Below are 115,343 nucleotides of genomic sequence, written 5' to 3' on the forward strand. Positions count from 1 at the left end.
GAGGGGGGCTGCTCCTAGTACGAGAGGACCGGAGTGGACGCATCACTGGTGTTCGGGTTGTCATGCCAATGGCACTGCCCGGTAGCTAAATGCGGAAAAGATAAGCGCTGAAAGCATCTAAGCGCGAAACTTGCCCCGAGATGAGTTCTCCCTGAGCCTTTAAGGCTCCTGAAGGAACGTTGAAGACGACGACGTTGATAGGCTGGGTGTGTAAGTGCAGCGATGCATTGAGCTAACCAGTACTAATGATCCGTGAGGCTTAACCTTACAACACCGAAGGTGTTTTGGTGAGAGACGATTTTCAGCTGCATTCCGGATTTACATTAACGGTCACGCGGTGTGACGGTTAATGAAACAGAATATGCCTGGCGGCAACAGCGCGGTGGTCCCACCTGATCCCATGCCGAACTCAGAAGTGAAACGCCGTAGCGCCGATGGTAGTGTGGGGTCTCCCCATGCGAGAGTAGGGAACTGCCAGGCTCCAAATTCAGAAGTAAGCCGGATTAAGTCCGGTGGCTGTAAGAAATTCGGTGGAGCGGTAGTTCAGTCGGTTAGAATACCTGCCTGTCACGCAGGGGGTCGCGGGTTCGAGTCCCGTCCGTTCCGCCACTTATTAAGCCCTGAGTCTTTGACTCAGGGCTTTTTTCTTTGTCTGCAATCCAGAAAAAAGCGCAATTATTACCGCTATGGCAAATATCTTCTGCATTTCTCTCTCTTTTTTATTCTAGTCTTTTCCCCATAATCCTCGTATTACAAACACTTAGCCCAACGAGGTAAATAATGACAACCTCTGCGTTTGGTTTAGCTAATTATTCTTTAAAAGAAGTCATTGTCATCGCATCGGTAAAAACGACACTGACGCTGGGCTATCGAACAATCAATACCGCGCAAATCTATAATAACGAAGCCGCTGTTGGACAGGCGATTGAAGAGAGCGGTATCGCGCAAAGATCTTTTTGTCACCATTAAGATATGAATCGAAAATCTCAGTAAAAATAATAACATACCGAGTCTGAAAGAAAGCCTGAGCAAGCTGTGTGCAGGCTATGTCAATTTACTTTTAATTTACCGGCCTTCTCCCAATGACGCTGTACCTGTAGCAGAATTTACGCAGGCGCTACTGGAAGTGAAGCAAGAAGGTTTGACGCGTCAGATTGGTATTTCTAATTTCCCTGGCGAGGAGATATGGCTGCTATGGTTTGCAATGACCGCCTGGGGAAGGCTTGGCTCGCCGGTGGGATTAATTACCTGCTACAGCCCCTGTGGGGCTGTTTAGATTGTTTAGTATAAGCCAGGAAAGTAATACATTGTTTTTACTGATAAAATTAAACGGGCCTTAAAATATTAGGGCTATGTGGGCTTCTCTACAGTTCCTGCGGAAACTGTTTTACATATTCACTCAGAAAATCGATAAAGGCTCTGATGCGCGTACTGACGGCCCGGTCGCTGTAATACACCGCACTGAAAGGCATCTCTACCGGCAAAAGCTTATCCGCCAGCAGCGCAATAACTTTCCCTTCTGAAAGTTCCTGATTAATCATATAGTCAGAAAGGCACGCAATTCCATTTCCCCTCAGACAAAGCTGTTTTAGTGTTTCACCGCTGTTAGACGTTATTCCCGGCGTAATATCATAAAGTTGCCCGTCGCTCTGTGCGACTGGCCAGCGGTTCAGGCTGGCGGTTTCTGAGAATCCCAGACAGATATGATCTTTTAGATCCTCAGCGCATTCAGGCGTGCCGTACCGTAAAAGGTACTCAGGCGAGGCGATAATTTTACGATAGCTTGCAAACAGAGGTCTGGCGCGCAGGCTGGAATCTGTAAGGTTACCGGCGCGGATCGCCACATCCACTTTACGTTCAATCAGGTTGATGAATGTTTCAGAGGAGACGAGGGACAGCGTCATTTCAGGATAACGTTCACGAAAGGGTTTAATCAGCGGCATCAGCAGATGCAGCATAACCGGCGTTGCCGCATCGATACGCAGGAGACCGCTGGGCGTCTGCCGCGTTTCCATCAGTTCATTTTCTGCTGCGGCCATTTCCTGAAGAATTTGCTGTACGCGGCGGAAATAGCGTTCACCTTCTTCCGTCAGGCTTAATTGACGGGTGGTGCGGTTCAGCAGACTCACGCCCAGTTTCATTTCAAGTTTCTTTACCGCGCGGCTCACGGCTGAGTTTGCCTGGCCTAGCTGTTCTGCCGCCCGGCTAAAACTGCCGCTTTCCACGACGGCGACGAAGATCGTCAGTTCTTCAGAGGTCGCTTTCATTATTGCTCCTGAAGCAAAATTATATCGGTATTTTGCATATTTTAGTTATTTAACCATCGCGCCATACTGCATGTCATCAAAAGACATCTGCTATGGAGTAAATTATACCTTTGGCATTACTGGCGCTGATCATCAGTGCGTTCGCAATCGGCACTCCAGGTTTCTTATCGTTGATCTGGTGATAACTATCGCTGAACAGCTTTCTATTCCACTGCCTCGTCCGAGCTGCTGAATCTCTGTCTATGTCCTGGGCGTAGCCGCTGGTGCGCCAGGATTAACCGCATTGGTTGACGATGGGAAGCTTTGCTTTCGCCAACGTGCCGGGCCCGCAAGGCTATGCCGGGCAGAAAGCCCAGGAGTAGACGCTGAATGCGTAGATGTCGCCTCTGGCCTGAACACCGCTGCGTTTAATATCGGTATCGCGTTAGGTTCCGTCATTGGCGCTCAAACCGTGCAACGTTTTAGCCTGGCTCAAATTCCATGGATTGGCGCGGCTATTGTCGTGGGAGCCTTGCTGTTGACTGGCCTGAGCGGCCGTTTCGACAGGTAAACCGAAGCGGCCACCGTCCGGTTAAAAGGGTAAGAAGTGAAATTTTGTTACGCTCTGATTCATCAACAGCCTGTATTGATCATTGAAACTCTGCAATAAAGCCCCTATAAATGAAAGACCGCCTTCTGACAGAGGGCTCTTTAGTTACCGAGGTCTTTAGTCAAACGTGCGCAAAAATACTTATGCCATGCGATATGTCGCCGGTCAGCCTGCAGAACGCATTCTGCCGCCTGGCTCCTTTGCGACCATAGGGCAGGCATTACCACCCGGTGAACCGCTGCCGGGTAAAGGCGCGTTACGTGTGCTGGTATGGAATATCTTTAAGCAGCAGCGAGCCGACTGGCTTTCGGTGCTGCAAAATTTTGGCAAAGATGCCCATCTTGTTCTGCTGCAGGAAGCCCAGACCACGCCTGAGCTGGTGGCATTCGCAACCAGTAATTATCTGGCTGCCGATCAGGTTCCTGCCTTTGTTTTGCCACAGCATCCCTCTGGCGTAATGACCCTTTCCGCCGCGCACCCCGTTTATTGTTGTCCCCTGCGGGAGCGGGAACCTATTCTGCGTCTGTCTAAATCCGCATTAGTGACGGTCTATCCGTTGCCGGATGGCCGCTTATTAATGGTCGTAAATATTCACGCAGTGAATTTCAGCCTGGGTGTGGACGTATACAGCAAACAGCTCGGCCCGATTGGCGATCAAATTGGTCACCATAATGGCCCGGTGATTATGGCCGGTGACTTTAACGCATGGAGTCGCCCACGCATGAATGCTCTTTACCGGTTTGCCCGCGAAATGACGCTGCGTGAAGTCCGTTTTACCGACGATCATCGCCGTAAAGCTTTCGGGCGCCCGCTGGACTTCGTTTTTTATCGTGGTTTGAACGTCACGGAAGCTTCTGTACTGGTTACCCGTGCCTCCGATCACAATCCTCTACTAGTTGAATTCCGTCCCGGCAAGCCTGAGCTGAAGTAAGGTTAGTCAGGTCTGCCGTTGGGCAGATCTGTGAGCTGCCCTTTCTATCACTCAAACGCAAGGACAATACGATGACAACACAATCTCACCATGACAACGTTGAAAGGCAGTTCGGTTCGCAGGCCAGCGCCTATCTGAGCAGCGCCGTACACGCCTCCGGGCGCGATTTAGAGCGTCTCGGTGCTCGTCTGGCTACATTTCCTCATGCGAAGCTGCTTGATATGGGATGCGGGGCAGGGCACGCCAGCTTTATTGCCGCAGGTCAGGTGAAAGAGGTGGTTGCTTACGATCTTTCTGAACAGATGCTGGCAGTGGTTAACGATGCGGCGCAAACCCGTGGCATCTCTAATCTCATGACCCGCCAGGGTTATGCCGAAGCCTTGCCTTTTGATGATAAATCTTTTGATATCGTCATTAGCCGCTATTCAGCCCATCACTGGCATGACGTAGGTAAAGCGTTGCGCGAAGTGAAACGCGTACTGAAGCCGGGCGGTATCGTTATCTTTATGGACGTCATGTCGCCGGGCCACCCCGTACTGGATATCTGGCTGCAAACGGTTGAGGCGCTGCGTGATACCTCGCATGTACGCAATTACTCCAGCGGAGAATGGCTGTGTTTGTTTAATGAGGCGGGACTTATCACACAAAATCTGTTGTGCGATCGGCTGAATCTGGAGTTTTCGAGCTGGATTGCAAGGATGAGAACTCCCGCCGTGCTGGCGGATGCGATTCGCGCGTATCAACAAAGCGCATCTGATGAAGTACGGCATTATTTTGAACTGCAGGAGGACGGCTCGTTTAGCAGCGATATCGTTATGCTGGAGGCAGCCAGGTCTTAGCAGGGCAATAAAAAGGCACCTGCAAGGGTGCCTCAGATTGCTGACCAGGAAGGAAAAAGCGTGGTTCTTCCTTCTTTGTGGTTATTTGCCGAAAATCAATCAGTTGATTTTGCTGCTAATTTTAGGATGGCATTTTTCAGAACTTCGTAAGCTATGAGATTTGTCATCAGTCTCAGGCACCTGCAAGGGTGCCTTTTCTTCGCTTAACGATTATGTATCAGGTGCAGAGTTGTTGCTGACAAAAAGCGTCAACCGATCGCCAGGTTTCAGGTTGTCCGTATCATCATTCCAGCGCAGAACATCTTTAATATTCACGCCGTGATGTTTTGCGATACTCGACAGGGAATCACCCTTGCGCACCTTATAGGTAATGCTATCGTTCTGGGCTAAACGCTCGCTGTCATTGTTGATGCTCAGCGTTTGACCAACCTTGATATGCGCGCCGCGTATACCGTTCCAGCTTTGCAAATCTTTCGTACTCACGCCCATGCGTGAAGCGATGCTCGAAAGGGTATCACCCGAACGAACTTTGTAAGACTTGCTGCCGCCTGCGTTGCTGAGGTTATTCGCCATCAGCGTTGGTTGTACAGCCGCGATCTCACCCGATGCCAGCGAAGCTTTTAGCCGATCGGCATGTTTTTTAGGCACCATCACATAGCGCTGATTTTTGCCAACGGTCGAAGTTTTAACCCCGGCGTTAAACGTTTTCAGCGTAGTGAGCGGTATCCCTGCCATCTCCGCGACCTGTGTTAGCTGTACCGGGTTATGCACTTCAACCCGCGCCAGAGCACGACTTTCGTCAGTGGTCGGCAAACGAACGCCGTATTTTTGGCTGTTCTTGAGTATGTCGCTCAGGGCCAGCATTTTTGGCACATAAATTTTGGTTTCTCGTGGCAAAGAAAGCGACCAGAAGTCCGTTGCTTTGCCACGGGCTTTGTTCGCTTTAATCGCGCTCATCACACGGCCTTCACCGCTGTTGTACGCTGCTACGGTGAGTAACCAATCGCCGTCAAACATTTTGTTTAAACGCTGCATCATGTCCAGTGCTGCAGTGGTGGAAGCCACTACATCACGGCGTGCATCGTACGCTTTGGTCTGCTTCAGACCATAATTGCGCCCCGTACTTGGAATAATCTGCCAAATGCCTGCTGCATTTGCGCCAGACGTCGCGTGGGGGTCAAAAGCGCTCTCCACTATGGGTAGTAGTACCAGTTCCATCGGCATGTTACGTTTCTTAACCTGCCCGGCAATCCAGTACATATACGGCTCTGCCCGTAATGTTACATCGTGGAGATAGCTCTTATTACGTAGGTACTTCTGTTTCTGTTCGCGGATCCGGGTATTCTCCGGTATCCCCATCTTTAGCTCGTCGCCGATGAAGTTCCACAGGTTCTGATCTTGCGCGAGGAACGTCCCATCGTCCATCCATCGCGCCGAGGTCACTCGACCAGTGTACTTTCCTGCTTCACCTTGACCAGCCGCAGACAGACTCTGCGCATGCTGTTGGACATTAGCGTCATGCTTTGACGCCTGGCATCCCACAAGCAAGACAGTGGCGAATAATATCGCTTTTGCCTTCATGTGTGTGTCAATGGTTGCTTAAAAGACGAGCAAGGATACATTTGACCGTAGAACAACACAACCAGAAAATTTAGAAGCTATCTTTCTTTGCCCGTAACCAGGCGAATACCTGCTGTGGTTGTTGCAAGTTTGTTTCTTTCGCTATTAGTACTTTTAAATCAGCAGATTGCGTTCTTAAAAAAATATTAATTTTGCGTTCAGTTTGTAAAGAAGTTGGCAGGGTTGATTGGTTTTTTGCACGTAACTCCTTAACTTTTCGATAGTATCCGGTTAAGTCCTCGTCCTGTGGTAAAATACTTAAGGAAAATTTTATATTAGACAGAGTGTATTCATGTGCGCAACAAATTAACGTATCGTCGGGTAATGCGTTAATCTTTTGAAAAGACTGATACATTTGTTCTGGTGTGCCTTCAAAAAGCCTTCCGCAACCGCCGGAAAACATTGTGTCTCCGCAAAAAAGGTAAGGGAAATTAAAATAAGAGATATGTCCTAAAGTGTGACCAGGTGTGGCAATTACACTAAATTCATACTTTAAAATATTGATCTTATCTCCTTCATTTACTACCCGGTTCGTTCCCTTATCTTGCGTTTCCGCCGGGCCGTATACCACAAGCCCCGGGAAGTTTTTCACAAGTTCTTTCACGCCGCCAACGTGGTCGTGATGATGGTGGGTAAGCAAAATGGCTTCTGGATGCCATTGATTCTCAGCGATGGCTTTAAGCACCGGAGCCGCTTCGCCGGGATCGACGATGATACATTTACCCTCATCGTCAGTAAGAACCCAGATGTAGTTATCCTGGAAGGCGGGAATACTGTTAAGATTCATAATTCAACCTCTCGGCAAAGCGATCAGAAGGTAGTGATGAAACCGGCAAGGATACCTGACAATTTCATTTCACCGCATCATTGGGGACAATTGCCCTGGGGGGAGTATTACCGCGAGGCGCTTGAAAATCAGCTGCGCCCGTGGCTTGGCAAAATGTTCGGTTTTCACCTGTTGAAAATAGGCAATCTGAGCGCGGAAATCGATACCAGCGCCTGCGCTATTTCACATCAGGTAAACGTCGCGTTGCAAGGCCCGCTATTGCAGGTCAATGCCGATCCGCTGCATTTACCCTTTGCTGCAAAATCTGTCGATGCCTGCCTGCTGGCCCATACGCTGCCCTGGTGTCAGGATCCACATGGCCTGCTGCGTGAGGCCGATCGCGTGTTAATCGACGATGGCTGGCTCATTATCAGCAGCTTTAATCCGCTAAGTTTACTGGGTCTGGGGAAATCTGTTCCCTTCTTGCGTAAACGTCTTCCCTACAGCAGCCGTATGTTCACACCGATGCGCCAGTTCGACTGGCTGGCTTTGCTCAATTTCGAAGTGATGTATCAGCGAGGTTTTCAGGTTTTGCCGTGGCATAAACAAGGCGGGAAAATGCTAAGCACCCACCTTCCGGCTTTAGGGTGCATGCATGTGATCGTGGCGCGTAAGCGTACCTTGCCGCTGACGTTAAACCCGCAAAAAAATCGCAAAGCTAAATCGCCAATTCGCTCGGCGGTGGGGGCCACTCGTCAGTACCATGAAGGGGTTAAGCCTTCGCGTCCGGCAGATAGCCGACATCCTCAAGAGTAGGATTCGACGCTGCAACGCGGGCCAGTTCATCGCAGCGTTCGTTTTCAGGATGGCCGGCATGGCCTTTTACCCACTCCCAGCTGATATTATGCTCGCTAAGCGCCGCGTCCAGGCGCTGCCACAAATCGACATTCTTCACCGGCTTTTTATCAGCCGTTTTCCAGCCGCGTTTTTTCCAGTTATGAATCCACTGCGTGATCCCCTGGCGCACATACTGGCTATCGGTGCTAAGCACAATGTCGCAAGGCTCGATTAGCGCCTCAAGTGCGACGATAGCCGCCATCATCTCCATGCGGTTGTTGGTGGTTAAGCGGTAGCCAACGCTGAAAATTTTTTCATGCTGCTTGTACCGTAAAATTGCGCCGTATCCACCCGGACCGGGATTACCGAGGCAAGATCCATCGGTGAAAATTTCTACCTGTTTACGCATCTCTGGTAGACTTCCTGTGATTAAAAAAGCCAAGTCTGACATAAACGAGCGCGGTGAGCACAGCTATATGATTTCTACAACCACCAGACAGATTGTCCTCGATACAGAAACCACCGGTATGAACCAGCTCGGTGCTCACTACGAAGGCCATCGCATTATTGAAATCGGTGCGGTTGAGGTGATTAACCGACGCCTGACCGGCAATAACTTCCACGTTTACTTAAAGCCAGACCGGCTGGTGGACCCGGAAGCGTTTGGCGTGCACGGCATCGCGGACGAATTCCTGGCGGATAAGCCTACCTTCGACCAGGTGGCTGATTCATTCATGGACTATATTCGCGGTGCGGAACTGGTTATCCACAACGCATCGTTTGATATTGGCTTTATGGATTACGAGTTTAGCAAGCTTAAACGCGATATCCCTAAAACTGACACCTTTTGCAAAATTACCGATAGTCTGGCGCTGGCCCGTAAGATGTTCCCGGGCAAACGTAACAGCCTCGATGCCCTTTGCTCGCGCTACGAAATAGATAACAGCAAGCGTACGCTGCACGGGGCATTGCTCGATGCCCAGATCCTGGCCGATGTCTATCTGATGATGACCGGCGGCCAGACGTCGCTGAAGTTTTCCATGGAAGGTGATATTCAGCAAAAGCAGGGCGGGGATGGTATTCAGCGCGTTGTGCGAGGAGCTACGGGTTTACGCGTGATTCAGGCAAGCGACGAGGAAATCGCCGCTCATGAATCTCGTCTGGATCTGGTCATGAAAAAGGGCGGTAACTGCCTGTGGCGAGCCGAAAGCTAAGCTAACGGCTTAAAAAACAGCATTCAGATGATTTTTGCGGCAAACGATTCACTTTATAAGAAAAACCGTTGACGCCATGCGGGGCAGTCCGTAATATCCGCTTCGTTCCCGACGGGGAACAATGCGGAGCGGTAGTTCAGTCGGTTAGAATACCTGCCTGTCACGCAGGGGGTCGCGGGTTCGAGTCCCGTCCGTTCCGCCACTATTTAAAAAGCCTGAATCAGCAATGATTCAGGCTTTTGTCGTTTCTGTTGGCGATAAATCTGCTTTTCCTCACGGCGTCAGTCAGCGCTCCTCCCTGCAAGAGAGGAGCTACTCTTACAAACTAAACGGATCTGCATCCTGCCATGCCGGAAATTTCTCCCGGTAGTCCTGAAGGGCAATTAACGACAAATCTGCATCCAGACGCGTGGCCTGGTGTGCTTCGGCACTTGCCAGAATCTCACCCTGCGGGCTGATAATTTTACTGTCGCCGCGATAGTGGTGTCCGTTGCCGTCAGTCCCCACGCGATTGCAACCTGCGACATAAGCTTGGTTTTCAATCGCGCGCGCAACCAGCAGGCTTTGCCAGTGAAGCGAGCGCGGCGCAGGCCAGTTAGCAACATACAGCGCCAAATCGTAATCGTTACGGTTGCGCGACCACACCGGAAAACGCAGGTCGTAGCAGACCAGCGGCAAAATACGCCAGCCGCGCCATTCAACGATGATCCTTTCCTCACCGGCCTGATAATGGTGATGTTCATCCGCCATGCGGAACAGGTGCCGCTTGTCGTAGAAATGCACCTTGCCGTCTGGCTGCACCAGCAGAAAACGGTTCACTGGCCCGCGCCCGGTTTGCAGCGCAGCGCTGCCGGCGATCATGGCCTGCGTCTGCTGCGCTTTAAACTGCATCCAGTCGATGACTTCTTCTTCCGTCAGCGACTGTTTTGCTGCTTCCATCGCAAAACCGGTGGTAAACATCTCAGGCAGAATAATCAGATCGCGACCGTGTACGCCGTCAAGCAGCACATCAAAATGACGCAGATTGGCCGCGCCATCCATCCAGACCAGCGGCTGTTGCAGCAGGGAAACTTTTAAGCCAGACACCATCATCGACTCCATGAATAACGATATTCCTTTCACTGTAGCATGAGTCCACGGGCTTTTGTTGGGCAATAAAAAACCCCGCGAGGCGGGGTTTCAGGCTGATGATAAACTCTCAACCTGCACAGATTGAACGTATATCACCAGATAAAAAACATGGAAAATCAATAGCTTGTTTTTTTATCTGATAACCACAAAGCAGGAAAAACCACGTTTTTTCCTGCTTTGTCAGCAAGCTAAAACCCCGCGAGGCGGGGTTTTAGCTTTAAGGCAGCTTACGCGGCTTCAATTTTGCGGTGCTTTTCCGGCAGCTTTACCGGCTGAGTTGCCAGCGCCTCCGGTTCAAACTCGTCAACGTTGATGCTGCGCAGGCGGCTGGCTTCGGCTTTGGTGAGAATCGCTGCTTCTTGCGCATTGATTTTACCTTCCGCCAGCCAAAGCTTTGCCTGTTCATCCAGACGCGTGAAGGGCAGATTGCGACCAATCTCTTTGCAGATGCGCAGATGGATTGGCTCAGCGGCCATCACATCCAGCAGAGCCTGCTCCAGCAGACCCGCCGGGTTAAACTCGTCTGGCGTAAGGTACTGGCCGCGGCCAATGCGTGAACGCGTGGCCGACGGCACCTGCATAATTTTCGCCAGCTTATGATCCAGCTTATCAGAAGGCGCATCGTAGCGACGGCCAAGCGGGAAAATTGCCAGACGTAATACGCCTGCGACAAAGCCATTCGGGAAGTTACGCAGCAGATCGTCAATCGCCTGCTCCGCCTGGAAGAGCGCGTCCTGCACGCCCCAGTGCACCAGCGGCAGATCCGCCTCGTTACGGCCTTCATCTTCATAGCGTTTGAGCACGGCGGAGGCAAGATACAGCTGGCTCAGTACATCGCCAAGGCGGGCAGAAATACGCTCGCGACGTTTCAGGCTGCCGCCCAGCACCGCCATAGAAACATCTGCCAGCAGCGCCAGGTTTGCGCTCAGACGGTTCAGGTGCTGATAGTAACGTCTGGTCGCATCACGGGTTGGTGTGGCGCTGGTTAAGCCATTGGTCAGGCCCAGCCACAGGCTGCGCATTTTATTGCTGCCGACGTGCCCGATATGTTTGAACAGCAGTTTATCAAAAGCGTGCAAGTCGTTGTTTTGCGATGCCGCCATCTCTTCCAGCACATAAGGGTGACAGCGAATCGCCCCCTGGCCAAAGATAATCATGCTGCGGGTCAGGATATTCGCCCCTTCAACCGTGATAGCAATAGGTGCGCCCTGATAGGCGCGAGCCACAAAGTTAGACTCGCCAAGCATGATGCCTTTACCGCCGACAATGTCCATAGCGTCCAGGATGGCGTGCTGGCCGCGGTGGGTACAGTGATATTTCACAATCGCTGACAGCACCGCCGGTTTTTCACCGAGCACAATGCCGTAAGTAATCAATGACGCAGCGGCATCCATCACATAAGCATTACCCGCAATGCGCGCCAACGGCTCTTCAATCCCTTCCATCTTACCGATAGAGATGCGGAACTGACGGCGAATATGGGCATACGCGCCGGTTGCCATCGCAATAGATTTCAGGCTACCCGTTGAGTTAGACGGCAGGGTAATACCGCGTCCAACGGACAGGCACTCCACCAGCATACGCCAGCCCTGACCGGCCATTTTCGGGCCGCCAATGATGTAGTCGATCGGTACGAAAATATCTTTCCCGCGCGTCGGGCCGTTCTGGAATGGCACGTTCAGCGGGAAGTGGCGTTTACCGATTTCGACGCCCGGCGTGTGCGTTGGGATCAGCGCACAGGTGATGCCGAGGTCTTCTTCGTCGCCCAGCAGATGATCCGGGTCAGACAGTTTGAACGCAAGACCGAGCACGGTCGCGATGGGCGCAAGCGTAATGTAGCGTTTGTTCCAGGTCAGGCGCATGCCCAGCACCTGCTGGCCCTGCCAGTCGCCCATGCAAACCACGCCGACATCAGGAATGGCGCCCGCATCGGAGCCTGCTTCCGGGCTAGTCAGTGCGAAGCAAGGAATCTCCTGCCCGCGAGCCAGACGCGGCAAATAGTGATCTTTTTGCTCTTCGGTGCCGTAATGCTGAAGCAGCTCGCCCGGGCCTAATGAGTTAGGCACGCCGACGGTAATCGCCAGAATGCCGGAAACGCCAGCGAGTTTTTGCAGTACGCGAGCCTGGGCGTAAGCCGAGAACTCCAGCCCGCCGTACTCTTTCTTAATGATCATCGCAAAGAAGCGATGCTCCTTCAGATACGCCCACAGTTCCGGCGGCAGATCGGCCAGTTCATGGGTTATCTGATAATCATTGGCCATGCGGCAGGCTTCTTCAACCGGGCCGTCAATAAAAGCCTGTTCTTCGGCGCTCAGCTTAGGCTGCGGATAATTATGCAGCTTTTCCCAGTCTGGCTTACCGCGGAACAGATCGCCTTCCCACCAGGTAGTGCCTGCTTCAATCGCCTCTTTTTCAGTACGCGACATCGGCGGCATCACTTTACGGAAGCCTTTAAATACCGGTGAGGAAATCAGCGATTTACGCATCGGCGGGAAGACAAACGGCACCAGCATGATGGCGAGCGGAATAAGTACCCAGATAGACCAGATACCGGCAAAACCTAAAGCTGCCGTCCATGCCAGGAGGATCGCGCTGCTGAGCAGCAGATTGATCTGGTGGTAAAACAGCACGCCGAGCAGAATAACGGTTGCAACGATACTCAAAATCAACATAAAGAAAGCTCCCTTGCTTGTAGGAGGTCTGACCACTTGTGATGTATTGGTTTTAGTGTATGCATAGTTTTTTATCAATGTGTTTACAAAATAATTACAACCTTGCTCACATTGTTACCGCACGGATCCATAAAAGCATCCGGTGATGGCGCTTCTCACGCTATCCGGTAAACTGCTGGAGTTTACTTAACCAATAAATACTGAAGGACATCATCATGTACCAGGATCTTATTCGTAATGAATTAAATGAAGCCGCCGAAACGCTGGCTAACTTCCTGAAAGATGACGCAAATATTCACGTGATTCAGCGTGCGGCCGTGCTGCTGGCGGATAGCTTTAAAGCGGGTGGTAAAGTGCTCTCCTGCGGCAACGGCGGTTCTCACTGCGACGCAATGCACTTTGCAGAAGAGCTGACGGGCCGCTATCGCGAAAACCGTCCGGGCTATCCGGCCATTGCGATTTCAGACGTGAGCCACATTTCCTGCGTAAGCAACGATTTTGGCTATGACTACATCTTCTCGCGCTATATCGAAGCGGTAGGACGTGAGGGCGATGTGCTGCTGGGGATTTCCACTTCCGGCAATTCTGGTAACGTAATTAAAGCCATCGAAGCCGCGCGTGCTAAAGGCATGAAAGTTATTACCCTGACGGGCAAAGACGGTGGCAAAATGGCCGGTACGGCGGATGTTGAAATTCGTGTGCCGCACTTCGGTTATGCCGATCGTATTCAGGAAATTCACATTAAAGTGATTCATATCCTGATTCAACTGATCGAAAAAGAGATGGTTAAGGCGTAGCGTTAATTACTAGTTTTCGCTGTAGGGCGGATAAGCCTGCGCCATCCGCCGCTGAATATAAACAAGTGGTGGATGGCGCTTCGTTTATCAACCCTGCAAAGCGAAAAGTGGCCAGGCGAAAGTAGTGGGAGAGAATTATGTGCGAACTGCTCGGGATGAGCGCCAACGTGCCAACGGATATCTGCTTTAGTTTTACCGGTCTGGTGCAGCGTGGCGGCGGAACAGGGCCCCATAAAGATGGCTGGGGCATTACCTTCTATGAAGGCAAAGGCTGTCGCACGTTTAAAGATCCCCAGCCGAGCTTTAACTCTCTCATTGCCAGACTGGTGCAGGATTATCCCATCAAGTCCTGCTCCGTCATTGCGCATATTCGCCAGGCTAACCGTGGCAAAGTCGCGCTGGAAAACACCCATCCTTTTACCCGCGAACTTTGGGGCCGTAACTGGACTTATGCCCATAACGGTCAGCTTAAAGGCCACCGCCTGCTTGATACCGGGCCGTTTCGTCCGATTGGTGAAACCGACAGCGAACAGGCGTTTTGCTGGCTGCTGCACAAGCTGACGCAGCGCTATCCGCGTCGGCCCGGCCATATGCAGGCCGTTTTCCGCTATATTGCAGAGCTTGCGGTTCAGCTACGGGAAAAGGGCGTGTTTAATATGCTGCTTTCTGACGGGCGTTACGTGATGGCATTCTGCTCCACCAATCTCTACTGGATAACCCGGCGGGCACCCTTTGGCGTGGCAAAACTGTTGGACAGGGATGTGGAAATAGACTTTCAGGAAGAGACCACACCGAACGATGTGGTCACCGTCATTGCTACGCAGCCGCTGACCGGCAACGAAACCTGGCACAGAATTGCGCCAGGAGAGTCGGTGCTATTTTGCCTCGGAGAGCGTGTAGTTTGAGGCTAGCTGAGGTTGTACCGTTGGTACAACCGGCTTGCTAATCACATAGTTACCGCTGATAACAGACACGCCCGGCGGCTGATGATTCGCCATAAAGTAGTCATAACCCGGCTTTAACTGTTTCCAGAAGTTGATGTAATAAGAATACTTATGGCGCTGCATATTCGCGTCCGTCATGCGGAACGGATAAATGCTCACCTGCACCTTCGGCTGCCCAAACACCAGCGCGCCGGTCACAAACTGAAAAATCTCATCGATATTGCTGTCGGTCATGGCGTAACAGCCAACGGACACGCAGGCACCGTGAATCATCAAATACTGGCCCTGATAGCCATGGGCACGATCGAACTCGTTCGGGAAGCCAATATTGATCGCTTTATAGAAGCGGCTGTCAGGTTTTAGCTGCCTGCGCTCAATGCTATAGAACCCTTCAGGGCTTTTAAAATCACCCTGGCGCTGTTTCGGACCCAGGCCGCCGGAATAGTTACAGATACGGTAACTATCAAGCAGTTGATACTGTTCGCCCATTTTGACATACAGCTCAAGCGTACGCTCTTCTTTAAAGATCTGAATATAAACGGGGGAGCCCATTAACTGCTGTTTAAAGTCTTTGCTGGCAGAGGTGGCCGGGGCGTTGCTATTAAGCAAGCTGGCAAACGACATGAACGGCATCGCGAGCATCGCAATAATGAGTGCGATTTTAGACATACTGCTTGATTCCTTGATAAACCTGTAACCAAATGCCAGGACGGCAAAGAGAGCTGAAATCAGACTAATCTGTATTCGGTGCGCTCACATTAGCATCATCAATAAATTTCGCAAGCGCAGACTGGAGCGTTTCCAGAAAATGGATAATAACCACTTCACTTATAAAGCGAAAGAGTTGTTGTTTTGCGTAATAGCTCGCATTGCAGAGGTTAACTTCGCGGATTTATCCCCGCCCTGCCGCCAATAGTGCTAAAATCCGCGCCGAATGATGACCCGCGGATAAGAAAGGACGCTTTCCCTAAGTCAGCTTTACCTGGCTCTCCAGGCGACTTACCCCACCAGGCGTGACGAACGGATGCACAACCTCTCTTTCTTACCTGCCAGGCGCGTCGTTGCGGTTGAACATTGACCCGGCCCGTTCGTTGTCGGCTAGCGTTTTTGTCGGTTTTTAATAGCCTATTTTATGCGTGATAACCTTATGATAAAAATCAGAAAAGGTCTTGATTTGCCTATTGCCGGCCTGCCCGAGCAGCAAATTCATGATGGCCCGGCAATGCCTCAGGTGGCTTTGTCTGGAGAAGAGTACGTGGGAATGCGTCCTTCTATGTTGGTAAAAGAAGGCGATAACGTGCTGAAAGGGCAGCCCCTTTTTGAAGATAAAAGAAACCCGGGCGTGATGTTTACCGCTCCGGCCAGCGGTACCGTTAGCGCCATCAATCGCGGCGAGCGTCGGGTGCTGCAATCCGTCGTTATTGACGTTCAGGGAGACGAAGCGGTTGTTTTTGAGCGTCATGCTCCTGAAGCATTAGCCGCTCTGCCGCGTGAAATCGTCCAGGCTCAGCTCCTTTCTTCTGGTCTTTGGACCGCGTTGCGTACGCGCCCGTTCAGTAAAACGCCGCAGCCGGGCCTGGTCCCTGCCGCCATTTTTGTTACCGCTATGGACACCAATCCTCTGGCGGCAGATCCGCAGCCGATAATCCTCGCGTATCGCCAGATGTTCGACGCAGGTTTAACGCTGCTTTCGCGTCTGACGGACGGCAAAATCCACGTTTGCCAGACCAGCGGCGGTAAGCTGGGCGGCCATCCTGTCGGGCAAATTACGTTTAATGAGTTCGCCGGGTCGCATCCTGCGGGGTTGGTGGGCACTCACATTCATTTCATTGAACCGGTTAACCTGCAAAAACAGGTGTGGCATCTCAACTATCAGGATGTTATTGCCATCGGCAAGTTGTTTATCGAAGGCGAATTATGGAGCGAGCGAGTAATTTCACTGGCTGGCCCGCAGGTTAAAAAACCCCGTTTGATTCGCACGCGTCTGGGCGCGTCTGTCGATGTGCTGACGCAGGGTGAATTACTGGAAGGTGAAAACCGTGTCGTTTCCGGTTCTGTGCTCAGCGGCGTGCAGGCTGCTGGCCCGCGAGCCTGGCTTGGGCGTTTCCATTTGCAGGTTACAGCGCTGAAAGAAGGGCGCGAGAAAGCGCTATTTGGCTGGATCATGCCGGGCGCTGATAAATTCTCCATTACGCGCACCACGCTCGGGCACTTCTTAAAACGCAAACTGTTTAACTTCTCAACCGACACCAACGGCGGCGAGCGCGCAATGGTTCCAATCGGCAACTACGAACGCGTAATGCCGCTGGATATCCTGCCAACCATGTTGCTACGCGATTTGCTGGCGGGCGACACCGACAGCGCGCAGGCGCTGGGCTGTCTGGAGCTGGACGAAGAAGATCTGGCGCTTTGTACCTATGTTTGCCCGGGGAAATACGAATACGGCCCGGTGCTACGCGAGGTGTTAACCCGCATCGAGCAGGAAGGATAACCCATGGGCCTGAAGCACTTATTTGAAAAAGTAGAGCCGCACTTTATTAAAGGCGGCAAGTTAGAAAAATACTATCCGCTGTATGAAGCCACCGTCACGTTGTTCTATACGCCAGGCCAGGTTACGCCGGGCGCGTCGCACGTGCGTGACGCCATCGACCTGAAACGCATGATGATCCTGGTGTGGCTCGCCGTCTTCCCGGCCATGTTCTGGGGAATGTACAACGTCGGGCTGCAAACCATCCCTGCGCTGCACAAGCTCTACGGGCCTGAACAGTTACCCCAGGTTATCGCGGCCAACTGGCACTATGCCGTGGCGCAGTGGCTGGGCGTGAGCTTCGCGCCGGATGCGGGCTGGCTAAGCATGATGACGCTGGGGGCGGTTTTCTTCCTGCCAATCTATATCACCGTATTTTTAGTGGGTGGATTCTGGGAAGTGCTGTTTTCCATCATCCGCAAACATGAAATCAACGAAGGCTTCTTTGTTACCTCCATCCTGTTTGCGCTGGTGGTTCCACCAACGATGCCGCTCTGGCAGGCCGCGCTGGGGATAAGCTTTGGCGTCGTCATCGCGAAAGAAATCTTTGGCGGAACGGGGCGTAACTTCCTTAACCCGGCGCTGGCAGGCCGTGCGTTTCTCTTCTTTGCTTATCCGGCACAAATCTCTGGCGATCTGGTGTGGACGGCGGCCGATGGCTTCTCCGGCGCAACGCCGCTTTCACAGTGGTCGCATGGCGGCGGTGAGGCCGTAGTCAACGTTGTCTCCGGCCAGCCGGTTAGCTGGATGGACGCCTTTCTCGGTAATATTCCTGGTTCAATCGGAGAAGTTTCCACGCTGATGATCCTCATCGGCGGCGCCATTATCCTGTTTGGCCGCGTGGCTTCCTGGCGTATCGTCGCCGGCGTGATGATCGGCATGGTTGCCACGGCAGCCCTGTTTAACTTTATCGGTTCAGACACTAACCCGCTGTTCGCCATGCCATGGTACTGGCATCTGGTGCTGGGCGGTTTTGCGTTCGGCATGATGTTTATGGCCACCGACCCGGTTTCCGCCTCCTTTACCAATAAAGGCAAGTGGTGGTACGGCGCGCTAATCGGCGTGATGTGCGTGCTGATTCGGGTGGTTAACCCGGCCTATCCGGAAGGGATGATGCTGGCGATTCTGTTCGCCAACCTCTTTGCGCCGCTGTTCGATTACGCAGTGGTGCAGGCCAATATCAAGCGGAGGAAATCGCGTGGCTGACGTAAAAAGTAACGATAGCATCGGCAGAACGCTGTTGGTGGTGCTGGTGCTTTGCCTGGTGTGCTCCATCATCGTAGCGGGTTCCGCCGTGGGCCTGAAGTCGCGCCAGCAGGAGCAAAAAGCGCTCGATAAACAGCGCAATATTCTGGATGTTGCTGGCCTGGCAACGCCAAAGATGAGCGGTGAAGAGGTGAAAAGCATCTTTGAATCCCGCATCACCCCGCGGCTGGTGAATTTAAAAACGGGGGAAATGCTTGCTAAAGACCCGGCTAATTTTGACCATGCCGCCGCGCTGCGCGACCCGGCGCAAAGCGTTGCCCTTTCGCCTGGCGAAGACCGCGCCGGCATTAAACGCCGCACCAACATCGTAGAAATTTACCTGGTGCGGGACGAACAAAATAAAGTGCAGGAGATCGTTTTGCCGGTTTACGGCAACGGCCTGTGGTCGATGATGTACGCCTTTGTTGCGCTGCAAACCGATGGGCGCACCGTAAAAGGCATCACGTATTACGATCAGGGCGAAACCCCGGGACTGGGTGGAGAAATTGAAAACCCGAACTGGCGAGCAAAGTGGATCGGCAAGAAATTGCTTGATGACAACGGCCAGCCGGCGCTGCGAGTCGTAAAAGGCGGCGCGCGTCAGGGCGATCAATATGGCGTAGATGGTTTGTCGGGCGCGACGCTGACGGCAACCGGTGTGCAACACACTTTCGATTTCTGGATGGGCGAGCTGGGTTTTGGCCCGTTCCTGAAGCAGGTTCGTGAAGGAGCGCTTAGCAATGGCTGATATGTCAGGCATGAAAGAAGTTAAGCGGGTACTGGTTAGCCCGCTGATAGATAACAACCCCATCGCGCTGCAAATCCTTGGGGTTTGTTCTGCGCTGGCGGTAACCACCAAACTGGAAACGGCGTTCGTAATGACGATTGCCGTGACGCTGGTCACCGCGTTCTCCAGCATGTTTATCTCGATGATCCGCAACTACATACCCAACAGCGTGCGTATCATCGTGCAGATGGCGATCATCGCGTCGCTGGTGATTGTTGTCGATCAGATCCTGCGCGCTTACGCCTATGAAATCTCAAAGCAGCTTTCCGTATTTGTTGGGTTGATCATCACTAACTGTATCGTGATGGGGCGCGCTGAAGCCTACGCCATGAAAGCGCCGCCGCTGGCGAGCTTTATGGACGGTATCGGCAACGGCCTGGGCTATGGCGTTATCCTGCTGCTGGTTGGTTTTATTCGCGAGCTTATTGGGAGCGGTAAGCTGTTTGGCGTCACCGTTCTGGAAACCGTGCAAAACGGCGGCTGGTATCAGACAAACGGCCTGTTCCTGCTGGCGCCAAGCGCGTTCTTTATTATCGGATTGTTGATCTGGGCGCTGCGTACGTGGAAGCCGGCTCAACAGGAAAAGGATTAACAGACGATGGAACATATGATTAGTCTGTTTGTGCGAGCGGTGTTTGTTGAAAACATGGCGCTCGCCTTCTTCCTCGGCATGTGTACTTTCCTTGCCGTGTCGAAGAAAGTCTCCACGGCGTTTGGCCTGGGCGTGGCCGTCACGGTCGTGCTGGGAATTTCAGTTCCGGCCAACAACCTGGTGTATAACCTGGTGCTACGCGATGGCGCGCTGGTGGAGGGTGTGGATCTCAGCTTCCTGAACTTCATTACCTTCATTGGCGTAATCGCCGCCCTGGTGCAAATCCTGGAAATGATCCTCGATCGTTTCTTCCCGGCGCTCTATAACGCGCTGGGTATCTTCCTGCCGCTGATTACCGTGAACTGCGCCATTTTTGGCGGCGTGTCCTTTATGGTGCAGCGCGACTACGGCTTCGGTGAATCCATCGTGTATGGTTTTGGCTCCGGCATAGGCTGGATGCTGGCGATTGTCGCTATGGCCGGCATTCGCGAGAAGATGAAATACGCCAACGTGCCCGCAGGACTGCGCGGCTTAGGGATTACCTTTATTACCACCGGTTTGATGGCGCTGGGCTTCATGTCCTTCTCCGGCGTGCAGCTATAAGGGCGGAAAGTTATGGAAATTATTCTTGGCGTGGTGATGTTCACGCTGATCGTTCTGGCGCTGGCGCTATTGATTTTGTTCGCTAAATCAAAGCTGGTGAACGCCGGTGACGTGCTGATTGAAGTCAACAACGACGCAGATAAACGGTTCCACGCGCCAGCCGGCGACAAACTGCTTAATACGCTCTCAAGCCAGGGGATCTTTATCTCCTCGGCCTGCGGCGGCGGCGGTTCATGTGGGCAATGTCGCGTAAAAATCAAAGAGGGCGGCGGGGATATTCTGCCGACTGAGCTTTCGCACATAACCAAACGCGAGGCCAAAGAAGGCTGCCGTCTTGCCTGCCAGGTTGCGGTTAAGCAGGACATGAAAATCGAACTGCCGGAAGAGATCTTCGGCGTCAAAAAATGGGAATGTGAGGTTATCTCTAACGATAACAAAGCGACGTTCATTAAAGAGCTGAAGCTGCGCATTCCGGATGGCGACGTAGTGCCGTTCCGTGCCGGGGGTTATATTCAGATTGAATCGCCGCCGCATCAGGTCAACTATGCAGATTTTGATGTGCCGGAGGCGTATCGCGGCGACTGGAATAAATTCAATTTGTTCCGTTTCCAGTCGGTGGTGAAAGAGCCGTGCGTGCGCGCTTACTCGATGGCGAACTACCCGGAAGAAGAGGGTATTATCATGCTCAACGTCCGTATCGCCACGCCGCCACCTGGCGTGCCGGATGCGCCGCCGGGAATCATGTCCTCTTATATCTGGTCGCTGAAAGCGGGCGATAAGGTGACGATTTCCGGGCCGTTTGGCGAGTTTTTCGCCAAAGATACCGATGCTGAAATGATATTTATCGGCGGCGGCGCGGGTATGGCGCCGATGCGCTCCCATATCTTCGATCAGCTCAAGCGCCTGCAAAGCAACCGCAAAATCAGCTTCTGGTACGGTGCGCGCTCGCTGCGTGAAATGTTCTATGAAGATGAATTTGCGCAACTGGCGCGTGAAAATCCGAACTTCACCTTCAACGTGGCGCTCTCCGATCCGCAGCCGGAAGATAGCTGGACGGGCTATACGGGTTTTATCCACAACGTATTGCTGGAAAACTACCTGCGTAATCATCCGGCACCTGAAGATTGCGAGTTTTATATGTGCGGGCCACCGATGATGAACGCCGCGGTGATCAAAATGCTGAAAGATCTCGGCGTGGAGGATGAAAATATCATGCTTGACGACTTTGGCGGCTGACGGGAGCGCTTATGTTGACCGTGTTTATCGCTACTTTTGCCATTTTTTTGCTGGTCATTTTTGGCATGTCGCTGGGCTTTATCGTGAAGCGCAAATCAATCCAGGGCAGCTGCGGCGGCATTGCAGCATTAGGAATGGAAAAGGTGTGTAACTGCCCGGAACCCTGCGACGCGCGTAAAAAACGCATGGCGCGGGAGGCGAAACGGCAGAAGTTACGCATTCTATGACGGGTAGCGGTGGATGGCGCTGGCGCTTATCCACCCTACAAAACGCTCATCTCATCGCGATCGTGTAGGTCGGGTAAGCGAAGCGCTATTCGACAATCCACGCTGGAATCCCCGAGTTTTTGTAGGTCGGGTAAGCGAAACGCTATTCGACAACCCACGCCGGAATCCCCGAGTTTTTGTAGGTCGGGTAAGCGAAGCGCTATTCGACAATCCACACCGGAATCCCCGAGTTTTTGTAGGTCGGGTAAGCGTAGCTTCACCCGACTTTTTTCTTCACACTCGCCTGAAAGTGCCTGTATACTTATCCAGTAAAATAACCGGGTTGGATGAGTATGCGTAAAGTCATTCATGTCGATATGGACTGCTTCTTTGCCGCCGTTGAGATGCGTGATAATCCAACCCTGCGCGATATTCCCCTGGCGATTGGCGGCAGCGCGCAGCGGCGTGGCGTTATCAGCACCGCAAACTATCCGGCGCGCAAATATGGCGTACACAGCGCAATGTCCACGGCGATGGCGCTGAAACTCTGCCCGCATCTCACCTTACTGCCCGGCCGTTTCGACGCCTACAAAGAAGCCTCCCGGCATATCCGGGAAATCTTCTCGCGCTATACCTCTTTAATCGAACCGCTATCGCTGGATGAAGCCTATCTGGATGTCTCCGACAGCCCGCACTGCTACGGCTCCGCCACGCTTATGGCGCGGGAGATTCGTCAGGCGATTTCTGATGAGCTAAACCTCACGGCTTCAGCAGGCATTGCTCCGGTTAAGTTTCTCGCCAAAATCGCCTCCGATCTCAACAAGCCAAACGGGCAGTACGTGATCACGCCGGATGATATTCCTGCTTTTCTGGAAACCCTGCCGCTGAGCAAAATTCCGGGCGTTGGCAAAGTTACCGCAGGCAAGCTCGAAAGCCTTGGGTTACGTACCTGCGCCGATGTACAGAAAACCGATCTGGCCTCGTTGTTAAAGCGCTTCGGAAAGTTTGGCCGCGTTATCTGGGAGCGCAGCCAGGGAATAGATGAACGCCAGATAAGCAACGATCGGCAGCGAAAATCCGTCGGCGTTGAAAAAACGCTGGCGGAAGATATTCACCAGTGGGAAGCGTGTGAAGCCATCATCGAACAGCTCTATCAGGAGCTGGAAAAAAGGCTGAAAAAGGTAAAGCCCGATCTGCTGATCGCGCGCCAGGGCGTGAAACTTAAATTTAACGACTTCCAGCAAACCACGCAGGAGCATGTCTGGCCTCAGCTAAACAAAGCCGATTTAATAGCGACGGCAAAGAAAACCTGGCATGAACGCCGGGAGGGGCGGGGCGTACGGCTGGTGGGACTACATGTCACGTTGCTGGACCCGCAGCTGGAGCGGCAGCTTCTGTTGGGGCTATAAAAAACCTCTCCAACGAGAGGCGTATTAACTCTATGTAGGGCGGGTGAACGTAGCGCCACCCGCCAGCTTTTAAGCGGTGGATGTCGCTTGCGCTTATCCACCCGACATAAAGAAAAACTTACTTAGCTGGAATCGCTTTCAGCAGCTCGGTCAGCAGCGTCCAGTACTGGCCCACGCTTTCGATATGCACCTGCTCATCCGGGGAGTGAGGACCGGTAATGGTTGGCCCGATAGAAACCATATCCATATCCGGATAAGGTTTTTTGAACAGGCCGCACTCCAGACCCGCATGGATAACCATGATGTTCGGCGTCTTGTTGAACAGCTTCTGATAGGTTTCACGCACCAGGTCCATTACCGGGGAGTGCGCATCTGGCTGCCAGCCAGGGTAGCTGCCTTTGGCGACGGTTTGCGCGCCAGCCAGCTGGCCCAGCGCTTCCAGCATGTGAACCACATAATCTTTACCGGTATCGATAAGAGAGCGGATCAGGCAGATGATTTCAGCGCTCTCTTCGCGCAGGGTAACCACGCCCACGTTAAGAGAGGTTTCCACCACGCCTTTCACTGCGTCAGAATTACGAATAACGCCGTTTGGCGTGGCGTTCAGCAATTTAACGAAAGTATCGCGGCTCTTTTCGGTCAGCGCAGCCTGGCTTGTGCTGGTAGCTTCAACCAGTACGGTGGTATTTTTTTCAACCGCGCCCAGTTCGTTTTTCAGAATCGCCAGGAACTTGTCTGCCAGCTCTTTCAGAAGCGCTGCTTTATCAGCAGGAACCGCCAGAATGGCTGAGCCCTCACGTGGGATAGCGTTGCGCAGCGTTCCGCCGTTAAGGTCGATAAGACGTGCATCCAGCTCTGCTGCGTGAGCGAACAGGAAACGCGCCAGCAGTTTATTGGCGTTGCCTAAACCCAGGTGAATTTCTGCACCTGAGTGGCCGCCCTTCAGACCCTTAATCGTCAGCTTAAAGGTTTCGTAGCCAGCCGGAACGGCTTCGCGTTGCACGGGCAGCGTGGAGATAAAATCAATCCCGCCCGCGCAACCCATATAGATTTCACCTTCTTCTTCGGAGTCGGTGTTAATCAGAATATCGGCCTGTAGCCAGCCTGCCTGCAGGCCAAACGCGCCGTCCATACCGGCTTCTTCGGTCATGGTCAGCAGCACTTCCAGCGGGCCGTGGGCGACGTTATCGTCAGCAAGCACAGCCAGCGCGGAGGCCATACCGATGCCGTTATCTGCACCAAGCGTGGTGCCACGAGCTTTTACCCACTCGCCATCAATGTAAGGCTGGATTGGATCTTTGGTAAAGTCGTGCACGGTATCGTTGTTTTTTTGCGGCACCATATCGAGGTGAGCCTGCAGCACGACCGCTTTGCGGTTTTCCATGCCTGCGGTGGCAGGTTTGCGAATCAGGATGTTACCGACCTGGTCGCGTTCGACGTGTAACCCTTTTTCTTTTGCCCAGGACAGGATGTGTTCCGCCAGTTGCTCTTCATGATAAGAAGGGTGCGGAATAGAACAGATTTTGGCAAAAATATCCCACAGCGGCTGCGGAGATAATTGAGACAATTCAGACACGTTAGGTCTCCTTGACATCGACTCGGCGAAGAATTTTTTGGCACCCAGGCCACGAATTGACCTGTTTGATATACACCACAAGCAGGGCTTGCGCGATGGTCTGAGAATACCACTAACTCTTGAGGCATGACGACCCAATCCACTTAAAAACCAACGGCGCTTGCCCACAGCACTGGTTTTTAGTGCGTCAGATCTCTATAATCTCGCGCAACCAAAACCCCTTTGAATATTTTTAAGCCGTTAACAATAGGCCGGGACACTTCACATGAGCGAAAAATACGTCGTCACCTGGGACATGTTGCAGATTCACGCCCGCAAACTGGCAAGCCGCCTGCTGCCTGCCGAACAGTGGAAAGGCATTATTGCCGTTAGTCGTGGTGGTCTGGTTCCAGGCGCGCTGCTGGCGCGTGAACTGGGTATTCGTCATGTTGATACCGTATGTATCTCCAGCTATGACCATGACAACCAGCGCGAGCTGAACGTTATCAAACGTGCTGAAGGCGACGGAGAAGGCTTCATCGTTATCGACGATCTGGTTGATACCGGCGGCACCGCGGTTGCGATTCGCGAGATGTACCCGAAAGCGCATTTCGTCACTATCTTTGCCAAGCCAGCAGGCCAGCCGCTGGTGGATGATTACGTTATTGATATCCCGCAGAACACCTGGATTGAACAGCCGTGGGATATGGGCGTGGTGTTCGTGCCGCCTTTAGCAGGCCGCTAATACCCGTCACCCTTCGAGCCGCAGGAGCGTTGGCTGCAACTCGAATGGTATAGGGCAGGTATGAAGATTTGCACTGATTTACGCCCGGCACCGCCGGGCGTTTGTGTTATTTAGCCAGCGACAGAGTACAATACTGCGTTCCTGACGTTTTCATGGAGGCAGAAAAGCGATGTCACAGGCCAACCTTAGTGAAGTTCTTTTTAAACCCCGATTTAAACATCCGGAGACATCGACGTTAGTTCGTCGCTCTTTGCACCACGCTGCCCCTGCTATTCAATCCGCGCTGGAAGGCAAATCCGCTCCGCACTGGTATCGCATGGTCAACCGGTTAATGTGGGTCTGGCGTGGCGTCGATCCGCGTGAAATTCTCGATGTGCAGGCGCGCATTGCCTGTTGTAAAGAAGAACGCACGAACGATGAGTTGTACGACACCGTTGTTGGCTATCGCAACGGTAACTGGATTTACGAGTGGTCGAAGCAGGCGATGCAGTGGCAACAAAAAGCCAGTCAGGAAGCCGACGAGGCTTTGAGCGGCAAATACTGGCTCCAGGCGGCGAACCTCTACAGTATTGCGGCGTATCCGCATCTGAAGGGTGACGTGCTGGCCGAACAGGCGCAGGTACTTGCCAACCGGGCTTTTGAAGAAGCGGCTCCACGACTTTCCGGGAACCTGCGCGAACTGGAATTCCCTGTCACCGGCGGCAGCCCGATTATCGGCTTTCTGCATATGCCAAAGAATGCGGAAGGGCCGTTCCCGACCGTGCTGATGTGCGGTGGCCTGGACGCCCTGCAAAGCGACTATTACACCCTGTTTGAAAAATACCTCGCGCCACAGGGCATCGCGATGTTGACCATCGATATGCCGTCGGTGGGATATTCTTCAAAATGGAAGCTCACCCAAGATTCCAGCCTGCTTCACCAGCATGTGTTAAAAGCGCTGCCGAACGTTCCATGGGTCGATCATACCCGCGTTGCCGCGTTTGGTTTCCGCTTTGGTGCAAACGTTGCGGTCCGCCTCGCCTACCTTGAAGCGCCGCGCCTTAAAGCTGTCGCCTGTCTTGGTCCGGTGGTGCATAACCTGCTAAACGATCCGCAGCGCCAGGTGCAGATCCCGGAAATGTATATTGACGTTCTTGCAAGCCGCCTTGGCATGAACGATGCGTCGGACAGCGCGCTAAGCGTCGAGTTAAATCGATACTCGTTAAAGACGCAGGGGCTGCTGGGCCGTCGTTGCCCAACGCCAATGCTGTCGGGCTTCTGGGCCAACGATCTATTTAGTCCGCAGGAAGAGTCGCGTTTAATCACTTCGTCATCTGCCGACGGCAGGCTACTGTCTATCTCTCCAGACCCGGTGTATAAGAATTTTGACAAGGCTCTGCAAGAAATCACCGTTTGGATCAAACAAAGATTACGTTAAAAATTTGCTAAATTTTATCGGTTTGGTAAAACAATGACTTCACAAAAGGAGATCGTAATGACGTTACCGAGTGGACACCCGAAAGGTAGACTGATCAAAAAATTTGCCGCCCTTGGCCCCTATATCCGGGAAGAGCAGTGCGAAGGCAACCGTTTCTTCTTCGACTGCCTGGCGGTTTGCGTCAACGTGAAACCTGCACCGGAGGTGCGTGAGTTCTGGGGCTGGTGGATGGAACTGGAAGCGCAGGAAAAGCAATTTACCTACACTTATCACTTTGGTCTGTTCGACAAAGACGGTAACTGGACGACGAAGGCCTCCAAAGATAAAGAAGTGGACGATAGACTGGAACAAACGCTGCGCGGATTCCACGAGCGTTTACGCGATCTGTTAAAGACGTTAAATATGGACCTGGTTCCTGCCAAAGACTTTTTAGATAAGCCAGTCAAACTTTCTGCATAAATTATAAAGCCCTTCTCAAAATGAGAAGGGCTTTTTCTTCCCGGATGGATTAGAACTGATAGACCATACCTAAGGCAACGATATCATCGTTATTAATGCCGAGCGGATTATCGCTATCCAGCTGGTTAATTTTGTAATCGACGAATGCTGACATATTTTTATTGAAGTAGTAGGTTGCGCCAACATCAATATATTTCATCAGATCCGCATCGCCAACGCCTTCGATTTCCTTTCCTTTCTGCTGTACATAAGCCAGTGATGGGCGCAGACCGAAATTAAACTGATATTGCACTACGGCTTCAAAGCTCTGCGTTTTATTAGCAAAGCCACCGGAAATTGGGGTCATATTACGCGTTTCGGAATACATCGAAGCGATGTAAACGTTATTCGCATCGTATTTCACGCCGGCGGCCCAGGCATCCGCTTTGTCGCCTTCGCCACGCGCCTGTAGCTGCTGCGCATCGGTACGGTCAGAGGTGGTGTAAGCGCCGCCAACCTGGAAGTCGCTGCCGCCGAAGTCATAATTTAACGCCGTACCGAAGCCGTCGCCGTTCTGCTTAGAAACATCGCGGCTTTCGTTTTTACCTTGATATTGCAGCGTCAGGTTCAGACCGTCGACCACGCCGAAGAAATCGGTGCTGCGGAACGTTGCCAGACCAGAAGCGCGCTTGGTCATAAAGTTATCGGTTCTGGCTGATGATTCACCGCCAAATTCCGGGAACATATCGGTCCAGGCTTCCACGTCATACAACGCGCCCAGGCTGCGGCCGTAATCGAAAGAACCAAAGTTGGCATATTTAATACCGGCGAAAGCGTAACGTGTTTTAGTAGTCGAATTACTTTCGTCTTTATTACCGGAAAATTCAGCTTCCCACTGGCCGTAGCCGGTCAATTGATCGTTAATCTGAGTTTCACCTTTAAAACCAAAACGCACATAGGTCTGGTCGCCGTCTTTACTGGAATCGTCGCTGATGTAATGCATCGCTTTGACTTTGCCGTAAAGATTAAGCTTGTTGCCGTCCTTATTATAAATTTCCGCAGCCTGAGAAGTGGCTGAAGCAACAATACCCATTACCATTAATGCCAGAGTGGTCGTTTTCATTTTTCATCCCAATGTGTTTACGCGCTAAATTTAATCGGGCGATATCCCGTTAAAAAACGCAGAAAGTTTTAACGTTCGGAGATGAAAGATTTATGACAACTTAAGATAAAGTTTAAATAAAGATAATAAATTTTTTTCGTCACAAAAACGTCAAATTTTACCGCTACGCTTGCCGGTTCGCCTGGGTTTGTTGCGTGTTTTCCCGTAGAGCCTGTTGGCAAGCCGTGCCAGTCCTGCTACAACGTCATCTGGCCTTTAATTTTTCTAATTTCGTTGAAACGGCAGAGAATCATGAGTGACAGCCAGACGCTGGTAGTAAAACTTGGCACCAGCGTATTAACCGGTGGCTCACGCCGCCTGAACCGCGCCCATATCGTTGAGCTCGTGCGCCAGTGCGCGCAGCTTCACGCGAGCGGGCATCGCATCGTTATTGTTACCTCCGGGGCTATTGCTGCGGGGCGTGAGCATTTGGGCTATCCCGAACTTCCGGCAACCATCGCTTCCAAACAGCTGCTGGCGGCCGTCGGCCAAAGCCGCTTGATTCAGCTTTGGGAACAGCTCTTTTCTATTTATGGTATTCACGTCGGGCAGATGTTGCTTACTCGCGCCGATATGGAAGACCGCGAGCGCTTTCTGAACGCCCGCGATACGCTCCGGGCGCTGCTTGATAACAATATCGTGCCGATAATTAACGAAAACGATGCGGTGGCAACCGCAGAAATCAAAGTCGGCGATAACGATAACCTCTCCGCGCTGGCCGCTATTCTGGCTGGAGCAGATAAACTCTTGCTGCTGACCGATCAACTGGGACTGTACACCGCCGACCCGCGCAATAACCCGGCAGCAGAACTTATCAAAGAAGTTCACGGCATAGACGATGCGTTGCGTGCGGTTGCAGGAGATAGCGTCTCTGGCCTGGGAACCGGCGGTATGGGCACCAAATTACAGGCAGCGGATGTAGCCTGCCGTGCGGGCATCGATGTGATTATCGCCGCTGGCAGCAAACCTGGCGTAATCGGCGATGTGATGGCCGGCACGCCGGTCGGCACGCGTTTCCATGCGCAGCTTTCTCCGCTGGAAAATCGCAAGCGTTGGATTTTCGGCGCGCCGCCTGCGGGAGAAATCACCGTTGATGACGGCGCTTTGTCCGCCATTCTCGAACGCGGTAGCTCGCTGTTGCCAAAAGGCATTAAAAGCGTGAACGGCAACTTCTCCCGCGGTGAAGTTATTCGTATCCGCAGCCTTGAAGGGCGCGATGTGGCCCACGGCGTCTGCCGCTATAACAGCGATGCGCTACGCCTTATCGCAGGCCACCACTCACAACAGATCGATGCGATCCTCGGCTATGAATATGGCCCGGTTGCGGTCCATCGGGACGATATGATCGTTAACTAAGGAGCTGGTAATGCTGGAACAAATGGGCAAAGACGCCAAAGCGGCTTCTTATAAAATGGCGCTGCTCTCAGGCCAGGAAAAAAATCGCGTGCTGCAACGCATGGCGGATTACCTGGAAGCGCAGGCCGAAGAAATTCTCATCGCTAACGAACAGGACGTGCTGGAGGCTCGCCGTAACGGCCTGAGCGAAGCGATGCTTGACCGCCTGCAACTTACGCCCGCGCGCCTGAAAAGCATCGCTGATGACGTGCGGCAGGTGTGCAATCTTGCCGATCCGGTAGGGCAGGTGATCGACGGCGGCCTGTTAGACAGCGGCCTGCGCCTTGAGCGCCGCCGCGTGCCGCTGGGCGTGATCGGTGTGATCTACGAAGCGCGCCCTAACGTGACGGTAGACGTTGCCTCCCTGTGCCTGAAAACCGGCAACGCCGCTATTCTGCGTGGCGGCAAAGAAACGTGGCGCACTAACGCGGCAACCGTAAAAGTCATCCAGCAGGCGCTGGTCGAATGCGGCTTGCCAGCCGCGGCGGTGCAGGCAATTGAAAGCCCGGATCGCGCCCTGGTCAACGAGCTGCTGAAAATGGATCGCTACGTAGATATGCTGATCCCACGCGGCGGCGCAGGGCTGCATAAACTTTGCCGCGAACAATCTACCATTCCGGTTATCACCGGCGGGATTGGCGTTTGCCATACTTTTGTGGATGACACGGCGGAAGTCGAACCGGCACTGAAAATTATCGTTAATGCCAAAACTCAGCGCCCAAGCACCTGTAACACGCTGGAAACGCTACTGGTACATCAGGGCATCGCGGCAACTTTCCTGCCCGCGCTCAGCAAGCAGATGGCGGAGTCTGGCGTTACGTTGCACGCGGACGAAAAATCCCTGCCGCTGTTGCAAAATGGCCCGGCAGAAGTGCTGGCGGTCAAAGCGGAAGAGTACGACGACGAATGGCTGTCGCTGCATTTGAATGTGAAAGTTGTGGCGGACCTGGACGATGCCATCGGCCACATTCGCGAGCATGGCACACAGCATTCCGATGCGATCCTGACCCGCACGTTACGCAACGCGAACCGCTTTGTGAACGAAGTGGATTCCTCGGCGGTGTACGTAAATGCCTCCACGCGCTTTACCGACGGCGCCCAGTTTGGCCTTGGGGCAGAAGTGGCGGTGAGCACGCAAAAACTCCACGCCCGCGGTCCGATGGGCCTGGAAGCGCTCACTACCTATAAATGGATTGGTTTCGGCGACGATACGATTCGTACCTGATTGATAAGTAATGAAAAGGCGGATACCAGGCAGCGGCCCGGTCTCCGCCTTTTTATTTTTTACCGCTCTTCACGACGCACTTCCGGAGCCTGTCGTTACTCGCTCTCTGAATCGGGGGTGATGACCTTGACGAAGCCGTTCCGACAGTGTGCAGCATAATCTGCCGGTATCGGGCGATCGCTAATCAACACGTCAAACGCCGAAAGCGGGCCAATACTGGCGGGGGCGACTTCATCAAACAACGCATGGCGCGTTAGCAGGATCTTGCGTAATCCGCGCTCCATAGCTTTGCGCTTAATGGCAAGATCGTCCGGATTAAACCAGCTAACGCCAAAGTGTTCGTGCACGCCGCTGGCAGAAATAAAAACTTTCCGCGGATTGAGCGAATCCAGCGGCGACGGGTTGTTGGCATCGTAAAACGCATCGCTTTTTGCCCGATAGGTGCCGCCGCACAGAACAGCAGTGGCGTTGGGCTTTTCATTCAGCGCTAAAAACACCCGGTGCGAGTAGCAAATGCCGGTAAAGGTAATGTCATCCGGGATCATGCCGATCGCCAGCGGCATTTCCGGCCCGTTATCAAAAAACACCAGATCGTTTTCACTCACCATACCGGCCGTTAGAATCGCCACGGGCAAATCATCCCGGTGGTGGCTCCTGTCGCCTGGCCGTGGCGCGTTGGCCGGCGAAGAGGCCGGTTTGTTCACCATCACGATATAGCCGCCCAACAGCGTGAGCGGCAGCGGTTCATCTTCCTGGCTGAGGTCCCGGCGAATGGTCATCACAGAGACTTCCAGCATGCGGGCGGCCTCTTTAAGATGGATCCGGTCGGTCTTCTTTAACAGCTCCATCAGACGCCGGATGCGTTCTTTTTGCTTGGTTTCCATTCGCCTTCTCCGCAATTCTTGTTGCGTATGTTCCTGTAGTAACATTTGTCCCTCAAGGAACACCATATCGTCGCATTACTATACTGCCGGACATAGAGAATTAAAAGCGCCATTGTTCGCGTTTTTACGATTATAATTTCTTTAAATTCATCAAATTGTGCTGATGTTTATGGTTTTAGTGCATGGCAAAGAATGCATCGGTGATTATTATGCAAACGATAAGAGGATCCTTTAATCGCGATCTTAGTCACAAATGATACTAAAATAACATGATAATGTTACTTAAATATCATTGTTATGTGATTGTTTCTGAGAGGTAGTAAAATGGATATCGCGGTTATCGGCTCTAATATGGTGGATCTCATCACCTACACCAACCAGATGCCCAAGGAAGGAGAGACCCTGGAAGCGCCAGCCTTTAAGATCGGCTGCGGCGGTAAAGGGGCGAACCAGGCCGTGGCGGCTGCCAAGCTTAATTCAAAAGTGCTGATGCTGACGAAAGTCGGGGACGATATATTTGCGGATAACACCATTCGCAATCTTGAGTCCTGGGGCATTAATACTACCTATGTGGAAAAAGTGCCGTGCACCAGCAGCGGCGTGGCGCCTATCTTTGTTAACGCCAACTCCAGTAACAGTATTCTGATTATTAAAGGAGCGAATAAATTCCTCTCTCCGGAAGATATCGACCGCGCGGCAGACGATTTAAAAAAGTGTCAGCTTATAGTCCTGCAACTGGAAGTTCAGCTGGAGACGGTTTATCACGCCATTGAGTTTGGAAACAAGCACGGCATTGAAGTGTTATTAAATCCGGCGCCTGCATTACGTGAATTTGATATGTCTTATGCCTGTAAATGTGATTTCTTTGTGCCTAACGAAACCGAACTTGAAATATTAACCGGTATGCCGGTTGATACGTATGAGCATATTCGTGCTGCCGCCCGCAGCCTGGTCGATAAAGGACTGAACAATATTATTGTGACGATGGGCGAAAAAGGTGCGTTATGGATGACGCGCGAGCAGGAAGTACATGTTCCGGCTTTTAAAGTAAATGCGGTTGATACCAGCGGCGCAGGCGACGCCTTCATTGGTTGTTTTACCCATTATTATGTCCAGAGCGGTAGCGTTGAAGCCGCCATGAAAAAAGCAGCCCTCTTCGCGGCTTTTAGCGTCACGGGGAAAGGCACGCAATCATCTTACCCGAGCATCGAACAATTTAACGAGTTCCTGACGTTAAACGAATAATCCCCCTGCACTGTAAAAGGTAGCACTATGAACGCTAAAAAAATAATTCAGATGCCCGATGGGTATCTGAATAAGACTCCTCTGTTCCAGTTTATTTTGTTATCCTGTTTATTCCCGTTATGGGGATGCGCAGCCGCATTAAATGATATTTTGATTACACAATTTAAAAGTGTGTTCTCACTCAGTAATTTTGCCTCGGCATTAGTACAGAGCGCGTTTTATGGCGGTTATTTTTTGATAGCGATTCCGGCATCCCTTGTTATTAAGAAAACCACTTATAAAGTAGCGATATTAACCGGCCTGACGCTGTATATCGTCGGCTGTACGCTATTTTTCCCGGCGTCGCACATGGCAACCTACACCATGTTCCTCGCGGCTATTTTCGCCATTGCGATTGGCCTGAGCTTCCTGGAAACGGCAGCGAATACCTACAGTTCGATGATTGGCCCGAAAGCATACGCTACGTTACGTCTGAATATCAGCCAGACCTTTTATCCGATAGGTGCGGCCTCCGGTATTCTGCTGGGTAAATATCTGGTCTTTTCCGAGGGCGCAAGCCTTGAAAAACAGATGGCGGGCATGAACGCTGAGCAGGTCCATAACTTCAAAGTGCTGATGCTGGAAAACACGCTCGCGCCCTACAAATACATGATTATGGTGCTGGTGGTGGTCATGGTGCTGTTCCTGCTGACCCGCTTCCCGACCTGTAAAGTGGCGCAAACGGCGAGTCATAAACGCCCGTCGGCGTTGGATACGCTGCGCTATCTGGCGAGCAATGCCCGCTTCCGTCGCGGTATTGTGGCGCAGTTCCTCTACGTTGGCATGCAGGTGGCGGTCTGGTCGTTCACCATCCGTCTGGCGCTGGAAATGGGCGATATCAACGAGCGCGAGGCCTCGAACTTTATGATCTACAGCTTTGCCTGCTTCTTCATCGGCAAGTTTATCGCCAATATTCTGATGACGCGTTTTAACCCGGAAAAAGTGCTGATTCTTTACTCCATTATTGGCGCGCTGTTTCTGGCATACGTGGCGCTGACGCCAAGCTTTAGCGCGGTATATGTCGCGGTGCTGGTGAGCGTGCTGTTTGGCCCCTGCTGGGCGACCATTTATGCCGGAACGTTGGACACGGTTGATAACGAACATACCGAGATGGCGGGTGCGGTGATTGTGATGGCGATTGTCGGCGCGGCGGTTGTCCCGGCGATTCAGGGCTATGTGGCGGATATGTTCCACTCGCTACAGCTTTCGTTCCTGGTCTCGATGCTGTGCTTTATCTACGTTGGCGTTTACTTCTGGCGTGAAAGCAAAGTGCGTGGCGACGTATCCGAAGCTATCGCATCCTGAGAGGATTCATTATGACAACGCGTATCAGTTTATGGCGGGAATTTTTTAGCGAACACCCACGTACCCTGCTGGAAAACGGCGATTTCACGGTAACGGCGTTTCGCTACGCCAGCGGCGTGGAGGGTTTGCGGGTACAAAATAGTCGCGGCCAGCTGGTTATTCTGCCCTGGATGGGGCAGATGATTTGGGACGCCTGCTTTGACGGCCAGGATCTGACCATGCGCAATATGTTCAGCCAGCCGAAACCCGCAACGGAAGTGGTGGCGACCTACGGCTGCTTTGCCTTCCACTCTGGTCTGCTGGCCAACGGCTGTCCGTCACCGGAGGATACTCATCCGCTGCATGGCGAAATGGCCTGCGCTGCAATGGATGAAGCCTGGCTGGAGCTGGACGACGGCAGCCTGCGCGTTACCGGGCGCTACGAATATGTGATGGGATTCGGCCATCATTATCAGGCGCAGCCTGCGGTGGTGATGCGCAAAGCGAGCGCGCTGTTTGACATTCAGATGGCGGTCACTAACCTGGCTTCAGTGGCGATACCGTTGCAGTACATGTGCCACATGAACTATGCGTATGTGCCGAATGCCACGTTCAGCCAGAATATCCCGGATGAGGCGTTGAAACTGCGTGAGTCGGTTCCGGCGCATGTGAAGCCTACCGAGCAGTGGCTGGCCTTTAATCAGCGCATCCTGCAAGGAAAAGCCTCGCTGACGGCGTTAAGCGAGCCCGGTTTTTACGACCCGGAAATTGTTTTCTTTGCGGACAAGCTTGACGCCTGGACGGATAAACCTGAATTCAGCATGATCGCGCCGGATGGCACCACGTTCGTCACCCGCTTCGCAAGTTCTGAGCTGAACTACGTCACCCGCTGGATCCTGTATAACGGCGATCAGCAGGTTGCCGCGTTTGCTCTGCCCGCCACCTGCCGGCCAGAAGGATTCCTTGCCGCGCAGCATAATGGCACGTTGATGCAGGTAGAACCGCAGCAAACTCGTACTTTTACCGTCACCACGGGTATTGCCTGACGCGTTCGATGTTTTGCCGTTTTAGCGCTATAAAAAAGCGGGTGGCTGGCACCCGCTTTTTTTGCGATGGCTGGTACATTCCTCTTTACACCGTAGTCACGCCCGTGGCTACCTTCTTAAAAGCCAATATAGATCAGTTGCCAGGGCTGCGTATTCGTAATGCAAAGGCCGGGGGTTCGGCTCCTGGTATCGGCCATTAACCGAAAATTTCTAAACACAGATACTTAAATCTTTATCTGATATCCTATGCTTCGTGCGGCGCCCCATGTTGCAATAACTTGTGAAAGGTTGCAGAGAATAAACGGGCGTAATGTTGGGAAAACTCACCGGATCGGGAAAGAATCCGGCTCTGCTACGGCGTTGAGCACCGAGTATCACGATCGCCTGATAAGAAAACGTGCTAAGGCTTCATCCTTCCAGCAAAGAGATAATACTACCCGAGGCAGCCGCCAGACCCCGTTTTTTCTTAAGTGTCCAACGCAGCAAGTAACGGTCATCCTTTACCCACACCAATATATCTTTCTCTGTATTGTCAAACTGCGGTACGGTGCAACAGGCTGAAACAAAAGGGTTTGCCGGAGGCAATACTATGCCTAAAGCCACCGGAAGCGCAGCGACAAAACGCACAACCGCAAGATACACATAAGAAAGCTTCTGGCGGCACTAGAGGGCAAAGCCTGGCTTGCTAAGAAGCAGGAAGGACGCGACGAAATCCGATTAGGCCGAGAGGCTAACCCTATGTTTTAAAAAATAAAGAAAGAGCCAGCATGAAAGCTGGCTATGCTCTTAATTAAAATGGTGAGGCGGTGAGATAGACAGGTATGGAGTAGATCGAATCATGCACTTTATAAGCCGCCTGATTGTGAAAAGCGTAGATGGTTCCTTTCACTGAAAGGTAAATCGCGTCGTTCTTCACCTTCTTTAATGCGTCTTTGTCCGTGGTTATTATGAAAGGCTCGTTATCGTCCTCCAGACTTGCCATAAACGCTTTATCGTCTTTGGATGCATCATAGAGATATAAGCGGTACGAAAAGCCTGTAGTGGCTCCTGCGCTTGCTTCTGTGACGTACAGGTTAGCCAGGTTGTTTACTTTCACCTTCTTGATAATTTCTTGTTCAAATGGCGAGAAGTGAAGCACCTTGTAAATCCCAAAGGCGACAATAGCCGACAGGATTAAGAGAATGTACCGCTTCTTAAAAACCCGCGCGTTTTGCATAGTCGATACCTGCTCTTATCCAGTACTGGTCGTTAGGATCATCACCGAAAGGCGTTGCGCCATACCAATTACCAAAAGCCGGCTCTGTCGTTCCTGCTTGACTTTGCGCCCATCCTGCGCCCCTGAGTAATATTTCGTCGGGAATCCCGGCAGCATGACCAACAGCCCCGTAATGGAAGTTACCAAAACTTTCGAACTGCCTCCCGCGCTGCTTATAATCCCACGGGCCATGCCCTCTTACCCGCTGATAAAACCATGCGTAAGTTAGTGCTGATGGTCCCTTGTGAAATCTTGCCAGCATCATGTTATTTACGAGGCTTACGTCAGGGGGAGCGAATGAGGATATATCATACGGCGGGTGAGGCGATGCCGCTAATGTTGGATACCTCACGCTTGCGCTCTCTCGTTCCATGCATCGGTAAACTGAACGTTACCATCGCAGTATTTCCAGGTGATTTTCTCGTAGCGTAGTTCTACGCACTCAAGATGGTTATGCTTCTCTTTGGTCGGATCTTTGGTGTCGTGCATCACTGGAGAAACGCCGACAATCTTCACGCCTTCAAGCAGCATGTTGAAGTATTCCGTTTCCTGACCCGCATCATTGATTTTGTACCACTTGAATTCGGCTGAGCTGAGGGTTTGACCAGTGGCAACGGCTTTGTAAAGGTAGGGGCTGGAGCTATCAAACTCCTTTTGAATAATCACCGCGGAGTGCTTACGTGTTCCGGTGATCTTTCCCGTCATTGGGTCTGTTGGAATGCTCAGGTTATGGGAGAATCCGTTGATCTCAATGCTGCCGTCACGATCCTGTACATCTACAGATCCTTTAATATCCGCGCCGCCGTCATCCCTGAGCCATAAATACGCTGGAATAGCCATTTTTCCTTTTTCCTTATGTTGTTATAAAAATCCATAAGGAAAGTGTACCTAATCGAAATTGGCGAGTAAATGATCAGATGTAACAACTTCATTAATATAATTGTTGTGCAAGTTTGAGTTAATTAGCGCTAAAGAGAAGGAGCATAACGTTGCCCCGTTCGTAGGCCGTTCGATTCTTTTGAACGGTGTGATTATTCTTGCTTCTGATGTTTTGCAGATCGCCCTTCGCACCATACGCGCTGGCAACCGCATAGCTTAAGTAACGATAAGCAATGGTAGACGTCATCGAACAGCGTATTGATGCCCCGGCAAGGCGCTACGCGGTGCTTATTTGTTCAATAAAGAAACAAAGGTTATTAATAGCAGAACCGACTTTGACACTGGCATGCAGTTAGACGCTGGTGAGGCTGAAGGTTTAATGAGTGCTTTTTTTCAAAGAACTCCAGGTAGAAAGGGGAAGCTTCAGAACAGAAACTCGTTATGCAGCTTTACCTCTTTCATGAAGCCTATTTAAAAAGCGGAACCTGTACCTGTCCCAGATTTCACCACACGAATGGTGATTGAATCAGAAAAGGTCGGGAAATGATTGTATGATTAATCACAAGTAAGAAACTTAAGAAATAGCTATATAAAGGAGGCATTTGCCCCCTCATTTTATTTGTATTACCTCAATCCTTGATACTCTTTTCAAAACGAGGCAGCAGCAAATCTTCAATCAGCATATTCAGCAGCTCAAAGAGCAGCGCGTTTAGCGTTCTATTTATTTCTGCCGCTTGTTTTTGGCTGATTAATACCTGCGTTAATGCGTAGCAGTACTGGCGCAGCAGCTCTGAATCTCCGGCGAGATGTTGGGGCTGGGTATCGACTAATTTTTCTACCGTTAGATGTTGCATCAGATAGGGCGGTAAGGGTTTTTCCAGCTCTGCTTCCATTGCTTCCAGGCAGTTGGCGAGGCGGCGATGTAAGGCTTGTTGATGGGTTTGATTATTGCTTTCTATTAATTCGTCAGACAGCGTTTCGCAGGCGTCCAGCAGTTCGAATAAATCCAGCGTCATATAGACCGGGGAAGAGCCGGCAGAGGTTATAGCTGATGTGGTGTTTGTCATCATGAAAATCTCCGTGTGTGAGAATAATCGTCACCACGGAAGTTTCCACGCTTTGGGTGGTGACGCTAATGAGGGTGGAAATACCGGACACAACGGAAACCGGCCAGCCCGAAGGCTGCCTCACCAGCGACACCATTGTGCAGAATAAAGGTGTGTTGGTGCCGCGACAATAAAAAAGACGCGCTGAGGGTCAATTGCCGCCGTTATGTTGTTCGGTTTTCCACTCCCGACACCAGAATTTGCTGGTGCGCCGTTAGAATAACCATGGCGGTTTTCAGTTGACAATCAGTTTATCGAAGTCTTTAAATCTTTGATTCAACGCTGCGAGGAGTTTCGCAATTTTATAAGTATTTGCGCTTTTGGTTTGCATCCTGTTCTTCCCAAAAATGCTGTACGGCGAAACCATTTCAAATAAATCCTTCACAGATCGCCAGCGTTTCCTCGCCTCAACCAACCGCATTCCCGCTCCTTCCGCAAAAATAACCTAAAGACTCTCAAAAATAGCATTTAATTCATTTAACTCTTTGTTTTATAATAAAAATACAATTTATTGTCACCAGCTGCCCAATGTCAATCACTTCCTCTCGTCAACCGACAAAAAATCTGTAAAAGTAGACAATAGTCGACTTTTCATCTTAAAGTCCTGCGGTTGGCACTAGACAAAACCAGTAACCGGTTATCAAATGGTTAAATAACAATTGCTGGACGTTAAAGAGCGGCGCCCATTCACCCTAGCCGCCATGCATTTCGGTGCCTGCAAGCACTTCGACACACCTCTCTGGAGAATTTATGCATTCCTCTGTTAATAACAACGAAAGCCGGACTTTCTTCGGCCATCCTTATCCGCTTGGCTCGCTGTTCTTCACTGAAATGTGGGAGCGATTCTCGTTTTACGGTATTCGCCCCTTACTGATCCTGTTTATGGCGGCGACCGTTTACGACGGCGGCATGGGGCTGGCGCGTGAAAACGCCTCGGCTATCGTCGGGATCTTTGCCGGCAGCATGTACCTGGCCGCGCTGCCGGGCGGGTGGCTGGCGGATAACTGGCTCGGCCAGCAAAGGGCTGTCTGGTACGGTTCGATCCTTATCGCGCTCGGTCATCTGTCTATTGCGCTCTCCGCATTGATGGGCGACAACCTGTTCTTTATCGGCCTGCTGTTTATTGTCCTCGGCTCCGGCCTGTTCAAGACCTGTATTTCGGTCATGGTGGGAACGCTGTATAAAAAAGGCGATGCGCGACGCGATGGCGGCTTCTCGCTGTTTTATATGGGTATTAATATGGGCTCGTTTATCGCACCGCTGATCTCCGGCTGGCTGATAAAAACCCACGGCTGGCACTGGGGCTTTGGTATCGGTGGTATCGGAATGCTGGTTGCGCTGGTTATCTTCCGCCTGTTTGCTGTCCCGTCGATGAAACGCTACGACAGCGAAGTTGGCCTGGATTCAACCTGGAATAGGCCGGTGGCGAAGAAAAACGGCGTTGGCGCATGGCTGCTGGTGCTGGCGGTTGGTGTGGCGATCGTCGTTACGCTGATAGCCCTGGGCGTGATTATCATTAACCCCGTTACCGTCGCCAGCGTGCTGGTCTACGTGATTGCCGCCTCGGTGGCGCTGTACTTTATTTATCTGTTTGTGTTTGCCGGCCTGAACCGCAAAGAGCGCGCCAGGCTGCTGGTCTGCTTCATCCTGCTGGTGTCCGCCGCTTTCTTCTGGTCCGCCTTTGAGCAGAAGCCGACCTCGTTCAACCTGTTTGCGAACGACTACACCAACCGTATGATTGGCGATTTTGAAATTCCTGCCGTATGGTTCCAGTCAATCAATGCGCTGTTCATTATTTTGCTGGCGCCGATATTCAGTTGGGCATGGCCGATGCTGGCGCGTAAAGGCGTGCGTCCGGGCAGCATCACGAAGTTTGTTATCGGCATTTTGTGCGCCGCTGCGGGCTTTGGATTGATGATGTTGGCTGCGCAGAATGTCCTGACCGGCGGTGGGGCAGGCGTATCTCCCTTCTGGCTGGTGGGCAGTATCCTGATGCTGACGCTCGGCGAACTGTGCCTGAGCCCGATTGGCCTTGCGACCATGACGCTGCTGGCCCCGGAAAGAATGCGCGGCCAGATGATGGGGCTTTGGTTCTGTGCAAGCGCGCTGGGTAACCTGGCGGCGGGCCTGATCGGTGGTCATGTGAAGGCCGATCGGCTGGATATGCTGCCGGACCTCTTCGCACGCTGCTCTATTGCACTGCTGATCTGTGCTGCGGTGCTGATAGTCCTTATCGTTCCGGTGCGTCGTATGCTGGAAAATGCCCGGGTGAAGAGTGAACAAAAGCCGGTGACCAGCGTCTGAGTTGTCTGCGACGATTAATCGCAGGTCAGCATCGCTGAACAACAATAAGGCCGATCTAACGATTGGCCTTATTGCGTTATCAAATAATCAGTTTAATGAGGATTCTAACTATTTGATTAAACTTGATCTTTTATGGTGGCAGGCAAATTAAAACGGGTGCCTGACAACCGTTTTTTCTGTGCTACACCGTATCTTCCAGACGCTGTTGCGCTGCGGCATCAATCGCCGCTCTTCGTTCCTGCAATGCTTTCAGATTCATCGGTCTGCCGATTAAATAGCCCTGCGTCTCATCACACTCAAGCATTTTTAATTTCTGTAGCTGCCCCTGCGTTTCCACACCTTCGGCGGTAATACTCAGCGAGAACGCTTTCCCCAGCCCGATAATATTCTCCACAATAGTATTGGCGCTTTCGCTTTCCGGCATGCCGGAGATAAATGATTTATCGAGCTTGATACCGTCGAACGGGAAATTACGCAGATAGCTCAGGGATGAATAACCGGTGCCGAAGTCATCCATCAGCAGACGTACGCCGATATTTTTCAGCGCCTGCATCAGCTCCAGGCTGTTTTCCGGATCCCATAGCGTGGCGTTTTCGGTCACTTCAATTTCCAGACGGCCGGGGTCGAGCTGCGATTCACGCAGCGCAGCGCTTACGCGATCGACAATCCCCCATGACTGAAACTCCACCGCAGAAACATTGACCGAAACCGCAAGCCCTTCAAGCGACTGCTGCGCATCACGGCAGGCGGTTTTCAGGACCCATTCGCTGATGGCGGCGATAAGCCCGGTTTCTTCTGCCAGGGTTATAAACTGGTCCGGCATTAATAAGCCGAGTTGCGGATGCTGCCAGCGGATCAGCGCCTCTGCGGCGACAATTTGCGACGTATTCAGGCAGTAGCGCGGCTGATAAACCAGGCAGAAATGCTGCAATTTAATAGCGTCGCGCAGGCTGTTCTCCATTTCACGACGCTGCACCATTTGCTGGGCCATTTCGGGCGTATAGAACAGCCATTTGTTACGGCCAGAGTTTTTTGCCTTGTACAGCGCCATGTCGGAATAGCGCAGCAGATCTCCGGCGTCCACCGCATCGTGGGGCGCCAGCGCAACGCCCAGACTGGCGCCAATAAATATCTCATGGCCGTTAATCGTGAACGGGAGCAGCAGTTCGGTGATGATTTTCTTGCATAAGCTTTCAAGGTACTGACGATCGGCGATGTCCGGGATAATTAAGATAAATTCGTCGCCTCCCTGACGCGCCACCAGATCGTTATCCCGGATACAGTGGCGCAGCCTCGCCGAAACTTCATGCAGCACCTTATCCCCTACGCCGTGACCAAACAGATCGTTAACCGGCTTAAACTTATCCAGGTCGAGGCTTAACATCGCCAGCGGATGCGCCTGGGTGGGCAGCGCCTGCAGCTTGCCCTCCAGAAACTCGCGCATCCGCACCCGGTTTGGCAGGCCGGTAAGCTCATCGTGCCTTGAGAGATACTGCACGCGCTGCTGCGCTTCAACCTCAAGGGTGACATCCGTCGCGGTACCGCGATAACCCGTAATTCCTTCTGAGGTGATAACCGGTTTGATGGCGATATGACAGTAGCGCTGATGGCCCATAGCAGAGCGATACCTGCAATGAAGCAGGCGGCGGTGTCCTGTCTGGCCGGGCTGGGTTATCCACTCCGCCAGCGAAAGATTATCGGCCTCCATAAAGGCGGTAACGGGTTGTCCAAGCCATGATGAAATGCTGTGTCCGCTAATGCCGGGAAACCTGTCTGACAGCCAGGTAAAGCGCAGCTCGCTGTCTGTTTCCCATATCCAGTCCGTTGTGGCTTCGGCAACGTCCCGAAAGCGGCGTTCGCTGGCGGTTAACGCCTGCCGGCTCTGGGCGAGCAAATAGCTATTCTCATCGTACATGCGGGCTTTTTTGAGCAGATTACGACTCTGCATCCAGGCGAGCGTGCTACAGCCGGTAGCCAGCAGGATCAGCAGAGGCAGAATATAGTGAATTAACTGGCGGCCCGGCTCCTCGCTTTTCCATTCAAGCGTAAGCAGTTGACCGTTTACAGGCAACGTCAGCGTACCGCGCTTGCCTTCCAGATGCGGTGCATTTTTATCCTGCACCCGGGCTTCATGGATGCCATATTCTTCACCCATTCGCGCAAGTTTTTTATCATCCAGCACATCGACAAAGACCAGCGCGGAAGGCGAGCCGGGAACGAGAGGGACATGTTCATCGTCCCCGTTGGTGATTTTTGCCATTGCGACCAGCGCAGGGTGCCCCGCAAGAAGCACCATCGTATAGGCAAGCGGTAAAGCATCGGGCCTGTTCATCGACTGCAACAGCGTGGGCACAGGATTAGCGCCCAGCCATGCCGTAAGGCTGCGGGATGAAAGCTGACCTTTGATGACGCTGTAGCGGGTTTGCTCTGCGCCATCCAGAACGAAAATGCCTTCGTATTCAAAATCGCGATAAAGCGAACTACCCATGTTTTGCCGGGTGTAGGCCCATTCAGGATCGACGGTAGCGTGCAGATGTGCGTAAGCTTCGCCCCACCAGGCGTAATCTTTGATGTGGTTAGAAAGGGTATCGACACGATTATGCAGGGCTTTTTGCAGCAGCTTGCCGCTGCGCTCGTCGGCATCCTGATTAATGTTGTGGGCGATGGAAAGCAGAGAAAAAATAGCCACCACAAATAACATAGCCAGCAGCGATACCATCAGCAGAAGCGCACGTTTGATAAAGGAGGCGGTGGTGCGATAGTCAGCGTCCGGACTCGTGATGTTATCTTCAATAGAATGTTTTTTCATGCCTGTTTACTCAGAGTATCCGTCTATAAGACTGGCTTGTTATCAAGTTTATTATCGACCCGATTTGCCGGGTCTTTATTAAGGGTGGGTAACTGAAGATAGTTTATGACAAAAGAAAGGAGCCGCTTAGCGAGGAATATATGCTTCATTCCGCCAGTGAGTGTGATGACTGGCGCATTCTTAACGGCTAAATCGGGCGAACGTAAGGCATGCAATTTGTGCGGGTTTCCCTTTCTGGTGGAGTAAAAATAAGCAACTGAGCGCACAAGCGGTTGACGCTTAAAGTCGTTTTTCTTAACCTCTTATGCCGTAGTCACGTTCGTGGCTACATCCTGAAAGCCGATATAGCTCAGTTGGTAGAGCAGCGCATTCGTAATGCGAAGGTCGTAGGTTCGACTCCTATTATCGGCACCATCTCAACTTCCTCAAACGTCCGTATTAGTCCATAACATCTCTGATTTATAACGTTTTTTATTCTTTTAATTCCATAGTAGTCCGTAACCATCCAGTAGAATCCGGTACTGAATGTGTATAGGATTGTGTATATGTTCCTGTTCGGTCTGGATTCCTATACACATGCCTTTAAACGATATGCAGATTCGCCGCGCTAAGCCTGAAGCTAAAGCCTATACACTTGGAGATGGGCAAGGGCTGTCATTGCTTATAGAACCTAATGGAAGCAAGAGCTGGCGGTTCCGTTATCGTTTTGCCGGTAAACCAAAAATGATCTCGCTGGGTGTGTATCCGACGATCACACTTGCAGATGCCCGTTCCCGTCGTGACGATGCCCGAAAACTGGTCGCCGAAGGAAAGAATCCGAGTGAGGTTCGAAAAGAGCAGAAGATTGCTTTGCAAACCGAGTCTGAAAGCGCGTTCGAAAAGATAGCGACAGAGTGGCATCAAATGAAGTCTGCCAAATGGTCGGAAGGATATGCTTCTGACATCATGGAAGCGTTTCAGAACGATATTTTTCCTTACGTGGGTACGAGACCAGTAGGCGAAATCAAACCGCTAGAACTGCTTAATGTGCTGCGTAAAATCGAAAAGCGAGGTGCATTAGAAAAAATGCGCAAAGTTCGGCAGCGATGCTCAGAAGTTTTCCGCTATGCCATTGCTACTGGAAGGGCTGAGTTCAATCCTGCTGCGGATCTTTCAAGCGCCCTCGATGTACATCAATCAAATCACTTCCCGTTCCTGAAAGCTGATGAGGTACCTGATTTTCTGTGTGCTTTAGACTGTTACACAGGGAGTCGGCTTGTCCAGATTGCTACGAAATTACTAATGATTACGGGTGTAAGAACCATCGAATTACGTGCTGCATTATGGTCAGAATTTGATCTTGATAACGCTATTTGGGAAATTCCTGCAGAAAGGATGAAAATGCGCAGGTCACATCTTGTACCTTTGTCGACTCAAGCGTTAGATTTACTCAATGAACTTAAGATCATGACAGGGAACTATCGTTATGTTTTTCCGGGGCGGAATGATCCGAACAAACCTATGAGTGAAGCGAGTATAAATCAAGTTATTAAGCGGATTGGATATGGAGGGAAAGTAACTGGTCATGGATTCAGGCATATGATGTCAACTATTCTTCATGAAAACAATTATGACTCTAAATGGATAGAACTTCAGCTAGCGCATGTTGATAAAAATTCTATTAGAGGAACATATAATCATGCTCAGTATATTTCTCAGCGTCGTACAATGTTAGATTTTTACTCGTCGTTTATTTTAAGGAATAATAATGCATATTGAGACGGTTTCTCTTAAAGGATTCAGAAACTATTCTGACGCTACTGTAAATTTTGAACCTTCCACATTAATTATAGGTGCAAATGATGTTGGGAAAACAAATCTAGTTTACGCGGTAAGAATGTTGCTTGATAAAAGTATTTCTGAATTAGATTTAGAGCCAAAATCTAATGATTTTCATGTAAACCTCAAGGGTGATACTGTTGATGAATTGCAAGTAATAATAAAATTTAAAAATGTCGATAAAGATGCTGTCGTATCAAAGCTAAACGGGTATGTTAGTGATGGGAAAAATACATATATAAAATATGTGGCTTATCGAAATGATTTATCATATAAGATCTTTATTGGGCATGATGAAGATAATTATGATGAAATAACGTCTAGATTCTATCTGAAGTATCTTAGTATGAGATATATTAAATCACAAAGAGATTTGGATAAATATATTAGCATAGAAAAGAGGCATCTTCTAAGACTTGCTCAAGAAAATAGAGAACAACCGCAAGTTGATATTGATCAGCAATCCCTTAGAGATTTAAATACTCTATTGGAAAATGTTAACTCTAAAGTTAAGGAAATAAGCTATGTCAAACAGGCAACAGCTGAATTGAATTCAGAGTTAAAAAAACTATCATACAACTATGAACGTTTAAATATCGAATTGGATTCAGGCGCAATAGGTGTTGATCAGTTCATTGAAAAGTTAGAGTTAAGTTCAAACTCAAACGGACATAAACTCCTTCTTGGAGGCGATGGATTGAATAATCAGATATTATTAGCTCTCTGGAAGTCAAAAAGTGTCAGGGAACATGACGAAAATAGTGAGGTGGTAATATATTGCATTGAGGAGCCGGAGGCGCACTTATACCCTCATCAACAACGTAAACTATCCGAGTATCTTACAAGTAAATTACCTGGACAATCAATTGTAACAACACATTCCCCTCAAATAGCAGTAAATTATCAGCCTGATTCAATTATAAAAATATACTCTCGAAATGGAGCCTCTTTTGCAGCAAGTAATGGATGTTCAAAATGTGTGAGCCAGGCTTGGGATAAAATGGGTTATCGCATAAGCATCATTCCTGCGGAAGCATTCTTTGCCGATGTGGTTTTTTTAGTTGAAGGTCCCTCCGAGCTGATTTTCTATAACGAACTGGCAAAAGCTTTAGGGTATAATTTAGACTTCTATAATATAAGTATTTTATCAGTTGATGGAGTACAATTTGAGGTTTATAAAAACATATTAAAATCTTTTAATATAAAATATGTTGTTAGGACAGATAATGATGCTGGAAAGGTCCCTCATAAAGATGAATATCAATATTCAGGGATCAATAGAGGCCGCCATTTATGCGGACTTCCACCGTTAAAGAATGAATTAGCAAAAATAGAACAATCTCAATTAAACACTCAGTGGATTGCGCAGTCACCAATTTTAAATGCTAATGCAGTTTTTCTATCATTTACGGATCTTGAGGGAGATTTGTGTCAGGAGTTTTCAGCGCATGTTCTTGAATATAGCGGTAAAAAAAATATAAATGAAGCTGCTAATTATTTGAGAGATAAAAAGGCAACACGCATGCGTGAATTGATAGCCCTTAAGAGGGAAAATCTAACTGAACTTGCAACTGGAGATCTCGTTCGGCCATTGCATATGGCTATCTCTTTGGCTAAAGGGGAAATCTAATGATCCAATTCACAGAGGAACAGCAAAATGCCATAGATTTTCCTAGCAATATGGTTTTAACCGCGTGCCCTGGCAGTGGAAAAACTACTGTAGTAATTGAAAAAATAGCAATAGATTTGAGGGGGATGAAAAACTTTCAAGGAGTTATTGCAATATCTCATACTAATAAAGCTAGTGACGAATTATTAAAAAGATCAAAAAAATTTATAGTAGATGTGAAATCTAGTTTCTTTGGAACGATTGATAAATTCTTTTTGCGTGAAATTGTTCTAAATTTTATGAGTCATTTTGCATGTAGGCCTAAATCATTAAAAATCATTAAATTTAATGAGTTATTACCTGAGCAACAAACAAGAATGTTATTTTTGTTATCTGATGGGTATGTTATTTTAAAAGAGGATGTGAATGCGCTAAATGAAGTCTACACCCTTTATTCTCATGGGGTATTTGTACTTGAGTTGGCTCCACTAGTGTCTCTTTTTATTCTTACGTATTCACCTGCTTGCCAAAGATATATCAAGGCGAAATACAAATCTATATACATAGACGAGTATCAAGATTCAGGTTTTATACAGCATGAGATTTTTAAACTGCTTTCGATGTTTGGTATTAAAGCAGTTGCAGTAGGCGATGCTGATCAATCTATTCATGAATACGCCAAGAAAAACTCAAAATATTTGATCGAGCTCAAAAATGGCGATAATGAATTTGAACCGTTTGAATTAACAATAAACCATCGTTGCCATTATTCTATTGTTAATTATGCTTCAAGGTTGATAAGGCCTGAATGTACTCTGATTGCAGGTGATGATATACAAGTCTATCGAGCTTGTATTCCAGGGTATTTTGAAGAAATTGCCTCATGGATTGATAGTGGATTAGAGTCAATAAAAAATTCCTTTAAAATAAAACATAACAATCAAATTGCTATCCTTACGGTAAGCAATAAAAGTGTTTCATATATATCCTCCTGTCTTAAAGTTCAAAATAGAGCTTATGTGGATGATAAATTATCAAAACTAGGCACTGATAGTTCTAGGGTGATTATAGATTTATTACACTATAGGTATAATAATAATCACACAGCACAAGATATTATAGATAATTATTCTGAAGCTGGTATTACAAAACAACAGATTAAAGTATTGAGACGTGAAATTAATCTCGTCAGAAAGATTGATGATAATAGCCTCATAGCTTCTATTCGTGGAGTCTTAACTCTTTTAGGTGATTATAATCTTGAGTCAATACACGTAGATGGAATTAATGAGGTGCTTCAGGTTGATGCAGTAAGGAATAATTACTTGCCGATTAATCAAAACGAAGTGCAGATTATGAATATTCATAAGTCTAAAGGATTAGAGTTTGATTGCGTATATCATTTAGATCTTTACGACCATATTTTACCTAAAAGAGAATATCCAGTTGGCAGTAGGGATGTTATTTATAAAAATGAAAAGCAATGTCTGAATTTACATTATGTTGCATTAACAAGAGCCAAAAAATTTGTTGTATTAGTAACATCAACAGAGCGCATTGGCTCGAAGGGCTACAGAATCCCAGCATTACCATCTCAGTTTTTTAATCGCGCAGGTTTGGAAAATTTGTTTAAAAAATTATAAGTGCACTGTACTTTGCGCGCAATGCTCTCCCCGCCACGCCTGCCCGCTTAAGAGGTCACTTATAATGCAGGTGCATGAACCGGCTCAGGCAGCGCCGGTACTGGCATGGTGGGGAAAATAAAATACGGGGTTTTGCATGCAAAACCATGCACCTTATGGATGCATGGCTTTTTTCAGGAAAAATAGCGGAATTTTCGGGGATTTTTTCGCGTGCTACCGTGTGGCCAGTTCTGCACGTCGGCGGGTGTAAATCAGGTTCTGTGCCGGGGTGAATTTTTCGCGATTATCATCCCGCGAAGCCGCATCAGGCCTGAATCCGATGGCCGTTAAAATATCGCTGTCCTGCACGGAATAATTAATTTTTTCACCTGCGGCCAGCCACACCGACAGGGCTTCACGCAGATAATCAACCGAGTGCTGCATGGCGCTCTGTTTTACTGCGGGAAGCTGTTCGTTATACCCCATAAGTTCAGGCGCCAGCGTGGCGGCCAGCTCCGCGCCGTGCTGCTGCATAAAGTCATGGAGCCGGTTGCGGATGCTGATGTGCTGCACCAGTGTACCAATATCGAATGCTCGGCCACTTTCCGCACCATCGAGTCTGTTGACGGTGTGATACGTGCCGCACCGGAGAAACCCGACCCCGCGCCGGTGACGCCACCGCCGTCGCGTAAAGTACAGGGCTGCTACAGCTCGCCGTTCCGGCATTAATCAGGAGAGAGACACGTGACCACTGTGACAATACAGCAGGCTTTTGAGGCCTGTCAGACGAACAAAAATACCTGGCTGAAACGTAAAACCGAACTGGCCGACCTTGAACGGGAATACCGTGAACAACTTCTTGCCGGTGACGAGCAGAGCCCGCGCAGAATGCAGGATTTGCGCGACAATATCGACGTGAAAAAATGGGAGATTAATCAGGCCGCCGGTCGCTATATCCGCTCACATGAGGAGGTGATAACGTTGTTTGACGTTTTCCGACAGATACCGGCTGGTTCGGACGTGCGCGGTCTTTTTGCAGAACGGGCAGTGAAACATAATTCAGCCCTCCGCCTGTTCAGGGTTTTTGGCTGCCAGTTCAGCGGCAAGCTTCATCCGTTTCAGCCCGCACAGTAAATCGCACTGGCTGCGCACGCTGTGCGACGTGGATTTTACCCCGCCGGTGGAGGGGGAAACGCTGGAAACCCACGCGCCGAATTTCTGGCGCTGGCTCGACCGTGCGGCCGGTAAAAATCCACAAAAACGCGACGTGATTCTGGCCGCGCTGTTTATGGTACTGGCGAACCGTTACGACTGGCAGCTCTTTCTCGAAGTGACCGGTCCCGGCGGGAGTGGCAAAAGTATTCTCGCTGAAATCGCGACCCTGCTCGCCGGGGAAGATAACGCCACGTCAGCCGATATCGACACACTGGAAGACCCGCGCAAGCGTGCCTCCCTGATTGGCTTTTCGCTTATCCGACTGCCTGACCAGGAAAAATGGAGTGGTGACGGCGCAGGGCTTAAGGCCATCACCGGCGGCGATGCGGTCTCAGTTGACCCGAAATACCAGAACCCGTACTCAACACATATTCCGGCGGTGATTCTGGCCGTGAACAACAACCCGATGCGCTTCACCGACCGCAGCGGCGGGGTGTCACGTCGCCGGGTGATTATTCACTTCCCGGAGCAGGTTGCGCCGGAGGAACGCGACCCGCAGCTCAGGGATAAAATCGCCCGCGAGCTGGCCGTGATTGTGCGCCAGCTTATGCAGAAATTCAGCGACCCGATGACTGCACGCGCACTGCTCCAGTCGCAGCAGAACTCCGACGAGGCACTCAGCATCAAGCGCGATGCTGACCCGACGTTTGATTTTTGCGGCTATCTGGAAATGCTGCCGCAGACCAGCGGGATGTTTATGGGCAATGCCAGCATTGTCCCGCGTAATTACCGTAAATATCTGTATCACGCGTATCTGGCCTATATGGAGGCTAACGGATACAGGAACGTGCTCAGCCTGAAAATGTTCGGGCTGGGGCTGCCGATGATGCTCAAAGAGTACGGCCTGAATTATGAGAAGCGGCACACTAAGCAGGGGATACAAACCAATCTGTCGCTGAAAGAGGAAAGCTACGGCGACTGGCTGCCGAAGTGCGACGACCCCGCCGCGGCATAACCAACCTAAGACCGGCAATAGTCGGTCTGTTACTTTAATTGCTGACATAATGATTTACGAGATGTGTATAATGGTCGAATATTTCATCTATTTTTCGAGAGGTAGAAAATGGATTACTTTCAGACCGGTGGGCTATTAATAAATATATTAACAATGTTAGTTGCCGTTGGCTCATCATGTATTAGTTACCTTGTTTACAAAGAAAGCACCTACCCGGACGTCATTGTTTACCTTGAACAAAATAATGAAGTTAAAACTGTTTTAAATATTGTAATTAAGAATATAGGTAAAAGTGCTGCAAAGGATGTAACCTTCAGTTTTAATGAAAATATCTTCAAGCATTCACTTTCTAATTGTGAGTATGGTGCGTTAACGGGTGGTGCATTGGTTTCAGGCATACCGTTCCTTGCACCAGGTTCATGCAGGATATTGAGGCTTGGAAATTTCGATGATTCTAAGAAGATTTTAGGTGACCAAAAAATTAGAGTAACTACAACTTTCCGTAAAGCTAATAGCAAGAACCCTTTCGCAAGAAATATTACTAATGAAAGTTATATTGAATTGTTATCACTGGCTAGGGTGGATGCCTCAGATAATAGTAATGAGAAAAAGATTGCTGAAAATCTAGCCAAAATTGAGAAAGCTTTGCTTAAGATAAAAACATAACACTAACTCATCTGCGTCAGAATAGTCTTTCTTACCTGCATTTATATTTTTCTGCCATGAAGGGTGAACAATCCACTGTTCACCCTTCACCGTATATTCACCCTGTATCACTATGAAATTATTGATAAAAAACTAGAGGTGAACAGAGTGAACAGTAAAACCTGAAAAAACTTTTTATCCTCCCCCCGCTCATCGCCTGACCGGGCACATCCAGAACGAGAAAAAATCACAATGGTGAAGAGTCGACTGTTTACTATTCACCAACTCATCACCACCTAACCATATGATATAAAATGAGAAATAATCGAGGTGAACAGTGTGAACAGTTAAGTGTAAAAAAACTTTTTCTTACCCAGAATCAGGTTCAAAAAATGAACGCTATCGCCGATGTGTATAGGGATGTGTATAGTTTTATTTATCGAATTTAAGTTCTCAATATAAATCAGTACGTTATGTTGAGTTATTGGTTCCTGTTATCGCACCATTTCAAACTCCTTCCGGGTTAACAAAAGCCTGTAAGCTGTCCGAGGGCGCAAGGTTGTATCCTGAGATTGTTCCTGCTGGTTCCAGATACTGGTCTGGCGTATGGAATATCGTTTCAATGGAAAAGATATGCGAGTGGCTTTTGGCGCCTGCGCGCTTTGAATAGTCACAGGGATGACTAACGTCACAGGGCTATCTCAAATAACCCACATTCTTATTTAACTACGCGGTTCTTTTGCCGTTTTCGATGTACACGTAAAGCCTCGACCGCCAGCGAAAATGCCGGAGATGGTTGCGGTAATACAGGTTATAGCCGAGATATGGCTGATACCGGGGCTCCATCACGCGAAACAGGTGGCTTTTGTTGATGTGTGAACCAAATTCTTGCTGGGACAAAAAGGCGATGCCAGCCTGGCCAGTGCCGCATTGACGATATGTTCGACGGCCGCCATCCTTTTGACACGTTGCTGAGTTCTTCGGCCAGATTAGGCAAACTGGCTTTGTGTTTAATGACGGGATTGTTAGTATAAGGCATAAAGAGTTACGTCATGTTTTGTATAAGGATTCGATACCCACATCAAATCGGTAACTCTCTATCTTTCAATAGTATATGTCAGATAGCGTCGCGACTAATCTACTATAGTTCAATCGAATGAGGCTTGGAATACGATGGATCTTAACCAGCTCAAAACGTTTGTTACCGTTGCAGAAACTGCTAGTCTTACTCGTGCGGCTAGCCTTCTTTTTCTTAGCCAGCCAGCAGTGAGTGCTCATATCAAACTGCTCGAAACTGAATTCAATGTAAAACTTTTCAGACGTACCGCCCGGGGCATGGAACTCACCGCTGCGGGTCTCGTAATGAGAGATGAAGCACGTCTTGCGCTTGAAGCTGCAAATAATTTTGTGAACAAAGCCCGCGCATTTCATATTACAGGCACTTGTTCATTAGGCACTATTTCTATGCCTGTGATCCTTAATCTGCCATCTGTTCTCGCACAACTTCGTCAACGTTACGAGAATGTCAGCCTGACAATCAGACAGAATATTTCTGGCTATATCACCGAGGGAATTCTGCGAGGGGAACTGGACGCCGGTTTTGTTATCGGAGAAGTGAATGAGCCCCGGCTGGGCGTTCTTCCTGTTTCTCCTGTTACCTTGTGTATTGTGGGGCCGTGGACCTGGAAAACTCGGCTTGAACAAGCTGGATGGGAGCAGCTCCAGATGCTTCCGTGGATAGCTACCCCGGAAAAGTGCTCTTTTAATGCTATAACTCAGGCTTTCTTTGAAAAACATAACATGAAGGTAGAAGCCGCTATTGTAGCCGATCAGGAAAAAATGCTGTCTGAATTGGTAGCAATGGAAGTGGGGATAACCCTAATGAGAGAAGATATTGCGCTGGTGCTACAGGATAATGAGGAAGTTTATATCTGGCCGAAAGAAAAAATAGTAAGCCAGCTTTGTTTTCTGTGGGACCGGGAAAAGGAAGACTTCCCCGTTGTATCGGCATTGATCGAAACGGTAAAAGATATCTGGCAAATACCCGACTAGTGCATAGCTGAGCCCTCGCCTTGTAAGGAGAGGGCTAAATTAGATTTCTTAGTTATGACTGGTAGACGTTTTCAGGCTACCAGTAGCAGCTCCCGTAATTGGCTTAGTTAATTTCCGCTGATTTAAATTATTTAGCACAAGTGCCGTCGCCGTGATCGCCGCACCTGCGATCTGAATATTTGTCGGTACTACTCCATTCAGGGCGGAGACAATAAAAGCAGTTACCGGTACAACATCCATAAAGAGTACGCCGTTGGTTGGCGTGATGATACGGTTACCAACGTTCCAACACAGTACGGCCATCAGACCTGCAACCAGCGCCATGTAAAGTAAATGGGGAATTACTGCTATCACCGAAGCAATATCTGGTACGGGAATAGTCTTTGTACCCATCAGAAATACGTCAATTGTGGCTACGCTGACCATTCCCAGCAACGTCGTCAGCGTCGTATAGCGCAGCGCACTCCAGGTCGCGAAATAGCTGCTGCCAATCGTATACAGAACCCAGCACAAAGCTCCGGCAATGAGCAGCAGGTTTGCTGTCAGACTGACAGGTGAATTCAGCACGGCTGAAAAGTTACCATTGGTAATGACCAACACGACACCGCTGAAGGACAACAGGATAAAGGCGAAAGTACTGACGCGCGGACGTACTTTTTTCAGCGCCCAAACTGTCAAAAGTCCTAACATTGGCATGGTTGCCATCATGATAGATGCAGTGAGAGCCCCTCCGGGACCTGCCAGATGTTGTCCCAGGAATACAAGGAAACCAAAGCCGGCAAAGCCCAGCGTACCAAACAACCAGGCCAGTCCCCAACGCTCTCCCCGCAGGCTGAATGCACTGCTTCCCTCGCGCAACAGCAGCAGTACCGCAAAGGCAATGCCGGCAATACCATAACGGATAGTGGTAAAATTAAACGGATCGAGATAAGTCAGGGCATCCGTCATGACCGGGAACATAATTCCCCAGGATACCGTAGCCAGCAAACAACAGACTAAACCTTTTAGATATGAATTCATAATATTACCTTGTCTTTAATTACCGGGATATTCGTAAACGTTGTAGCGTTATATTTCCACATGGTTATGCGTATAACTAGTCGTCATTTTTTATTACGCTATCAGAAATTTTGATACTGATTTTTTATGCGGCATCTAAAGTACGTATGATCTCGTTGAGGCGTACTTTTCCGCTTGGACTATAGGGTATTTTCTCTACTGCCTGGGCCGTGAAGTTAATTATTCCAGCTTGAGTTGCCTGCGCTTTTATTTTTCCGGCGAGAAGTTGAGATATATCTTTGTCAGTTTGACTAGTGCTAAAAATACATTTTATATGAATCTCCCCCTGTAAATTGATGGAAGTGAGGGCAACATCTTTGATACAGGGTAGCGATCGTATATTCTCCTCAATATGATAAATGTCATGGTTGCTGCGCACTTCACCATTACGGTTCATCAGAAATAGTCTCCCGGCGTCGTCAAGATAACCATAATCAGCCATCAGGAAATAACGTTCTCCGCCGATCTCAATGAAAGGTTTACTGCCGTCAGCGTATTCATCCATGAGCATATAGCTGGATATGGCTACTCTTCCTTTATCACCGGTTTTAAGCGGAATATTATCTTCAGCAACGATAATGATAGTATTACCTTCAAAAGCCCTGCCTACACTCCCTGGGTAAGTAAGCATATCTGCGCTTTCTGACAGGACATTCACACCAGTTTCGGTACATCCATAGTATTCGTTAAAAATATTTCCCAAAGCAGCACTGGCAGCTAGTTTACTTTTTATCGGGAAATAGCTGCCGCCGACCAGAACCCAGCGTAAATGATGATGGATCGTCTTCCTGTTGGCTATATTTGTTAGTCGATGTACCAGATTTGGTGTCATTACCGTTGCTGTTACAGTATTGATGGCTAGCATCTGAACGAGAGCTGATTCGTCATCCTGATCAATAAGGTATAAGGGGGCTCCCAGCCCCATGAACATCCGCGCCCAACCATTCCCGGCAGCATGATAGAGGGGCAGGATAAGCAGGAAGCCATCGCGATGGGTAAAGCCAAAGCGCTCGGTAAACCAGGCAAAGCGACGCGTATCAAAAGAACGATAACGCAATGCGATTTTAGGTACAGAGCTGGTTCCGGAGGTCAGGGAAACAGCGCGAAGTGATACGGGTGGAGAGGAAGAAACTATGTTTTCTAGCTCAGGATGATGAAGCTCACCGATGCTGTTGATAATCGAATCTGTAGGAGTATCCACTGCCAACATGGTTATTCCATTAACATTCAAGAGGTTGAGTTGATCTGCAGTATAAAGGTTGAAGGATACTAACAGCATACCAGGGTTAATTTGTTTAAGCAGAGTGCTTAGCGTCTTAACCGGTAGCGAATAGTCCAGTCCGTTGGCTGGTATTCCCAGGGTTGTAAAAGCAGCCAGCCAACAGATAAGCTCGGCGTTGTTTTTTGATAAATAGCAGACAGAGCGCAACTGCTCTTGATTAAATGCACGGTGTAGAAAAACCACCCGGGACTCAGTGATGCGGATAATATCATTCCATGAATATTGACCGTTATTATCAGTGATACAGATTTCATCGCCCCGTAAATGGGCAATCTCAGTAAGTCTGCTGAGAGTAATCATTTTTTATTCCTTTATTTATTTAATAATATGTGTATCAGGCTGCGATAATCAGAAAACCATTTTTTATATATTCCTGTATTTTGCTTTTTATTTTCCTGTCAATGGGTTCCCCTGGAAAAACAAGAGGGACCCCGGGAGGATAAGGGATAATAAATTTATCAGAAATCTCATGTTCTGATTCAGAGTCTATAACTAATTTTTCACTTATATCCGTTAGTGAGGAAAGAAGGTGCGTAACGGCTTCATTATTTATTCCGATGTGGAAATTTAAAATCAGGGAGTCATTAATAAATCGTTTTATATAAATATTTTCCTCGCAAAGGAGGTTTTTGATTTCCGTAGCTTTACCCAAGCCAACGACATTAATCATGACTTTTGTCGGGTCGTAGTGAATATGCCAGTACGATTTGAAAATTTCCCGGTAGATTGCTTTTTCACCTAAACCTTTAATACCAGAAACACCACTGATAAATTTGTTAACAAGCACCCTTGAATGTGCTGCAAGCGCTTTTCCGTGCATAGACATTGTCGCTTGTGCTGCGTCCAGAGAGGCCAGAATAGGATAACTGGGAGAGGTTGTATGGATTCTGTACCTGGCTGTCTCGATTTTATCAGGCAGCTCCTTTTTGCCACGGCAATGAATAATTGAGGCCTGCCGTGAGCAGAAAAGAGATTTATGGGCTGAATGAGTACAGATTATTTCCAGATCGGGATAATCATTGAGCAACGATCCGACATTCAACGCTGTCAGCGGACGCGTATCATCACTGAAGTAATTCAGGCTGCCCCATGCCTCATCAATAAAAAACTTACGGGTCTGCACGCCCGCCGCAAGAAGGCGACCCAGCACCTGAGGAATATCGTAAATGATTCCCTCGTAGGACTGGGCTGTAAGGATAACTACATCGCAACCTTTACCATTCTGTTGCATTGATAATAATGTATTTTCAAGATGCTCGTATGACCAGGCGCTTATCTCTCCTTCTGCAGTCTGCAAATCGGGATAAAGATATTCAACCTCCGCCCCAATTGATTGCGTATGAAAATGCACTGACTGATGGCAATTTCGGTCAATCAGGATATGCTGTCCTTTCACATATAATGCAGAGATAGCTATCTGATTGGCTGTGCTTGTACCGCCTGTAATATAGAATGAAGCATCAGAATTATAGAGGCGTGCTGTCATTTTTTGCGATTCAGATATTAATCCTTTTGAGAAAAAGAAATTGTCAAACAAATCGCCAGTTGCAGAGCCTTCAAAACCGCCGAAATTTGCCTCGTGGATATCATTTACAATATCGCTTTTCCCGTAGCTTGAAACCGGAAGTGCATGAAATGAATATATATTCTTCTGAATAAGTTTTCTCAGGCCTGTAAGAATAGGAGTTTTCTCTGTCATCTTGATACTCATTATTATTCCTTTGTTATCTCTTTGTGTATGAGGGCCGGATAAATATGCCTACGAAATGTAGAAATGAGAATTTTTATTTTCTGATTAAGATATCAATAAATGTGATAACCCTTCGCATTGAATAGAACTAACGGCTCCTGTTGCAAGAACGAAAAGGTCTGGATATTACTCTATGGAGTAAAAATAAATATCAAATAATATAAACCAGCACCTCCACATACTTTGATGGATGCAGTCTGGTTTTTTAATTTTTCATCTGGCGTTATTCTTTTCAGGACTGATGACAAGCAATGCCATATATTTCTCGTCAATGTCGGGAATGAAATAGCACTTCGTTTTTTGCTAAATAATGCAAATGATGCCCTTTATTTTAAAAGGGATAGCCGAAGGGTTACAGCATGATTATTGTCAGCTTAGTCGTACCAGAAAGCGCTGTTGAGCATACGATCGGCAGAAAACGAAGGCGCGAAGTTCCGGCTCAGCGTGCTGAAGGAACTAAAAAGCGCACCGGAAAAATCTGAACGGTGTGATCCGAAAGGCGATAAAAAATATAAGGTGTACCGTCTAACGACTCAGTACGGAAAGTTATTTATCTGCCGATTAAGGATGCAGCAAAAAAGAAGTATGCCGATCCCGAACCGGCGGCAGGCTACCCAATAATCTACAGCGACCTCAGAAAACTGATAACCGCTTCACGATCCGCTCTGCTGAGGTTCTCAAAATGAGTTCGGGCATCCTCAGCTTCGCCATCGTGCCACAAAATGGCTTCCAGCGGACCTCTTGCCCGGCCATCGTGCAGCAACGTCGTATGCTCGTTGATTTTTTCCAGTAATCCTGTCCCCCACAAAGGCGGAGTACGCCACTGGCGACCGCTGGCTATGCCATCAGGTCGTCCATCGGCCAGACCTTCCCCCATATCATGTACCAGCAGATCGGTATAAGGATGAATTAGCTGCCCTGCCAGGGCGGGGAGTGCCGGAAAATCACCGGTCGTTAACGAAGAACGATGGCAGCTTGAGCAGCCAATTTCAGTAAATAATTTCTCGCCGTGTTTCACTGCCAGTGCATCTACATCACGCCGCGCAGGCACCGCCAGCATATAGTGATACAGCGCCATTTGATCCAGTGTTTCATTATTCAGCTCAGGGTGAGTATCGGCTTTCTGGGCAATGCAGGCTGTCTGGGCTGGCGGGCAGTTAGGTTTCGGGAACAGCGGCGTAGTAATGCCCATATCTCCCAGTAGTGCAGCGGCAATCTGCTGGCGTACGGTCGGTTGATTAGCCTTCCAGCCGAATCGCCCCAGGACACTGCTCTGCTTTGCCACATCCCATACGCGATTTGCTGTCCCTGCGACGCCGCGTCCCTCCCGACGTTGTTCATCCGCTATAGCCTGGATATCCTTCTCGGGCACCGCTTCCAGCAGGCCAAGCCCATACATCACGCTGGCGACGCGAAGCGACGACATGGCTGAATTATCCAGCGGCCCGTGGGCAAGCTTGTGGAAGGTAACTTTCGGCTGGCGAAGCGCAACAATTTCACCATCCGGTAATGTTTTGTTCAGGCTAACCCATTCAATACGGGCTTCGCCTTCGCCCGGCACGCCGGGGACACCGAACTCATTTAACTGATCGCCATAAGCAGGCTCATGTCTGGGGCCCCCGACGTTATCCAGGCCTGGCACGGAAAGGCGTACCAGCATACTGCGCATTGGTTCACCCTGCACTTCAGGAGGTTTCCCTCGCCCGTTATGAGGATGGCAGGAAATGCAGGAAGGGCGGTTATACGTTGGCCCAAGTCCTGCGACATCGGGAGTAAGGGAAGGCGAAACGACCCATGTCTGACGCACAAAACCACGTCCGGCAGTCACGGCACTTTGCTGTGAATCTGCAACCTTATCCCAGACGATTTCTTCATAAGAAGCGCGATCCTGACGTAACGTGGTGAATTCACCGCCAGCTTTTTCATCTGTAGCACAGGCCTGGGCTACGCTGCCACCAAGCGTGCACAGTAGCCAATAAGCTATTTTTTTCACCGCGTCACCTGCCTTTTATAGCGTTCCAGCAACCGATGAGCTTCATCCATGCGGGCTGTCAGGTCCGTAGCCCATTGTTTCTCTATTTGTATTCGTGCGGGCGAGGCTGATTTCTCTGCTTTCTCGGTAAAAGCAAAAGCATGGCGCAAGAAGACATCTTTCTGCTCCGAATCGCTCACCAGCGGTGTGGTAAGGAGTTGCCGGGCGCGTTTTACGTCGGGCTCAGCACCAAACCCTGCGCTTTCTGTTGCGTGTAACGTTTTCCATAGCGTGACTTGACGATCGTGAAAATGCACCAGCGCAATATCGAACAGAGCGGATACCAGCCCATGGCGCTCGCGCCCAAAACTGGCGTTATAGCCGAAACTGTCCTTTGTAAAAGGATTTACAGCCAGCTCAGGCCGCGCTTTGTAGAGTGCGGGGCGCACCGGAAGACGATGAATATCAGGATGCAAAAGTAATTTTTGCCCCTTTTCCGAGAGCGCAAAATCAACAAATTCACGGGCGGTTTTCGGGTGCGGCGCTTTGGCGAAAATAGCGATATGGGCCGGGTTATAAACCGTCCTTGAGGGATAAGAAAAACTGATTTTCCCGCTGCCGTCCGTTCCCGTTGAGATAGAGACAAAGAAATCCATCGTCATACGCGCGGCCATGTCACCTGTAGCCACAGGATCTTTACCGTCAGGAAGAGAGGTTCGATTAAAGACCACGTTACCGGCTATTTCTGAAAGTATCTCCCAGCCTTTTTCCCAACCGTAAGCTTGTAAAATGGCTTCATACAATACAGGAGCAAAACCTACGCTACCGGGAATGGGCATTTGCACTTTATTTGCATAGGGATTCGCTGCCAGGTCAGCCCACTCTTTAGGGGGCTGCAAACCCAGTGCTTTTACGGCGTCGGGATTATAAGCGATACCGTACCCAGCCAGCTCAAAAGCAGCATAGTAGTCATCAGGATCGGAAATCGGCATCCCGCCAATGTCACGCGGTAGCGCCTTATGGTCAAGATTAAGCCTGGCCAGGCGATTTTCCCGGCGCAGCATAGCGAAATTACCCGGTGCGGGTGACCAGTAGACGTCAATGCCTTCACCGCCGGTCTGGATAAAGTGATAATACGCATCTTCGCCATGACGCCACAGAATCTCTACCCGTTTCCCGGGATAGGCTTGTTCAAAAGCTGCCTGAAAGCGGGTGGAAACCTCCTCCGCGTAGCTGGTAAGCACCACAACCCGATCGTCACTTTCATTCGCTCGGGCAGGCTGAGAATAAATATTAAATATCAGTGAACAGGTAACGAGAAGCAATAATTTCCAACTGTCGATCCTACTTGCTTTATTATATTCCATAAATAACACTCACTTTTAACAAACAGTTCACAATCCTGATTGAATCCGGCTATTCAGCATTTATATATATTGCTGAAAGCATTTTTCGGCCGTCTCAACTTATGGAGCTCCAAGCTTTAAACGCATCGAAATATATTGTTTTATATAGCGATAGAAAACACTACAGATCCTTGATCTTAAACAAGGAATTAATGAAAAAGCAAAAAGTCCAGGGCAGTGGTATAGCCGGGTAAGCTTGGCATAATAGCGTTTCAGCGCCCGCCTACTAAGTAATGGTTATATTTATAAGCTGTTGACATCCCGAATGACACTCTTTACGCTCTCATCGTTATATATGTAAATATACACCGAATTTCTCTCAATGTTTCTCAAGAAAAAATAATTTTATGCCATATGGATGGCGGCTTTAAAAATATCTGGAGAGCTTATGAAATCTAATCTGGGAACCTTGCAAAAATATACTATATCCACCAGGCACCCGGCTATTTTAGGAATTTTCATCGCGTCGACGGCGGCTTTATATCCTTTAGCGACCGGCGCGCAGGAAAAAAATGGCAGGGTAATAGAAAAAGAGAGTACGGAGGAAAGGGAAGAAAGAGAGGCACAGGATAGCGCTAATTCCGTTTTCCAGCTGGGGACTATTACTGTCTACGGCCAGGCGCCTTCACCATCAGATGCGCTGGAGAGCCGGGTTGATTCTTCAACAATAACGCTGCTGGAAAAAAAGAATGTTGCCGAAGCATTGTCTATGACGCCGGGTGTTACCTTTGTTCCGGGAGCCGGTGGGCGTAATGAATCCTTCGCGCTGGTGCGGGGTTTTGGCAGCCTCGCCGTGCCTGTTTATATTGATGGCGTGCCCGCATACATTCCTTACGATGGCAACCTGGATTTATCACGTTTCACAACGGCAGATATTGCCAGTATTCACGTGGCTAAAGGCTACAGCTCGGTGCTTTATGGCCCTAATGCCATCGGCGGTGCGATTAATATTCTGTCCCGCAAGCCCGTAGCGCCTTTTGAGGGCGACGTGACTCTTGGTACGTTTACCGGTAAGGGTAAGGAAGCCAGCTTCAACCTTGGCGCACGTCAGGACAAGTGGTATACCCAGATAGGCGCTTCCCGGCTGGAACGTGATTATTACAAGATGGCCAAAAGCTACGAGAATACAAAGAAACGAAACTATCGCGTGGAAGACTGGAAAGTCAGCGCCAAACTTGGCTATACCCCTAATGATACCGACGAATATACTTTCGGCTATCAGCGCCAGGAAGCAGAAAAAGGCTACGACCCTCATGCGGATGGTTATTCCGGCACCTCATGGCGTTGGCCAAAGTGGAACAGAGAAACCTTTTACGCCGTCTCCAGCACCCGTATTGGTGAAGCTTCCTATATCAAGCCGCGCGTGTTTTATGACAAATTTGACAATAGCCTTCTTATTCCACGTTATAACGGAGATGCCAGTAAGTACGATGATTACTCATGGGGAGGAAGCCTTGAACTGGGCACTAATCTTATCACCGATAACAGCCTGAAAGGCGTGGCGCATTATAAGTTTGATAACCACCGCGAGATGATGAAACGTAAGGAATCGGGCCAGACATACAACGATTATACCTATGCAGACAGGAACCTGTCTTTTGGGCTGGAGGATACCTGGCACATCACTTCCCAGTGGGATTTACAGTTCGGGTTGTCCTACGATCGCCGCGAAACAAAAAAAGCGGAAACGGTGAAGGAAGCGCTGATAACCATGGATAGCTGGAACCCGCAAATCGGCGTGTTCTATAAACTGAACGAAGAGCATAATTTCCACGCCACCCTGGCGCGCAAGTCACGTATGCCTTCTATTAAGGAGCGCTTTTCAGTTCACATGGCCGACGATCGCGTCGCTATTCCTAATCCGGGTCTGAAGGCTGAACAGGCCATACATTACGAGGTGGGTTATCAGGGGCTTGTGCTTGACGCCACTCAACTGACGGCTAACGTTTTCTATAGCCGCATTGACGATAAAATAGAGTCGCAGATTTATAATAAAGGCGATTATCCGGACTACCCGGGACAGTCAGTCCGGCAGGCCATCAACGTTAAGGGCGTGGTGGAGCGTAAAGGCGTTGAGCTCGGCGTCAACAGCTATGTAAATGACCTGCTGTCAATCGGTGCGGCCTATACCTGGATCAATATCAGGGATCTGGAAGACTCCGGCAACCACCTGACCAACGTTCCTCGCCATTCAGGAAATCTGTACGCCGATATTCGTCCGCTATCCTGGCTCAGCGTTATCCCCTCTGTTGAAGCGAATTCTTCCCGCTATATTAATCAACAAGGAGACAAGCTGGCAGGCTTCGCGCTAACCAACCTTAAATTTAGCATTACCCCGCCTGGCCTGTCTGATATCAGCGTTAATATTGGCGTTAACAATCTGCTTAATGCTGACGCTCGATATCAAGACACGGTATATCCGGCAGATGGCCGCAGCTATTACGGCAATGTGCGTATCACCTTCTAAGATAATGAGGCGGCTTTCCCGATAAATATGGCCGCCATATTTCAACAGTGAAGTTTGACGACCCTCATCAAAAAGAAGAGAAGTGCTGGCTTAATAAAATAAAGCCAGCACTTCTCTTCTTATTACCTCATAACCTGCTCTTATGCCTGTGCTAATCCAGATACCGCCAGGATATGAGCTACCCGGCTGCCAGCGCTCTGCTGAAAGGTAAGCAGAACAAAATAAAACCTACCAAAAGATTCCGCGTTACCTTTTCCAGTTTGCTAATGCCAATGTGTTTTTATCGAAGAGGGCAGCCTGAACCTGAAATGGATCCTTTGATCTATAAACAATTTATTTGTAGGCCACAAATAAACTAACCGCATGCGCGCGCTATGCCCTGCTAAGAAAACGTTAGAGCGAATGTTGATGGTCAGTACGGCGTTGCAGCGGGATGAGGCAAGTCGTAACAAAGAGGTCGTTTCACTGCTGTTGCTACAGATGATGGGCCAGATTTTTTTGTCTTTTCCAGCACCGGCTTATCCCTTATCAGCCCGTTATGGCTGAGGTGCCGAATGGCGATTTCATCATCGCCGATCGCCGCATCCGCGTCGCTAATAAACGCTTTCGCGAACCGTTTTGGGCGTTCACCCCTTTTTTCACACGCTTTTAGCTATCAAAAAGGCTTTTATGAGATGGCTCACAATCATGATAACATTATATTGTTATAACAAATGGAGATGACAATAACAAAAAGGATCTCTGTATGAATTACAATCTGGTGGGAAATGCCATTATTAAGCACTGCGGTGGCTTAGCAAACTTTGTCCATGTCACCAACTGCATGACCAGGGTACGTATGACGGTAGCCGACCAAACGCAGGTAGATATGCAGGCGCTCAAAGGTATTGATGGCGTGCTGGGGGTGGTAGAAGACGATACGCTGCAGGTGATTGTCGGGCCGGGAAAATCGTCCAAAGTCGCAACCATCATTAACGATCTGCTTAAGGGGCAGCCTGCATCTGATACACCGCTTAGCGACGTTGAGCTAAAGGCGAAACAGGCACGGGAAAAAGCCAAAAAGCAGACCCGTACCAAAGTTATCCTGAAGCATATTGCCAATATATTTGTACCCATTCTGCCCGCGCTGATTGCCGCCGGGATCCTGATGGGGCTCAACAACGTGCTGGTGAATTCCGCGGCTTCCTGGGCGATGGCGAATCATATCGCCGCTCTTGGCGATTTTTCTCCCACGCAGGTTGTGCTCGATCAGCGTCATTTACTGGGCTTGAGCCACTTCCTGGACATCTTAACGAAATCGCTGTTCGGCTTCCTGGCGATCTACACGGGCGTAACGGCGGCGCGCGAGTTTGACGGCAATATCATTATGGGCGGTCTGCTTGGGGCTATCACCATTGCGCCCCAGCTCCCCGAGCTTGGGCTGATGCCGGGGCAGGGCGGGCTGATTGGCGTGATCTTCTGCGTCTGGCTGATGTGTCTGGTGGAAAAGCAGGTGCGCAAAGTGGTGCCGGACGTTCTCGACGTGGTGTTAACGCCGACCATCGTGCTGCTAATTATGACCAGCGCGCTGCTGTTTGTGATTATGCCTGCGGCGGGCATCGTTTCGGACGGTATTCTGCACGGCCTTAATGGCCTGCTGGCGAAAGGCGGTATTGCGGCGGGCTTCGTGCTCTCGGCGCTGTTCCCGTTTTTGATCTCGCTTGGCCTGCATCACGGCCTGTTTCCGATTCATATTGAAATGATCAACGCTACCGGGCACGCACCGCTGTTTGCCATCCAGATTATGTCAAACGCCGGGATGGTTGGCGCCGCGACGGCGGTTCTGCTGCTGACGCGCGACCCGGTGATGAAAAAAATCGCGAGAGGGGCAATTCCAACGTCCATCCTTGCGGTCGGAGAGCCCACAATTTTTGGCGTTAATATCCCGGCGGGCTTTGCGTTTATCACCGGCTCTATCGGCGCAGGATTTGGCGGCATGATGGTGGTGCTGCTTGGCGTTTCCACCAACGGCGTTGGCGCGGCGGGGCTGTCCGCATTACCGCTCATCGCGGACGGTAAATATCTACAATACATCCTTTCATGGCTTGTTGGCTGCACGGCGGCTTTTGTGCTGACCTGGATTGTTGGCAAAGTGCGCGGCTACGACAAAGCGACGGCATAACGAATGACAAGAGAGAATAAAAAATGAAAGCAATTATGCTGATGTTTGATTCGCTGAACAAACGCCTGCTTTCCGCCTACGGAAGCGACAGCGCCATTACGCCCAACTTTCAGCGGCTGAAAGAGAAAACGGCGCGGTTTGATAACTTTTATGTCGGCAGTATGCCGTGCATGCCCGCCCGCCGCGAGCTGCATACCGGGCGCTACAATTTTTTGCACCGCGGCTGGTCGCCGCTGGAGCCTTTTGATGACTCAATGCCGGAGTTGCTGAAGAAAAACGGCATCCATACGCATCTGGTAACTGACCACAAACACTACTGGCGTGACGGCGGGGCAACCTACCACTCGCGCTATAGCACTTATGAATTCGTGCGCGGCCAGGAAGGGGACGCCTGGAAAGGCGTGGTGGATAAGCCGGAATACCGTTATGAATCCGGCGAGCCGGAAGAGATTAAGCAGCGGCGCGTGACCAGCCGGGTGCAGCACCAGATCAACGTGCAGTTTATGCAAAACGAAGAAGATCACCATCTGGCGAGGACGATTGGCAAAGGCCTGGAGTTTATTGATACCAACCACGCCAGCGATAACTGGTTTTTACAGCTGGAGTGCTTCGATCCGCATGAGCCGTTCTTTGTGCCGGAAAAATATCTCAAAATGTACGGCATCGACGACCCGGCGCAGTTTGACGGCTGGGCGCCATACTATTTTGTGACCGAAAGCGAAGAGCGTAAAAGCACCATTCAGAAATATTACAAAGCCCTGCTGACAATGGTGGACGCTTACGTGGGCCGTGTGCTGGATCACATGGATCGCTACGATCTGTGGAAGGATACGATGCTTATCGTCAATACCGATCACGGTTTCCTGCTGGGCGAGCATGAATGGTGGGGTAAAAATATTATGCCGCTGTATAACGAAGTGGCGAATATCCCCTTCTTTATGTGGCACCCGAATTATCCCTGTGCGGGAGAATCCCGGCAGGCGCTGGCGCAGACCATTGATGTTCCGGCGACGCTGCTTGACGCTTTCGGGCTGGAAAAACCGGCGGATATGCAGGGCGTATCGTTAATTCCGGCGCTGCGCGATGATACGCCGGTGCGCGACTATGCGCTGTTTGGCTACCATGGCTGTCACGTCAACATTACCGATGGTCGCTACGTTTATATGCGCTCGCCAACCGTTCAGGGCATTGACGGGTTGTATGAGTACACGCTGATGCCAACGCGCATCAACCGCCGCTTTACGCCCGGGGAACTGCAGAATATTTCGCTGCATTCGGGGTTTGATTTTACGAAAGGCTGTCCGGTGATGAAGGTGCCTGCGGAATCCGTCATGACCCGCGACGCCGATCGTTTTGGTCACCGCTTATACGATTTGGCGGCGGATCCTGCGCAGCAGACCCAGAGCCACGATGCCGGGGCGGCGCAGCGCCTGCGGGATCGTATGGTGGCCATGATGAAACAGAGCGACGCGCCCGGCGAGCTGTACGGCCGCTACGGCCTTGACGACGCGCAGAGCGAACTGCTGGGGCGGGATCCGCACCTGCTGCCGGAACTGGCTGAATTTTCGCCAAAGGTTCGCTACGGGCTGTATGCGTTACTGCAGCACCTTGAAGGCAGCGGCCAGCAAGAGCTGGCGCAGCGCCTTAAAGCACGCTGTCATCCGGGCTGGAATCAGGAAAATTTGTGGGATTTCGTGCAGAACGACGTTCCGCAAGAGCAGCATCAGAGCGTGTACTATAAGATGGCGCTAGAAATGCGACTTGATTGAGCAGTATCCCGGCGGCGGGCGCCGCCGGGGAAAAGGAGTAGAAGTTTAATGAAAGAAGAACTGGATTATTCCCGCGGCGCGAAACCGTTATATGCGCAGCTATATGACATCCTGTTGTCCCGCCTCAAAGCGGGTGAATATAAAAAGAACGACGTTTTGCCCACCGAGGCTGAGTTTGAAGAGCGCTTTGGCGTCAGCCGCATTACGGCGCGGCGGGCGCTGGCCGAACTGGCGGCGAAAGGGCTGGTTAAGCGACAGGCCGGTATCGGCACGATGGTTATCAGTACCTCGGAAAAACAGGATATCAAGGCCCGTATCCGGCTGGTGGATGGCCAACAGCTGCGCCCCATTTCACGCAACAATCTGACGCTGGAGCTGCTTACCCCTCCGGAAGAGGTGGCCCGCGCTTTTGGGCTTGATGGCGAGACTAAAATCCAACGGCTTATTCGCACCATTTTCCGGGAAAATGAGCATCCCGCGCAGATAAACTACATCTGGCTGACGCCGCGTCTTGGCCCGCTGACGCTGGAGGTGTTTGAGGAGAGCCTGTACGGTATGCTTGAACAGCATAATGAAAATATCGATAGCTATCAGGACATTATTACCGCAGAGCTGCCAACGGCGGCCGATTGCGAGATCCTCCCAATTAATCCTGCCGAACCTGTGCTGGTGAAAACCCGCCGGGGCTATAACGATCGTGGGGAACTGGTGGAGTTTGGCGTATCGAAGCACCTTGCCAGCTGCTATCAGTACATCGTCGAGAATAGCCGATGAGCTGGAGAACAGAGGGGAAATCGCCGGATTATCGCTTCTCTCTGGCAAATGAACGTACTTTTCTGGCCTGGATTCGCACCGCGCTGGCCTTTATGGCCGCGGCTATCGGTATCGATCAGCTTGCGCCTAATCTGGCTCCGTCCGCGTTTCGTGAACTGCTGGTTGCCACGCTGGGGATAACGGCTGCGGTGCTGGCCTGGCAAGCGTGGCGACGCTGGGCGCGCAACGAACGCGCCATGCGTAATGACGCCGAGCTGGCCTACCCGCGAATGCTGCTCTGGCTGAGCTGCGGTCTGTCGGCGGCGACTTTACTGACACTGGCGACGCTGATACTCCTGTGAGCGAAGAACTACGCCCCCGCGATCCGGGACTGCAACCGGAACGTACCGCGCTCGCCTGGCACAGAACCGTATTCACCGTCCTGATATTCTCGCTGGCGGCGATTCGCATCGCATTTTCCCGCGGTGATATTGTTTCTGGCATGCTAAGCGGCATCGGCGCAATACTGGCGCTGATGCTGGTAGTCATCTCTTATCGTCGGCAGAAAACGATTGTCGCCGATTCAGAACCTACGACGCCATCTTCGGTGCTGGCTAAGCGTTTAATCAGCGCGGTGCTGTGCCTGGTATCGCTCTCACTTGTGCTACCGGCATTGTTTAATTTGATTGGTAAAGGAGGTGTCTGACATGGCGGTAACGGGTTGCCACGTAATGGCGAAGCCGAGCGGATCGGTCTGTAATATTGACTGTACGTACTGCTTCTACCTCGAAAAAGAGGCGCTGTACCCTGAGCGGAACAAGAACTGGCGCATGTCGGATGAGACGCTGGAGCAGTTCATCCGCCAGCATATCGCCGCGCAAAGCAATGACCAGGTTAACTTTGCCTGGCAGGGCGGCGAGCCGACCATGATGGGCCTGCCTTTTTTCCGCCGGGTCGTCGAGCTGTGCGCACGCTATGCTAACGGCAGGAAAATAGGCCATTCCCTGCAAACGAACGGTATTTTGCTTAACGACGAGTGGGCAAGTTTTTTTGCGGAACACGGGTTCCTGATTGGTCTGTCGATCGACGGCCCGGCGCATCTGCATAATCAGTATCGGGTCAACCGCGCCGGAAAGGGAACACATGAGCAGGTAACGGCGGCGATGGCGCTGCTGGCGGCGCACAAGGTTGAATTCAACACCCTGACGGTGGTCGGGAAACACAACGTTGGCCATGCGCGGGAAGTGTATGAATTCCTGCTGGCGGCGGGCTCCCGCTACATTCAGTTTATCCCGCTGGTTGAACGGATGAGCACGGAAGAATCAACCGTTCTGAACCTGGTGATGCCGGGCGAGAGCGCCGCGACGCTTGCGCCGTGGACGGTGCCTTCATGGCAGTATGGTGAGTTTCTCAATCAGATTTTTGATATCTGGATCCGCCGGGATGTGGATCGCGTCTACGTGCAAATGTTTGACGTGGCGCTGGCGGCCTGGACCGAACAGCCGCCAGTGCTGTGTGTCCATTCGGAAACCTGCGGACATGCGTTTGCGCTGGAGTCGAATGGCGATCTGTATAACTGCGACCATTTTGTTTACCCGGAGCATTTGCTGGGCAATATTCACCAGCACAGCATCAGCGAGTTAAATAACAGCGAGCGGGCCATGGCTTTCGGCCAGGCGAAGCGGGAGACGCTCACCGCCGACTGTCGCCGCTGCGATTACCGTTTTGTCTGTCACGGCGGCTGTCCGAAACATCGCTTTGCCGTTTCGCCGTCCGGCCATCCCGGACATAATTACCTCTGCGCAGGCTATAAACATTTCTTCCGGCATATTACACGCTATATGAACGTGTGGCGGGAGCTGCTGGAGCAGGGCTACCCGATACCGGCCATTATGCAGTGGCTGGCCCAGGAAAAAAATAAAGAGTCTGCTATCACAGGGCGTAACGATCCCTGCCCGTGCGGAAGCGGTAAAAAATATAAGAAATGCTGCGGTTGAAATTGTCACCGGCGGACGTCGACAAAGTGCTGTTAAGTCCGCGCCAGCGTTTTTTGCGCATCTGAAAAAGGCATTCTCGTCGCTCGCAAGGCCGCTGTCCGCACTCACATATCCACAAAAGGTAGCCGCCTGCGCAGGCCGGACGCTGGTTTTAACATCGCCTTTGCGATAGCCGCTCCAATCTCCGCACAGACGACGAGGCCCTGCACAAACGGCTGGTCATGCATAAGGTAGGGCAATGCACCAAACGCGATGCGTGGGCGGGAGACAGAAGGGTATAATCATTGCCCACGTCGGGAATATCGTCCCCGCAGGCCTGGAGTTGCTCCCTTAACGCTGGAAACGGCAGGTCTTTCGTCTGCAACGGCTTTTGTCCCCGCGCATCGATAAATACATCGAACTCATACGTTTTCTGTCCAACGGAAAGCACGGTCTGACGCGCTTTAACGTCCATCTTATAATCTGGCCCGAGCGCGAGGATATTGATTATCCCGGCCTCGCGTAACGCCAGCAGCCTGCGAATTGATTGTGAAGGGATTGCCGCATAGTTATCGATAAAAACGCGCGCAAGGCCTGAGTCGAACCTTTTACGGTCCTTTTCATCAAGAGAAGCGACGATTTCCTGCACGGCTTCGTGTAACCGGAGGATAACGTAACGCCAGGGCACCGTCCGCCTGTCGCGTTTATTGTGTTCAACTTCATTAAGGTTAGCTTCAGCCCAGTGGAAAGGGTCGTGCTTATGGCGATCGGCAAACCAGGCGTCTGTAAAACTGTCGGCATTGAGCGTTCGCAGCGAGATATGTTCGCTCCATAACGGATCTGCCAGCTCAATTTCCTCAACCATAAGTTTGAAGACCCGGTCGAGCAGGTCGTACAGCCAGCGTTTTTTCCAAATCGATAACCGATAAATGCCGGATCTTATCCGGGCGCGGTAAAAGGCTATCTCGCGTAAACGATTGTTATGATTGTACTTAAAAAGGGCAGGGTTTTACCTGAGGAGAGAGGCTGGCGGTGACGACAGAGCAAGATTATTCATTAATATAGTTTTACATCGCCTTAATAAATGATTATGTTTCTCATTTGCATTTGGGGGCGCAGTTTTTGCAGAGCCCTGTCCGGCTCGCTGCGTAGCTGTAAGCTCCTCATTCAAAGGGAAAGGATCAAAAAATGACTAAAAGAACAACGGCGCTGGCAGCGCTAATTGCCCTGGCGCTGACCGGATGTAGCGCGCATCAGGCTACAACGGCAAAGCCAGCGCCGGTTGCTGCGGCAGAACAAAAAAGTCCTGTGGAGCAGCGCGAGCTCTCTGAAGGCGTATATGAAATGGCGCTAAGCCAGCAGAACGGCGCGCTGTATGTCGCCACCGCGCAGGGCTTCAAAGACGTGCAGGGCGGCGTGATTTACAAGCTGGACCCCATTTCGCTCAAAACCATTGGTCAGGCGCATACCGACCTGAAGAACTTTGGCGCGGTGATGGACCCGCAGGGCAAAACCTTATACGTGACCAACTCGCTGGACGGCGGCATCAGCGCCATTAACGTTGAAGACGGCAAAGTGCTGAACCGCCTGATGTTCAGCGAACGTAACGAGAAGGGCTTCCCTTACGGCGCGCGTGAAATCATCCTGCATGATGGCCTGCTGTATATCGGCGGCGTGGCCGATCCGGCGGTGATCTGGGTGGTTGATGCGAAAACGCTGCAGCTGAAAAAACGTATCAATAACGCGGGCAAATGGGTAACCGGCCTGCTGTATTCTGCGCGGACGCAGCGTATTTACGCGGCCAACGGCGGCGGTGAAATTTTGGTGATCAACCCGAAAACAAACCGTATTGAGAAGCGCTGGAAACCGCTCGGCGAGAAAGAAGCCCTGTTGCTTAACCTTGCGGAAGATCCGGCAACGGGCCGCCTGTTCGTGACCGATAACGGCAAAGCGAAAACCACGCTGGTGCTGGATATCAACACCGGCAAGCTGCTGAAAAATCTGGAAACGGGCGATACGTTAGCGGTGAAGTTTAATGCTAAACGTAACGAGATTTACCTCACCCAGCGTGAATCCGGCAAGCTATTGATTCTTGACGCTAGCACCTACGCGGTGAAGAAGGCGCTGAGCCTGCCGCCACATCCGAACAGCCTGCTGCTGTCCGCTGACGGACAAACCCTGTACGTCACGGTGAAGCAGGGCTTTAACAAAGATCATTCCACCAAAGGACCAGACAGCATTGTTCGCGTTCCTTTAGCGCAGCTGTAAGCACGGTTAAGGCGGATGCGCGCTGGCTCATCCGCCTTAAAAATTCAGCAGCGAGGGGATCTGGGTCAGCAGATAGAGCACCAGCCCAATCGAGCCGCCCACCAGCGTGCCGTTGATGCGGATAAACTGTAAGTCCTTACCGATATTCAGCTCTATCTGCTGCGACATATCGCGGGCGTCCCAGCTTTTCACCGTATCGCTGATATGTTTGGTGAGAAACGCCGCAAACTCCGGCGCAACTTTTCTGGCCGCTTGCTCAAGGTGTTCATTGAGCGAGGCGCGCAACGCGCTGTCTCCCGTCAACGTTTCCCCAAACCACTGTCCGGCTTCGGCAATACGCTGCCTGATGCGCGAATCCTCGCTGTTCATGTCCTCTTTTAGCCAGCGTCGTAAATCGCCCCACAGCTCGCCCAGGTAACGATTAAAAGCCTCGTCTTCCTTCAGGTAGCTTTTGATGTTTTCCGCTTTTTCCATCATCTCCGGGTCGCTTTTCAGCTTATCGATGAGTTTGAACGTGGCGCGGTCAAACGCCAGGCGAAGCTGGTGGCCCTGGTCTTCGCTGATATCATCAAGCATGGAATTGACCGCGCTGGTAACCATCTCGGCGCTGTGCTCGCCCAGCCATTCCGTTGGCAATACTCTGGATTTACGCGGATGTTCCGTTTCCAGCCAGCGCACGATCTGGCGGGCGATAAGCTCCCGCGTGCTTTCCCGGTTGAGGAGCGTTAACAGTTGGGCTATCAACGAATCCAGTAAGGCCTGATGACGGTTATGCTTCGTCATGCTCTCCAGCAGCAGGGCGCTGGAGTAGCTAAGATCGACCTTATCAATCGCTTTATGTACCGCCCGACGCAGCAATCCCTGAATTCGCGAATCGTCCGTCATATCCAGAAAACCGCCCATCACCTGTAAGAGATGCTGCCCGACGCGCCGGGCATTATCCGGCTTGCTGAACCAGACGCCGATCGTCTGCACCGGTTCATGGCGACGAATCAGCGTAATAAGCGACTGGGTATCAAGGAATTTTTCCTGTACAAAATAGCCGAGATTCTCGCCGATACGATCTTTATTACGTGGAATAATCGCCGTATGGCGTGCAATAAACGGGATAGGCACGCGACGGAACAGCGCCACCACGGCGAACCAGTCGGCGAGCGCGCCTACCATCGCCGCTTCGGCAATGGCTTTCAGCCCGCTTACCCAGAAATTCGGCGGTAAAAAGAGTGTGGTCACAAAAATCGCCGCAGCAATCAGCAGCAGGGAAAGCGCAAGGCGCTTGGTTCGTTTTAATTCAGCTATTTTTTCCATGGCCTAAGCATAGAACTGCCCAGGCGGAACCGGTAGCATTAATTTTTACGGGGTTGCATCACGCGTCAGATAATTATGACGCTCGAAGAAAACGGATCTGCCCGAAAAGAGGTGAGGGTAGAACTGCCTGGTATTTGGCAAATCCGCGTCGCTAATGAATTAGGGTTAATATCCGTGCGCGACATCAGGTCTCAGGAACGTTAATACAGCTTAATAAGCAGGGATGGGAATAACGTTACCCATCCCTGAATACAGCAGTTAAATAATCAGAACCAGGCTTCCCACATTGCACCTACGTTAAACGAATCGAGCTGTTTGTCCTCTTCACCCGCAACGCGTGTGGTATGGTTATTTTCAACCTGACCGCCGGTAACATAGAAGCGCAGCATTGGACGGAATTCAGGCCCCATGGCGATGGAGATATTCTGGGAAAGGGTCAGCTTCCAGCCTTTATTGTCGCCGTCATTTTCGTAATCCACGCGTTGATAACCCGCTTCAAGCCAGGTTGAATGCACGTCGTTCCAGAAATACATCGGACGAACGATAACGCCGTAGTTGCGACGATTGTCCTGGGTTTGTTCATCATTATCGTAATCGTGGAAGGCCAGTAAATATTCCACCTGCGCCTGCGGCGTAAATTTATAGCTGCCTTCGAAGCTGGTATAAACCGTGTGCAGCCCGTTGGTTTTGTTATAAACGCTGTTATCCGAGTGGTCAGAATAGCGGGCGATAATTTTGTTCAGGCTATTTTCACCGGTGTGGCTAAGCACCACCGCAGCCTGCCAGGCTTTGGATCTTTCTTCGCTATCGATAGCTTTGGAATCAAAGCCATAGTTGGCGTACAGCTCAAAGTCGATCGGCCCCATTTTAATGCCGTGCAGTTTTGAGGTTGCCGCATAGTTGCCTTTGTCGCCCGTGCCGGAGCTGCCGGTACAGGAGATACGCGATGGGTTATCGCCATCTTCAACCAGCTCAGGATTACAGGATTCGACCGAGGCAACCGCGGCCAGGTCTAGCTGTGCAAAGCCAAGATCGAAGTTTTTTACCCCGGCACCCTGGCCGTCATGGTTCATGAAGAAGTAGTCGTTAATGCCCTGTTGCGGACGCTGGTGGAAGTCGCGGCCAGCCCAGAAATAAGCGTTTGGCTGCGATTCAAAAAGGTTCGTTACCCCAGCGTAAGCCTTCTTGAGGTTAACTTCATCGCCCCAGTGGTCGAACATGACGCCCACGTCCCAGATAGCGCCGGTCTCGCTTTTGAAGGCTTTTGTTAGCTGGAATTCGCCGCCGTTACCTTCGTTGCCCAGACGGCCAATGGCTGATGAACCGTTATAGGAACCATCAACGCCGATATATTTCTGATCCCCCGCCTGGAAATGCGCGCCGTAACGAGCGTAGCCGGTAAACTTCACGCCGTAAGGAATAGCCATATCCGGCGTGTCAGGGGCCGGGGCCTGTGGCGTCACCAGCGGATCTGTCTTTTTAAGCTGTGCAGCATCCATTTTTGCTTCGCGATCGGCCAGCGCTTTATCTACCGCTCTTGCCACTATTTGATCGATTTGTTCCTGAGTAAAGTCCTGAGCGAATACAGAAATTGGGCAAAGGGTGGCGATAACCGCCATGGTTAACGGCAGTCGTTTAAACATGTTCATAATCATCTCAACTTTAGTTAGTTATATTTTCAGACAATGACTATCCCGTTCCGGCTGGGCATATTAATAGCGCCGCCAAACGAGTTTATTTCTGTGCTGTAATCGGAAAGTATTTAATTAAAAAGATCTACGTAATCAGTTCTCCCTTTTATATTTGATGAGCCGGTTTTAACGCTGGTAAAGATGGATAATCTCTTCACATAATTCACGGGCCAGCATTGAAGTCATTAAATGGTCCTGGGCGTGGACCATAATTAACGTCATTGGCTGTCTGGCTTCGCCAGCATCCTGCTCAATCAGTTTCGTTTGCATCAGATGTGCCTGGCGTGAATAACCACCCGCCTCGCGCAGCAAGCTTTTGGCCTCTTCCAGGCTGCCTTTGCGTGCGGTCTGGAGCGCCTCGAAACAAAGGCTCCGGGCCTGGCCCGCATTCATAATTATTTCCATTACCGCTTCTTCTAAATCAATCATCGTGCTTCCCGGAGTTAGTCGACATTTACCGTTGTTATGTGTTGGCATCAACGACGGCCGTTGTCAGGTTTTGCGTTTTTTCCTCTTCTGTCTTTAACAGGGAACGCTCGTAAGCGCGCAGGAACGGCAGATACATCAGAGCCGACATCAGCATACAGATAACGCACATCACTACCGGACTGAGCGCCCAGTTTGCCGCCCATGAAGCACCAATTGGCGCAGGCGTCGTCCACGGCGTCAGGGAAACAACCTGTGCAAGCCAGCCGAGTTTCGTGGCGGCATAAGCAAGGCAGGCGTTGATCAGGGGAACGAAAACGAACGGGATAAACAGCATCGGATTCATGATGATTGGCGCGCCGAACAGAATCGGTTCGTTGATATTAAAGAAGCTTGGCACTATGCCCATTTTGCCGATGGTACGCAGGTGCGCGGCACGGCTGCGCAGCAGCAGGAAGGCCAGCGGTAACGTTGAGCCAACGCCGCCAATCAGCAAATAGTGATCCCAGAAGCCTTGCAGATAGACATGTGGGAGCGCCGCGCCCGCGGCCAACGCCGCCTGGTTTGCCGACAGGTTGGCCATCCAGAACGGATTCATAATGCCGGTAACAATCAGCGAACCGTGGATGCCCGCAAACCAGAAAATCTGGCACAGCAGTACGGAAAGCAGGATCGCCGGCAGTGAATCCGACGCGGAAACCAGCGGCTCCAGCAGGTGCATAATCGCCTGCGGCATGATCATGCCGGTTTGCGCTTCGATAAACAGGTTTAGCGGATGCAGCGTTCCAATCACCACCAGCACCGGAATAAGGATTTCAAACGAGCGCGCAACGCCGGTCGGCACCTCTTTTGGCAGGCGAATAGTGATGTTGTTCTGCTTAAGCCACGCGTACATACGGGTGGAATACATGGCGGTGATCAGCGCCGTGAAGATCCCTTGCCCGGACAGGTACTGGGTGGAGATTTTCCCGTCAGCATAGGGCGCTGCAACCAGCAAGAAGGCCATAAACGCCAGCAGGCCGGACATCACCGGATCGAGATTAAACTGTCGCCCAAGGCTCGCACCAATGCCCACGGAAATGAAGAAGGTCATCACGCCCATACTGAGGTTGAAAGGCAGCATTAGCTGTTCGCGGTAAGCTGCTGAGAAATCAAGCCAGGCACGCGCAAAACCGATCGTGGTATCTGCGGAGAACGGCGGGAAGATAAACACCAGCATAAACGAGCCGATGATCATAAAAGGCAGGGCTGCGGTAAAGCCATCACGAATGGCGATAACGTACTTTTGCTGCCCGAGCCGCCCGGCCAGCGGGGTAATGGTTTGCTCAATAACGGCAACCATAGACTGATATAGCGAACTCATATAAATACCCTTTTAGTGAGCCGCTTCAATGAGCGACAGAGCATAATCCAGCACCTTATCGCCACGCTGCATGCCGTAATCCATCGTATCGATGGCTTTAACCGGAATGCCTTTGGCGGCCGCTTTTTCGCTAAGCGTGTTTAGCATGTATTTCACCTGTGGCCCGAGCAGCACGACCTGGTAGCGTGGAAACTGAACGTCAAATTCGGACACGCCGTAAGCTTCTATCGCAACCGGCAGCCCTCTTTCTTCTGCTACAGCCAGCATTTTGCGCACCAGCATGCTGGTGGACATCCCGGCGGAACAACACAACATAATTCTGAACATCGACAATTATCCTCAAAGTGTAAAAAGTTATTGCGGATGCGATTTGATACTGTATGGAAACCGTTTTCCATCGGCAGGGTGTGGAAGTGTGAAGCTGGTCCAATATCCGGATGTATTGAGGTATTCTTCCTGGATAGGCATCACAAAAAACGATGGGTAAAAAGGCGTTTGGATAGCATATGGAAAATCGGTTTCCACGAAAAAGGGAAACGACTATACTGCAGATGGCCATTTATGAGCCACGGTGGTATCAGGGATTTTCGGGCAAGGATTTTATGCCAGCAGGGGAGATATAATGTCTACAATCAACGACGTATCGCGTTTGGCCGGGGTTTCAAAAGCCACGGTCTCTCGAGTGTTGAGCGGTTCACGCGGCGTAAAGGAAGCCAGCCGTGTTGCGGTACTTAAGGCGGCGGAAGCGTTAAATTACCGCCCAAATGTTATTGCTCAGTCTTTATTAAGCCAGTCCACGGGCTGCATCGGTGTTATCTGCGCCCAGGAAAACATTAACCAGACCACCGGTTACCTGTATGCGCTGGAGAAACACCTCAGCCAGCATCAAAAGCACTTGCTGCTGCGCTTTGCCAATAACAAGGCAGATGTCATGCATGCTCTTGAAGAGCTAACTTGCGGCTTGTGTGATGATGTCCTGATTATTGGCGCTCGCTTCCCGCTAAATATCCCGCATGAAAACGTCATTCTGGTGGACTGCGTGGATGGCGATACCGCGCACAGCATCCAGTTCGACCATGCTTTTGCCGCGGAAACAGCCTGTAACTATCTGATTAAACAAGGCAGGCGACAGATTGCGCTGATAGTGCCGGAAACCAGCGGCGCGGTGGATCAGGTACTGCTGGGGTATAAGCATGCTCTGGAGAATAATTTCCTGCCGTTTAACCGCAACCTGATCTTTATGGATTCCACCACTTCGTCCGTCGCGCTACAGGTGCTGCTCAATAACAGCACTACGCTTAATTTCAACGCGTTACTGGTGGCGGACGAGCAGGAGGCACAGCGCACAATTACGCAACTTCAGGCGTTTAATAAATCTGTTCCGCAGGACATCATGGTGTTCAGCCTTGCGGGGTCGCTGAATCTGCCCGGCATACCAACGATCCCGGCGATTGAGTACTCCATGGATGCGATGGCGACAAGAATCGTCTCCTGGCTTAATGGGAAAACCAAAAGCGTGCTGGATTCGTATATGCTACGCGGCGATTTGATAACCCCGGATATTCGCAGACGTAAATAACGATCAACGCGTTGACGCCGGGGCGCAGAAGCCGGTTCACCAGCGGGTGCAAAATTAAGCAGGTCGGTTAACGGCGACCTGCTTGTCCACATCAGGAAGTCGGCGTCACCCGTGGCGCAAACCCGCTCAGCTCAGAGACCAGGTCGTTTACGCCATCGCTCATATTAACGAAACGCGTTAGCGGCGAACGGGTTATCACCACAAAAACGCCGACGTTAGTTTGCGGCACCATCGCCATATAGGTAATGAATCCGCCGCCGCCGCCCGTTTTTTGCACGATGCCCGGGCGGCCATTTTTCGGCGCCAGATAGACCCAGCCCAGGCCTAACGCATCGGCTTTGCCGGGCACATCCATGCCAATGACCCGGTGAAGTTGTTTACGCTGATAAATCAGCGTTTGCATGCGGTCGGCCTGGCTGTTGCGCTGGTGGAAATCAGAGCTCAGGAACTGTTGCATCCAGCGCATCATGTCATCCGGCGTGGAGTAAACGCCGCCGCTGCCAACTGCCGCAAGGGTGTTATCACAGGGGCTGGCGCCTTTTTCCGCGACCATCAGGCGCTTGCACTGATCGGGGGAGGGAGTAAAGGTGGTATCTTTCATGCCCAGTGGACGAGTGATTTGCTCGTCAAACAACGTGGCGTAAGGTTTGTCTGCCGCACGCCCCAGCGCATCTGCCAGCAGGTCAAACGCAAGGTTCGAATAGGACGCATTTGCGCCGGGCGCATATTTTAACGTCGCACTGGCAAGCCAGTTCCAGCGCTGTTCGCGCGTAGGCCAGGTAAATACGGTGCGATGGGCCGCGCCGCCAGGCTGCTCGCGTGGAAGGGCGCTGGTATGCGTCGCCAGATTGACGAGAGTGATAGGTTGCCCGTTAAACGTCGGGACGCGGGCCCCCGCTGGCGCATATTTACTCAGCGGATCGTTCAACTGCACTTTGCCCTGGTCGAGCATTTTAACCAGCATTTCGCTGGTCATCAGCTTGGTCAGGGAGGCAATACGGATAACCGAATCCAGCTGTGGTCTGACGTTATTGCCGGGGCGGGTTTCACCGAAGCTGTGGAAGACGCGTTGATTGCCATCAATCACAACCATAGCCATGCCGGTCGCACCGCTGCCATAGAAAATATGGTTAGCATAGCGTTCAGCTATTTCAGAGGCGAAAACGGGATCGGGTGAGGTTTGCGCAAAACCTAAAACGGGAAGCGCAACGATGGCTAACGCGGCGATGCGCGGGAGTCGAATTTTCAACGCGAGTAATCCATTTAACGAAGTGGGGCGGTATTCACCGTATTTATACTACGCTCGGGCGCTACGCAAACGTTGAAAATAAGAATTGTGAGAAGAAAAAGCGTAACGCGGCGTTTCAGCGCCTTTCACCGAGGCAAATGCACCGCAGCCAGCGGCCACGGTGCAGATAAAATTAGTCGGATTTCTGGACATCTTTTTGCATCACATCATCTTTAGTGCCGCCTTTCTCAATCATTTTTTCATTGCCTTTATGCTCTTTGTGCATCTCATGGCCTGACTTGCAGCCTTTTTTATCCTCATTTCCAGGCGCGCGGCAGTCATCAATAATGTGGTCCGGATTATTAAGCTGCTCCTTCTCAGCCTGCAGCGTCGAGGTACTGTTGGCCGGATTTTGTGCCAGGGCGCTGGCGCTGGCAAACAAAAGGGTAGTTGAGAGCAAAGCCAGTGTAAGTTTTTTCATCTTTCAGGATTCCTGTTACGTGTAGGGTAGCTCTCTAAGTATGGGTGTAAAAAAAGCAAAACCAGGGTTTTATTGCCTGTTTTTTGTACTCATCATCCGGCCTGGTCAGCCTCAATCGCGCAATGAAGCGAAATACGTAAAAAAACTGCCATGGCCTATGTATAGACCGGGCGGAAAGTGCGTATCATCACGGTAATTTCATCCTGGCTGCAACTATCCACGCCTGCTGGCGTCTAAGTAAAAGCACTCTGCTGTACCGCTAATGATTCAGTTCTTTATGCGATACACACAATTCACGCATTAAGAAGCTGATATATGTCTACTAAGCCCCTGTTTTTCAAATCCTTGCTCCATCCACGTTATTGGCTAACCTGGTTTGGTCTGGCCGTTTTATGGCTCTGGGTACAACTGCCTTACCCCGTACTGCTGAAAATGGGCCGTCTTATTGGCCAGTTTTCAATGCGCTTTTTAAAGCGCCGCGTCTCAATTACCCGTCAGAACCTCAGGCTCTGCTTCCCCCATTACTCCGAGGCCCACATTGATATCCTTGTGAAGCAAAACTTTGCTTCTCTGGGTATGGGCCTGATTGAAACCGGTATGGCGTGGTTCTGGTCGGATGAACGCGTGCGTAAATGGTTTGATGTGCGCGGTCTTGAGAACCTTAACGCCGCCTGCGATAAAGGCCGCGGCGTGATGGTCATCGGCGTGCACTTTATGTCGCTGGAACTGGGCGGGCGCGTAATGGGGCTTTGCCGCCCGATGATGGCCATGTATCGCCCGCACAATAATAAAGTGATGGAATTTGTGCAGACCATGGGCCGTTCACGCTCGAATAAGGCGATGATCGACAGACGCAATCTGAAGGGCATGGTGAAGGCGCTGAAATCCGGTGAAGCCGTCTGGTTCGCCCCGGATCAGGATTACGGCCCGAAAGGCAGTTCGTTCGCGCCTTTCTTCGCGGTACAACAAGCCGCAACGACTAATGGCACCTACACGATTGCCCGCCTGGCAAAACCCGTCATTCTTACCACCGTCCTGATTCGTAATGCCGACGGTTCGGGCTATCAACTGGTTATCGAACCGGAACTGGAAGATTACCCGGTCGATGATGAACAGGCCGCCGCCGCCTACATGAACCGTAAAATTGAACACGAGATCATGCGCGCGCCGGAGCAATATCTGTGGCTGCATCGCCGTTTCAAAACGCGTCCTTTTGGAAAGGACAAACTCTACACTGCTTAATATTCGCGCGGGTATGCTAGCATTCTGAATGTTTTTCTAATCAGGAGTTAAGCCATGTCCGCGTCACGTTTTTTGATGGTCATTGATATGCAAAACGGGGTATTTGCAAGCCCGCGTATCAACCGAGAAACCTGCACCTCCCGCATCAACCAACTTATTCAGGCCGCCGATAAAGTTATTTTTATCCAGCACGCCGAAGAAGGGCTTGAGCCGGGAAGCGAAGGGTTTGAGCTCCTGCCTGAACTGATCCAACCCGCCGACGCACTGTACGTCACTAAAACCGCCTGCGATGCTTTTTATCGTACCGATCTCGAAAAAGTATTGCGTGATAACAGCATCGACGAGTTTGTGGTCTGCGGTTGCGCCACCGATTACTGCGTGGATTCGACGATAAAAAATGGCGCGAGTCGGGGCTATGCCATGACCGTGGCAGAGGATGCTCACACCACGGCGAACCGTCCGGCGGCTCTCGCTGAAACGCTGATTGCCCATTATAACGATGTCTGGCGTAATTTTACGATTCCGGGCAATACCCTACTGGTAAAAAGCACGGCTGATATTCTTGCCGCCTGGTAAGCCGGCAACATCACTTGATACAACATTCCGCAAGCCTTATTGTGCCGGGATCGCTATAACTAACCGGTTCGAACCCCGGTATAACAACAAGAATCTGAGTTCAGGAGTGTTGTAATGTTTAAGTCATTTTTCCCGCGCCCGACGGCGTTTTTCCTGTCGGCTTTTATTTGGGCAATGTTGGCGGTGATTTTCTGGCAGGTTGGCGGAGGCCGCTGGCTGGAAAACTTTGCTGGCGCAAGCCAGCAAATCCCCATTAACGCCAGCCGTTTCTGGACGCTAAAAGCGCTGGTCTTTTATGTTTACTACGCGGGATGCGTTGGCCTGTTTGCGCTGTTCTGGTTTATCTATAGTCCTCACCGCTGGCAGTACTGGTCGATTCTTGGCTCTGCGCTGATTGTCTTCGTCACCTGGTTTATGGTGGAGCTGGGGGTTGCGATCAACGCCTGGTACGCGCCGTTCTTTGACCTGATCCAGACCGCGTTAAGCTCGCCGCACAAAGTCCCGCTTAATAAGTTTTACAGCGAAACGGGGGTGTTCCTCGGCATCGCGCTGATTTATGTCACCGTTGGCGTGCTGAACAGCTTCTTCATCAGCCATTACGTGTTCCGCTGGCGTACCGCGATGAACGACTACTACATGGAGCACTGGCAGATGCTTCGTCACATCGAAGGTGCCGCTCAGCGTGTGCAGGAAGACACTATGCGCTTCGCCTCGACGCTTGAAGACATGGGCGTCAGCCTGCTGCAATCGATAATGACCCTTATTGCCTTTCTGCCGATCCTGGTTGCGCTTTCTCCCCACGTGAAGGAGCTACCCATTGTCGGTGAAGTGCCTTATGGTCTGGTTATCGCCGCTATCGTCTGGTCAATTATGGGTACAGGTTTGCTGGCGGCCGTGGGGATCAAACTGCCCGGTTTGCAGTTTAATAATCAGAAGGTGGAAGCGGCTTACCGTAAAGAACTGGTTTATGGTGAGGACGATCCTTCCCGCGCCACGCCGCCGACGGTAAAAGCGCTGTTCGGTGACGTACGACATAACTATTTTCGCCTCTATTTTCACTACACCTATTTCAATATTGTCCGCATTCTCTATTTACAGATAGATAACGTATTCGGCCTGTTTTTGCTGTTCCCGTCCATTGCGGCCGGGGTGATTACCCTGGGATTGATGCAGCAAATCACCAACGCGTTCGGGCAGGTTCGCGGCTCATTCCAGTATCTGATCAGCTCCTGGACTACGCTGGTTGAACTGATGTCTATCTATAAACGTCTGCGCAGTTTTGAGCGCACGCTGCACAATATTCCGCTGCCGGCCACCGGCGAATCCCTGTAAAAAAAGCTGCCCTTTGGGCAGCTTCCAGACTGATGACAAATTCTCAACCAACACAGGTTGAACCTATACCGCCGAATAAAAAATAAGGAAAATCAAGGGATTGATTTTCGGCTGATAATCACAAAGAAGGAAAAACCACGCTTTTTCCTTCTTTGTCAGCAATCTAAAAGCTGCCCTTTGGGCAGCTTCTCTCTTAGTGTCCCGCAGAAGGGGCGCCTGGTGCGCCTGAGCGGATAAACGGCGGGCGGGCAAACCAGATAATCACAATCAGCGCCATAAATCCCCAGCCTAAAATCCAGAAATAATCGATGGTCGACATCATGTAGGCCTGCTGCTCGATGGTTTTGTCTATTGTCGCCATATGTTGCTGCGTGGCGCCGCCCAGCTTGTTGAGATAGTCCGCCGATGCCGGATTATACGTAGATACGCTTTCCGTAAGGTTGGCATGATGGAACACTTCCCGCCGGGACCAGATCCAGGTGGTGAGCGACGAGGCAAACGACCCGCCCAACACGCGGAAGAAGGTCGCAAGGCCCGAGCCTTCCGCCACCTCCGGGCCGCTCAGGTTCGACAGCACTATAGTAGTGATCGGCATAAAGAAGAGCGCCACGCCAATGCCCATAAAGAGCTGCACTTCGGCAATAGTGCGGAAATCCACGTCGGTATTAAACTGCGCGCGAATCAGGCAGGACGAGCCCATCGTCAGGAACGACAGCGAGGCCAGAATACGCAGGTCGAATTTACCGGCATAGCGCCCGATTATCGGCGTCAGCATCAGCGGCAGTACGCCCATGGGCGCTGCGGCCAGACCGGCCCAAATCGCCGTATATCCCATCTGCGTTTGCAGCCACTGCGGCAGGATAATATTGATGGCAAAGAATGCCGCATAGCCCAGCGTCAGCGAAAGCGTGCCGATGGCAAAATTGCGATCTTTGAACAGGCGCAGGTTAACAATCGGGTGACGTTCCCCCAGCTCCCAGAAAACGAACGATACCAGCGAAATCGCAGAAATCACCGACATCACGATAATTTCCGTGGAGGCGAACCAGTCCAGATCGTTACCCTTATCCAGCACGACCTGTAATAGCCCGACGCCTGCCACCAGAAGCGCGATGCCAATATAGTCGATTGGCGCGTGGGTCGTCGTCTCTTCGCGTTCGCGAAGCTGCGTCCAGACAACGGTGGCGGCAAAAATCCCAATCGGCACGTTGATGTAAAAAATCCACGGCCAGGAGTAGTTATCGGTTATCCAGCCGCCGGTAATCGGCCCGACGATAGGCGCAACCACGGTCACCATTGACAGCAGGGCGAGCGCCATACTGCGTTTACTGGAGGGGAAAATAACCAGCAGCAGCGTCTGACACATCGGGAACATCGGCCCGGCAAAGAAGCCCTGCATGGCACGGAAGATAATCAGCTCCGTCATGCTGTGGGCGAAGCCGCACAGAAACGAAGTGAAGGTGAACATCACCACCGAGCCGATAAACAGTTTGAGCTGTCCAAACCGGCGCGTAAACCAGCCGGTAAGCGGCAGGGCGATGGCGTTACACACCGCAAACGAGGTGATAACCCAGGTGCCCTGGTCCGCACTTACGCCGAGATTCCCGGCAATCGTCGGCAGGGCGACGTTGGCGATGGTGGAGTCCAGCACCTGCATAAAAGTCGCCAGCGACAGCGCGAGCACCGCCAGCCACATATTGGGCGGCGTAAACGCGGCCTTATCTTGCATAACGTCTCTCTTAACGGGTGCCTGCGGCTACCGTTTTGCTGTTGTCATGAAGGATTTTAGCCACCAGTTTGTCCGCTTCTTCCAGCGGATTTTGATACACATCCGTAGTGAAACGCGGGGCGCTAACCGTTTGCTGCGGCAGCAGATGACCGTCGGTGTTGCGAATATCCACGCGGGCGTTCATCGACAGGCCGATGCGCAGCGGATGCTTTTGCATATCATGCGGGTCAAGCGTGATACGTACCGGCAGGCGCTGAACGATCTTGATCCAGTTTCCGCTGGCGTTCTGCGCAGGCAGCAGAGAGAACGCGCTGCCGGTGCCGATTCCCAGGCTTTCAATGGTGCCGTGATATTCCACATCGTCGCCGTAGAGATCCGCGCTGAGCGTCACTTTTTGCCCCAGGCGCATGGTGCTCATCTGACTTTCTTTAAAGTTAGCGTCCACCCAGACCTGATCCAGCGGCACGATGGCAAGCAGCGTCATGCCTGAATCAACCCGCATCCCAAGCTGCACGGCGCGTTTGGCGACAAAGCCGCTTACCGGCGCAACGATGGTGCTGCGCGCGTTATCGAGAAAGCGCTGACGCAGCGTGGCGACCGCGCTTTTGATTTCCGGATGGCTATCGATAACCGTGTCATCCACCATCGCGGTATTGGTGCTTAACGCCTGTTGTGCGGCGGCTAAATCACTTTTCGCGCTGGTGACCGCATCGCGGTAATGGGAAAGATCCTCAGCGGCGATAGCGCCGGTTGCGAAGATTTTCTGACGGCGGTCGTAATCGCTTTGCGCCGTTTGCAGCGCTACCCGTTTTGCTTCCACCTGCGCACGGTAGTTATCCGCCGTGCTGTACAGTCCGCGCACCTGGCGAACCGTGTTGGCCAGGTTGGCTTCGGCCTGTTGCAGAGCGATTTCTGTATCGCTCGGGTCGAGCAGCACCAGCGGCTGGCCTTTTTGTACGAAATCCCCTTCGTCCACGGTGACCTGGGTCACCGTTCCGCCTATTTGCGGCGTGAGCGTAACCTGGTTGCCGCTTACGTAGGCGTCGTCAGTAGTTTCGTAATAGCGGGCATACAACAGATACCACGCAAGGAAGCCCGCTGCGGCAAGCACCAGGATAATGAATAAAATAATGAAGTTACGTTTGCGCTTGCTGCTGCGCTGTACTTGTTCAGCAGATGTAGTTTCCATCTTGTTGGCAACCTTTATAAAGACATTAGCGATGAGGTGCGGTGATCTCGTCCGGCAGCATTTTTGTTATCAGCTCTACCAGTAAACGGGATTCATCGGGGGTGAGTCGTGCTGTGAGATCGCTAAGGATCGAGCTGAGTGCCTCGTTCTGAAAGCGATCGCAAATGACCAGACCTTTGTCGGTCAGCGCCAGAATCACCTGGCGTTTATCCACGGGATTAGGGTTACGCACGATGAGATTGTGCTTAACCATGCGATCGACCATGCGGCTTATGGCACCGGCATCCATCACCAGATTTTTGCTAATTTCTACCGGGCTGGTAATGCCTTTATAGATATGGATAAGCACTTTGAACTGTGCGGCGGTGATATCAGCACCGGAGAAATAGTGGCTGATAAGCTGATCTTTAAACTGGTTTGCCAGATGGATTAGCAAACCGAGATGTAATTTGTTATCGATAATGCCCGGATTGGTGCGCATGGTATTTGCCTGGTCAGTAATTACAAATGAAATTACTGACCAGGCATTTATTTGTCAACGTTGTGTCAAGGAAAACGCACGTTTTGTCAGGCAGCGAGCCAGATTTCAGCTTCTTCTTTCATTTTAGTTCCGCGCCCGGACCTTTTGGTCGCAAATACGCGCTGTACAGGAAAAGCTGATTTTTCCAGCGCATAGGCGAGCGGCGCGTAGGCAATCGGGCAACGGTTCACTACTTCACGATCGATTTCCACCACGCCGAATGGAAAATCAAAGGTGCCGAAACCGTAAACGACCTGACGACGAAGAATTTTCCACTCTCCGTTGCGTTTCTCTGTCATGTCATAAAAGCGGTTATGGCAGATTCCACCCAGCGCCAGCTTGCTGTTCTGGCCGATAATCATCGCGTTTGTTTACACAATCGCTTTGTTTTGCGCGGCGTTAAACGTAACCATCGGGTTATCAATTACATGTTTGGTGCTGATGTCAGATTCACCCATACGCATCTATTCCTCACATGGTTTATCAGCCAATCTCTGATAAAAGCTTTGACGCAGAATTGCTATTGTTAAGCCGCCGGGATGAAATTCAGCGGGCGGTGCTCGCTTATACCCGCCTTGCCTTACAAAACAATCACAACGGAAAGCTATGACGACTGCAATGCAAAACCGACAACGAGGACTTTTCGCCCTCGGCCTGGGAGCGGTTCTGGTTCTGGCAGGCTGTACTACTAAATCTACCGCACCGGTTTCTGAAACCACAAAGCCGGTGGATGTAGAAACTGTCGTGAAGCAGAAGCTGCCAGCCAGCCAGCAGGATCGCAACGGTTGGGCGAAGGATCTGGCAGCAACGTTTAAAAGCCAGCATCTCGCACCGAGCGAAGAAAACGTTTGTTCAGTGCTGGCGGTCGCCCAGCAGGAATCCAATCTGGTCGCCGATCCGGCGGTGCCAAACCTGAGTAAAATCGCCTGGCAAGAGATCGATCGCCGTGCCGAAAAGCTCCATATACCAGCGTTTTTGGTGCGCACCGCGCTGTTAATTAACTCTCCCAACGGCAGGCGCTACAGCGAGCGGCTGGATAATGTCAAAACCGAAGGACAGCTAAGCGCGATATTCGATGATTTTATCGACATGGTGCCGATGGGACAGAAGCTGTTCGGTAGCCTCAATCCGGTTCACACCGGCGGGCCGATGCAGGTCAGCATCGCCTTTGCCGAACAGCATATGGACGGCTATCCATGGAAGATAGAAGGCACCGTCCGTCAGGAGGTATTCACGCGCCGCGGCGGGCTGTGGTTCGGTACTTATCATTTATTGAACTATCCGGCAAATTATACCCGGCCAATTTACCGTTTTGCCGACTTCAACGCCGGATGGTACGCCAGCCGTAATGCCGCTTTCCAGAATGCGGTAAGTAAAGCCGCAGGTGTCAAACTGGCGCTGGATGGCGATCTGATCCTCTATAACACCGATAAGCCGGGCAGCACAGAACTGGCGGTAAGAAAACTGGCGAGCAAAATGGAGATGAGCGACAGCCAGATCCACCGGGCGCTGCAAAAGGGCGACAGCATCGATTTTGAAAAAACCGATTTGTACGAGCAGGTTTATGCGCTAGCGGACAAGAAAGCGGGCAAGAAACTACCGCGTGAAATGCTGCCGGGAATTACGCTGGAGAGCCCAAAAATCACGCGTAATCTGACAACGGCGTGGTTTGCTAAACGCGTTGACGACAGACGTGCGGCCTGTATGAAACGATAAACGTGGGAAGGTGGTGAATGGCGCTTCGCTTATTGCCCTACAAGCTGTTGAAAAGGAGGGCGGGTAAGCGAAGCGCCATCCGATATTGCGGTCTTAGTAATAATAGTGGCGGTGACGATATTTTACCGCCAGCCCAATCATGCCAAGGAACAGGCAGCCCAGCAGGAAAGGCACCAGCCCGAACACGGTGCTGACGGCCAGTCCCATTTCGATACGCGGGCGTGTTGCATCGTTGCTCTGCGCAAGATGTTCCAGCACGCCGGGGGCATGGACCAGTAAATTCAGTATCTGGCTGCCGACCCAGAAGCAAAACAGAATGAACACCGCATAAGCGATATTGCTCAGCGTCGCGCCGCCTGTTTTGGTTGTGGAAACGGTAATCGTTGCGGGGACAACGTGTTTCGACAAAGTGATATCAGTCATTTTGACCTCCCATAAAACCGAAACGCCAGTCAGGTTTCCGCCCGATAATTGCAGCAAGTTTGGCAGGTCATAAGGTTTGTCAATATCAGATTGTTGGTAATTTCCGCGCCGGAATCCTCCTGGATTTGCATTTTTTGCGTTAAATCACAATTCTGTAACTTAAATGAAATTCTTGTAACATTATGTCGATTGACGTCTATTAACGTGCGGTGAGTTTTCGCAGGCTGTGCGACAATGCGCCAACTTCTTTTTATCCTGATGGATGGCACCATGACTGCGAAAACCCTGAGCTTAAAAATGCGTCGCGACTGGCACTATTATGCCGTGGCAATTGGGCTGATTTTCATTCTCAACGGCGTGATTGGCCTGCTGGGCTTTAAAACCGAAGGCTGGCAAAGCTATGCGGTAGGGCTGGTAACGTGGGTTATCTCTTTCTGGCTGGCGGGGCTTGTGATTCGCCGTCGCCCGGAACCTGAAGAACCGGGCCCGGCAAAAGAGTAATTCAGCTGGTAATGGAGCTTTTCAGGGCGCTATCCTGCTGGTGACGCTCCAGCGCCAGCTCAATCAGGCGGGTGATAAGCGTCCGGTAATCCAGCCCGCTCGCCTGCCAGAGTTTTGGATACATGCTGATGTTGGTAAAGCCCGGCAGCGTGTTTATTTCATTGATAATCACTTCGTCGTCTTCGGTCAGGAACACATCCACGCGTGCCATGCCGCTGCATTCAAGCGCCTGGTATGCGCGCACGGCAATCTCGCGGATTTTGTCGTTGATCGCTGTGGAAAGCCTGGCCGGAACCACAACCTGCGCGCCCTGGGCATCAATGTATTTGGTGTCGTAAGAGTAGAAGTCGCTGTTCACCACCACTTCGCCGCAGGTGCTGGCCTGCGGGTCGTCATTGCCCAACACGGCGCACTCAATTTCGCGGCCTTTAATGCCCGTTTCCACCACCACTTTGTGATCGAATTCGAAGGCCAGCGCGACGGCGGTTTCGTACTGCTGCGCGTTGTTTACTTTACTCACGCCAACGGAAGAGCCCTGGTTCGCCGGTTTGATAAACAGCGGCAGGCCGAGCTGTTTTTCCACGTCGGCAAAACTGATTGTGCTGCGGCTGGCGCGGGTCAGGGTGATAAACGGCGCGACATTCAGCCCGGCATCACGCAGCAGGCGTTTGGTCACATCTTTATCCATGCTCACCGCCGAGCCGAGCACGCCGGAACCGACAAACGGCAGGTTTGCCACGCGCAGCATGCCCTGCAGGGAACCGTCTTCGCCAAGCGTGCCGTGCACGATAGGGAAAATAACGTCCACTTGGGGAAGCTGCGATGCGGAATTTGATTCGATCAGCTGTTGCTGCGTCTGGCCCGGTACCAGGGCTACGTTTTTCTCAGAACGGTTCAGGGCGATGAGCGCCGGATCGTCCGCATGCAGCAGATAGCTGGAGGCGTCGTTGATATGCCACTGGCCCTGTTTATCAATGCCCAGCAGCAGCACATCGAACTTCGTTTTATCAATGGCGTCGACGATATTTTTTGCCGACTGCAGCGACACCTCGTGCTCTGCCGATTTCCCACCAAACACGATACCAACCCGCAGTTTTGCCATGCCCGAACCCATCCTTAATCATTACGAAGGCGGTCAACATAGCACGCTCATAACGCGGATTCATGTGCTTCGTGGCGCTCAAACCCTCTCAACTTCTATACTGATTATTCCGTAAACAAATAAGGGCTGCGGAATGGCGAAAGGAGTAAAGGCCTTGATTGGTTTAACCGTAACGGCGGTGGCGGCGTTCTGGATTTATGAGCATCTCCCCGCGCAGTACAATCCTTTCACGCCCTTGTCCATTGACGATCCGCCGACGCTGGTTACGCGCTATAAACTGCGCCAGATGGCGAATCACCCTGAAGCGTGTCTGGCGTTGCTCAAACAGGCGGAAGCGCGTCAGCAACTGAGCTTTCGAAGCGTTGCGGATGCCAGTGGGAAATGCCCTCTGAGGGATGCGGTAAGAGTGCAGAATTTTGGCGATGTGAAACTCAGCAGCAGCTTTCTTGCCAGTTGTCCGTTAGCGCTAAGCAGCACGATGTTTATTCATCAGCGCGCGGTCCCGCAGGCTTTAACGACCTTTGGCAGCAAATTAACCCGCGTTAACCATCTGGGCAGCTACGCCTGCCGCAATATCTATCATCGCCAGAATGCGCGCCTCAGCGAGCATGCAACGGCCGACGCGCTTGACGTCAGCGGTTTTGGCTTTGCCAACGGACAGCAGGTCACCGTATTGAAAGGCTGGGGTTCTGACGGTAAAGGCGGGGAATATCTGCACGCGGTCTTTGAAAACGGCTGTGTATTTTTTGGTAACGCGCTGGGGCCTGACTACAACGCGGCCCACGCTAACCATTTTCATCTGGGCATGCGCGGCTACGGCCTGTGCCGCTGAGCTGAATTTGTATGATAAACTTGTCATAATTTCGCTTCTTTTTATTTTTACCCCTTTGAATAAGCGCGCACCGTATGGAATCCTGGAAGGTCAATATTATCTCGGTCTGGTTCGGTTGCTTCTTTACCGGCCTTGCCATCAGTCAAATTCTTCCCTTCCTGCCGCTGTATGTGGAGCAGCTGGGCGTCACCTCTCACCGGGCGCTGTCGATGTGGTCCGGGCTGACGTTCAGCGTGACTTTCCTTGTTTCCGCCATTGTTTCGCCGATGTGGGGCAGCCTGGCCGATCGCAAAGGGCGCAAGCTAATGCTGCTGCGTGCCTCGCTGGGCATGGCGGTTGCGATTCTGTTGCAGGCCTTCGCCACCAACGTCTGGCAGCTCTTTATTCTGCGCGCCATTATGGGGCTGACCTCCGGTTATATACCTAACGCTATGGCGCTGGTGGCCGCGCAGGTTCCTCGTGAACGCAGCGGCTGGGCGCTCAGTACCTTATCCACCGCGCAAATCAGCGGCGTTATCGTCGGTCCCTTACTGGGCGGCTATATGGCCGATCATCTCGGGCTGCGGATGGTATTTTTCGTCACCGCGGCCCTGCTGATGGTCAGCTTTACGGTGACGCTGTTGCTGATAAAAGAAGGAGGACGCCCGCGCGTCAGCAAAAACGAGCGGCTGTCGGGTAAAGCAGTTTTCGCCACGTTACCTTATCCCTGGCTGATGCTGAGCCTGTTTGTCACTACGCTTGTCATTCAGCTTTGCAACGGGTCGATTGGGCCGATTCTGGCACTTTTTATCAAACACCTCTCGCCGGACAGTTCGAATATCGCCTTTATGAGCGGCTTTATCGCCGCCGTGCCGGGCATTTCAGCGCTATTCTCAGCGCCTAAACTGGGCAAGCTTGGCGACAGAATTGGCACCGCGCGTGTACTAATGGCGACGCTTATCTTCGCTGTGGTGCTGTTTTTTGCCATGGCGTGGGTGACTTCACCAATGCAGCTTGCGGTATTGCGCTTCTTACTCGGTTTTGCCGACGGCGCCATGCTGCCCGCCGTGCAAACGCTGCTGGTGAAATACTCAAGCGACCAGGTCACCGGACGGATATTTGGCTATAACCAGTCGTTTATGTACCTGGGCAACGTTGTTGGGCCGCTGATGGGCGCCGGTGTTTCAGCCGTGGTAGGATTCCGCTGGGTATTTATTGTTACCGCGCTGGTGGTGTTGATTAACGTCTGGCAATTAGGGCTTGCCCTGCGCCGCAAGCAGCAAAAAGATGAACAACGCAACCTGCAAAGCTAAATGGCGCCAGGCCGTATTTAATTTAATACGGTCTTTTAATATTGCGGTTTTGGTGAGGAATAAGAAAATACTGGCTGCACATTTTATTATTCCTGAAACAGGAAAAATGGAATAACCGGAGCGAAACCCGCTTTATGAACAACCAGTAATTCTGTATTTTTTGCGGTCTCGCACAATATTAACCTGAGCAGATAAAAATAGTACCTTTACCCTCTAGGAAAGCGCTAAACGTAATGCTACCGTCATGTTTCAAGACCTTCAGGGACACGCGTTATGAAAAACCTTATTGCTGAGTTACTGGTTAAACTCGCCGAGAAGGAAGAAGAGTCAAAAGAGTTTGTTGCTCAGATTGAAGCGCTGGAAATAGTCGTTACCGCTTTGCTGCGCCGTATGGAACAAAGCGAACAACATGCACTGATCACCAGTATTGAGGCGGCTTTGCACGACGCTCGCCCAAAGGAGGTTGTGTCTTCTCACGACACGCAACTATTACAACAATATTTAGAGAAATTACTGACACATCCGCGTAGCTGAACCCTTTAATGCCTCATTTTCCGTCACCAAATATTTATAAGGTTGCTCTGTTTTTATTTAAGCCGGTAGTTTTTACACGGCGAAAATAAAGTAAAACAGAGCACAATTATCATAAGCTTATTCCCTTTGTGACTAAGCGGTTTAGCAGTCGGTGCAGAAAATATATCGCTGCCTTTAGATTCTCGAGCAGCGCTGGGTGATATCACACAACCTGGCGGCGCCCGCGGCGTTAATTTCGCCCGTAACGTCCCGTAAATGCTACGGCCCGACGGTGAGCAGCGGGCAGTGCGCGGCAAATGCGCTGGAAAATGGCGGTAAAGGCTTTGTTACCAATCAACTCCTGAATGCGCGGGCCGAGGTCACCTTAGGCGGCGACGCGGAAATCTTCTCTGCAACCGCAAAAGCAGGGGAATGGGTCGGAAAAACGCTGGCGCTCGTGACGGCTGACCACGCGCATGCAAGCCGGATTATCGTCCCCGACACCAAAACGTCCGGGCTGTCCAGGCGCTGAACATCAAAGATGGTGCGGTGATGGTGATGAGCTACGGCAGCGCGGAAGGGGACTCGCAGGAGCATACCGGTACGCAGTTGCGCATTGCCGCTTACGGCCCTTATGCGGCGAACGTTGTCGGTTTAACCGATCAAACTGACTTGTTTTACGCCATGAAAGCGGCGATGAAACGGCAATAATGCGGGAAAGGCCCCAACCGTGAATTTTTGGTGCGCTAAGTAGCCTTTTTCATCTATGCGAGCCAGGCTTAAAGCGCCACATACTTAGATGGATAGAGCTATGAAAATTGCCTTAATAATGGTGTTACTGGCAGGCGTAGTGGGCCCGGCGACAGCGGCAGATAAAGCTATGACGCCCCAGCAACAGCGCATGACCTCGTGTAACCAACAGGCCACATCGCAAACCCTGAAAGGGGACGACCGTAAGCTATACATGAGCAACTGCCTGAAAAACAGCAGGTCCGCACCCGGCGAGAAAAGCCTTACGCCACAACAGCAAAAAATGAAAACCTGTAACGCGCAAGCGGGCAGACAAACGCTGACCGGCGATGCGAGAAAAACATTCATCAGTAACTGTCTGAAAAAACAGACGGGTTAGTTCTAATGGGTGAGCCTGCGGGCCGGCTCACCCGAAAAATCATACTTCCCCCCGGCTTCCCCTCCCTATAATTACTACAAATATTTCAGAATGTTCCTAATTATCATGAGTGATGAACAGGGTTTCAGCAGATGGATTTCCGGGAGAGCTATGGAGTGCCCGACACACCTCAATGAAGACAGGCATCACTCAGGTCGGCGATTTGCCCGACGTGTTTATTTACCCAGGGTTATCGGCCTTGCGACAGGTTTTTTTTGCGTCGCTTCCGTACTCGTCATGCAGCCTCTCTCCGGCTGGTGGTGGCTACTGCTGGTGGCGAATGGCTTCGTCTGGCCGCATCTTGCCTGGCAAGTGGCCGACCGGGCGCCCGATCCCACCCGCGCCGAAATCCGCAATCTGCTGATCGATTCCTGTATGGGAGGCGTGTGGATTGCGGTAATGGGCCTGAACGCCCTGCCTTCAGCGCTGATTGTGGCCATGATGGGCATGAATAATATGGGCTGCGGCGGCGTGAAGCTGTTTTTATACGGTCTGCTATTGCTTATCTGCGCCTGTACCTTAACGCTTGGCCTGATCCATATTCCGTTGAATCTGGAAACTATGCCTTCTCAGGTCTGGATTTGCCTGCCGATGCTGATCGTCTATCCCATGTATTACGGGCTGGTCAGCTACCGGACGGCAGTAAAACTCTCTGAACACAAGCGTCGTTTGATGCAGCTCAGCACGCGAGACGGTATGACGGGCGTGTACAACCGTCGCCACTGGGAGCATCTGCTGCACGGGGAATATGATAACTGCCAGCGTTATCAGCGCAGCGCCACTTTATTACTGATCGATATCGATCACTTTAAATCCATCAACGATAATTTTGGCCACGACGTTGGCGACGAAGCGATCCTCGCGATCACCGAGCATTTGCAGCTCATTTTGCGCATTACGGATGTGGTGGGGCGGTTCGGTGGAGATGAATTCGGCGTGATCATGTCCGGCACGTCACAGGAAAGCGCTATCCAGGCGATGGTACGCGTTTGCGAACAGCTGAATACTTTTCGGCTGCCGCGCGCACCGCAGGTCGTTTTGCGGGTTAGCGTGGGCGTGGCCCAGTTTGATCGCCGCATGACCAGCTATCGCGAGTGGCTCAAAGCGGCGGATTTGGCGCTTTACAAAGCAAAAAACTCCGGACGCGGGCGGATTGAAGCCGCAGCCTGACGGAAAGCGTTTATGTTCCCTCTCCGGGGAGAGGGAGAGAGCTTTATGGCTTACCTAAATGCTCAGATTTCGCCATACACTTCGCCATCGCTTCCATCACCGCTGCGCGGAAACCTTTTTCTTCCAGGACTTTTACCGCCTCAATGGTGGTGCCGCCCGGTGAACAGACCATATCTTTCAGCTCGCCTGGATGCATGCCGGTTTCCAGCACCATTTTCGCGGAGCCCATCACGGCCTGGGCTGCGAACTGATAAGCCTGCTTGCGCGGCATGCCGCCCAGCACCGCGGCATCCGCCATCGCTTCGATAAACATAAACACATAGGCCGGGGAAGAGCCGCTGACGCCAACAACCGGATGGATCATCGCTTCGCTGATTACCTCGGCCTGGCCAAAGCTGCGGAAAATAGCTACCGCATCGGCGATATCTTCCGGACTGACCAGCGCGTTTGGCGTGACAGAAGTCATACCGGCATTCACCAGCGCTGGCGTATTGGGCATGGCGCGGATGATTTTACGGTCGTGGCCCAGCGCCGTCGCCAGCGAGTCGAGCGTAACGCCTGCGGCAACGGAAATAACTACCGTTTCTTTGTTGAGGCTGGAGGTGATTTCACCCAACACTTTTAACATCACGCCAGGCTTCACCGCCCCAAAGACAATGTCAGCAATCTGCGCCACTTGCTGGGCGCTTTGCGCAGGATTGATGCCATATTCCTGGCGCAGGGCTTCCACTTTTTCCGGCGACGGGGTGTAAACCCAGATATTGCCGGGCTGAATTAGCCCGCTGGAGATCAAGCCGCCGAGGATCGCTTTCCCCATGTTGCCGCAGCCAATAAAACCAATTTTCTTGTCCATTGCGTCACTCCATTGTCTGTGATGTTCGAGGGGCTATAGCTTAACGCGCTTTCAGGCGATTCGGCTACGCTTAAGCAAAACAGTGGAAGGAGTCCAGTTCATGGCAAAACCTGTACCCGATGAATACACCGGCCGCACCTATCCGGTGGAAGAAGATATGCGCTGGCAGCTCAAAGAGTGGAGCATTGAAAAATGGGGCCGCCGCTGCCTGCTGGCACTGGTGCTGTTGTCGTTGCTGGGGGTGTTTTCAGACGGCTGGCTAAGCCAGACCACGACGAACAACCCGGAGGGAACGCTGAGCGTGGAACATCAGCGGATAATGCGTGCGATGAGTGACGAGAACTTTATCCTGCGCGTTAAATTCGCTACGGGCCAGCCTACCGTGCTGACGCTGGGGCAGGATTTTATGGACAACTTTGAGATTCAGAGCCTTCAGCCACAGCCTCTTTTTACCCATACCAGCCGGCATGAAATGGTGCTGACCTGGCCTGCGAGCGCCAGCAAAGAGCAGGCGCTCTGGCTGACGGTTCAACCTCAGTCTGCCGGGCATTTTATCTCTACCATCAGGCTTAAAGGCGCAGAACCTGTGACCTTAAGCCAGTGGGTACTACCCTAAGGAAAAATTATGGATAACGTACTGCGCGTCATAGGGATGTACATTCTGCTGATGATCGTGCTGAAAATCGCCGGGCGGCGCACGCTGCTGGAAATGACCTCCTTCGATTTTATTCTGTTGCTTATCATCAGCGAGGCAACGCAGCAGGCGCTGTTGGGCAATGATTTTTCTTTCACCGGGGCGGCAGTCACCATTATCACGCTCATCACCATGGATATCGTGTTCGGCAGAATCAAAGAACGCTTCCCAAAAATCGAACAATTTATCGACGGCTCGCCGCTGATCCTCGTGGAATATGGCCGTCCGCTGGAAAAGCGAATGCGTAAGGCGGGGATCGGCAAGGACGACATACTTGCTTCCGCGCGAATGAACCAGGGGCTGGAGCGTATGGATCAGATAAAGTTTGCCATTCTGGAAAAGAACGGCAAGATCGCCATCATTCCCGCCGAAGAACAGGAGCCGTAATGCAAATTTGGGTGGATGCCGACGCGTGTCCAAAGGTTATCAAGGAAGTCTTATTCCGCGCTGCGGAACGCGCACAGATCGTGGTTACGCTGGTCGCCAATCATGGACTGAAAACGCCGCCGTCGCGTTTTATTCGCAGCCTTCAGGTTGCGACGGGATTCGACGTTGCCGATAACGAAATTGTGCGCCGCTGTGAAAGCGGCGATCTGGTGATTACCGCTGATATTCCGCTGGCCGCAGATGTTATCGAAAAGGGCGCCGTGGCGCTGAACCCACGCGGGGAACGCTATACGCCAGCCACTATTCGTGAGCGATTAACCATGCGTGATTTTATGGACACCCTGCGTGCAAGCGGCGTGCAGACGGGCGGGCCGGACAGCTTAAACCAGCGCGACCGCCAGCAGTTTGCCAACGAGCTGGAAAAATGGCTGCTGGCAGCGGCGCGGGCCAAAAAAGCTTAAATCAGATTGTCATCGTCGTCGCCAAAATCGTCATTGCCGATATCGCCATAGTCATTTGTGTCGTCCTGCGGCAGGCCCGCATCCTGATTAAGGAACTGGCTGTCTTCCGCCTGGTTATAGTCATCCACCGCGTTAATCGCTGAGTTATTGGCTGGCTGCGCAGGCTCGTTGATAATGTTCACCAGCTCTTCAGGCTGCGTGTGATGGAACATGCTGGTCAGCATATCCGCCATAATCACACCGCCTGCTACGCCCGCGGCCGTTTGCAGCGCTCCGGCTAAAAAGCCCGTGCCGCCACGCGGGGCGGCGTAGCCTGGCGCCATTTGCGGCGCGCTATAACTGCCCGGCGGCACGTTTTGATACCGTTGGGCACCAGGGATGGGTTCTGCGCCACGTGAAGAATTAGAGCCGAATAAGCCCGCAAGAAATCCGCCGCTGCTTTGTTGCTGGCGAGAAGCGTGCTCCAGCTGCGCCACCTGACCTTCCAGCCCCTGAATACGGCTGTTCAGCTGTTTCATCGCGGCTTCCTGAATCAGTATGGTTTGCGCCATATAATAGGCGGCGCCCGGAAGCTGCGCCAGATGTTGCTGGATTAGCTGGTCTGCGGCGGCGTCGCGCGGGGAGCTGTTCGCTTCAGCCTGTTTCAGGCGGCCAAAAAGCCCGTCAATCAGACGTTGCTCTTCAGATTGCATGGTTTATACCTCTGTCATCATGGGTTCTCAATATTCAGTCTGGATCAGAATCGCAGCATGTAAAATAACGCGAGGGTAAAGCTGCGCGGAATTGTGTTACTGAATCCCGGAATGTGTCAGGGGTGTCTTTTATCGGGACTTTCAAGTAAGGTGGCGCACATATTTCCTGGTAAATTTCCTTTACATATTTCAGGCTTGCTGCTGCACGCTTCGGTGTAACTGGCCTGTAGCGTAGATATTTTATCGTAACGATTTTTTTACGCCTGTTCCGTGTACTAGCTGAATGGTATGATGGCGCGCTGTTTATTGATTTGTTACCACCCAGGCTCACTGCTGAGGAATAGCCCCTGATGATTCAACCCATATTTCTGGTCGGCGCACGCGGCTGCGGTAAAACCACGGTAGGCGTAGCGTTAGCGCAGGCACTGGGCCGCGGCTTTGTCGATACCGATAACTATCTGTTGACCACCACCAACATGAGCGTAGCGGATATCGTGGCGCAGGAAGGATGGGACGGTTTTCGCGCGCGCGAAACGCAGGCGCTGAAAAATGTAACTTCGCCGGACGTTGTCGTTGCTACCGGCGGCGGCATGGTGCTGGCGGAGCATAATCGTCAATTCATGCGCGAACAGGGTGTGGTGATTTATCTGCGCGCGCCCGCCCAGATTTTGGCGAACCGTCTGGAAGCTTTCCCGCAAGAAGGGCAGCGGCCGACGTTAACCGGCAAACCCATTACCGATGAAATTGTCGAGGTGCTGGCCGCCCGGGAAGCGCTGTATCGCCAGGCCGCTCACCACGTGATTGACGCCTCTCAGACGCCGGATGCCGTTGTCGATGCGGTGCTTGCGGCTTTGCAAATAGCCCGGGCAAGCTAATCTTTGACTATACTTAACGCTCATCCACGATCGAAGGAAAAGCGATGGCGAGCAGACCTCCCTACCCACGCGTTGCGCGAATAGTTGAAGTCGAGAAAGGTTCGCAAACCGAAACCGTTACCTGGTATCAACTCAGGGCTGACCATCCCTACCCGGATACGCTTATCAGCGAACATCAGTCCGAGCAGGAAGCGCTGGACGCAAAACGGCGTTATGAAGACCCGGAAAAAAGCTGATCCGCACAGGCAGGGATGCCGAAAGCCCGACAGGATGTTCCCTAAAAACCCCTCAGGATTTTCCTTAAAAAACCCGCACTGGCTATGTCATCACACTTTTGACCACTCTGCTGGATTAAAAAAACATTACGATAATGTTATGTGTTGACGTTTCGTTAAAGGATCCGACGATGCGCTCGCGATCTGCTGCTACGCTTTGTGATCGATTATTAAGCGGCCCTGCGGTCAGCATCAATAAGTGGGAAAAGTATCAGTGCAGCAAAAGGGGACTGATACGAGATAGAGGCGGAACTTAACATGAAATCAACATTAGCCATTCTCACCATCGGTGTGGTCCCCGTCAGTGAAATCCTGCCGTTGTTAATCGAACATATTTCCGAAGAACAAATCAAACACGTTACGCTGCTGGGCAACATGTCCCGTGAGGAAGTGATTACGGAATTTGGCGCAGAAGAAGGTGAAGAGGAAATTCTCACCTTACTGGCAGACAAAACGCTCATTCATGTCGGCAAACAAAAAGTCGAACAGGCGCTACAGGGCGTAATCGAACTGCTGGATAATCAGGGTTACGATGTGATCTTACTGATGAGCACGGAGCGATTCGCCCGTCTTGCTGCCTATAACAGCATATTGCTGGAGCCGGAGCGCATCATTCCTCCCCTGGTGGCGTCCATTGTCGACGACCATCAGGTAGGCATTATTCTGCCTGTGCCTGAGCTATTGAAATCACAGCATAAAAAATGGCAGCAATTGCAGAACCCGCCCTTTTACGAGCTGGCTAATCCGGTGCACGAAACGGATGAGAGCTTGCTTAACGCTGGCCGAAAACTGCTGGCGGCGGGTGCGGATGTGCTGGTGCTGGATTCCCTTGGCTATCATCAGAAACATCGTGATCTGCTGCAAAAAGGGCTTAATGTGCCGGTATTATTATCGAACGTGCTGATTGCGCATTTAGCTTCGGAACTGCTCGCCTGACGCCGGGTAACAATTTGCGTGACAGGCTCAAGCGTTGCCCTCTATATTGTTTTTCTGAACATTTTTTAAAAGGGCCAGTCCATGCTTCAAAGTAATGAGTACTTTTCCGGCAAAGTGAAATCCATCGGTTTTACCAGCAGCAGCACTGGCCGGGCAAGCGTCGGGGTGATGGTGGAAGGGGAATACACCTTCGGTACGGCGCAACCAGAAGAGATGACCGTGGTCAGCGGCGCATTGCATGTATTGCTGCCTGAACAAACTGAATGGAAAACCTACACCGCAGGCGAAGTTTTTAACGTGCCGGGCCACAGCGAGTTCCATCTGCAGGTTGCCGAGCCAACCTCTTACCTTTGCCGTTATCTGGCTGATAAGTAAAATAAACCCTCTCCCAGGAGAGGGTTTTTGGTTTGCTTTCTCTCCTGGAAAGAGAACAGAGAGAGCGATTTAACGCTGAGCCTCGCCGCCTAACGCTTCCACCAGACTTTTAATCAAGGCCGCCAGTTCGCCGGTCATTAAAATGAAATCGGCGTCGAAACGCTGAGCAAAATCTTCACGATCGATATCGTCGTTCTGCTCGCGCAGCGTGTCTGCAAACTTCAGGCGCTTCACAGAGCCGTCGTCGGCAATCATAAACTGAATACGTTCCTGCCAGTCGAGCGCCAGTTTTGTCACTACTTTTCCGGCTTCAATGTGGGTGGCTATCTCATCGCATACCAGATCCTGCTGCTTACAGCGGATAACGCCACCGCCTTCAAGAATCGCCTTAAGCTCCGCTTCATCCATTAGTGCAAAGCCTGCCGGGACATCGCCAGAACGCACCCATTCGGTGAGCGTCAGTTCAATAGGCGTTTCCAGCGCCAGAGGCACAACCGGCAGCGATCCCAGGCTTTTACGCAACAACGCCAGCGTATCTTCCGCTTTTTTGGCGCTCGCGCAGTCCACCATAATCAAACCGTTAGCGGTATCAATCCACATCATGGTCTGGCTAAAACGGCTGAAGGCGCGCGGCAGGAGCGAGTGCAGCACTTCATCTTTCAGGGCGTCTTTCTCGGTTTTTTTCAGCTTGCGGCCCTGATCGGCTTCCAGCTTGCTAATCTTCGCTTCCAGCGCCTGCTTGATAACCGGAGAAGGAAGAATTTTTTCTTCTTTGCGGGCGCAAATCACAATCTGCCCGTTATTGGCATGGGTTAATGCATCACTGTGCGAGCCCATCGGTGGCACCCAGCCGGTTTTTGCCATATCCTGGCTGCCGCAAGGGCTGAACGTGAAGGCGGCCAACTGTTTTTCCATTTCATCCGCAGAGAGCGTGATGTCGCGGCTTAAACGGTAAACCATTAAATTTTTGAACCACAGCATGATTTTTTCCCGGTCAGGTCAGTGAAACGCAGCGGGCATGATAGCGAATCAGCCGCCACGTTTCATTGCCTAAACGGTGCTGTACTTCTACTCTGTTGATAACACTCATCAAATGAGGAAAGTTGCGTGCGTATAGGCATTGATTTAGGCGGTACTAAAACTGAGGTGATTGCGCTTGCGGACGAGGGTAAACAGCTATTTCGCCATCGCCTGCCCACTCCCAAAAATGATTATCAGCAAACTATTGGCACCATCGTTGAGCTTGTGCGCCTTGCCGAAGAGGCAACGGGCGAACGCGGCACGGTGGGCCTTGGCATTCCGGGGTCCATTTCGCCTTATACCCGCGTGGTGAAAAACGCTAATTCCACCTGGCTCAACGGCCAGCCGTTTGATAAAGACCTGTCGGATGCGCTGCAGCGTGAAGTTCGACTGGCGAACGATGCGAACTGCCTCGCCGTTTCCGAAGCCATTGATGGTGCTGCGGCAGGTGCAGGCATTGTTTTTGCGGTGATCGTCGGCACGGGCTGCGGCGCCGGTATCGCCATCAATGGCCATAGCCTGATTGGCGGTAACGGCACGGCGGGGGAGTGGGGCCACAACCCGCTGCCATGGATGGACGAAGATGAACTGCGCCATCGCGAAGAAGTGCCGTGTTATTGCGGGAAACAGGGCTGCATTGAAACCTTTATTTCCGGCACCGGTTTCGCCACTGACTATCAGCGTCTGAGCGGTAAGAAGCTAAAAGGCAATGAAATCATGCGACTTGCTGAACAGCAGGACCCGCTGGCGGAGCTGGCTATTAGCCGTTACGAAACGCGTCTGGCGAAATCGCTTGCCCATATCGTCAATATCCTTGATCCGGATGTGATAGTGCTTGGCGGAGGGATGAGCAACGTCGAGCGGCTGTATAAAACGGTGCCGCAGCTGATAAAACCGTGGGTATTTGGCGGTGAGTTTGAGACGCCGGTCCGCAAGGCGGTGCACGGCGATTCAAGCGGCGTGCGCGGCGCAGCGTGGTTGTGGCCGATGGAGAAATAAAATTTTCCCCTCGCCCTAACCTTCTCCCAAAGGGGAGAGGGAACTAAACGACACGGATTTCTCCTTCTCCCAAAGGAGAGAGGGAACTAAACGACACGGAGTTCTCCTTCTCCCAAAGGAGAGAGGGAACTAAGCGACACGGATTTCTCCTTCTCCCAAAGGAGAGAGGGAACTAAACGACACGGATTTCTCTTCTCCCCAAAGGGGAGAGGGAACTAAGCGACACGGATTCCTCTTCTCCCCAAAGGGGAGAGGGGGACTAAACGACACGGATTTCTCCTTCTCCCAAAGGGGAGAGGGAACTAAGCGACACGGGTTTCCCCTTCTCCCCAAAGGGGAGAAGAGCCGGGATGAAGGTCTGAATCGATCACCCGACGGCAAACTCCTTCGCCAGCCTGCTCACGCCCAGCCCGTTAATCTTCTTAACTTTTATCTGCACCGGAATGCGCTCTTTCATCGCTTCCACATGGCTAATGACGCCAATGGTTTTCCCACTCGCATTCAGCGTGTCCAGCGCATCCAGCGCCGTATCCAGCGTTGCGGCATCCAGCGTGCCAAAGCCTTCATCGAGGAACAGCGAGTCGATGCGTGTTTTATGGCTTACCAGATCGGACAAGGCCAGCGCCAGCGCCAGGCTTACCAGGAAACTTTCTCCGCCGGAAAGCGTGCGTGTATCGCGAACCGCGTCTGCTTGCCAGGTATCGACCACCTGTAACTCCAGCGCCTCGCTATCTTTGCGCTGTAACAGATAGCGGCCATGCAGACGGTCGAGCTGATTGTTGGCAAGCCACACCAGGTTATCGAGCGTCAGGCCCTGGGCGAACCTGCGGAATTTATCCCCTTCTCTGGAACCAATCAGCGCGTTGAGATAGCCCCAGTCATTCACCTGCTGCTGCTGTTCGGCAATAGTCTGCATCAGTCCCTGCTGACGCTGGCGGTTCTCCGCGTCGTGGCGAAGCTGCTGTTGGATCTGGCCCTGCTGCGTAGTGTTGTCGCGCAGTTGCTGTTGGTTTTGAGCAAGCTGCTGTTGCAGTTGAGCGATCCCCTCGTCTTCTGCCAGCGTTTGCGGACGGGCTGACTGATGCTGTGCGAGCGCCTTTTCCGCCTGCTGACAAAGGATGGCCTGCTGCTGATGCTGCTGTTCAAGCTGGCTTTTTTTCGCTTCTAACTGCTGGCGCTCTTGTTCATCAAGTAAAGCCGCCTGGAATGCGGCAGCATCCGCGAAGGGGCTGGCTGCCAGCGCGCTCAGGAATTGCTCGTTTGCCTGAGCAACACGGAATTCTTCCTGCTGACGCTGCTGCTGCAATGTTTTCCACTCGCTTTCGAGGGAGATGCAGTCGCTGTGCAGGCTATGCCAGTTTTGTAGCGCAAGGGTTTGTTCATTTTCAGGCAGCGGTGGCGGCGTGATGCCTTCGTCAACGAAAGCGGTTAACACGCTATCCAGCGTGCTGAGCTGCTGCTGTAAATGTGGGAGCCGTTCGTGCTGCTGTTGCCAGCGCTGAGACTCCTGCTGGCGCTGCGCCAGCCAGTCATTTTCTTCGCCTTGAGCCGGATGCTGCAAACCTACGTTTTCCAGCGTGAGGTTAAGTTCGTTGCGGCCGGTTACAATCTCAGCCTCCAGCTTGCCGTACTGAAGCTGCGCTTTAGCCAGCTGTTCTTCAAGTACAATCCGCTGGCTGAGCTGGTTTAGTTGCTGTTCGCGCAGCGCTTCGCCTTCCAGCCAGTGATTAAGATCGTCATCCGGCGTCAGCGCCAGTTGCAGCCCGGCGCAAAGCTGCTGCCAGCGGGTGCGTAATAAGACTTCTTCATCATCAAGGTTTCTGAGCGCTGCCTGTAATTTATCCCGCTGTTGGCGCTGTGCTTCCAGCAAGGCTTTGGCCGCCGACCCTTGCTCTGCCAGCGTGAAAACCTCTTGTTGCAGCGCGATGAGACGCTGCTGGTTTTCACCTGCCCGTAAAGCCTGATATTCCGCAACCGCCGGGTGCTGCGTGGAACCGCAAAGCGGGCAGGGTTGATCGGGCTGTAAATGCGCGCGCTCGGCTTCGAGGCTCACAATTCGTCTTTCCAGCTCGCAGACTTTTTCCAGATCGCTTTGATGCTGACGACGATCTTTATATTTCTGCCGTAAAAGCGTCAGACCCGCATCGCCCTGAACAATTTGCTGCTCAAGCGTAACAAGCTCCTGCTGCTGTTGGTTTTTGCGCCCGCGAAGAGAAGCGAGCTGCGGTTGTAGCGCGGCAAGCTGCTGGCGCTGAGGGCGAGCGGTGATTATCGCCTGTAAGTGAGCGCTTACCTCATCAGCATTTAGCGCCAGTTCAACGGCGGGCAACGCCTGTAGTTTTTGCATTCCGGCGTTGATATCGCGCTGCAAGGCCTGGAGCTGAGCCGTATCGCGCTGTTGCTGATTAAAGGCCATGCGCCAGCCGGCAAGCTCAGCGCCCCAAAGCCGGTAGCGATCGTGCGTTTTTAGCCATGCCTGCAAACGCGTTGTTTCGTCGGTGAGTTTTGCTGACTGGCTGGCCGCGAACAACCGCGTTTGCGCACGACGGCGCGTTGCCTGTTGTAAGCGAGCATTCACTTTATCTGACTGGAGCTGCGTACTTTGCAGGGCGGTTTGCTGCTCCTGCAGGCGCTGCCAGTGCGGGCGCAGTTTCTCGGCGGGCTGGGCCTGCGTCAGTTTTTCTAACTGCGGCGCCGCCGCCTGCAAAGCCAAATTTGCGGCAGCAAGCGATTGTTTTGCCTTAACATGCTCGTTATTGAGCTGCTCAAGCTGGCTTAACCACCGCTGATTTAGCTGAAGCTTCTGCTGTTCTGCCAGCAACGTTTTTTCATTAAGAGTGAGCGCCTGCAAACCAGCTGTTAGCTGCTGTTGCTCCTCTTCGCCCAGAAGCGCCACGCCAGCAGCCTGAAGCTGTAGGTTTTCAAGCTGGCCGCGCATATTTTTATGTTTCTCAAATACGGCGGCGGAAACCGTGCCGTAAATTTCCGTGCCGGTGAGCTCTTCAAGCAGCGAGGCGCGATCGTTAGCATCGGCATTTAAAAAAGCGGCAAACTGTCCTTGGGAAAGCATCATCGAGCGGGTGAAGCGATCGTAATCGAGGCCGGTTAATGTGGCGGTGAACTCGAGCTTGTCTTTGATTTTATCGGCAACGATTTTGCCGGTTTCAACTTCCGCCAGCTCAACGCGCGGCGCCTGGAGATTACCATTTGCGGCATTGCGCGCGCGGTTCTGGCTCCAGAATGCGCGATACGCCACGCCTTTGACCTCAAATTCAACTTCCGCCAGGCATTCGGCGGTATCGCGCGTCATCAAATCGTTTTGCGACTGGGAAACCGTATTAAGGCGCGGCGTCTTATGGTAGAGGGCAAGGCAAATAGCGTCTAAAAGCGTGGTCTTACCCGCGCCGGTTGGTCCGGTGATGGCGAACAGGCCGTTGCTGGCAAACGGCTCCTGCGAGAAATCTATTTTCCATTCGCCTTTTAAGGAGTTGAGGTTTTTCAGGCGCAGGCTAAGAATTTTCATGCTTGATCCTCCGCATCATGCAGGCTTGCCACGGTTTGCGCGAACAGCGTGCGCAGGCGTTTGCCGTGCTCTTCGGTTGTCTCTTCCTGCGCCAGACGACGTTCAAACACTTCTTCCACGCTCAGCTCGCTCAGGGTTTCTTTATGGTTGCGGGCAATCACGCGATCCCGCTGTTCACGGCTGCGGCGCAGCAGCACCACTTCCACCGGCAGGCTTTCCGTTAGTTGCTGAATATGGCGCTGGAAATCATGCAGATATTCATCGGTAGCGATTTCGATATCCAGCCAGACTTTTGGCTCGCAGGGCGCGTCCCGCCACTGTTCAAGCTGCCTTTCGATTTCGCTCAGCGAGCCTTTTATCACCGCCAGCGGCTGGCTGACCGGGACCGGCAGAGCGGTGACGTTATGCAATGCGCCTTCGGCAAATTCCACCAGATACACGCTCTTGGCTTTACCGGTTTCATCGAAACTCAGGGAAACAGGCGAGCCGCTGTAGCGGATATGCTCCGTACCGCCAATCAACTGCGCGCGATGAATATGCCCGAGCGCAATGTAGTCGGCCGGGGGAAAATTTTGCGCAGGGAAGGCGTCCAGCGTGCCGATATAGATATCGCGCACCGCGTCCGTTTTGGTCACGCCTACGGTGGTTAAATGCCCGGTTGCGATAATCGGCAGCTTTTGGTCACCGCGTGCAGCCACGGCAGCAGCGTAGCACTGCTGGTAGTGGTCGGTGATGGCTTCCATTAGCGTGCGCTGTTTTTCGTGTCCGCTAAGGCCCGCGCGGCTGCTTTGAATATCACGTGGACGTAAAAAAGGAATCGGGCACAGAATTGCGCCGGGTGTACCATCTTTTTTGTTGAGCAGCAGCGTTTGTTCGCTCACATTGTGACGGGCGCTGGCGATAACCGAAGTATTCAGGCAGGCCAGCAGTTCGCGGGATTCGTTAAGCGTAGCCACGGAATCGTGATTGCCGGCAAGCACGACCAGCCGGCAGCCGGTGGCGTGCAACTGCACCACAAAACGGTTGTAAAGCTCGCGGGCATAGCTCGGCGGCGAACCGGTATCAAAAATATCGCCCGCAACGATTATTGCGTCCACGTTATGCTCAACGGCCGCCCGCAGTAGCCAGTCGAGGAAAGCCTGGTGTTCTGGCCCGCGGCTTTTGGTGTAAAAGTTCTGACCGAGGTGCCAGTCCGATGTGTGGATAATGCGCATAATCCGTCCTGTGGCAAAAAAGCGTGCCGGGATTATAAAGGCAGTTGTCACGAAGGGCACTTCCGCGCGTCATAATTCAAAGCAATCAGTCATCCGGCCGCCGTTTTTTTCATAAATCTGTCATAAATCTGACGCATACTGTCGCACAAATTAGCAATGGCATTGTTTAAACAGGGTAAATCATGGCGAAGCGTATTTTAGTCGTAGAAGATGAGGCTCCTATCCGTGAAATGGTGAGCTTTGTACTTGAACAAAACGGTTTTCAGCCAGTAGAAGCGGAAGATTATGACGCAGCCGTGAATCTTCTTACCGAACCTTTTCCCGATCTGATCCTGCTGGACTGGATGCTACCCGGCGGCTCCGGCATTCAGTTTATTAAGCACCTCAAACGCGAGGCGCTGACCCGTGAAATTCCCGTCATGATGCTGACCGCGCGCGGCGAAGAAGAGGATCGCGTGCGGGGTCTGGAAGTCGGCGCCGATGATTACATCACCAAACCGTTCTCGCCCAAGGAACTGGTGGCACGCATTAAGGCCGTGATGCGCCGTATTTCGCCGATGGCGGTGGAAGAAGTCATCCAAATGCAGGGGCTGAGCCTCGACCCCTCTTCCCACCGCGTGATGACCGGTGAAAATCCCCTGGATATGGGGCCGACGGAATTTAAGCTTTTACACTTCTTTATGACTCATCCGGAGCGGGTTTACAGCCGTGAGCAATTGCTTAACCACGTATGGGGCACCAATGTGTATGTGGAAGACCGCACCGTTGACGTGCATATTCGACGTTTACGCAAAGCGCTGGAACTGACCGGTCACGATCGCATGGTGCAAACGGTACGCGGCACGGGCTATCGTTTTTCGACCCGTTTTTAGTCTCTGACAGGAGTGTGAAGCGTGCTGGAACGATTGTCATGGAAAAGGCTGCTGCTGGAGCTGGTGCTCTGTTGTTTACCGGCGGTGATTCTCGGGCTGATTTTTGGCCATCTTCCCTGGTTTTTACTGGCGATGGTTACCGCTTTGCTGGTGTGGCATTTCTGGAATTTACTGCGCCTTTCCTGGTGGCTGTGGGTCGACCGCAGTATGACGCCTCCGCCAGGGCGCGGTAGCTGGGAGCCTTTGCTGTATGGCCTGCATCAGATGCAGCTACGTAATAAGAAACGCCGTAAGGAGCTGGGAAATCTGATTAAGCGTTTTCGCAGCGGGGCCGAATCACTGCCGGATGCGGTGGTGCTGACGACGGAAGAAGGGACGATTTTCTGGTGTAACGGCCTGGCGCAACAGCTGCTCGGGCTGCGCTGGCCGGACGATAACGGCCAGAACATCCTCAACTTATTGCGTTATCCGGAATTTACCCGTTACTTAACTACGAAAGAATTTACCCGTCCGCTGACCCTGGTGCTGAACAATGGCCGTCATCTGGAGTTCCGCGTGATGTCCTACAGCGACGAGCAGTGGCTGCTGGTGGCGCGCGATGTTACGCAGATGCACCAGCTGGAAGGCGCGCGGCGCAACTTTTTTGCCAACGTCAGCCATGAGTTACGCACGCCGTTAACCGTGCTACAGGGCTACCTGGAAATGATGCAGGACCAGAACCTGGAAGGCCCCCTGCGCGATAAAGCGCTGGGCACTATGCGCGAGCAAACGTCGCGTATGGAAGGCCTGGTGAAACAGCTATTGACACTATCACGTATTGAAGCGGCCCCGGCGATGGTGCTGAATGAAAAGGTTGACGTGCCGCTGATGCTGCGGGTGGTGGAACGTGAGGCGCAGACGCTCTGCCAGCAAAAACAGACGTTGCAGTTTGATGTTAACCCAGCGCTTAAGGTGTTTGGCAACGAAGAGCAGCTGCGCAGCGCGATTTCGAATCTGGTTTACAATGCGGTGAACCACACGCCTGAAGGCACGCATATTACCGTTAGCTGGCAAAAGACCACGCTGGGCGCAAAATTCAGCGTGACGGATAACGGGCCGGGTATTTCTGCTGAGCATGTTCCCCGGCTGACAGAGCGTTTCTACCGCGTGGATAAAGCGCGCTCAAGGCAAACGGGCGGCAGCGGGCTGGGGCTGGCGATTGTTAAACATGCCCTGAGTCATCATGAAACGCGGCTGGATATCGAAAGTACATTGGGACAAGGAACGACGTTTTCGTTTGTACTGCCGGAAAGGCTGATTGTGCCTGGGGCGGTGGTTATCGAGAATGGAACGCCTGCGGCATAGATACAGACATTCGCAGGAGGCTCTCTCTGGTCCTCTCCTTCAGGAGGGGGAATCCAAAAAGTTACGTTCTTCTTTCTCTCTCAGCCTTCAGGACAGGGCAACTCCCTGTTCTGTTCTTCCTCAGCCTTCAGGACAGGGCAACTTCCTGTTCTTTTCTTCCTCAGCCCTCAGCCCTCAGGATAGGGTTGGGGTAAGGGCGAGTGCAAAGCAAAATTATCGAACAAAATTTAACCAACTCCGTCAACTTCTCTTTCCAGGCTCCCTCAATTGTGCGTTTTTCGCCCTCTCGTTAACCAAACCTTGCCCTCTGGTGATAAAATGACCGCACGATGAACCATAATGAATTCCAGAATTTGAATTTATTCACTGCTTTTTTTCATGAATTAAGAATATCAATCTGGTTTTTGGATCGCTCCTTGTCTTCAAACGCTATAAGCGTTTTAATTGCGCCCCAGGTAGTTACCAGACCGACTGAATTTGCGTGGTAATTCGACCAACTATTCTTCGCCACCGATCTGGATCAGTATTTTCCGCTGTCGATAACTGGAAATGCCGCTTTTTTGCCATGCTGTACGGCAGGGAAATTTCAAAAACTCAACACCACACATCCACAGGCTGCAATTATTTTATGACCCATCACTTAAAATCTCGCGACATTATCGCTTTGGGCTTTATGACCTTTGCGTTATTTGTCGGCGCGGGCAACATCATTTTTCCTCCAATGGTTGGCTTACAGGCCGGTGAACACGTCTGGACGGCAGCCCTTGGCTTCCTGGTAACCGCCGTGGGTCTGCCGGTGTTGACCATTGTCGCCATTGCCCGCGTGGGTGGCGGTATCGATAGCTTAAGCTCGCCGATTGGCCGTCGCGCAGGCGTGCTGCTGGCTACTATCTGCTACCTGGCCGTTGGTCCGCTGTTTGCCACGCCGCGTACCGCAACCGTATCTTTTGAAGTGGGTATCGCACCGCTGATGGGCTCAGGCGAGCTGCCGCTGTTTATCTACAGCCTCGTCTATTTCGCTATGGTTATCGCCATCTCCCTCTATCCAGGCAAGCTGCTGGATACTGTCGGGCACGTGCTGGCGCCGGTGAAAATTGTTGCGCTGTTGGTCCTGGCTGCGGGAGCCTTGCTGTGGCCTGCGGGCGGTATCAGTACCGCGACTGAGGCGTACCAGAATGCCGCATTCTCCAACGGGTTCGTGAACGGTTATCTGACCATGGATACCCTGGCGTCGCTGGTGTTTGGTATCGTTATCGTTAACGCGGCCCGCTCGCGCGGCGTGACCGAATCCCGTCTGCTGACGCGCTATACCATCTGGGCTGGCCTGATTGCGGGCGTCGGTTTAACGCTGATTTATCTGGCGCTGTTCCGCCTGGGTTCGGACAGCGCAACCCTTATTACCGATCGGAACGCGAACGGCGCGGCGATCCTGCATGCTTATGTGGCTCATACCTTCGGCGGCGCGGGCAGCTTCTTCCTGGCTGCGCTGATCTTCCTGGCCTGTATGGTGACGGCCGTTGGCCTGACCTGCGCTTGCGCCGAATTCTTCAGCCAGTATTTACCGCTGTCCTACCGCTCGCTGGTATTTATCCTCGGCCTGTTCTCTATGGTGGTGTCTAATCTCGGCTTGAGCCATCTGATTCAGGTTTCCATTCCGGTTCTGACGGCCATTTATCCGCCGTGTATCGCCCTGGTGGTGCTGAGCTTCACCCGTCCGTGGTGGCACAACTCAAGACGCGTGATAGCACCGGCGATGCTCATCAGCACAATGTTTGGTATCATTGACGGGATTAAGGCTTCGGCCATTAGCGATATGCTGCCAGCATGGGCTGCGCGCTTACCGCTTGCCGATCAAGGTCTGGCGTGGGTATTACCGACCGTGGCGATGGTGATAATCGCCGTGGTCTGGGACCGCGCAGCAGGGCGAAGAGTTACTTCAAACGTCCACTAAAAATTTGCATGTTGTTTAACCACGGGGCTGCGCTCCGTGGTTTTTTATTTGTTGAGAGTGATACGGAAAGATGGAAAACCAGAATAAGCTCAAGCGCGGTTTGAGCACCCGGCACATACGTTTTATGGCGCTGGGTTCGGCGATTGGTACGGGGCTGTTTTACGGCTCGGCGGACGCCATCAAAATGGCGGGGCCAAGCGTATTGCTGGCCTATATTATCGGCGGCGTGGCGGCTTACATCATCATGCGCGCGCTGGGCGAGATGTCGGTTCATAACCCCGCCGCCAGTTCGTTTTCCCGTTACGCGCAGGACAATCTGGGGCCAATGGCTGGCTACATCACCGGCTGGACCTACTGCTTCGAAATTCTGATTGTCGCCATCGCGGACGTGACCGCGTTCGGTATTTATATGGGCGTCTGGTTTCCGGCGGTGCCGCACTGGGTCTGGGTGCTTAGCGTGGTGCTGATCATCTGCGCCATCAATCTGATGAGCGTGAAGGTGTTTGGCGAGCTGGAATTCTGGTTCTCGTTCTTTAAAGTTGCCACCATCATCATTATGATCGTTGCCGGTATCGGCATTATCTTCTGGGGCATCGGTAACGGCGGCCAGGCGACGGGGATACACAACCTGTGGAGCAACGGCGGCTTCTTCAGCAACGGCTGGACAGGGATGATCATGTCGCTGCAAATGGTGATGTTCGCCTATGGCGGTATCGAGATCATTGGTATCACGGCGGGTGAAGCGAAAGACCCGCAGAAATCTATTCCGCGCGCTATTAACTCTGTGCCTCTGCGTATTCTGGTGTTCTATGTGGGTACGCTGTTTGTCATCATGTCTATCTACCCGTGGAACCAGGTTGGCACTTCCGGCAGCCCGTTCGTACTGACGTTCCAGCATATGGGGATTACCGTTGCGGCAGGCATCCTGAATTTTGTCGTCCTTACCGCGTCGCTTTCTGCGATTAACAGCGATGTATTCGGCGTGGGCCGTATGCTGCACGGAATGGCAGAGCAGGGCAGCGCGCCGAAGGTATTCGCAAAAACCTCCCGCAACGGCATTCCTTACGTCACCGTCCTGGTGATGAGCCTGGCCATGTTGCTGGCGGTTTATCTGAACTACATCATGCCGGAAAACGTCTTCCTGGTGATTGCCTCGCTGGCGACCTTTGCCACCGTCTGGGTGTGGATAATGATCCTGCTGTCGCAGATAGCCTTCCGCCGCAAACTCTCTAAAGAAGAAGCTAAGGCGCTGAAATTCCCGGTTCCCGGCGGCGTGGCGACCACGATAGTGGGCCTGATATTCCTGGCGTTTATCATCGCGCTTATCGGCTGGCACCCGGACACGCGTATTTCGCTTTACGTGGGCTGCGGCTGGATTGCCGTGCTGCTCGTTGGCTGGCTGTTTAAACGCCGCCGCTTGCAAACTATTTCACAAAGTAATTAATCCTCTCACCCCGCCGCCCGGCGGGGTTTTCTTTTGCTTAGCCATCAAATTTCATTTCTTTTCACCACCCCTTTTGGTTTTTAACTTATTAAATTTTCTATGGAAAAAATCTTAAAAATTAAAAGGTTGTTGTGATAGCTAAATAATTATGTTTAGTGGTGCCTTCTTGCGGAATATAACCGGCCGTTAAAGATTATTAATAGCCGGGACGATAGCTATTGCACTCAGGGAAGGGGGCGACGGATGTCAGTTAAATTAAACGCCGGGTTTTATGGATTAGCCTGCCTGGCTTATATTTTTGCGTTTACGGCATCGGCGGCGGCCCCGCTGTCTCCGGCCGACAGAAATACCGTTGAACAGCAGCAACAAAATATTTTGCAGCAGAACCAGCGCCAGCGTGATGAGTTAGAACGCAGCGCCGGGCTGCCTCGCTTTACCCAGTCCGTACCCGCCAGGCCTGCATCGGGCCCCTGTTTTACGATTAGCCGCATCACCCTTGATGGCGCGACATTGCTGAACGAACGCCAGGCCAACCGATTAACGGCTCCCTGGATAAATCAGTGCCTGGATATGCCACGCCTGAGCGAGCTGACTCGCGCCGTATCCGACTGGTATATCAGCCGGGGGTATATCACCAGCCGGGCATTTTTAACGGAGCAGGACTTATCCGCTGGGGAATTACATATTGCGGTAATGGAAGGCCGGTTGCAGCGTATTAAGATGGACGGCGAGCCTTCACGCACGCTGGCTATGGTATTTCCAGGGCTGGAAGGCGATATTCTGAATCTGCGTGATATCGAACAGGGCATGGAGCAAATTAACCGTACCCGCAGCACGCCGGTGCAAATTGAAATATTGCCTGGCGAATCAGCGGGCTATTCCATTGTTAATCTGACCGTCACGCCTGAATCTCCGTTAAGCACTTCCCTGAGCTTCGATAACAGCGGCCAGAAGAGCACCGGCACCGGCCAGCTTAGCGGTTCGCTGGCCGGCAATAACCTGCTGGGCCTCGCCGACAAATGGTTTATCAGCGGCGGGCGCAGCAGCGATTTCTCCAACGCCCACGACGCGCAAAATTTCCAGGCGGGCGTCAGTCTGCCTTACGGCTACAGCCTGCTGGATTACAGCTACAGCTGGAGCAACTATCTCAACACCATCAATAACAACGGCTATCCCTGGATTTCCACCGGCGACAGCGTTTCGCACCGCGCCACGTTTTCTCACGTGCTGTTCCGCAACGGAGATATGAAAACCGGCGCTTCCCTGGG

Annotated in this window: 99 protein-coding genes, 3 tRNA genes, 2 rRNA genes and 12 pseudogenes (1 of these 116 running past the window's edge); 72 read left to right on the plus strand and 44 right to left on the minus strand. The window is 51.6% G+C overall.

Going from position 1 to position 115,343, the window contains the following annotated elements:
- The 4 genes and pseudogenes from E2L00_RS11990 to E2L00_RS12005 all read left to right on the plus strand — a co-directional run.
- Window positions 1-267: ribosomal RNA gene (locus E2L00_RS11990) — 23S ribosomal RNA — on the plus strand; the annotation flags it as partial.
- A 97-nt stretch (window positions 268-364) separates the two neighbouring features.
- Window positions 365-480, plus strand: a 5S ribosomal RNA gene (gene rrf, locus E2L00_RS11995).
- Between the two features lie 52 nt (window positions 481-532).
- Window positions 533-609: transfer RNA gene (locus tag E2L00_RS12000), tRNA-Asp, on the plus strand.
- 171 nt (window positions 610-780) lie between these two features.
- A pseudogene (locus E2L00_RS12005) lies at window positions 781-1,171 on the plus strand (aldo/keto reductase); the annotation flags it as partial.
- Window positions 1,172-1,364: 193 nt separating this feature from the next.
- Here the strand turns inward: E2L00_RS12005 and yafC are convergent.
- Entirely contained in the window at window positions 1,365-2,267 is a 903-nt protein-coding gene (yafC, locus tag E2L00_RS12010; protein ID WP_167611698.1) for a DNA-binding transcriptional regulator YafC, read from the minus strand.
- A 287-nt stretch (window positions 2,268-2,554) separates the two neighbouring features.
- Between yafC and E2L00_RS12015 the strand changes: the two are divergent.
- From E2L00_RS12015 to E2L00_RS12025, 3 genes and pseudogenes are all read left to right on the plus strand, one after another.
- Window positions 2,555-2,817: pseudogene (locus E2L00_RS12015) on the plus strand (MFS transporter); the annotation flags it as partial.
- Window positions 2,818-2,983: 166 nt separating this feature from the next.
- Complete coding sequence (locus tag E2L00_RS12020; protein WP_167611701.1) at window positions 2,984-3,787, plus strand: endonuclease/exonuclease/phosphatase family protein; 804 nt, start codon at window positions 2,984-2,986, stop codon at window positions 3,785-3,787.
- Between the two features lie 71 nt (window positions 3,788-3,858).
- Window positions 3,859-4,626 carry a class I SAM-dependent methyltransferase gene (locus E2L00_RS12025; RefSeq protein ID WP_167611704.1) on the plus strand — a complete coding sequence of 256 codons (768 nt, stop codon included), beginning with the start codon at window positions 3,859-3,861 and terminating at the stop codon, window positions 4,624-4,626.
- Window positions 4,627-4,836: 210 nt separating this feature from the next.
- Here the strand turns inward: E2L00_RS12025 and mltD are convergent, their stop codons facing one another.
- Both mltD and gloB read right to left on the minus strand, forming a co-directional pair.
- Window positions 4,837-6,207 (minus strand): murein transglycosylase D, encoded by a 1,371-nt coding sequence (mltD, locus tag E2L00_RS12030; protein WP_167611707.1) that lies wholly within the window; start codon window positions 6,205-6,207, stop codon window positions 4,837-4,839.
- Between the two features lie 70 nt (window positions 6,208-6,277).
- Window positions 6,278-7,033 (minus strand): hydroxyacylglutathione hydrolase, encoded by a 756-nt coding sequence (gene gloB, locus E2L00_RS12035; RefSeq protein WP_167611710.1) that lies wholly within the window; start codon window positions 7,031-7,033, stop codon window positions 6,278-6,280.
- A 36-nt stretch (window positions 7,034-7,069) separates the two neighbouring features.
- On the opposite strand from gloB, the gene E2L00_RS12040 reads away from it, so the two are divergent.
- Window positions 7,070-7,828: a class I SAM-dependent methyltransferase gene (locus tag E2L00_RS12040; RefSeq protein WP_167611713.1), complete on the plus strand. Its 759-nt coding sequence runs from the start codon at window positions 7,070-7,072 to the stop codon at window positions 7,826-7,828.
- Here the strand turns inward: E2L00_RS12040 and rnhA are convergent.
- Window positions 7,785-8,258 carry a ribonuclease HI gene (gene rnhA, locus E2L00_RS12045; protein WP_167611716.1) on the minus strand — a complete coding sequence of 158 codons (474 nt, stop codon included), beginning with the start codon at window positions 8,256-8,258 and terminating at the stop codon, window positions 7,785-7,787. The genes E2L00_RS12040 and rnhA overlap by 44 nt on opposite strands.
- A gap of 67 nt (window positions 8,259-8,325) precedes the next feature.
- Here rnhA and dnaQ point away from each other — a divergent pair, with 67 nt between their 5' ends.
- Window positions 8,326-9,063, plus strand: coding sequence for a DNA polymerase III subunit epsilon (dnaQ, locus tag E2L00_RS12050; protein WP_167612349.1), 738 nt, complete (start codon window positions 8,326-8,328; stop codon window positions 9,061-9,063).
- A 125-nt stretch (window positions 9,064-9,188) separates the two neighbouring features.
- A tRNA-Asp gene (locus E2L00_RS12055) sits at window positions 9,189-9,265 on the plus strand.
- Between the two features lie 116 nt (window positions 9,266-9,381).
- Here the strand turns inward: E2L00_RS12055 and E2L00_RS12060 are convergent.
- Together E2L00_RS12060 and fadE are read right to left on the minus strand one after the other, a co-directional pair.
- Entirely contained in the window at window positions 9,382-10,149 is a 768-nt protein-coding gene (locus tag E2L00_RS12060; RefSeq protein ID WP_167612352.1) for an amidohydrolase, read from the minus strand.
- Between the two features lie 272 nt (window positions 10,150-10,421).
- Window positions 10,422-12,866 (minus strand): acyl-CoA dehydrogenase FadE, encoded by a 2,445-nt coding sequence (gene fadE, locus E2L00_RS12065; RefSeq protein WP_167611718.1) that lies wholly within the window; start codon window positions 12,864-12,866, stop codon window positions 10,422-10,424.
- 215 nt (window positions 12,867-13,081) lie between these two features.
- On the opposite strand from fadE, the gene lpcA reads away from it, so the two are divergent.
- Window positions 13,082-13,663: a D-sedoheptulose 7-phosphate isomerase gene (gene lpcA, locus E2L00_RS12070; RefSeq protein WP_167611721.1), complete on the plus strand. Its 582-nt coding sequence runs from the start codon at window positions 13,082-13,084 to the stop codon at window positions 13,661-13,663.
- Window positions 13,664-13,800: 137 nt separating this feature from the next.
- Window positions 13,801-14,568, plus strand: coding sequence for a class II glutamine amidotransferase (locus tag E2L00_RS12075; RefSeq protein WP_167611724.1), 768 nt, complete (start codon window positions 13,801-13,803; stop codon window positions 14,566-14,568).
- Here the strand turns inward: E2L00_RS12075 and dpaA are convergent.
- On the minus strand, window positions 14,539-15,276 hold the full coding sequence (dpaA, locus tag E2L00_RS12080; RefSeq protein ID WP_167611726.1) for a peptidoglycan meso-diaminopimelic acid protein amidase: 738 nt from the start codon (window positions 15,274-15,276) through the stop codon (window positions 14,539-14,541). The two genes, E2L00_RS12075 and dpaA, sit on opposite strands and share 30 nt — an antisense overlap.
- Before the next feature lie 478 nt (window positions 15,277-15,754).
- On the opposite strand from dpaA, the gene E2L00_RS12085 reads away from it, so the two are divergent.
- From E2L00_RS12085 to dinB, 8 genes are all read left to right on the plus strand, one after another.
- A complete protein-coding gene (locus E2L00_RS12085; protein ID WP_167611729.1) occupies window positions 15,755-17,098 on the plus strand; it encodes a Na(+)-translocating NADH-quinone reductase subunit A in 1,344 nt (447 codons plus the stop codon).
- Window positions 17,099-17,101: 3 nt separating this feature from the next.
- Window positions 17,102-18,340 carry an NADH:ubiquinone reductase (Na(+)-transporting) subunit B gene (locus E2L00_RS12090; RefSeq protein ID WP_167611732.1) on the plus strand — a complete coding sequence of 413 codons (1,239 nt, stop codon included), beginning with the start codon at window positions 17,102-17,104 and terminating at the stop codon, window positions 18,338-18,340.
- On the plus strand, window positions 18,333-19,127 hold the full coding sequence (locus E2L00_RS12095) for a Na(+)-translocating NADH-quinone reductase subunit C (RefSeq protein ID WP_167611734.1): 795 nt from the start codon (window positions 18,333-18,335) through the stop codon (window positions 19,125-19,127). The genes E2L00_RS12090 and E2L00_RS12095 overlap by 8 nt, the downstream gene beginning before the upstream one ends.
- Window positions 19,120-19,758, plus strand: coding sequence for an NADH:ubiquinone reductase (Na(+)-transporting) subunit D (locus E2L00_RS12100; protein WP_167611737.1), 639 nt, complete (start codon window positions 19,120-19,122; stop codon window positions 19,756-19,758). Before E2L00_RS12095 ends, E2L00_RS12100 begins: the two co-directional genes overlap by 8 nt.
- Before the next feature lie 6 nt (window positions 19,759-19,764).
- Complete coding sequence (gene nqrE, locus E2L00_RS12105) at window positions 19,765-20,361, plus strand: NADH:ubiquinone reductase (Na(+)-transporting) subunit E (RefSeq protein ID WP_167611740.1); 597 nt, start codon at window positions 19,765-19,767, stop codon at window positions 20,359-20,361.
- Window positions 20,362-20,373: 12 nt separating this feature from the next.
- Window positions 20,374-21,597, plus strand: coding sequence for an NADH:ubiquinone reductase (Na(+)-transporting) subunit F (gene nqrF, locus E2L00_RS12110; protein ID WP_167611743.1), 1,224 nt, complete (start codon window positions 20,374-20,376; stop codon window positions 21,595-21,597).
- 11 nt (window positions 21,598-21,608) lie between these two features.
- Window positions 21,609-21,824 (plus strand): (Na+)-NQR maturation NqrM, encoded by a 216-nt coding sequence (gene nqrM, locus E2L00_RS12115; RefSeq protein ID WP_167611746.1) that lies wholly within the window; start codon window positions 21,609-21,611, stop codon window positions 21,822-21,824.
- A gap of 332 nt (window positions 21,825-22,156) precedes the next feature.
- Complete coding sequence (gene dinB, locus E2L00_RS12120; protein ID WP_167611762.1) at window positions 22,157-23,212, plus strand: DNA polymerase IV; 1,056 nt, start codon at window positions 22,157-22,159, stop codon at window positions 23,210-23,212.
- 118 nt (window positions 23,213-23,330) lie between these two features.
- Here dinB and pepD read toward each other — a convergent pair whose 3' ends face one another.
- Window positions 23,331-24,788, minus strand: a complete 1,458-nt coding sequence (pepD, locus tag E2L00_RS12125) for a beta-Ala-His dipeptidase (protein ID WP_167611765.1) — start codon at window positions 24,786-24,788, stop codon at window positions 23,331-23,333.
- Window positions 24,789-25,053: 265 nt separating this feature from the next.
- Between pepD and gpt the strand changes: the two genes are divergently transcribed.
- From gpt to crl, 3 genes are all read left to right on the plus strand, one after another.
- Window positions 25,054-25,512, plus strand: coding sequence for a xanthine phosphoribosyltransferase (gene gpt, locus E2L00_RS12130; RefSeq protein ID WP_167611768.1), 459 nt, complete (start codon window positions 25,054-25,056; stop codon window positions 25,510-25,512).
- A gap of 169 nt (window positions 25,513-25,681) precedes the next feature.
- Entirely contained in the window at window positions 25,682-26,929 is a 1,248-nt protein-coding gene (gene frsA, locus E2L00_RS12135; RefSeq protein WP_167611770.1) for an esterase FrsA, read from the plus strand.
- A gap of 57 nt (window positions 26,930-26,986) precedes the next feature.
- The gene (gene crl / locus E2L00_RS12140; protein WP_167611773.1) at window positions 26,987-27,388 is read left to right on the plus strand and encodes a sigma factor-binding protein Crl; all 402 of its coding nucleotides are present in this window, start codon (window positions 26,987-26,989) and stop codon (window positions 27,386-27,388) included.
- A gap of 49 nt (window positions 27,389-27,437) precedes the next feature.
- Here the strand turns inward: crl and phoE are convergent, their stop codons facing one another.
- The gene (gene phoE, locus E2L00_RS12145) at window positions 27,438-28,490 is read right to left on the minus strand and encodes a phosphoporin PhoE (protein ID WP_167611776.1); all 1,053 of its coding nucleotides are present in this window, start codon (window positions 28,488-28,490) and stop codon (window positions 27,438-27,440) included.
- Between the two features lie 291 nt (window positions 28,491-28,781).
- On the opposite strand from phoE, the gene proB reads away from it, so the two are divergent.
- Both proB and proA read left to right on the plus strand, forming a co-directional pair.
- Window positions 28,782-29,885 carry a glutamate 5-kinase gene (gene proB / locus E2L00_RS12150; RefSeq protein ID WP_167611778.1) on the plus strand — a complete coding sequence of 368 codons (1,104 nt, stop codon included), beginning with the start codon at window positions 28,782-28,784 and terminating at the stop codon, window positions 29,883-29,885.
- A 10-nt stretch (window positions 29,886-29,895) separates the two neighbouring features.
- Complete coding sequence (proA, locus tag E2L00_RS12155) at window positions 29,896-31,149, plus strand: glutamate-5-semialdehyde dehydrogenase (protein ID WP_167611781.1); 1,254 nt, start codon at window positions 29,896-29,898, stop codon at window positions 31,147-31,149.
- 95 nt (window positions 31,150-31,244) lie between these two features.
- Here proA and E2L00_RS12160 read toward each other — a convergent pair whose 3' ends face one another.
- The gene (locus E2L00_RS12160; protein WP_167611783.1) at window positions 31,245-32,033 is read right to left on the minus strand and encodes a DeoR family transcriptional regulator; all 789 of its coding nucleotides are present in this window, start codon (window positions 32,031-32,033) and stop codon (window positions 31,245-31,247) included.
- 324 nt (window positions 32,034-32,357) lie between these two features.
- On the opposite strand from E2L00_RS12160, the gene rbsK reads away from it, so the two are divergent.
- Genes rbsK through E2L00_RS12175 form a run of 3 tightly spaced genes read left to right on the plus strand, consistent with a single transcriptional unit; the run spans window position 32,358 to window position 35,647 of the window.
- Window positions 32,358-33,278, plus strand: a complete 921-nt coding sequence (rbsK, locus tag E2L00_RS12165; protein WP_167611785.1) for a ribokinase — start codon at window positions 32,358-32,360, stop codon at window positions 33,276-33,278.
- Between the two features lie 27 nt (window positions 33,279-33,305).
- The gene (gene fucP, locus E2L00_RS12170; protein ID WP_167611788.1) at window positions 33,306-34,622 is read left to right on the plus strand and encodes an L-fucose:H+ symporter permease; all 1,317 of its coding nucleotides are present in this window, start codon (window positions 33,306-33,308) and stop codon (window positions 34,620-34,622) included.
- An 11-nt stretch (window positions 34,623-34,633) separates the two neighbouring features.
- On the plus strand, window positions 34,634-35,647 hold the full coding sequence (locus E2L00_RS12175; RefSeq protein ID WP_167611790.1) for an aldose 1-epimerase family protein: 1,014 nt from the start codon (window positions 34,634-34,636) through the stop codon (window positions 35,645-35,647).
- 790 nt (window positions 35,648-36,437) lie between these two features.
- Here E2L00_RS12175 and E2L00_RS12180 read toward each other — a convergent pair.
- The 3 genes from E2L00_RS12180 to E2L00_RS12190 form a co-directional block, all read right to left on the minus strand.
- Window positions 36,438-36,863, minus strand: coding sequence for a hypothetical protein (locus E2L00_RS12180; protein WP_167611793.1), 426 nt, complete (start codon window positions 36,861-36,863; stop codon window positions 36,438-36,440).
- Entirely contained in the window at window positions 36,841-37,167 is a 327-nt protein-coding gene (locus E2L00_RS12185) for a polymorphic toxin type 44 domain-containing protein (RefSeq protein WP_167611796.1), read from the minus strand. The genes E2L00_RS12180 and E2L00_RS12185 overlap by 23 nt, the downstream gene beginning before the upstream one ends.
- An 83-nt stretch (window positions 37,168-37,250) precedes the next feature.
- A complete protein-coding gene (locus E2L00_RS12190) occupies window positions 37,251-37,742 on the minus strand; it encodes an Hcp family type VI secretion system effector (protein ID WP_167611799.1) in 492 nt (163 codons plus the stop codon).
- A gap of 145 nt (window positions 37,743-37,887) precedes the next feature.
- Between E2L00_RS12190 and E2L00_RS21965 the strand changes: the two are divergent.
- Window positions 37,888-38,021, plus strand: a pseudogene (locus tag E2L00_RS21965) (STM2901 family protein); the annotation flags it as partial.
- A gap of 389 nt (window positions 38,022-38,410) precedes the next feature.
- Here E2L00_RS21965 and E2L00_RS12195 read toward each other — a convergent pair.
- Window positions 38,411-38,851 carry a hypothetical protein gene (locus E2L00_RS12195; protein ID WP_167611692.1) on the minus strand — a complete coding sequence of 147 codons (441 nt, stop codon included), beginning with the start codon at window positions 38,849-38,851 and terminating at the stop codon, window positions 38,411-38,413.
- Window positions 38,748-38,984: an ash family protein gene (locus E2L00_RS21970; protein WP_167611801.1), complete on the minus strand. Its 237-nt coding sequence runs from the start codon at window positions 38,982-38,984 to the stop codon at window positions 38,748-38,750. Before E2L00_RS21970 ends, E2L00_RS12195 begins: the two co-directional genes overlap by 104 nt.
- A 653-nt stretch (window positions 38,985-39,637) precedes the next feature.
- Here E2L00_RS21970 and E2L00_RS12210 point away from each other — a divergent pair.
- Window positions 39,638-41,191 (plus strand): peptide MFS transporter, encoded by a 1,554-nt coding sequence (locus tag E2L00_RS12210; RefSeq protein WP_167611807.1) that lies wholly within the window; start codon window positions 39,638-39,640, stop codon window positions 41,189-41,191.
- A gap of 181 nt (window positions 41,192-41,372) precedes the next feature.
- Here the strand turns inward: E2L00_RS12210 and E2L00_RS12215 are convergent, their stop codons facing one another.
- The gene (locus E2L00_RS12215; RefSeq protein WP_275940756.1) at window positions 41,373-44,000 is read right to left on the minus strand and encodes a bifunctional diguanylate cyclase/phosphodiesterase; all 2,628 of its coding nucleotides are present in this window, start codon (window positions 43,998-44,000) and stop codon (window positions 41,373-41,375) included.
- Between the two features lie 338 nt (window positions 44,001-44,338).
- Between E2L00_RS12215 and E2L00_RS12220 the strand changes: the two genes are divergently transcribed.
- From E2L00_RS12220 to E2L00_RS12235, 4 genes are all read left to right on the plus strand, one after another.
- Window positions 44,339-44,414 (plus strand) — tRNA-Thr (locus tag E2L00_RS12220).
- Between the two features lie 162 nt (window positions 44,415-44,576).
- On the plus strand, window positions 44,577-45,758 hold the full coding sequence (locus tag E2L00_RS12225; RefSeq protein WP_167611810.1) for a tyrosine-type recombinase/integrase: 1,182 nt from the start codon (window positions 44,577-44,579) through the stop codon (window positions 45,756-45,758).
- A complete protein-coding gene (locus E2L00_RS12230) occupies window positions 45,748-47,448 on the plus strand; it encodes an ATP-dependent nuclease (RefSeq protein ID WP_167611813.1) in 1,701 nt (566 codons plus the stop codon). The genes E2L00_RS12225 and E2L00_RS12230 overlap by 11 nt, the downstream gene beginning before the upstream one ends.
- Complete coding sequence (locus tag E2L00_RS12235; protein WP_167611816.1) at window positions 47,448-49,070, plus strand: UvrD-helicase domain-containing protein; 1,623 nt, start codon at window positions 47,448-47,450, stop codon at window positions 49,068-49,070. The genes E2L00_RS12230 and E2L00_RS12235 overlap by 1 nt, the downstream gene beginning before the upstream one ends.
- Before the next feature lie 213 nt (window positions 49,071-49,283).
- On the opposite strand, the pseudogene E2L00_RS12240 reads toward E2L00_RS12235, so the two are convergent.
- Window positions 49,284-49,622: pseudogene (locus E2L00_RS12240) on the minus strand (phage polarity suppression protein); the annotation flags it as partial.
- Between E2L00_RS12240 and E2L00_RS12245 the strand changes: the two are divergent.
- Together E2L00_RS12245 and E2L00_RS12250 are read left to right on the plus strand one after the other, a co-directional pair.
- Window positions 49,620-49,778 (plus strand): annotated as a pseudogene (locus E2L00_RS12245) (ogr/Delta-like zinc finger family protein); the annotation flags it as partial. The pseudogenes E2L00_RS12240 and E2L00_RS12245 overlap by 3 nt on opposite strands.
- Before the next feature lie 15 nt (window positions 49,779-49,793).
- Window positions 49,794-50,024: pseudogene (locus E2L00_RS12250) on the plus strand (phage polarity suppression protein); the annotation flags it as partial.
- Here the strand turns inward: E2L00_RS12250 and E2L00_RS12255 are convergent.
- Window positions 50,022-50,105 (minus strand): annotated as a pseudogene (locus E2L00_RS12255) (STY4826 family bacteriophage gene regulatory protein); the annotation flags it as partial. The pseudogenes E2L00_RS12250 and E2L00_RS12255 sit on opposite strands and share 3 nt — an antisense overlap.
- A 61-nt stretch (window positions 50,106-50,166) precedes the next feature.
- Here E2L00_RS12255 and E2L00_RS12260 point away from each other — a divergent pair.
- Window positions 50,167-51,219, plus strand: a pseudogene (locus tag E2L00_RS12260) (DNA primase family protein); the annotation flags it as partial.
- A 108-nt stretch (window positions 51,220-51,327) separates the two neighbouring features.
- Entirely contained in the window at window positions 51,328-51,885 is a 558-nt protein-coding gene (locus tag E2L00_RS12265) for a hypothetical protein (protein WP_167611819.1), read from the plus strand.
- Window positions 51,886-52,582: 697 nt separating this feature from the next.
- Here the strand turns inward: E2L00_RS12265 and E2L00_RS21615 are convergent.
- Window positions 52,583-52,805 (minus strand): annotated as a pseudogene (locus E2L00_RS21615) (LysR family transcriptional regulator); the annotation flags it as partial.
- A pseudogene (locus E2L00_RS21975) lies at window positions 52,799-52,903 on the minus strand (IS481 family transposase); the annotation flags it as partial. The pseudogenes E2L00_RS21615 and E2L00_RS21975, both read right to left, overlap by 7 nt.
- Before the next feature lie 134 nt (window positions 52,904-53,037).
- Here E2L00_RS21975 and E2L00_RS12270 point away from each other — a divergent pair.
- On the plus strand, window positions 53,038-53,916 hold the full coding sequence (locus E2L00_RS12270; RefSeq protein WP_167611822.1) for a LysR family transcriptional regulator: 879 nt from the start codon (window positions 53,038-53,040) through the stop codon (window positions 53,914-53,916).
- Window positions 53,917-53,964: 48 nt separating this feature from the next.
- Here E2L00_RS12270 and E2L00_RS12275 read toward each other — a convergent pair whose 3' ends face one another.
- The 5 genes from E2L00_RS12275 to E2L00_RS12295 all read right to left on the minus strand — a co-directional run bounded on the left by E2L00_RS12275 (window position 53,965) and on the right by E2L00_RS12295 (window position 61,346).
- The gene (locus tag E2L00_RS12275) at window positions 53,965-54,936 is read right to left on the minus strand and encodes a DMT family transporter (protein ID WP_167611825.1); all 972 of its coding nucleotides are present in this window, start codon (window positions 54,934-54,936) and stop codon (window positions 53,965-53,967) included.
- A gap of 124 nt (window positions 54,937-55,060) precedes the next feature.
- On the minus strand, window positions 55,061-56,557 hold the full coding sequence (locus E2L00_RS12280; protein ID WP_167611828.1) for an AMP-binding protein: 1,497 nt from the start codon (window positions 56,555-56,557) through the stop codon (window positions 55,061-55,063).
- Between the two features lie 34 nt (window positions 56,558-56,591).
- Entirely contained in the window at window positions 56,592-57,968 is a 1,377-nt protein-coding gene (locus tag E2L00_RS12285) for an Orn/Lys/Arg family decarboxylase (protein WP_167611831.1), read from the minus strand.
- Window positions 57,969-58,629: 661 nt separating this feature from the next.
- The gene (locus E2L00_RS12290) at window positions 58,630-60,000 is read right to left on the minus strand and encodes a di-heme oxidoredictase family protein (RefSeq protein WP_201279414.1); all 1,371 of its coding nucleotides are present in this window, start codon (window positions 59,998-60,000) and stop codon (window positions 58,630-58,632) included.
- Complete coding sequence (locus E2L00_RS12295; protein ID WP_167611838.1) at window positions 59,997-61,346, minus strand: ABC transporter substrate-binding protein; 1,350 nt, start codon at window positions 61,344-61,346, stop codon at window positions 59,997-59,999. Before E2L00_RS12295 ends, E2L00_RS12290 begins: the two co-directional genes overlap by 4 nt.
- A gap of 427 nt (window positions 61,347-61,773) precedes the next feature.
- On the opposite strand from E2L00_RS12295, the gene E2L00_RS12300 reads away from it, so the two are divergent.
- The 7 genes from E2L00_RS12300 (at window position 61,774) to E2L00_RS12330 (ending at window position 70,532) form a co-directional block, all read left to right on the plus strand.
- Window positions 61,774-63,852: a TonB-dependent receptor plug domain-containing protein gene (locus tag E2L00_RS12300; protein WP_167611841.1), complete on the plus strand. Its 2,079-nt coding sequence runs from the start codon at window positions 61,774-61,776 to the stop codon at window positions 63,850-63,852.
- A gap of 745 nt (window positions 63,853-64,597) precedes the next feature.
- Window positions 64,598-66,013, plus strand: a complete 1,416-nt coding sequence (locus E2L00_RS12305) for a PTS transporter subunit EIIC (protein ID WP_167611844.1) — start codon at window positions 64,598-64,600, stop codon at window positions 66,011-66,013.
- Window positions 66,014-66,036: 23 nt separating this feature from the next.
- Window positions 66,037-67,782 (plus strand): sulfatase, encoded by a 1,746-nt coding sequence (locus tag E2L00_RS12310; RefSeq protein ID WP_167611847.1) that lies wholly within the window; start codon window positions 66,037-66,039, stop codon window positions 67,780-67,782.
- A 48-nt stretch (window positions 67,783-67,830) separates the two neighbouring features.
- Window positions 67,831-68,556 carry a GntR family transcriptional regulator gene (locus tag E2L00_RS12315; RefSeq protein ID WP_167611850.1) on the plus strand — a complete coding sequence of 242 codons (726 nt, stop codon included), beginning with the start codon at window positions 67,831-67,833 and terminating at the stop codon, window positions 68,554-68,556.
- Window positions 68,553-68,897, plus strand: coding sequence for a YidH family protein (locus tag E2L00_RS12320; RefSeq protein ID WP_167611853.1), 345 nt, complete (start codon window positions 68,553-68,555; stop codon window positions 68,895-68,897). Before E2L00_RS12315 ends, E2L00_RS12320 begins: the two co-directional genes overlap by 4 nt.
- Window positions 68,894-69,241 (plus strand): DUF202 domain-containing protein, encoded by a 348-nt coding sequence (locus tag E2L00_RS12325; RefSeq protein ID WP_167611856.1) that lies wholly within the window; start codon window positions 68,894-68,896, stop codon window positions 69,239-69,241. The genes E2L00_RS12320 and E2L00_RS12325 overlap by 4 nt, the downstream gene beginning before the upstream one ends.
- A gap of 1 nt (window position 69,242) precedes the next feature.
- Complete coding sequence (locus E2L00_RS12330; protein ID WP_167611858.1) at window positions 69,243-70,532, plus strand: anaerobic sulfatase maturase; 1,290 nt, start codon at window positions 69,243-69,245, stop codon at window positions 70,530-70,532.
- Window positions 70,533-70,636: 104 nt separating this feature from the next.
- Here E2L00_RS12330 and E2L00_RS12335 read toward each other — a convergent pair.
- Window positions 70,637-71,400, minus strand: a pseudogene (locus E2L00_RS12335) (Rossmann-fold NAD(P)-binding domain-containing protein); the annotation flags it as partial.
- Window positions 71,401-71,699: 299 nt separating this feature from the next.
- Between E2L00_RS12335 and E2L00_RS12340 the strand changes: the two are divergent.
- The gene (locus E2L00_RS12340) at window positions 71,700-72,779 is read left to right on the plus strand and encodes a YncE family protein (protein ID WP_167611861.1); all 1,080 of its coding nucleotides are present in this window, start codon (window positions 71,700-71,702) and stop codon (window positions 72,777-72,779) included.
- A gap of 36 nt (window positions 72,780-72,815) precedes the next feature.
- On the opposite strand, the gene E2L00_RS12345 is transcribed toward E2L00_RS12340, so the two are convergent.
- The 5 genes from E2L00_RS12345 to E2L00_RS12365 form a co-directional block, all read right to left on the minus strand.
- Window positions 72,816-74,087 (minus strand): DUF445 domain-containing protein, encoded by a 1,272-nt coding sequence (locus E2L00_RS12345; protein ID WP_167611864.1) that lies wholly within the window; start codon window positions 74,085-74,087, stop codon window positions 72,816-72,818.
- A 266-nt stretch (window positions 74,088-74,353) separates the two neighbouring features.
- A complete protein-coding gene (locus E2L00_RS12350) occupies window positions 74,354-75,736 on the minus strand; it encodes a carbohydrate porin (protein ID WP_167611867.1) in 1,383 nt (460 codons plus the stop codon).
- Between the two features lie 168 nt (window positions 75,737-75,904).
- Window positions 75,905-76,207, minus strand: a complete 303-nt coding sequence (locus tag E2L00_RS12355) for a PTS lactose/cellobiose transporter subunit IIA (protein ID WP_167611870.1) — start codon at window positions 76,205-76,207, stop codon at window positions 75,905-75,907.
- 34 nt (window positions 76,208-76,241) lie between these two features.
- A complete protein-coding gene (locus tag E2L00_RS12360) occupies window positions 76,242-77,567 on the minus strand; it encodes a PTS sugar transporter subunit IIC (RefSeq protein WP_167611873.1) in 1,326 nt (441 codons plus the stop codon).
- Window positions 77,568-77,579: 12 nt separating this feature from the next.
- Complete coding sequence (locus E2L00_RS12365) at window positions 77,580-77,894, minus strand: PTS sugar transporter subunit IIB (protein ID WP_167611876.1); 315 nt, start codon at window positions 77,892-77,894, stop codon at window positions 77,580-77,582.
- Between the two features lie 295 nt (window positions 77,895-78,189).
- Here E2L00_RS12365 and E2L00_RS12370 point away from each other — a divergent pair, with 295 nt between their 5' ends.
- Window positions 78,190-79,146, plus strand: a complete 957-nt coding sequence (locus E2L00_RS12370; RefSeq protein ID WP_167611879.1) for a LacI family DNA-binding transcriptional regulator — start codon at window positions 78,190-78,192, stop codon at window positions 79,144-79,146.
- A gap of 91 nt (window positions 79,147-79,237) precedes the next feature.
- Here the strand turns inward: E2L00_RS12370 and ampH are convergent, their stop codons facing one another.
- Both ampH and E2L00_RS12380 read right to left on the minus strand, forming a co-directional pair.
- Window positions 79,238-80,389 (minus strand): D-alanyl-D-alanine-carboxypeptidase/endopeptidase AmpH, encoded by a 1,152-nt coding sequence (ampH, locus tag E2L00_RS12375; protein ID WP_420808851.1) that lies wholly within the window; start codon window positions 80,387-80,389, stop codon window positions 79,238-79,240.
- Between the two features lie 178 nt (window positions 80,390-80,567).
- Window positions 80,568-80,855 (minus strand): hypothetical protein, encoded by a 288-nt coding sequence (locus E2L00_RS12380; RefSeq protein WP_167611884.1) that lies wholly within the window; start codon window positions 80,853-80,855, stop codon window positions 80,568-80,570.
- A gap of 315 nt (window positions 80,856-81,170) precedes the next feature.
- Between E2L00_RS12380 and lpxP the strand changes: the two genes are divergently transcribed.
- The 3 genes from lpxP (at window position 81,171) to sbmA (ending at window position 84,005) form a co-directional block, all read left to right on the plus strand.
- Window positions 81,171-82,097, plus strand: a complete 927-nt coding sequence (lpxP, locus tag E2L00_RS12385; protein ID WP_167611886.1) for a kdo(2)-lipid IV(A) palmitoleoyltransferase — start codon at window positions 81,171-81,173, stop codon at window positions 82,095-82,097.
- Between the two features lie 54 nt (window positions 82,098-82,151).
- Complete coding sequence (locus E2L00_RS12390) at window positions 82,152-82,673, plus strand: isochorismatase family protein (RefSeq protein WP_167611889.1); 522 nt, start codon at window positions 82,152-82,154, stop codon at window positions 82,671-82,673.
- Between the two features lie 114 nt (window positions 82,674-82,787).
- Window positions 82,788-84,005, plus strand: a complete 1,218-nt coding sequence (sbmA, locus tag E2L00_RS12395; RefSeq protein ID WP_167611892.1) for a peptide antibiotic transporter SbmA — start codon at window positions 82,788-82,790, stop codon at window positions 84,003-84,005.
- Window positions 84,006-84,198: 193 nt separating this feature from the next.
- On the opposite strand, the gene E2L00_RS12400 is transcribed toward sbmA, so the two are convergent.
- The 4 genes from E2L00_RS12400 to E2L00_RS12415 form a co-directional block, all read right to left on the minus strand.
- Window positions 84,199-85,734 (minus strand): DHA2 family efflux MFS transporter permease subunit, encoded by a 1,536-nt coding sequence (locus E2L00_RS12400; RefSeq protein ID WP_167611894.1) that lies wholly within the window; start codon window positions 85,732-85,734, stop codon window positions 84,199-84,201.
- Window positions 85,735-85,744: 10 nt separating this feature from the next.
- Entirely contained in the window at window positions 85,745-86,923 is a 1,179-nt protein-coding gene (locus E2L00_RS12405; RefSeq protein ID WP_167611897.1) for an HlyD/EmrA/EmrK family protein, read from the minus strand.
- Between the two features lie 25 nt (window positions 86,924-86,948).
- Window positions 86,949-87,404: a MarR family transcriptional regulator gene (locus E2L00_RS12410; RefSeq protein WP_167611900.1), complete on the minus strand. Its 456-nt coding sequence runs from the start codon at window positions 87,402-87,404 to the stop codon at window positions 86,949-86,951.
- 86 nt (window positions 87,405-87,490) lie between these two features.
- Entirely contained in the window at window positions 87,491-87,805 is a 315-nt protein-coding gene (locus tag E2L00_RS12415) for a hypothetical protein (RefSeq protein ID WP_167611903.1), read from the minus strand.
- Window positions 87,806-88,061: 256 nt separating this feature from the next.
- On the opposite strand from E2L00_RS12415, the gene E2L00_RS12420 reads away from it, so the two are divergent.
- A complete protein-coding gene (locus tag E2L00_RS12420) occupies window positions 88,062-89,159 on the plus strand; it encodes a DUF1615 domain-containing protein (RefSeq protein ID WP_167612365.1) in 1,098 nt (365 codons plus the stop codon).
- 93 nt (window positions 89,160-89,252) lie between these two features.
- Here the strand turns inward: E2L00_RS12420 and E2L00_RS12425 are convergent, their stop codons facing one another.
- Entirely contained in the window at window positions 89,253-89,582 is a 330-nt protein-coding gene (locus E2L00_RS12425; RefSeq protein WP_167611906.1) for a DUF2755 family protein, read from the minus strand.
- A gap of 270 nt (window positions 89,583-89,852) precedes the next feature.
- Between E2L00_RS12425 and E2L00_RS12430 the strand changes: the two genes are divergently transcribed.
- The gene (locus E2L00_RS12430) at window positions 89,853-90,083 is read left to right on the plus strand and encodes a DUF2754 family protein (RefSeq protein WP_167612368.1); all 231 of its coding nucleotides are present in this window, start codon (window positions 89,853-89,855) and stop codon (window positions 90,081-90,083) included.
- Between the two features lies 1 nt (window position 90,084).
- Here the strand turns inward: E2L00_RS12430 and ddlA are convergent, their stop codons facing one another.
- Entirely contained in the window at window positions 90,085-91,185 is a 1,101-nt protein-coding gene (gene ddlA / locus E2L00_RS12435; protein ID WP_167611909.1) for a D-alanine--D-alanine ligase, read from the minus strand.
- 133 nt (window positions 91,186-91,318) lie between these two features.
- Between ddlA and E2L00_RS12440 the strand changes: the two genes are divergently transcribed.
- The 6 genes and pseudogenes from E2L00_RS12440 to adrA all read left to right on the plus strand — a co-directional run bounded on the left by E2L00_RS12440 (window position 91,319) and on the right by adrA (window position 96,160).
- Window positions 91,319-92,017, plus strand: coding sequence for an extensin-like domain-containing protein (locus E2L00_RS12440; RefSeq protein WP_167611912.1), 699 nt, complete (start codon window positions 91,319-91,321; stop codon window positions 92,015-92,017).
- Window positions 92,018-92,091: 74 nt separating this feature from the next.
- Window positions 92,092-93,309: a multidrug efflux MFS transporter gene (locus E2L00_RS12445; protein ID WP_167611915.1), complete on the plus strand. Its 1,218-nt coding sequence runs from the start codon at window positions 92,092-92,094 to the stop codon at window positions 93,307-93,309.
- A 273-nt stretch (window positions 93,310-93,582) separates the two neighbouring features.
- On the plus strand, window positions 93,583-93,843 hold the full coding sequence (gene iraP, locus E2L00_RS12450) for an anti-adapter protein IraP (protein WP_167611918.1): 261 nt from the start codon (window positions 93,583-93,585) through the stop codon (window positions 93,841-93,843).
- 214 nt (window positions 93,844-94,057) lie between these two features.
- A pseudogene (locus E2L00_RS12455) lies at window positions 94,058-94,533 on the plus strand (alkaline phosphatase); the annotation flags it as partial.
- A 100-nt stretch (window positions 94,534-94,633) separates the two neighbouring features.
- On the plus strand, window positions 94,634-94,951 hold the full coding sequence (locus E2L00_RS12460; protein WP_167611921.1) for a PsiF family protein: 318 nt from the start codon (window positions 94,634-94,636) through the stop codon (window positions 94,949-94,951).
- A gap of 90 nt (window positions 94,952-95,041) precedes the next feature.
- Window positions 95,042-96,160, plus strand: a complete 1,119-nt coding sequence (gene adrA / locus E2L00_RS12465) for a diguanylate cyclase AdrA (RefSeq protein WP_268903905.1) — start codon at window positions 95,042-95,044, stop codon at window positions 96,158-96,160.
- A gap of 43 nt (window positions 96,161-96,203) precedes the next feature.
- Here the strand turns inward: adrA and proC are convergent, their stop codons facing one another.
- On the minus strand, window positions 96,204-97,013 hold the full coding sequence (gene proC / locus E2L00_RS12470; RefSeq protein ID WP_167611933.1) for a pyrroline-5-carboxylate reductase: 810 nt from the start codon (window positions 97,011-97,013) through the stop codon (window positions 96,204-96,206).
- A 100-nt stretch (window positions 97,014-97,113) separates the two neighbouring features.
- On the opposite strand from proC, the gene E2L00_RS12475 reads away from it, so the two are divergent.
- The 3 genes from E2L00_RS12475 to E2L00_RS12485 are packed head-to-tail and all read left to right on the plus strand — an operon-like array spanning window position 97,114 to window position 98,555.
- A complete protein-coding gene (locus E2L00_RS12475) occupies window positions 97,114-97,629 on the plus strand; it encodes a hypothetical protein (protein WP_167611936.1) in 516 nt (171 codons plus the stop codon).
- A 9-nt stretch (window positions 97,630-97,638) separates the two neighbouring features.
- Entirely contained in the window at window positions 97,639-98,094 is a 456-nt protein-coding gene (locus tag E2L00_RS12480) for a DUF421 domain-containing protein (protein ID WP_167611939.1), read from the plus strand.
- Window positions 98,094-98,555: a YaiI/YqxD family protein gene (locus E2L00_RS12485; protein WP_167611942.1), complete on the plus strand. Its 462-nt coding sequence runs from the start codon at window positions 98,094-98,096 to the stop codon at window positions 98,553-98,555. The genes E2L00_RS12480 and E2L00_RS12485 overlap by 1 nt, the downstream gene beginning before the upstream one ends.
- Here the strand turns inward: E2L00_RS12485 and E2L00_RS12490 are convergent.
- Window positions 98,552-99,247, minus strand: a complete 696-nt coding sequence (locus E2L00_RS12490) for a DUF2076 domain-containing protein (RefSeq protein WP_167611945.1) — start codon at window positions 99,245-99,247, stop codon at window positions 98,552-98,554. The genes E2L00_RS12485 and E2L00_RS12490 overlap by 4 nt on opposite strands.
- 350 nt (window positions 99,248-99,597) lie before the next feature.
- On the opposite strand from E2L00_RS12490, the gene aroL reads away from it, so the two are divergent.
- From aroL to ppnP, 4 genes are all read left to right on the plus strand, one after another.
- Window positions 99,598-100,122 carry a shikimate kinase AroL gene (aroL, locus tag E2L00_RS12495; RefSeq protein WP_167611948.1) on the plus strand — a complete coding sequence of 175 codons (525 nt, stop codon included), beginning with the start codon at window positions 99,598-99,600 and terminating at the stop codon, window positions 100,120-100,122.
- Between the two features lie 44 nt (window positions 100,123-100,166).
- Window positions 100,167-100,358, plus strand: a complete 192-nt coding sequence (locus E2L00_RS12500; RefSeq protein ID WP_167611951.1) for a YaiA family protein — start codon at window positions 100,167-100,169, stop codon at window positions 100,356-100,358.
- Window positions 100,359-100,655: 297 nt separating this feature from the next.
- Window positions 100,656-101,333: an AroM family protein gene (locus E2L00_RS12505; RefSeq protein ID WP_167611954.1), complete on the plus strand. Its 678-nt coding sequence runs from the start codon at window positions 100,656-100,658 to the stop codon at window positions 101,331-101,333.
- An 81-nt stretch (window positions 101,334-101,414) separates the two neighbouring features.
- Window positions 101,415-101,708 carry a pyrimidine/purine nucleoside phosphorylase gene (gene ppnP, locus E2L00_RS12510; protein ID WP_167611957.1) on the plus strand — a complete coding sequence of 98 codons (294 nt, stop codon included), beginning with the start codon at window positions 101,415-101,417 and terminating at the stop codon, window positions 101,706-101,708.
- A 69-nt stretch (window positions 101,709-101,777) separates the two neighbouring features.
- Here ppnP and rdgC read toward each other — a convergent pair whose 3' ends face one another.
- Window positions 101,778-102,689 carry a recombination-associated protein RdgC gene (gene rdgC, locus E2L00_RS12515; RefSeq protein ID WP_167611960.1) on the minus strand — a complete coding sequence of 304 codons (912 nt, stop codon included), beginning with the start codon at window positions 102,687-102,689 and terminating at the stop codon, window positions 101,778-101,780.
- A 126-nt stretch (window positions 102,690-102,815) separates the two neighbouring features.
- Between rdgC and mak the strand changes: the two genes are divergently transcribed.
- Window positions 102,816-103,727, plus strand: coding sequence for a fructokinase (gene mak, locus E2L00_RS12520; protein ID WP_167611963.1), 912 nt, complete (start codon window positions 102,816-102,818; stop codon window positions 103,725-103,727).
- A gap of 367 nt (window positions 103,728-104,094) precedes the next feature.
- Here mak and sbcC read toward each other — a convergent pair whose 3' ends face one another.
- Together sbcC and sbcD are read right to left on the minus strand one after the other, a co-directional pair.
- Window positions 104,095-107,250, minus strand: a complete 3,156-nt coding sequence (gene sbcC, locus E2L00_RS12525; protein ID WP_167611966.1) for an exonuclease subunit SbcC — start codon at window positions 107,248-107,250, stop codon at window positions 104,095-104,097.
- Entirely contained in the window at window positions 107,247-108,464 is a 1,218-nt protein-coding gene (gene sbcD, locus E2L00_RS12530) for an exonuclease subunit SbcD (RefSeq protein ID WP_167611969.1), read from the minus strand. The genes sbcC and sbcD overlap by 4 nt, the downstream gene beginning before the upstream one ends.
- Before the next feature lie 182 nt (window positions 108,465-108,646).
- On the opposite strand from sbcD, the gene phoB reads away from it, so the two are divergent.
- From phoB to E2L00_RS12555, 5 genes are all read left to right on the plus strand, one after another.
- Window positions 108,647-109,336 (plus strand): phosphate response regulator transcription factor PhoB, encoded by a 690-nt coding sequence (gene phoB, locus E2L00_RS12535; protein ID WP_167611972.1) that lies wholly within the window; start codon window positions 108,647-108,649, stop codon window positions 109,334-109,336.
- Between the two features lie 21 nt (window positions 109,337-109,357).
- Window positions 109,358-110,680, plus strand: coding sequence for a phosphate regulon sensor histidine kinase PhoR (gene phoR / locus E2L00_RS12540; protein ID WP_167611975.1), 1,323 nt, complete (start codon window positions 109,358-109,360; stop codon window positions 110,678-110,680).
- 628 nt (window positions 110,681-111,308) lie between these two features.
- Window positions 111,309-112,631 carry a branched-chain amino acid transporter carrier protein BrnQ gene (brnQ, locus tag E2L00_RS12545; protein ID WP_167611978.1) on the plus strand — a complete coding sequence of 441 codons (1,323 nt, stop codon included), beginning with the start codon at window positions 111,309-111,311 and terminating at the stop codon, window positions 112,629-112,631.
- Between the two features lie 70 nt (window positions 112,632-112,701).
- Window positions 112,702-114,075: a proline-specific permease ProY gene (gene proY / locus E2L00_RS12550; protein ID WP_167611981.1), complete on the plus strand. Its 1,374-nt coding sequence runs from the start codon at window positions 112,702-112,704 to the stop codon at window positions 114,073-114,075.
- 243 nt (window positions 114,076-114,318) lie between these two features.
- Window positions 114,319-115,343 carry the 5' portion of a ShlB/FhaC/HecB family hemolysin secretion/activation protein gene (locus E2L00_RS12555; protein ID WP_167611984.1) on the plus strand. Its footprint extends 658 nt past the window's final position, so only the first 1,025 of its 1,683 coding nucleotides appear in the window; its start codon is at window positions 114,319-114,321; its stop codon lies off the right edge, out of view.

Source organism: Cedecea colo, assembly GCF_011808225.1.
GTDB lineage: Bacteria > Pseudomonadota > Gammaproteobacteria > Enterobacterales > Enterobacteriaceae > Dryocola > Dryocola colo.

Coding starts and splice junctions, on each gene's coding strand:
- yafC (WP_167611698.1), bottom strand. CDS start 2,267: ATGAAAGCGACCTCTGAAGAACTGACGATCTTCGTCGCCGTCGTGGAA.
- E2L00_RS12025 (WP_167611704.1), top strand. CDS start 3,859: ATGACAACACAATCTCACCATGACAACGTTGAAAGGCAGTTCGGTTCG.
- mltD (WP_167611707.1), bottom strand. CDS start 6,207: ATGAAGGCAAAAGCGATATTATTCGCCACTGTCTTGCTTGTGGGATGC.
- gloB (WP_167611710.1), bottom strand. CDS start 7,033: ATGAATCTTAACAGTATTCCCGCCTTCCAGGATAACTACATCTGGGTT.
- E2L00_RS12040 (WP_167611713.1), top strand. CDS start 7,070: ATGAAACCGGCAAGGATACCTGACAATTTCATTTCACCGCATCATTGG.
- rnhA (WP_167611716.1), bottom strand. CDS start 8,258: ATGCGTAAACAGGTAGAAATTTTCACCGATGGATCTTGCCTCGGTAAT.
- dnaQ (WP_167612349.1), top strand. CDS start 8,326: ATGATTTCTACAACCACCAGACAGATTGTCCTCGATACAGAAACCACC.
- fadE (WP_167611718.1), bottom strand. CDS start 12,866: ATGTTGATTTTGAGTATCGTTGCAACCGTTATTCTGCTCGGCGTGCTG.
- lpcA (WP_167611721.1), top strand. CDS start 13,082: ATGTACCAGGATCTTATTCGTAATGAATTAAATGAAGCCGCCGAAACG.
- E2L00_RS12075 (WP_167611724.1), top strand. CDS start 13,801: ATGTGCGAACTGCTCGGGATGAGCGCCAACGTGCCAACGGATATCTGC.
- dpaA (WP_167611726.1), bottom strand. CDS start 15,276: ATGTCTAAAATCGCACTCATTATTGCGATGCTCGCGATGCCGTTCATG.
- E2L00_RS12085 (WP_167611729.1), top strand. CDS start 15,755: ATGATAAAAATCAGAAAAGGTCTTGATTTGCCTATTGCCGGCCTGCCC.
- E2L00_RS12090 (WP_167611732.1), top strand. CDS start 17,102: ATGGGCCTGAAGCACTTATTTGAAAAAGTAGAGCCGCACTTTATTAAA.
- E2L00_RS12100 (WP_167611737.1), top strand. CDS start 19,120: ATGGCTGATATGTCAGGCATGAAAGAAGTTAAGCGGGTACTGGTTAGC.
- nqrE (WP_167611740.1), top strand. CDS start 19,765: ATGGAACATATGATTAGTCTGTTTGTGCGAGCGGTGTTTGTTGAAAAC.
- nqrF (WP_167611743.1), top strand. CDS start 20,374: ATGGAAATTATTCTTGGCGTGGTGATGTTCACGCTGATCGTTCTGGCG.
- nqrM (WP_167611746.1), top strand. CDS start 21,609: ATGTTGACCGTGTTTATCGCTACTTTTGCCATTTTTTTGCTGGTCATT.
- dinB (WP_167611762.1), top strand. CDS start 22,157: ATGCGTAAAGTCATTCATGTCGATATGGACTGCTTCTTTGCCGCCGTT.
- gpt (WP_167611768.1), top strand. CDS start 25,054: ATGAGCGAAAAATACGTCGTCACCTGGGACATGTTGCAGATTCACGCC.
- frsA (WP_167611770.1), top strand. CDS start 25,682: ATGTCACAGGCCAACCTTAGTGAAGTTCTTTTTAAACCCCGATTTAAA.
- crl (WP_167611773.1), top strand. CDS start 26,987: ATGACGTTACCGAGTGGACACCCGAAAGGTAGACTGATCAAAAAATTT.
- phoE (WP_167611776.1), bottom strand. CDS start 28,490: ATGAAAACGACCACTCTGGCATTAATGGTAATGGGTATTGTTGCTTCA.
- proB (WP_167611778.1), top strand. CDS start 28,782: ATGAGTGACAGCCAGACGCTGGTAGTAAAACTTGGCACCAGCGTATTA.
- proA (WP_167611781.1), top strand. CDS start 29,896: ATGCTGGAACAAATGGGCAAAGACGCCAAAGCGGCTTCTTATAAAATG.
- E2L00_RS12160 (WP_167611783.1), bottom strand. CDS start 32,033: ATGGAAACCAAGCAAAAAGAACGCATCCGGCGTCTGATGGAGCTGTTA.
- rbsK (WP_167611785.1), top strand. CDS start 32,358: ATGGATATCGCGGTTATCGGCTCTAATATGGTGGATCTCATCACCTAC.
- fucP (WP_167611788.1), top strand. CDS start 33,306: ATGAACGCTAAAAAAATAATTCAGATGCCCGATGGGTATCTGAATAAG.
- E2L00_RS12175 (WP_167611790.1), top strand. CDS start 34,634: ATGACAACGCGTATCAGTTTATGGCGGGAATTTTTTAGCGAACACCCA.
- E2L00_RS12180 (WP_167611793.1), bottom strand. CDS start 36,863: ATGCAAAACGCGCGGGTTTTTAAGAAGCGGTACATTCTCTTAATCCTG.
- E2L00_RS12185 (WP_167611796.1), bottom strand. CDS start 37,167: ATGATGCTGGCAAGATTTCACAAGGGACCATCAGCACTAACTTACGCA.
- E2L00_RS12190 (WP_167611799.1), bottom strand. CDS start 37,742: ATGGCTATTCCAGCGTATTTATGGCTCAGGGATGACGGCGGCGCGGAT.
- E2L00_RS12195 (WP_167611692.1), bottom strand. CDS start 38,851: ATGATGACAAACACCACATCAGCTATAACCTCTGCCGGCTCTTCCCCG.
- E2L00_RS21970 (WP_167611801.1), bottom strand. CDS start 38,984: ATGGTGTCGCTGGTGAGGCAGCCTTCGGGCTGGCCGGTTTCCGTTGTG.
- E2L00_RS12210 (WP_167611807.1), top strand. CDS start 39,638: ATGCATTCCTCTGTTAATAACAACGAAAGCCGGACTTTCTTCGGCCAT.
- E2L00_RS12215 (WP_275940756.1), bottom strand. CDS start 44,000: ATGAAAAAACATTCTATTGAAGATAACATCACGAGTCCGGACGCTGAC.
- E2L00_RS12225 (WP_167611810.1), top strand. CDS start 44,577: ATGCCTTTAAACGATATGCAGATTCGCCGCGCTAAGCCTGAAGCTAAA.
- E2L00_RS12230 (WP_167611813.1), top strand. CDS start 45,748: ATGCATATTGAGACGGTTTCTCTTAAAGGATTCAGAAACTATTCTGAC.
- E2L00_RS12235 (WP_167611816.1), top strand. CDS start 47,448: ATGATCCAATTCACAGAGGAACAGCAAAATGCCATAGATTTTCCTAGC.
- E2L00_RS12265 (WP_167611819.1), top strand. CDS start 51,328: ATGGATTACTTTCAGACCGGTGGGCTATTAATAAATATATTAACAATG.
- E2L00_RS12270 (WP_167611822.1), top strand. CDS start 53,038: ATGGATCTTAACCAGCTCAAAACGTTTGTTACCGTTGCAGAAACTGCT.
- E2L00_RS12275 (WP_167611825.1), bottom strand. CDS start 54,936: ATGAATTCATATCTAAAAGGTTTAGTCTGTTGTTTGCTGGCTACGGTA.
- E2L00_RS12280 (WP_167611828.1), bottom strand. CDS start 56,557: ATGATTACTCTCAGCAGACTTACTGAGATTGCCCATTTACGGGGCGAT.
- E2L00_RS12285 (WP_167611831.1), bottom strand. CDS start 57,968: ATGAGTATCAAGATGACAGAGAAAACTCCTATTCTTACAGGCCTGAGA.
- E2L00_RS12295 (WP_167611838.1), bottom strand. CDS start 61,346: ATGGAATATAATAAAGCAAGTAGGATCGACAGTTGGAAATTATTGCTT.
- E2L00_RS12300 (WP_167611841.1), top strand. CDS start 61,774: ATGAAATCTAATCTGGGAACCTTGCAAAAATATACTATATCCACCAGG.
- E2L00_RS12305 (WP_167611844.1), top strand. CDS start 64,598: ATGAATTACAATCTGGTGGGAAATGCCATTATTAAGCACTGCGGTGGC.
- E2L00_RS12310 (WP_167611847.1), top strand. CDS start 66,037: ATGAAAGCAATTATGCTGATGTTTGATTCGCTGAACAAACGCCTGCTT.
- E2L00_RS12315 (WP_167611850.1), top strand. CDS start 67,831: ATGAAAGAAGAACTGGATTATTCCCGCGGCGCGAAACCGTTATATGCG.
- E2L00_RS12320 (WP_167611853.1), top strand. CDS start 68,553: ATGAGCTGGAGAACAGAGGGGAAATCGCCGGATTATCGCTTCTCTCTG.
- E2L00_RS12330 (WP_167611858.1), top strand. CDS start 69,243: ATGGCGGTAACGGGTTGCCACGTAATGGCGAAGCCGAGCGGATCGGTC.
- E2L00_RS12340 (WP_167611861.1), top strand. CDS start 71,700: ATGACTAAAAGAACAACGGCGCTGGCAGCGCTAATTGCCCTGGCGCTG.
- E2L00_RS12345 (WP_167611864.1), bottom strand. CDS start 74,087: ATGGAAAAAATAGCTGAATTAAAACGAACCAAGCGCCTTGCGCTTTCC.
- E2L00_RS12350 (WP_167611867.1), bottom strand. CDS start 75,736: ATGAACATGTTTAAACGACTGCCGTTAACCATGGCGGTTATCGCCACC.
- E2L00_RS12355 (WP_167611870.1), bottom strand. CDS start 76,207: ATGATTGATTTAGAAGAAGCGGTAATGGAAATAATTATGAATGCGGGC.
- E2L00_RS12360 (WP_167611873.1), bottom strand. CDS start 77,567: ATGAGTTCGCTATATCAGTCTATGGTTGCCGTTATTGAGCAAACCATT.
- E2L00_RS12365 (WP_167611876.1), bottom strand. CDS start 77,894: ATGTTCAGAATTATGTTGTGTTGTTCCGCCGGGATGTCCACCAGCATG.
- E2L00_RS12370 (WP_167611879.1), top strand. CDS start 78,190: ATGTCTACAATCAACGACGTATCGCGTTTGGCCGGGGTTTCAAAAGCC.
- E2L00_RS12380 (WP_167611884.1), bottom strand. CDS start 80,855: ATGAAAAAACTTACACTGGCTTTGCTCTCAACTACCCTTTTGTTTGCC.
- lpxP (WP_167611886.1), top strand. CDS start 81,171: ATGTCTACTAAGCCCCTGTTTTTCAAATCCTTGCTCCATCCACGTTAT.
- E2L00_RS12390 (WP_167611889.1), top strand. CDS start 82,152: ATGTCCGCGTCACGTTTTTTGATGGTCATTGATATGCAAAACGGGGTA.
- sbmA (WP_167611892.1), top strand. CDS start 82,788: ATGTTTAAGTCATTTTTCCCGCGCCCGACGGCGTTTTTCCTGTCGGCT.
- E2L00_RS12400 (WP_167611894.1), bottom strand. CDS start 85,734: ATGCAAGATAAGGCCGCGTTTACGCCGCCCAATATGTGGCTGGCGGTG.
- E2L00_RS12405 (WP_167611897.1), bottom strand. CDS start 86,923: ATGGAAACTACATCTGCTGAACAAGTACAGCGCAGCAGCAAGCGCAAA.
- E2L00_RS12410 (WP_167611900.1), bottom strand. CDS start 87,404: ATGCGCACCAATCCGGGCATTATCGATAACAAATTACATCTCGGTTTG.
- E2L00_RS12415 (WP_167611903.1), bottom strand. CDS start 87,805: ATGATTATCGGCCAGAACAGCAAGCTGGCGCTGGGTGGAATCTGCCAT.
- E2L00_RS12420 (WP_167612365.1), top strand. CDS start 88,062: ATGCAAAACCGACAACGAGGACTTTTCGCCCTCGGCCTGGGAGCGGTT.
- E2L00_RS12425 (WP_167611906.1), bottom strand. CDS start 89,582: ATGACTGATATCACTTTGTCGAAACACGTTGTCCCCGCAACGATTACC.
- E2L00_RS12430 (WP_167612368.1), top strand. CDS start 89,853: ATGACTGCGAAAACCCTGAGCTTAAAAATGCGTCGCGACTGGCACTAT.
- ddlA (WP_167611909.1), bottom strand. CDS start 91,185: ATGGCAAAACTGCGGGTTGGTATCGTGTTTGGTGGGAAATCGGCAGAG.
- E2L00_RS12440 (WP_167611912.1), top strand. CDS start 91,319: ATGGCGAAAGGAGTAAAGGCCTTGATTGGTTTAACCGTAACGGCGGTG.
- E2L00_RS12445 (WP_167611915.1), top strand. CDS start 92,092: ATGGAATCCTGGAAGGTCAATATTATCTCGGTCTGGTTCGGTTGCTTC.
- iraP (WP_167611918.1), top strand. CDS start 93,583: ATGAAAAACCTTATTGCTGAGTTACTGGTTAAACTCGCCGAGAAGGAA.
- E2L00_RS12460 (WP_167611921.1), top strand. CDS start 94,634: ATGAAAATTGCCTTAATAATGGTGTTACTGGCAGGCGTAGTGGGCCCG.
- adrA (WP_268903905.1), top strand. CDS start 95,042: ATGTTCCTAATTATCATGAGTGATGAACAGGGTTTCAGCAGATGGATT.
- proC (WP_167611933.1), bottom strand. CDS start 97,013: ATGGACAAGAAAATTGGTTTTATTGGCTGCGGCAACATGGGGAAAGCG.
- E2L00_RS12475 (WP_167611936.1), top strand. CDS start 97,114: ATGGCAAAACCTGTACCCGATGAATACACCGGCCGCACCTATCCGGTG.
- E2L00_RS12480 (WP_167611939.1), top strand. CDS start 97,639: ATGGATAACGTACTGCGCGTCATAGGGATGTACATTCTGCTGATGATC.
- E2L00_RS12485 (WP_167611942.1), top strand. CDS start 98,094: ATGCAAATTTGGGTGGATGCCGACGCGTGTCCAAAGGTTATCAAGGAA.
- E2L00_RS12490 (WP_167611945.1), bottom strand. CDS start 99,247: ATGCAATCTGAAGAGCAACGTCTGATTGACGGGCTTTTTGGCCGCCTG.
- aroL (WP_167611948.1), top strand. CDS start 99,598: ATGATTCAACCCATATTTCTGGTCGGCGCACGCGGCTGCGGTAAAACC.
- E2L00_RS12500 (WP_167611951.1), top strand. CDS start 100,167: ATGGCGAGCAGACCTCCCTACCCACGCGTTGCGCGAATAGTTGAAGTC.
- E2L00_RS12505 (WP_167611954.1), top strand. CDS start 100,656: ATGAAATCAACATTAGCCATTCTCACCATCGGTGTGGTCCCCGTCAGT.
- ppnP (WP_167611957.1), top strand. CDS start 101,415: ATGCTTCAAAGTAATGAGTACTTTTCCGGCAAAGTGAAATCCATCGGT.
- rdgC (WP_167611960.1), bottom strand. CDS start 102,689: ATGCTGTGGTTCAAAAATTTAATGGTTTACCGTTTAAGCCGCGACATC.
- sbcC (WP_167611966.1), bottom strand. CDS start 107,250: ATGAAAATTCTTAGCCTGCGCCTGAAAAACCTCAACTCCTTAAAAGGC.
- sbcD (WP_167611969.1), bottom strand. CDS start 108,464: ATGCGCATTATCCACACATCGGACTGGCACCTCGGTCAGAACTTTTAC.
- phoB (WP_167611972.1), top strand. CDS start 108,647: ATGGCGAAGCGTATTTTAGTCGTAGAAGATGAGGCTCCTATCCGTGAA.
- brnQ (WP_167611978.1), top strand. CDS start 111,309: ATGACCCATCACTTAAAATCTCGCGACATTATCGCTTTGGGCTTTATG.
- proY (WP_167611981.1), top strand. CDS start 112,702: ATGGAAAACCAGAATAAGCTCAAGCGCGGTTTGAGCACCCGGCACATA.